The sequence below is a fragment of the Paenibacillus litoralis genome (assembly GCF_046244365.1).
Taxonomy (GTDB): Bacteria; Bacillota; Bacilli; order Paenibacillales; family NBRC-103111; genus Paenibacillus_V.
Window position 1 is genome coordinate 2,306,485 of the sequence record NZ_CP176395.1, and the last position, 115,343, is coordinate 2,421,827.

The 115,343-nt window shown below is 53.4% G+C and carries 76 protein-coding genes, 1 pseudogene and 1 other annotated feature (2 of these 78 only partly in view); of the genes and pseudogenes, 64 read left to right on the plus strand and 13 right to left on the minus strand.

The annotated features are described in order from the left end of the window. Positions 1 to 847: the 5' portion of an ATP-binding protein gene (locus tag ACKGJP_RS09370; RefSeq protein WP_409345389.1), read on the minus strand. 572 nt of this gene lie to the left of the window's left edge; 847 of the gene's 1,419 nt are visible here — the first part of the coding sequence; its start codon is at positions 845 to 847; its stop codon lies off the left edge, out of view. Then, positions 828 to 1,517 carry a response regulator transcription factor gene (locus ACKGJP_RS09375; RefSeq protein ID WP_409345390.1) on the minus strand — a complete coding sequence of 230 codons (690 nt, stop codon included), beginning with the start codon at positions 1,515 to 1,517 and terminating at the stop codon, positions 828 to 830. The genes ACKGJP_RS09370 and ACKGJP_RS09375 overlap by 20 nt, the downstream gene beginning before the upstream one ends. Before the next feature lie 319 nt (positions 1,518 to 1,836). Between ACKGJP_RS09375 and ACKGJP_RS09380 the strand changes: the two genes are divergently transcribed. The 9 genes from ACKGJP_RS09380 to ACKGJP_RS09420 all read left to right on the plus strand — a co-directional run bounded on the left by ACKGJP_RS09380 (position 1,837) and on the right by ACKGJP_RS09420 (position 28,796). After that, positions 1,837 to 3,666 (plus strand): histidine kinase N-terminal 7TM domain-containing protein, encoded by a 1,830-nt coding sequence (locus ACKGJP_RS09380; RefSeq protein ID WP_409345391.1) that lies wholly within the window; start codon positions 1,837 to 1,839, stop codon positions 3,664 to 3,666. Then, entirely contained in the window at positions 3,641 to 4,789 is a 1,149-nt protein-coding gene (locus ACKGJP_RS09385) for a response regulator (RefSeq protein ID WP_409345392.1), read from the plus strand. The genes ACKGJP_RS09380 and ACKGJP_RS09385 overlap by 26 nt, the downstream gene beginning before the upstream one ends. 230 nt (positions 4,790 to 5,019) lie before the next feature. Beyond that, positions 5,020 to 19,473, plus strand: coding sequence for an S-layer homology domain-containing protein (locus ACKGJP_RS09390; protein ID WP_409345393.1), 14,454 nt, complete (start codon positions 5,020 to 5,022; stop codon positions 19,471 to 19,473). A 230-nt stretch (positions 19,474 to 19,703) separates the two neighbouring features. Beyond that, a complete protein-coding gene (locus ACKGJP_RS09395; protein WP_409345394.1) occupies positions 19,704 to 22,808 on the plus strand; it encodes an ATP-binding protein in 3,105 nt (1,034 codons plus the stop codon). After that, positions 22,805 to 23,935: a response regulator gene (locus tag ACKGJP_RS09400; RefSeq protein WP_409345395.1), complete on the plus strand. Its 1,131-nt coding sequence runs from the start codon at positions 22,805 to 22,807 to the stop codon at positions 23,933 to 23,935. The genes ACKGJP_RS09395 and ACKGJP_RS09400 overlap by 4 nt, the downstream gene beginning before the upstream one ends. Positions 23,936 to 24,163: 228 nt before the next feature. Further along, the gene (locus tag ACKGJP_RS09405; protein WP_409345396.1) at positions 24,164 to 26,323 is read left to right on the plus strand and encodes an ABC transporter transmembrane domain-containing protein; all 2,160 of its coding nucleotides are present in this window, start codon (positions 24,164 to 24,166) and stop codon (positions 26,321 to 26,323) included. Next, positions 26,320 to 26,835, plus strand: a complete 516-nt coding sequence (locus ACKGJP_RS09410) for a hypothetical protein (RefSeq protein ID WP_409345397.1) — start codon at positions 26,320 to 26,322, stop codon at positions 26,833 to 26,835. The genes ACKGJP_RS09405 and ACKGJP_RS09410 overlap by 4 nt, the downstream gene beginning before the upstream one ends. Positions 26,836 to 27,083: 248 nt before the next feature. Further along, positions 27,084 to 27,590, plus strand: coding sequence for a hypothetical protein (locus ACKGJP_RS09415; RefSeq protein ID WP_409345398.1), 507 nt, complete (start codon positions 27,084 to 27,086; stop codon positions 27,588 to 27,590). Positions 27,591 to 27,998: 408 nt separating this feature from the next. Next, positions 27,999 to 28,796 carry a TetR/AcrR family transcriptional regulator gene (locus tag ACKGJP_RS09420; protein WP_409345399.1) on the plus strand — a complete coding sequence of 266 codons (798 nt, stop codon included), beginning with the start codon at positions 27,999 to 28,001 and terminating at the stop codon, positions 28,794 to 28,796. 77 nt (positions 28,797 to 28,873) lie between these two features. On the opposite strand, the gene ACKGJP_RS09425 is transcribed toward ACKGJP_RS09420, so the two are convergent. The 3 genes from ACKGJP_RS09425 to ACKGJP_RS09435 all read right to left on the minus strand — a co-directional run bounded on the left by ACKGJP_RS09425 (position 28,874) and on the right by ACKGJP_RS09435 (position 31,508). Next, positions 28,874 to 29,662 (minus strand): ABC transporter permease, encoded by a 789-nt coding sequence (locus ACKGJP_RS09425; protein ID WP_409345400.1) that lies wholly within the window; start codon positions 29,660 to 29,662, stop codon positions 28,874 to 28,876. Continuing rightward, a complete protein-coding gene (locus ACKGJP_RS09430; RefSeq protein ID WP_409345401.1) occupies positions 29,659 to 30,549 on the minus strand; it encodes an ATP-binding cassette domain-containing protein in 891 nt (296 codons plus the stop codon). The genes ACKGJP_RS09425 and ACKGJP_RS09430 overlap by 4 nt, the downstream gene beginning before the upstream one ends. A gap of 371 nt (positions 30,550 to 30,920) precedes the next feature. Next, complete coding sequence (locus ACKGJP_RS09435) at positions 30,921 to 31,508, minus strand: TetR/AcrR family transcriptional regulator (RefSeq protein ID WP_409345402.1); 588 nt, start codon at positions 31,506 to 31,508, stop codon at positions 30,921 to 30,923. 166 nt (positions 31,509 to 31,674) lie between these two features. On the opposite strand from ACKGJP_RS09435, the gene ACKGJP_RS09440 reads away from it, so the two are divergent. The 5 genes from ACKGJP_RS09440 (at position 31,675) to ACKGJP_RS09460 (ending at position 37,375) form a co-directional block, all read left to right on the plus strand. Beyond that, entirely contained in the window at positions 31,675 to 32,946 is a 1,272-nt protein-coding gene (locus ACKGJP_RS09440; RefSeq protein WP_409345403.1) for an MFS transporter, read from the plus strand. A 167-nt stretch (positions 32,947 to 33,113) separates the two neighbouring features. Further along, positions 33,114 to 33,443: an ArsR/SmtB family transcription factor gene (locus tag ACKGJP_RS09445; protein ID WP_409345404.1), complete on the plus strand. Its 330-nt coding sequence runs from the start codon at positions 33,114 to 33,116 to the stop codon at positions 33,441 to 33,443. An 18-nt stretch (positions 33,444 to 33,461) separates the two neighbouring features. Continuing rightward, positions 33,462 to 33,971, plus strand: coding sequence for an SRPBCC domain-containing protein (locus ACKGJP_RS09450; protein ID WP_409345405.1), 510 nt, complete (start codon positions 33,462 to 33,464; stop codon positions 33,969 to 33,971). Between the two features lie 389 nt (positions 33,972 to 34,360). Next, positions 34,361 to 34,591, plus strand: a binding site (T-box leader). Between the two features lie 93 nt (positions 34,592 to 34,684). After that, entirely contained in the window at positions 34,685 to 36,217 is a 1,533-nt protein-coding gene (locus tag ACKGJP_RS09455; RefSeq protein WP_409345406.1) for a 2-isopropylmalate synthase, read from the plus strand. Positions 36,218 to 36,505: 288 nt separating this feature from the next. After that, positions 36,506 to 37,375: a DMT family transporter gene (locus ACKGJP_RS09460; RefSeq protein ID WP_409345407.1), complete on the plus strand. Its 870-nt coding sequence runs from the start codon at positions 36,506 to 36,508 to the stop codon at positions 37,373 to 37,375. A 413-nt stretch (positions 37,376 to 37,788) separates the two neighbouring features. Here the strand turns inward: ACKGJP_RS09460 and ACKGJP_RS09465 are convergent, their stop codons facing one another. Next, positions 37,789 to 38,415, minus strand: coding sequence for a TVP38/TMEM64 family protein (locus ACKGJP_RS09465; RefSeq protein WP_409345408.1), 627 nt, complete (start codon positions 38,413 to 38,415; stop codon positions 37,789 to 37,791). Positions 38,416 to 38,454: 39 nt separating this feature from the next. Then, the gene (locus ACKGJP_RS09470) at positions 38,455 to 39,852 is read right to left on the minus strand and encodes an extracellular solute-binding protein (protein WP_409345409.1); all 1,398 of its coding nucleotides are present in this window, start codon (positions 39,850 to 39,852) and stop codon (positions 38,455 to 38,457) included. A 239-nt stretch (positions 39,853 to 40,091) separates the two neighbouring features. Here ACKGJP_RS09470 and ACKGJP_RS09475 point away from each other — a divergent pair, with 239 nt between their 5' ends. From ACKGJP_RS09475 to ACKGJP_RS09495, 5 genes are all read left to right on the plus strand, one after another. Further along, positions 40,092 to 41,090, plus strand: a complete 999-nt coding sequence (locus tag ACKGJP_RS09475) for a Gfo/Idh/MocA family protein (protein WP_409345410.1) — start codon at positions 40,092 to 40,094, stop codon at positions 41,088 to 41,090. Positions 41,091 to 41,383: 293 nt separating this feature from the next. Continuing rightward, the gene (locus ACKGJP_RS09480; RefSeq protein WP_409345411.1) at positions 41,384 to 42,655 is read left to right on the plus strand and encodes an MFS transporter; all 1,272 of its coding nucleotides are present in this window, start codon (positions 41,384 to 41,386) and stop codon (positions 42,653 to 42,655) included. A gap of 67 nt (positions 42,656 to 42,722) precedes the next feature. Continuing rightward, positions 42,723 to 43,307 (plus strand): TetR/AcrR family transcriptional regulator, encoded by a 585-nt coding sequence (locus tag ACKGJP_RS09485; RefSeq protein ID WP_409345412.1) that lies wholly within the window; start codon positions 42,723 to 42,725, stop codon positions 43,305 to 43,307. Positions 43,308 to 43,452: 145 nt separating this feature from the next. Beyond that, positions 43,453 to 44,235 (plus strand): hypothetical protein, encoded by a 783-nt coding sequence (locus ACKGJP_RS09490; RefSeq protein WP_409345413.1) that lies wholly within the window; start codon positions 43,453 to 43,455, stop codon positions 44,233 to 44,235. Between the two features lie 97 nt (positions 44,236 to 44,332). Beyond that, complete coding sequence (locus tag ACKGJP_RS09495; RefSeq protein ID WP_409345414.1) at positions 44,333 to 46,138, plus strand: Gmad2 immunoglobulin-like domain-containing protein; 1,806 nt, start codon at positions 44,333 to 44,335, stop codon at positions 46,136 to 46,138. A 727-nt stretch (positions 46,139 to 46,865) separates the two neighbouring features. Here ACKGJP_RS09495 and ACKGJP_RS09500 read toward each other — a convergent pair. Continuing rightward, the gene (locus ACKGJP_RS09500; protein ID WP_409345415.1) at positions 46,866 to 47,531 is read right to left on the minus strand and encodes a sulfite oxidase-like oxidoreductase; all 666 of its coding nucleotides are present in this window, start codon (positions 47,529 to 47,531) and stop codon (positions 46,866 to 46,868) included. Positions 47,532 to 48,536: 1,005 nt separating this feature from the next. On the opposite strand from ACKGJP_RS09500, the gene ACKGJP_RS09505 reads away from it, so the two are divergent. The 22 genes and pseudogenes from ACKGJP_RS09505 (at position 48,537) to ACKGJP_RS09610 (ending at position 75,148) form a co-directional block, all read left to right on the plus strand. Beyond that, on the plus strand, positions 48,537 to 49,454 hold the full coding sequence (locus ACKGJP_RS09505) for a dihydrodipicolinate synthase family protein (RefSeq protein ID WP_409345416.1): 918 nt from the start codon (positions 48,537 to 48,539) through the stop codon (positions 49,452 to 49,454). A gap of 94 nt (positions 49,455 to 49,548) precedes the next feature. Then, positions 49,549 to 51,147: a response regulator gene (locus ACKGJP_RS09510; RefSeq protein ID WP_409345417.1), complete on the plus strand. Its 1,599-nt coding sequence runs from the start codon at positions 49,549 to 49,551 to the stop codon at positions 51,145 to 51,147. After that, positions 51,131 to 53,917: a sensor histidine kinase gene (locus ACKGJP_RS09515; protein WP_409345418.1), complete on the plus strand. Its 2,787-nt coding sequence runs from the start codon at positions 51,131 to 51,133 to the stop codon at positions 53,915 to 53,917. Before ACKGJP_RS09510 ends, ACKGJP_RS09515 begins: the two co-directional genes overlap by 17 nt. Positions 53,918 to 54,096: 179 nt before the next feature. Next, the gene (locus ACKGJP_RS09520) at positions 54,097 to 55,059 is read left to right on the plus strand and encodes an ABC transporter permease (protein ID WP_409345419.1); all 963 of its coding nucleotides are present in this window, start codon (positions 54,097 to 54,099) and stop codon (positions 55,057 to 55,059) included. Between the two features lie 14 nt (positions 55,060 to 55,073). Next, positions 55,074 to 55,973 (plus strand): carbohydrate ABC transporter permease, encoded by a 900-nt coding sequence (locus ACKGJP_RS09525; protein ID WP_409345420.1) that lies wholly within the window; start codon positions 55,074 to 55,076, stop codon positions 55,971 to 55,973. Between the two features lie 142 nt (positions 55,974 to 56,115). Next, complete coding sequence (locus tag ACKGJP_RS09530; protein ID WP_409345421.1) at positions 56,116 to 57,825, plus strand: ABC transporter substrate-binding protein; 1,710 nt, start codon at positions 56,116 to 56,118, stop codon at positions 57,823 to 57,825. Between the two features lie 280 nt (positions 57,826 to 58,105). Continuing rightward, positions 58,106 to 59,182, plus strand: a complete 1,077-nt coding sequence (locus tag ACKGJP_RS09535) for a sialidase family protein (protein WP_409345422.1) — start codon at positions 58,106 to 58,108, stop codon at positions 59,180 to 59,182. A 1-nt stretch (position 59,183) separates the two neighbouring features. Further along, positions 59,184 to 60,518, plus strand: a complete 1,335-nt coding sequence (locus ACKGJP_RS09540) for an exo-alpha-sialidase (protein ID WP_409345423.1) — start codon at positions 59,184 to 59,186, stop codon at positions 60,516 to 60,518. 737 nt (positions 60,519 to 61,255) lie between these two features. Continuing rightward, positions 61,256 to 62,116, plus strand: coding sequence for an AraC family transcriptional regulator (locus ACKGJP_RS09545; protein ID WP_409345424.1), 861 nt, complete (start codon positions 61,256 to 61,258; stop codon positions 62,114 to 62,116). A 386-nt stretch (positions 62,117 to 62,502) separates the two neighbouring features. Next, positions 62,503 to 63,525 carry a response regulator gene (locus ACKGJP_RS09550; protein WP_409345425.1) on the plus strand — a complete coding sequence of 341 codons (1,023 nt, stop codon included), beginning with the start codon at positions 62,503 to 62,505 and terminating at the stop codon, positions 63,523 to 63,525. After that, positions 63,522 to 65,336: a sensor histidine kinase gene (locus ACKGJP_RS09555; RefSeq protein ID WP_409345426.1), complete on the plus strand. Its 1,815-nt coding sequence runs from the start codon at positions 63,522 to 63,524 to the stop codon at positions 65,334 to 65,336. Before ACKGJP_RS09550 ends, ACKGJP_RS09555 begins: the two co-directional genes overlap by 4 nt. Before the next feature lie 91 nt (positions 65,337 to 65,427). After that, positions 65,428 to 66,969 carry an extracellular solute-binding protein gene (locus tag ACKGJP_RS09560; protein WP_409345427.1) on the plus strand — a complete coding sequence of 514 codons (1,542 nt, stop codon included), beginning with the start codon at positions 65,428 to 65,430 and terminating at the stop codon, positions 66,967 to 66,969. Positions 66,970 to 67,052: 83 nt separating this feature from the next. Then, positions 67,053 to 67,961, plus strand: a complete 909-nt coding sequence (locus ACKGJP_RS09565; protein WP_409345428.1) for an ABC transporter permease — start codon at positions 67,053 to 67,055, stop codon at positions 67,959 to 67,961. 1 nt (position 67,962) lies between these two features. Next, positions 67,963 to 68,832, plus strand: a complete 870-nt coding sequence (locus ACKGJP_RS09570) for a carbohydrate ABC transporter permease (RefSeq protein WP_409345429.1) — start codon at positions 67,963 to 67,965, stop codon at positions 68,830 to 68,832. A 973-nt stretch (positions 68,833 to 69,805) separates the two neighbouring features. Next, a pseudogene (locus tag ACKGJP_RS09575) lies at positions 69,806 to 69,892 on the plus strand (AraC family transcriptional regulator); the annotation flags it as partial. 34 nt (positions 69,893 to 69,926) lie between these two features. Further along, entirely contained in the window at positions 69,927 to 71,111 is a 1,185-nt protein-coding gene (locus ACKGJP_RS09580; RefSeq protein WP_409345430.1) for an alpha/beta hydrolase family protein, read from the plus strand. Between the two features lie 63 nt (positions 71,112 to 71,174). Next, on the plus strand, positions 71,175 to 71,336 hold the full coding sequence (locus ACKGJP_RS09585; protein ID WP_409345431.1) for a hypothetical protein: 162 nt from the start codon (positions 71,175 to 71,177) through the stop codon (positions 71,334 to 71,336). Between the two features lie 245 nt (positions 71,337 to 71,581). Next, positions 71,582 to 72,721, plus strand: a complete 1,140-nt coding sequence (locus tag ACKGJP_RS09590) for a mandelate racemase/muconate lactonizing enzyme family protein (protein WP_409345432.1) — start codon at positions 71,582 to 71,584, stop codon at positions 72,719 to 72,721. A 19-nt stretch (positions 72,722 to 72,740) separates the two neighbouring features. Next, complete coding sequence (locus ACKGJP_RS09595) at positions 72,741 to 73,763, plus strand: zinc-binding dehydrogenase (protein ID WP_409345433.1); 1,023 nt, start codon at positions 72,741 to 72,743, stop codon at positions 73,761 to 73,763. A 48-nt stretch (positions 73,764 to 73,811) separates the two neighbouring features. Further along, positions 73,812 to 74,513, plus strand: coding sequence for a PIG-L deacetylase family protein (locus ACKGJP_RS09600; protein ID WP_409345434.1), 702 nt, complete (start codon positions 73,812 to 73,814; stop codon positions 74,511 to 74,513). Positions 74,514 to 74,525: 12 nt separating this feature from the next. Beyond that, a complete protein-coding gene (locus ACKGJP_RS09605; protein WP_409345435.1) occupies positions 74,526 to 74,849 on the plus strand; it encodes a hypothetical protein in 324 nt (107 codons plus the stop codon). A 44-nt stretch (positions 74,850 to 74,893) separates the two neighbouring features. Further along, positions 74,894 to 75,148, plus strand: coding sequence for a hypothetical protein (locus ACKGJP_RS09610; protein WP_409345436.1), 255 nt, complete (start codon positions 74,894 to 74,896; stop codon positions 75,146 to 75,148). 81 nt (positions 75,149 to 75,229) lie between these two features. On the opposite strand, the gene ACKGJP_RS09615 is transcribed toward ACKGJP_RS09610, so the two are convergent. The 4 genes from ACKGJP_RS09615 to ACKGJP_RS09630 form a co-directional block, all read right to left on the minus strand. Beyond that, entirely contained in the window at positions 75,230 to 75,961 is a 732-nt protein-coding gene (locus ACKGJP_RS09615; RefSeq protein WP_409345437.1) for a stalk domain-containing protein, read from the minus strand. A gap of 190 nt (positions 75,962 to 76,151) precedes the next feature. After that, positions 76,152 to 78,065: a glycosyl hydrolase family 28-related protein gene (locus ACKGJP_RS09620; protein WP_409345438.1), complete on the minus strand. Its 1,914-nt coding sequence runs from the start codon at positions 78,063 to 78,065 to the stop codon at positions 76,152 to 76,154. Positions 78,066 to 78,187: 122 nt separating this feature from the next. Continuing rightward, a complete protein-coding gene (locus ACKGJP_RS09625; protein WP_409345439.1) occupies positions 78,188 to 79,852 on the minus strand; it encodes a response regulator in 1,665 nt (554 codons plus the stop codon). Continuing rightward, positions 79,840 to 81,603: a sensor histidine kinase gene (locus ACKGJP_RS09630; protein WP_409345440.1), complete on the minus strand. Its 1,764-nt coding sequence runs from the start codon at positions 81,601 to 81,603 to the stop codon at positions 79,840 to 79,842. The genes ACKGJP_RS09625 and ACKGJP_RS09630 overlap by 13 nt, the downstream gene beginning before the upstream one ends. Before the next feature lie 190 nt (positions 81,604 to 81,793). On the opposite strand from ACKGJP_RS09630, the gene ACKGJP_RS09635 reads away from it, so the two are divergent. The 14 genes from ACKGJP_RS09635 (at position 81,794) to ACKGJP_RS09700 (ending at position 100,611) form a co-directional block, all read left to right on the plus strand. Next, positions 81,794 to 83,479, plus strand: coding sequence for an extracellular solute-binding protein (locus tag ACKGJP_RS09635; protein ID WP_409345441.1), 1,686 nt, complete (start codon positions 81,794 to 81,796; stop codon positions 83,477 to 83,479). A 95-nt stretch (positions 83,480 to 83,574) separates the two neighbouring features. Continuing rightward, complete coding sequence (locus ACKGJP_RS09640) at positions 83,575 to 84,471, plus strand: ABC transporter permease (protein WP_409345442.1); 897 nt, start codon at positions 83,575 to 83,577, stop codon at positions 84,469 to 84,471. 46 nt (positions 84,472 to 84,517) lie between these two features. Then, complete coding sequence (locus ACKGJP_RS09645) at positions 84,518 to 85,402, plus strand: carbohydrate ABC transporter permease (RefSeq protein ID WP_409345443.1); 885 nt, start codon at positions 84,518 to 84,520, stop codon at positions 85,400 to 85,402. 99 nt (positions 85,403 to 85,501) lie between these two features. Then, positions 85,502 to 87,526: a hypothetical protein gene (locus ACKGJP_RS09650; RefSeq protein WP_409345444.1), complete on the plus strand. Its 2,025-nt coding sequence runs from the start codon at positions 85,502 to 85,504 to the stop codon at positions 87,524 to 87,526. Between the two features lie 563 nt (positions 87,527 to 88,089). Beyond that, positions 88,090 to 89,517, plus strand: a complete 1,428-nt coding sequence (locus tag ACKGJP_RS09655; RefSeq protein WP_409345445.1) for an ABC transporter substrate-binding protein — start codon at positions 88,090 to 88,092, stop codon at positions 89,515 to 89,517. Between the two features lie 75 nt (positions 89,518 to 89,592). Further along, positions 89,593 to 90,522: a carbohydrate ABC transporter permease gene (locus ACKGJP_RS09660; protein WP_409345446.1), complete on the plus strand. Its 930-nt coding sequence runs from the start codon at positions 89,593 to 89,595 to the stop codon at positions 90,520 to 90,522. Beyond that, complete coding sequence (locus tag ACKGJP_RS09665) at positions 90,519 to 91,343, plus strand: carbohydrate ABC transporter permease (RefSeq protein ID WP_409345447.1); 825 nt, start codon at positions 90,519 to 90,521, stop codon at positions 91,341 to 91,343. Before ACKGJP_RS09660 ends, ACKGJP_RS09665 begins: the two co-directional genes overlap by 4 nt. A 37-nt stretch (positions 91,344 to 91,380) precedes the next feature. Next, entirely contained in the window at positions 91,381 to 92,448 is a 1,068-nt protein-coding gene (locus ACKGJP_RS09670; protein WP_409345448.1) for a Gfo/Idh/MocA family protein, read from the plus strand. Between the two features lie 127 nt (positions 92,449 to 92,575). Next, the gene (locus ACKGJP_RS09675; RefSeq protein ID WP_409345449.1) at positions 92,576 to 95,242 is read left to right on the plus strand and encodes an alpha-mannosidase; all 2,667 of its coding nucleotides are present in this window, start codon (positions 92,576 to 92,578) and stop codon (positions 95,240 to 95,242) included. Positions 95,243 to 95,458: 216 nt separating this feature from the next. Further along, a complete protein-coding gene (locus ACKGJP_RS09680) occupies positions 95,459 to 97,411 on the plus strand; it encodes an ATP-dependent DNA helicase (RefSeq protein WP_409345450.1) in 1,953 nt (650 codons plus the stop codon). Between the two features lie 649 nt (positions 97,412 to 98,060). Then, positions 98,061 to 98,639 (plus strand): GNAT family N-acetyltransferase, encoded by a 579-nt coding sequence (locus ACKGJP_RS09685; protein WP_409345451.1) that lies wholly within the window; start codon positions 98,061 to 98,063, stop codon positions 98,637 to 98,639. 49 nt (positions 98,640 to 98,688) lie between these two features. Then, a complete protein-coding gene (locus ACKGJP_RS09690) occupies positions 98,689 to 99,279 on the plus strand; it encodes a class I SAM-dependent methyltransferase (RefSeq protein ID WP_409345452.1) in 591 nt (196 codons plus the stop codon). Further along, positions 99,263 to 99,688, plus strand: coding sequence for a GNAT family N-acetyltransferase (locus ACKGJP_RS09695; RefSeq protein ID WP_409345453.1), 426 nt, complete (start codon positions 99,263 to 99,265; stop codon positions 99,686 to 99,688). Before ACKGJP_RS09690 ends, ACKGJP_RS09695 begins: the two co-directional genes overlap by 17 nt. 131 nt (positions 99,689 to 99,819) lie before the next feature. Then, the gene (locus ACKGJP_RS09700; protein WP_409345454.1) at positions 99,820 to 100,611 is read left to right on the plus strand and encodes an HAD-IIA family hydrolase; all 792 of its coding nucleotides are present in this window, start codon (positions 99,820 to 99,822) and stop codon (positions 100,609 to 100,611) included. A gap of 76 nt (positions 100,612 to 100,687) precedes the next feature. On the opposite strand, the gene ACKGJP_RS09705 is transcribed toward ACKGJP_RS09700, so the two are convergent. Further along, positions 100,688 to 101,608, minus strand: coding sequence for a helix-turn-helix domain-containing protein (locus tag ACKGJP_RS09705; protein WP_409345455.1), 921 nt, complete (start codon positions 101,606 to 101,608; stop codon positions 100,688 to 100,690). A gap of 317 nt (positions 101,609 to 101,925) precedes the next feature. Here ACKGJP_RS09705 and ACKGJP_RS09710 point away from each other — a divergent pair, with 317 nt between their 5' ends. The 9 genes in view from ACKGJP_RS09710 to ACKGJP_RS09750 are tightly spaced (at most 54 nt apart) and all read left to right on the plus strand, a layout consistent with a single transcriptional unit that may run on beyond the window. Further along, on the plus strand, positions 101,926 to 103,776 hold the full coding sequence (locus ACKGJP_RS09710; protein WP_409345456.1) for a glycosyl hydrolase family 28-related protein: 1,851 nt from the start codon (positions 101,926 to 101,928) through the stop codon (positions 103,774 to 103,776). A gap of 54 nt (positions 103,777 to 103,830) precedes the next feature. Then, positions 103,831 to 104,967 (plus strand): ABC transporter ATP-binding protein, encoded by a 1,137-nt coding sequence (locus ACKGJP_RS09715; protein WP_409345457.1) that lies wholly within the window; start codon positions 103,831 to 103,833, stop codon positions 104,965 to 104,967. Next, positions 104,964 to 107,924: an extracellular solute-binding protein gene (locus tag ACKGJP_RS09720; protein ID WP_409345458.1), complete on the plus strand. Its 2,961-nt coding sequence runs from the start codon at positions 104,964 to 104,966 to the stop codon at positions 107,922 to 107,924. The genes ACKGJP_RS09715 and ACKGJP_RS09720 overlap by 4 nt, the downstream gene beginning before the upstream one ends. After that, positions 107,921 to 108,910: a carbohydrate ABC transporter permease gene (locus ACKGJP_RS09725; RefSeq protein WP_409345459.1), complete on the plus strand. Its 990-nt coding sequence runs from the start codon at positions 107,921 to 107,923 to the stop codon at positions 108,908 to 108,910. The genes ACKGJP_RS09720 and ACKGJP_RS09725 overlap by 4 nt, the downstream gene beginning before the upstream one ends. A 3-nt stretch (positions 108,911 to 108,913) precedes the next feature. Continuing rightward, positions 108,914 to 109,777: a carbohydrate ABC transporter permease gene (locus ACKGJP_RS09730; protein ID WP_409345460.1), complete on the plus strand. Its 864-nt coding sequence runs from the start codon at positions 108,914 to 108,916 to the stop codon at positions 109,775 to 109,777. 3 nt (positions 109,778 to 109,780) lie between these two features. Beyond that, entirely contained in the window at positions 109,781 to 111,820 is a 2,040-nt protein-coding gene (locus tag ACKGJP_RS09735; RefSeq protein ID WP_409345461.1) for a YIP1 family protein, read from the plus strand. After that, positions 111,813 to 114,041, plus strand: coding sequence for a DUF5696 domain-containing protein (locus ACKGJP_RS09740; protein WP_409345462.1), 2,229 nt, complete (start codon positions 111,813 to 111,815; stop codon positions 114,039 to 114,041). Before ACKGJP_RS09735 ends, ACKGJP_RS09740 begins: the two co-directional genes overlap by 8 nt. Further along, complete coding sequence (locus ACKGJP_RS09745) at positions 114,038 to 114,937, plus strand: carbohydrate ABC transporter permease (protein WP_409345463.1); 900 nt, start codon at positions 114,038 to 114,040, stop codon at positions 114,935 to 114,937. Before ACKGJP_RS09740 ends, ACKGJP_RS09745 begins: the two co-directional genes overlap by 4 nt. After that, positions 114,934 to 115,343, plus strand: partial view of a carbohydrate ABC transporter permease gene (locus ACKGJP_RS09750; protein WP_409345464.1) — the 5' end (the start) only. The gene runs 571 nt beyond the window's last position; the window shows 410 of its 981 coding nt (coding positions 1-410); the start codon lies at positions 114,934 to 114,936; its stop codon lies beyond the right edge, outside the window. The genes ACKGJP_RS09745 and ACKGJP_RS09750 overlap by 4 nt, the downstream gene beginning before the upstream one ends.

Sequence of the window (115,343 nt, forward strand, 5' to 3'; positions counted from 1 at the left end):
CGCCGTCCGTCACCACCTGATCACGAACCGCGCGGATCAAGCCATGTATGGAGGCGACGGGCGTTTTCAACTCATGGGTAACGCCCGCGAGCAATTCCGTACGCAGCTCTTCCAGCTTGCCAAGACGCGCAGCCATCGTCTTGAAGGATACGAGAAGATCGTGAATTTCCTTCTCCTTTACACGGTCCGGGACGGTCACCTGGTAATCGCCGGCTTCCATCTTGTTGAGCGCTTCGGATAGCTGGATGATCGGTTTTCTTAAATTCCACGAAAGGAAGTAGATGATCGTCCAGCCTAGCAAGCCCGCGCAGAGGAGCAGGGAGACGATCAGGACGTAGTTTTGATTGACGTGGGCGAGATCGCGATAGGCATAGGCGATGACGACCGAGCCGATCGGGGAATTGTTGGCCATCACGGGCGCGATGAGGATGTAGTGATCTCCTGTTCTAGCCGCGTTGAGCCGGTCGGCCGGTCCCGGCTTCGAACCGATATTGGGCGAGGAGAGGACGGAGGCGCTCGGGGGCGCTTCTTTGAAAAAAACAGGTGCTTCGCCGCGGCCGAACACGCTTAAGGCGAATTGTCCGGGAATTTGGTAGCGGCGCTGCGTACGATCGATCCACTCGTAAAAGTCGCCGGGAATGACGATGCTGCCATTACCATCGTTCACATATTGGGCCGCCACTTGCGAAAATTCCTGAAGGGATAGTTTTCGCTCATGAATGGTCTCCTGCCGGATCCAGAGGATGGAGGCAAGCCCGATGGTAAGCAAACCTACGAAAAGGGTTAGCACATAACGGAACGTCCAACGGCTGAGCAGTGTTTGGCGTTTAATGGGGGTTGTTGACATATAACTGATATCCCGTCCCTCGTAGCGTTCTGATTTCCCCTTCTTCCGGCGGCCAATGAAGCAGCAGTTTTCGAAGGCGCTTGATCGCCAAGTCCACGGCCCGGTCGCTGCCTTCATAATCGATGCCCCATACCTTATCGATCAATTGCTCCCGAGTGAAAATTTGATTGGGATGCTCCGCGAGGAACATTAGAAGCGACAAATCGCGGGGCGTAATCGACAGGCTTGCTCCGTTCAGGAAGACGCTGTGGGATTTAAAGTCGATTCGGAAGCTCCCGAAGGTCACTTGTTCCGAACTGACCAGAGACCGGGGCGGGCGTCTGAGCACGGCATGAATTCTGGCAACGACTTCGTCCGGCTCGAACGGCTTCGCCATGTAGTCGTCCGCCCCCTCGTTCAATCCCACGATCCGGTCGCTAACATCGCCCCTGGCTGTCAGCATGATAACGGGACAAGCGCCTTTGCGACGGATGTGATTCAAGACTTCCCACCCGTTCATTCCAGGGAGCAGCACGTCAAGAATGACAAGTGAGGGTTCCGCCGTATCGAATGACTCCACGGCTTGAATACCGTCCGGGCAAATCCGGCAAGCAAAGCCGGCTTTGCGGATATAGGCTGCGAGAACCCGGGAAATGGCGTCCTCGTCTTCGACAATCATAATCGTTTTCATGTAATCCCCTCCGATACAGCGGCTTATCGTCTTTGGATGCATTATACAATCCGAGGTTGGGAATAGCCATACACGGATCATCGCTCCCGCTCATCATAATCGAGGAATGCGTCAGCCGAATGTCGGCCGACTTCATCCTGACACCTTTCAGGTTTAAAATGATTCATGTACAAAAAAGGGGGATACGAAACGGTTAAAAATCAAAGGAATTTCTATCAATGATCGATAGAGAAGATGATATACTACGTTTATAAGCGATATTGTCGAATTGGCCCGTTGGGCCGGTTCCGCATGCATTTCATACGGGGGAGCCGCAATCGTGGACACAAGAATATGGATGTCGATTCTGCTCTTTCTAGCAGCGGCGCTGATGGTGTTTATCTCATTTATGTCCTACCGGAAACGCCATCTGCCTGTCGCCAAAACGATGATTTTGATGATGCTGGCAGCGTTTTTCTATGCGCTCGGCTATGCGTTTGAAGTGTTGAGCCGGGATCTGAATGAAGTAAAGCTATCGCTTCAAATCGAATACCTGGGCATTCCTTTTGTCTCTACGCTCTGGTTTTATCTTGTCATCCAATTTACCGGGACGGCGGCTCTTTATCGAAAGCGTCTTGCGCTGCTGCTTTTCCTCGTCCCCGTTTCGGTCTTTTTCCTCCACCTGACCAATGATTGGCATCACCTCGTCTATGAACGCTATATCCCGAATGAGGAAGCTTCGGTTCCTTTGTACACGACGGTCAAGGGACCTTGGTATAAAGTACATACCCTCTACAATTATTCCGTTCTATTATGCGGGTTTTTGCTGTTTATTCCCATGTACTTGCGGGCATTGCCGATCGTGCGAAAGCAGATCGCCGTCCTCATTTTGGGAGCGGCTGCGCCGATGCTGTTCAATATGTTCTTTTGGTTCGGCATGATCGTCGATTTGACGCCGTTCGGGTTCGCCGTGTCGGGTGTCGTCTACTTGTGGGGAATCTTTCGGTTTAATCTCCTTCGCCTAATGCCGCTTGCGCAGGCCAAAGTGTTCGATACGATCCGGGATGGGGTTGTTTTGCTCGATTATGAGGACCAAATCGTCAGTTACAACAGCGCGGCCGAAGAGGCGCTCCCCGAACTCGGCTTGACGAAACGATATCCCGCTTATGTCGGGGAGGTTTTGTCGGCCAGTCCGGAATTGCTTGAACGCATTCTCGCCGCCGGCAGCCGAGACGAACGTTTTCCTTTCCACAGATTCCATGCGAACCGGAACAAGCATTATAGCTGCAGCTTATCGTTCATCTACGACTCGGGCAGGATTCCGATCGGCAAAATGCTGATGTTCAATGATATTACGGAGCTTAAGGAGAACGAAGCCCGGCTGCGTGAGAACGCACGGCAGCTTTCCGAGCTCAACGCGTTCAAGGACAAGCTGTTCACCGTGGTGGCGCATGACATTCGCGATCCGATCGCGCTCCTCGTCAGCTTGACGGAACTGCTGGGCGAGGAACTGACCGCTGCCGATATCGAGCATGCCGAATTGTTCCGGGAGCTCAAGGGACAAGTGCAGAGCACGTTCCATCTCGTCGAGAATTTGCTCGATTGGTACCGCAGCCAGAAAGGGAAAGTCGTGTTTCGTCCGTTAAGCTGGAATTTGCAGCAGGTCGTCAGGCAGGCCTTGTCGCTTGCCGGGACGAAGGCCGGCATGAAGCATATTCGGATGACGGAACGAATCGACGAGAAACTTGCGGTTAGTGCCGATAAAGAGATGCTTGATCTCATCCTGCGAAATTTGCTCTCGAACGCGATCAAGTATACCGGAATTGGCGGAGCGATCGAGATCGGGGCCGTTCTGGAAGGCGATCGGATCGTAGTGTCCGTACGCGACAACGGAGCGGGGATGGATGAGAAGACATCGGAGATGCTGCGTCTGGAGGAGCCGTTCTTGACGATGCCGATCTCCGGGGACGATTCGGGGGATACGAGATTCGGACTGGTGCTGACACGCGAATTCGTTCGCATCCATGGCGGCAGCCTTTGGTTTGACAGCGTGCCCGGACTGGGAACGACCTTCTTCTTCACTTTGCCCGGCGCCGCCGGCGGGCGGGACACGTTCGACAAGGATGGAATGGAGGCGGAGAGTGATGAACGTTATTTTGGTGGACGATGAGCCGGCGATGCATTTGATTCTTCGCAAAATGCTGATCAAGCTGCCGGGGGTTCACGTTGCGGGCGCTTTTACGGATACGAATGCCGCAGCCGCCTTTCTAAGGGAGAACGATGACATCGGACTGGCTTTCGTAGACATCTCTATGCCGGGCGAGAGCGGAATGGAGTTCGCCGCCAAGATGGACGTTTCGGATTCGCCGGTGCAGGTCGTTTTCGTCACGTCGCATAAGGAGTTTGCCTTAAAAGCTTACGAGCTGTCCGTGCTCGATTACTTGGTCAAGCCCGTCTCTCAGGAACGGCTGCAGCGGACTGTAAATCGCGCGATGGCGAACCGGCGGGTATTCCTATCGCCGTCACCTCCGTCTCCTGTTTCCGAAGATAACGGGAGACTCGTCATAACGGTGCTCGGCGACGTCTCTGTAAGCAATGAAGCCGGGCGCGTCAAGTGGATCTCACGGAAATGCGCGGAGTTGTTCGCTTATTTACTGCTATACCGCGGCAAGCGTATTCCCCGTTCCAGACTGGTTGCGGATATTTTCGGAGGCATGGTCCAATCCAATGCGGAGAGCTATCTGAATACGACCGTCTATCAATTGCGTAAGTCTCTGGAACCGTTAGGCATGCGCGAGGCCATACGCTCGGAGAACGACGGCTACGCGCTCGAATTGAAAGATCCCGTGATCGATTACGTGGAATTCGAAAAGCAAGCGAAAGAACTGCAAGCAGTCGAAACCGGGAATGTCGCGAGAGCGCTGCAAATCGAACGGCTGTTTACCGGCGATCTGTTCGGGGATAAGGCGTATGTGTGGGCTATTCACGAAACGGAGCGTTATGCCGAAATGTACGCTTCGTTCGTCGTGCGGCTTGCCGAAGCGCTTATTTCCTTAAAGGATACGACAGCCGCGTCCAAACTGGTGCTCAAGCTTAAGGAGCGCAATCCGCTGGACGAATCGATGATGCGTCTGCTTATGACGATACACGAGCAGACCGGGGACAAAAAGGGATTGACCGCGTTGTATACCGATTATGTACGGCTTCTAAGCCGGGAGCTCGGCATTCGTCCGTCCGATGAACTGATTCAGCTATATGATAGGCTGGTAAGCAGGCTTACCGACAAAATATAAATATTTTCGTCAATCAATAAAAACCGCGAGGGCTTGATCCTGCGCGGTTTTTGTCTTTTTTTGTCCGAGTTTTTCATTATTCTTTTATTGGGCCGAAGTAGACTTAGAGTGGAAAGCTGCTAATCTGTCTGCGGAATGAAGGCTCCTGTCGAACCGTACGAAGTCACCTCAAGAAAACGGACATGCCGAATACGATGACAAGTTTCGTTTAATAGGAAAGGAGATTTATTATGGGAAGGTATTTTACTAGGAAGTGGAAGGTTATCGTGCTCAATTGGCTTCTGATTGTAAGCATGATTTGCGGGATAGTGCCGCCGGGTATCGGCTCGGCGAACGAAACCGCGGCTTCGTCGACCGCTCCATCCGCGAAAGCGGATCTTTCGGGCCATTGGGCGGAGAAAACGTTGTCCGAGTGGATCGATAGGGGGTTTATCGAAGGCTACCAGGACGGTACCGTCCGCCCCGATCTGATCATTACGCGAATCGAATTCGTCGCACTCGTCAATCGATTGTTCGCTTACAAGGGGACGGCCGACGTTTCCTTCAAGGACGTGCCTGCTGCTGCCTGGTTCGCCCCTCAGGTAAGAGCGGCCGCAGAGGCCGGATATATTCAGGGGTACCCCGACGGCAGCTTCCGGCCGAACGAAGCGCTTCTCCGCGTGGAAGCGGCGATGATGCTTTCGAAGCTCGTTCCAGTGGTTATTCCGGAGGGGAAGAACGCTCTTGATGCGTTCAAGGATCAGAACAGCGTGCCGGGCTACGGCCGCGATTCGCTCGGCGCCGCAATGGAGTCGGGATATATCGACGGCTATCCGGATCAAACCGTTCGCCCTTCGAAGCCTCTCACGCGAGCCGAAGCCGTCGTCTTACTGGACCGGATTCGGAAGAAATCCGTTGTAAAAGCCGACGGAGGAATCGTTCCGGCAGCCCGAACGCTGGATTCCGCAGGTACATACGGACCGGCGACAGGCTCGTATACGGTAGCGGGGGATCTTACGATAGACGCTCCGGGCACCGTGCTGCGGAATACGGTCATCAAGGGAAACTTGGTGATCGGCAAAAAGGTCGGAGAAGGAGACGTCTTCCTCGACCATGTTACCGTGCTTGGGAGCACGATGATAAATGGCGGAGGGGAACACAGCATTCATATTGACAACTCCCAGCTGGGGACCGTTGTCATCGATAAGACGGATGGCCGGATTCGGGTTGTCGTCGGAGGATCGACGGTAATCGAACAGATGGACGTCCAGTCGGATGCCCGCATTGAATCGAACGGGACAGCGTCCGGCGGCATCGAAGGCATCGTTATCACTGCGGACGGAGAAGTCGTCTTGTCCGGCGCTTTCGGCCGGGTTGAGATCAAGAGCGACGTTAAGGTAAGCGTCAGCTCGGGGAAGATTGATCGTCTATCGGTAAACGAGAACGTAAACGACTCTACCATTACGCTGAGTCAAGGCGTCCAGGTAGCTGCGATGGAATTGCACGGCGCTTCCAGCGTGAAGGGGGAGGGCGAGATCGGCAAAGCGCTGGTCGACGCCCCCAATGTTCATTTCGAGACCAAGCCGGGCAGCGTAGAGACGACGATACGGGGCGAGGGGCCTGCCGCTCCGTCGGGAGGTTCCGGCAACGGGGAGACACCGACGACGGCACCTACATCGGCGCCTACACAGGCACCGACATCGACGCCGACGGCAACGCCGAGTGCGACGCCAACGGCAACGCCGAGCGCGACGCCGACGGCAACGCCGAGTGCGACGCCAACGGCAACGCCGAGCGAAACGCCAACGGCAACGCCGAGCGCGACGCCAACGGCAACACCGAGTGCGACGCCAACGGCAACGCCGAGCGCGACGCCAACGGCAACGCCGAGCGCGACGCCGACGGCAACGCCGACTGCGACGCCGACGGCAACGCCGAGCGCGACGCCAACGGCAACGCCGAGCGAAACGCCAACGGCAACGCCGAGCACGACGCCAACGGCAACGCCGAGCGCGACGCCGACGGCAACGCCGACCGCGACGCCGACGGCAACGCCGACTGCGACGCCAACGTCAACGCCGAGCGCGACGCCGACGGCAACGCCGACTGCGACGCCAACGCCAACGCCGAGCACGACGCCGACGGCAACGCCGAGCGCGACTCCGACAGCAACGCCAACACCAACGCCAACGCCGACGGGCAATCCGACCGTGGCTGTAAGCGTTGCGGTAAGCCAGCCAAGCGCAGCCGGCATCCAGTTGACCTTCAACCCTGCCGTTCCTAATTTGACCGCAGATGCGGTTACCCTTAAGAACGCAGCCAACGTATCCGTGCCGGTCGAATCCGTTGCTACGTTATCCGGCGGATATACTTACCGTGTTACGGCCGCTATGCATGAGGGAGAGTCTTATACGGTAACGCTGGCCAAAACAGGCTATGATTTTGGCGCTGCGGTTACGTTCAGCGTACCGGTCACGCCGCCGCAAGATATCGCGGTCACGGCACCGGCGCAACATATAAGCGCAGCCGGCTTCCGCGTGTCGTTCGATAAGCCGGTCGCGGGACTGGCGGCTTCCGATTTTAAGTTGAAGCAGAGCGGGACGGGGGACGCCGTCGGCATTACGAGAGCGGAGACGACCGATGACGGAGCTTCGTACGTATTGACCGCTTCGCTGGCGGAGGGCAGCAGGTATGCGTTGACCATCGTCAAGGCGGGGTATAGCTTTGGAAGCGAGGTTACGGTATTTGTGCCGGTCACGACTCCGCAAGTCGTCACGGTAACGGCGGCGGTTTACGGAATCGGCGAGGGGGGATTCACGGTAAGATTCAGCAAGCCGGTAGCGGGTTTAACCGCCGACCATTTCAGCCTCGCGAAGGACGATGGAACGGCGGTCACGATATCCGGTGCGGCAACGGATGACGGGGGCATTTCTTATGCCATTTCCGCGGCGCTTGCCAAAGGCGGGGTCTATACCCTAGCGATAGCCAAGACCGGATACGATTTCGGCTCTGCACAGGAGGTCTCGGTGCCGGGCGCCGCGGACGAGGTTGTCGTACCGTCGGTGAGCCGAGTGACGAGGGGCGGATTTATTTTGTCGCTGGACAAGCCGGTGCCGGGATTGGATCCGCTGAGCCTAAGTCTCCAGGACAACAACGGGCAGACCGTAAGTATCGACATGCTCAGCGCCGTTGTTGTCGGCAGGAAATACGAGGTTTGGGCAACGCTTGATAAAAATAGTACGTATACCCTGACCCTGAGCAAGGAAGGATACGTTTTTGCCGAGCCCGTCACTTTACAGGCGGAGTCTGTCGAGATGCCGGCCACGGTAGGCTGGATCTCTCACCAAGGCTTCCTTCTAAACTTTACGAATCCGGTCAGCGGTTTGTCGGCCGATCCAATCACCTTGAGAGATTCGGCAGGAAATCCGGTTCACCCTGTAAGCATCCGGCTTGGCGGCGATGGCAAATCCGCTATCGTGGAGGCAAATCTTTCAGCCGGAGGCGCCTATCGTTACCGGCTGGATACGGACGACGACCGCTTCGCCGAAGGAACCGTCAACGTTCCCGCATCGATCACCGTAAGCAAGTACACGACCTTCGACGGATCGTTCGGAAACTATACCGGCCTTACGGTTCATTTTGCCAATCCGGTGCCGGGCTTAACAGCCGCTGCGTTCCAGTTGACAGGCGGGAACGGGAATCCCATCGCGTTCACTTCCGTTTCGACCGCAGACAATGGCGCCAGCTATTCGCTTCTAACTTCGCAAGTAAGCTCGGGCGGTCCTTTTGTGCTCGCTATCACGGCATCGGGTTACGATTTCGGAGCTCCGGCCAAGCTGGTGAACGCAACTCTCAACCTGTGGAACGCCGGACGGCAGCCGACGCAATTTATGGCCGGCTTGAATCCGAGCGTGCCGAATTTGACCGTGGACAATTTTAGTGCCAAGGATGCGGCAGGCAAAGATGTTGCGATAACGAATGTCGCTTGGGACAACGGGCAGCGTATGTACATCGTTACCTTTAACGGCCAAGGTGGACAGAGCTATAGCGTATCTGCTAAAGCCGAAGGTTACGATTTCGGTGCTCCGGGAACGATTCGGATATTTGCCCAAAATGCGATCGTGAATCCTTCATATACCGGATTTACCTTGGGGCTCAATCCGCCCGTTGCGATCAATACGGAGTATGGATTTACGCTCGCGAGAGACAACGGCAGCTCGGTTGCCATCCGTTCGGTCGTGACAGGCGACGGGGGCGGCAGCTATCGGATTGCGGCAGATTTAACGCCGGGCAGCTATCGTTTGACGGTAAATGCGGATATCGGCAGCAACGTATTCTGGTTCGCGGTTCCGGTCGTAGCGACCGTATCGGTCGACCAAATTACCGATAAAGGCTTGAACGTCAAATTGAACTATCCGGTTAACGGGCTTGACGCCGGCAGTTTTGTTCTCGTCAATGCCGTTACGGGCGACCAAGTGAGCATTCAATCCGCATCGACGACGGACCAGGGCGGCACTTACCGCCTTGCGGCCGGTTTGCCCGGAGGCAGCTACAATCTGAAACTGACCGGACACTTGCCTGCCGCCGGCGTCCATTTCCAGGTTGCCGAGACGATCGTTGCCGGCGTATCTACGATAACGAAGGTCACGAAGGCAGGCTTCGATCTCGCGTTCGAACACGCCGTGCCCGGCTTGCTGCCGGCCCATATCGAGATCCGTGATTCGCAGAACAATAGGTTGAGCGGAATTGCGCTGGCAACGGACGATAATGGCGCCAGCTATCACGTATATGTTAATCTGGCCAGCCATGCAGACTATACGGTAATGCTTGAGAAAGATTATGTCGCGTTCGATTCCCCGATTGCGTTCCATGTCAATCGTTTCGTATCGGGAAGCGTTATGGATGTGACGGGCGACGGACATTTGATCTTGAAGTTCTCTCCCGCGTTCCCTGAGATTGAGAATTATTTCGGGTTATCCTTAACGGACGCGAGCGGCCGGATTTATTATCCGAACTTGTTCGAGTCGGCTGACGGCGGCGCCAGCTACCGGCTTTATGTTCCGAATCAGCTTCAACCGGGGACAATCTACGCGTTCAAGCTCGATATGCCCGGATACGAGATGAGCCCGGTGCCGTTCACGACGCCGCCGGCTGTACACGTCTCGGAAGCGACGACTTCAGGATTAAGAGTAAGTTTCGGCACTCCGATCCCGGGACTTCTGAAAAAGAACTTTATCGTTCGCAGCGCTCAAGGGGAGACGATTGTCCTGACATCGGCGGTTACGAACGACGGCGGAGCGAGCTACCTGCTTGCGGGTGCGCTGGCAGGCGGCAGCTATTATACCTTGCAATTGAAACCGGAAGCCGCTTATCAAATCAACGCGCCTGTACCGTTTTTCGTTACGAAGATCGTCTCGGCTGCAATCAATGGAGTGACCGATAAAGGCTTCAAGCTCAAGTTCAGTTCCCCAATCGCCGGATTGTCGGCTAATCAGCTTATTCTTCGCGATCCGAGCGGGAACCTGATTCCGAGCAGTCAATATTCCTTGGAGTCCGGCGACCAGGGACTTAGTTACCAAGTTTACTTGACCATGTTCAGTCCGGGTGTGGGATACACGTTGGATCTGGCCAGAGACGAATTCAAGCTGGCGTCTCCGGCCGCGTTTGACATTCCGGCATCGGTGTCCGTCCGTCTGCTTGGGATGAAGACGAATGAAATCGTCATCTACGTATATCCGGACTTGCCCGGCTTGAACGCGGACAACTTTGCCTTATTTGACAGCCAAGGCCGCAAGGTCGCGATAACGGCGACCTATCAGGGCGGCAGCCTTTACAAGATCGAAGGGATCTTCGATCAGGCGGAAACGTACACGCTCACGGCGAGTGCCCCGGGCTATTCGTTCGGAGATCCGATCAAAGCCGGATTCAAGATGAATGTCGATGTCATCGTCAACCTGCAAACCCAGACGGGCTTCAAGCTGCACCTGTTCCCGGCGGTAGCGGAGTTGGACGCTTCCCATATTACGGTAACCGATGAAGGCGGAAACCCGATCGCGCTGCAATCCGCAGCAACGGCGGATTCCGGGGCGACCTATACTGTCCTTGTGCCGTTAACCGCAGGGAAAGCGTATACCGTTAGGATCGCTAAGGAGCATTATCATTTCTTCGCGCCGCCGGCATTCACCCTGAGCGCGAGACAGGCATCGGTCGACCATGTATCCTTGACAGGCTTTAGGCTAAACTTGACGTCTCCACTCAGTCTATTCTCTACCGACTTGAAGCTTGTAAACGATCAAGGCGAACCGGTTAAAAACGTTTCTATCGTGTCGCGGGACGCGGGCTTGACCTATGTGGCGTATGCGGCGCTCGCTGCCGGCGTGCCGTATACGCTGCAGATCAATAAGATGGGGTATGATTTCGGAGCGGCAATTCCGTTGTCCATTCAAGCGGTTACCCCTTCTTTCGTAGGCATGGAGAGCGGAAACAACAACGCGTTTATGCTTCACTTCGATCATGCCGTACCGAACATGCGCGCAAGCGACTTCCAGATCAGACGAAACGGAAACGCCGCTTTCCTCCCCGTGCAGCAGGTTACGACTACGGACGGAGGATTCACCTATAAGATCGAATCCGCCTTCTGGGGAGCGGAGAGCTATTCGGTTCTTCCGGTGAAGGACGGATATGACTTCGGCTCGTCTGTCGTGATCGACGTGCCTGTCATCGTACGCACGGCCGTATTGCGCTCGGGAGCCGCCCATGTCGACATCAGCCTAAATCCGGCGGTTCCGGACTTGAGCACTGGACATTTCAGGCTGGAAGACAGCTCCGGCCAACCGTTGACCGCAGCATCGGCCGTGACGGAAGACGGCGGCGCGACATATCGTGTGACTTCCGCCTTCGGCGGCGGCCAGACTTACACGGTTACCCTAGATAAGGAAGGCTATGATTTCGGCGGCGGACTTTCCGTCTTCTTCCCAAGTATCATTACCGTCAGTTTGGGCGAAAGCAATGCTCGGCAGATGATTGCAAAGCTATCTCCTGCCGTGGGTGGTTTGCCGGCAAGCAGCTTTACGATTCGCGATTCCGGCGGCCAGCCAATTCCGATCGACTCCGTCACCGAGTTTAACGACGGAATGGCCTATGCATTGGTTGCCTCACTGAACGAGGGCGAGTCCTACATGCTATCGCTTTCGGCTTCGGATTACGATTTCGGATCCGCTTTGACGGCAACCGTGCCGATTACGGTAACGAAAACGGTTGAAGCGATTCGCCGCACCGGTTTCACCGTGAAGCTGAACAAGGCCGTGCCGGGCTTAAGCGCGAGCCAGTTTACTCTGCTGGACGTTCAAGGCCGGCAGGTCGGGCTTCAGGCGGCAAGCTCAAGCGATGGAGGACAATCGTATCAGGTTCAAGCCTCCCTCACGGAAGGCCAATCCTATACCGTGGCAATAGCGCAAAGTCTGTACGATTTCGACACCGGTACGCCGCTGCTCGTACCCGTTCCGGTAACGCCGTCGATTGCCGCAGCTGCGCGCAAAGGATTCACGCTGAGCTTGCCGGCATCGATAGCAGGACTTTCCGCAGCCAACGTATCGCTGCTGGACAATGGAGGAGCATCCGTCCAGGTGGACGCTTTGACCACGGCGGACGGCGGTTCGACGTATGCGGCGGCAGCCGAATTGAAGGACGGTGAAAGCTACACGTTGACCGTTACGTCGCCTGGCTACGATTTCGGTACGCCTTTGCCATTCGTCGTTCGAAGCTTGTCGACTTCGGATATGACCGTATCCTGGTTCAGCTTGAATCTGAGCGTGGCCATCCCGCGCTTGAAGGCGTCGTTCGTCAAGCTTGCCGATAGCTCTGGCAATGCGATCCCGCTGGACGCTACCAGCTTTTACGACAGCAACTGGAATAACGCCAATGCCGGCAAAGCGTATACGGTTCAAGTCCGGTTGACCCCTGGCGAAATCTACACGGTAACGGTTGCGGATCCGGAAAATCCGGTCGAGGGGCCGATTGAAGCGATTTTACCGCTTGTCGTCCGCAGTCAAGTGGAACACGCAGACCGTAACGGGTTAACCGTATCGCTATCACGGGCGCAAACCGTTCTGCAGCAAGGCAATGTCGAGATCGTAACGGAAGCGGGCGATGCAGTCGCCGTAACCGGGGTTGTTCCCGGCACGACGGTAGGAACCTACATCATTCAGGCCGCGCTGGCGGAAGGCGGCACTTATTCGCTTCGTTTCAACAAGAAGGGGATTGATTTCGGTGCTGCAGCCAGCCTGTACGTCCCTATTCATGTCGTCGCGAACGTCTCGACCGTGAACGAGAACGGCTTTACCCTTTCGCTGACCGTGCCGGCGCCGGAATTGAACATCGCGCTGCACGATAAACTCGGCAATCCGGTAACGCTTGCCTCGGTCACGACGCCGGATGGCGGACAAACGTACAAAGTTGTCGCAAACTTGACTTACAATAAGGAGTTTTCGCTGAGTCTCGGCAAGGCAGGCTACGAGTTCGGTGCCGATTTGACAGTGAACAACGTCAGCTCGCCTCCGCAATTGCTCGCTGCAACGTCCAGCGAGAGCGGAACGCAGATCCTTCTGACATTTGACAAACCGCTGGAGAGCGTGCACCCGTATTCGTCGTTCTCGGTCATGATCGACTCCCAGTGGCAGAGCTCCGTGAATGCCGTGCTTGGGGCGGATCGGACGCAAATCGTCTTGACCTGGAGCGGCAGCGGCCGCACGATCGGTTCGTCGTCCACGGCGGCAGTCGCCTATCCGAACGTGAACAGGGTTAAAGCGGTGAATCAAACGTATCTTGCCACCTTCGGCGAAGTGCCGGTGGCGAATGTCGCGACGGTGCTCGGTTACGTGACGAGTTATCCCTACAAGTACAACGCCGAATATCCGGCGCAGGTGCTTCATAACCAGTATGGCAAGACGGCATTGGAAACGGCTCAATTGCTGAGAGACGGCGGATTTACGACCGTAACCATTTACAAATGGGTCTTTAGCGGGTACCGCTTAAGTGACTTGGCTGAGCGCGCCCAGCTTTTCTATGCGATGCAAGCCGATGCCGCAACGATATACGAAGTCTTATCGTCATTAAGCTTTTCTTTCACCAATAATCAGAGTCTGGCCCGAGACTTGATCTCCGCAGGGTATAAAGCCGGCGAAATCGCGCCCGCTTTGCGGAAGCTCGGCTACCCGGCTAAAAATGTCGTACCTGCGCTCAAGTCTTCTGGCGTAACTGCCAAGGAAATCGCAAAAATGCTGCGCTCCGTGTATGAAGAGGCGAGCGGCAGCACAACCGGCCTGCTGAGGAACGCAGGCTACGGCAAGAACGATATTGCCGCAGCCGTTCAGCAGGCATACGGACTGACGGCCGGCGCTGCGATTCAAGCGCTTATGGAAGGCGGGCTTCCGGCAAGCGATGCCGCTTCGGTCATAAAAGAGCTCTATGCCGCGGATGCGGTTACGAGCGCCGGATGGCTGACTCAAGCCGGCTATAAGGCTAGCGAGATTGGCGCGGCGCTCACGCAAAACTACAGCTTTGCTGACGCGGCCGAATTTGTCGGAACCTTCCTGGGTGCGGGCTTCGCCATACCCGAAGTCTATTCGGTCGCTCGCGGAGCGTATTCGAAGATAGACACGGCGGCAGCGATGCTGGGTGCGAGCTTGCCGAACAGAGAGATCGCCGGTGCCGTGAGAGCGGCAGGCGACAGCCCGGGCATCGTCATCAGCGCTTTAGGGATGAGAAATTACGCCGCCAGCGATATCGCAATCGTTGTGAAGGACGTATGGGGAAGTGAGGGAACGACCTTAAGCGATGTCATGCTGCAATTCGGCAGCAACGGATACGATCTGGCGAAGCGGGCGGGCTTGCTTCGCGAAGTTTACGGAGCCGACATCTCTACGGCAATCGGGGCACTGTATGCGGGAGCGACTCCAGAACAAAGAAACGCCATGATCCGGTATCTGTTGATGGGCGGATACGAGCCTGCAGCCTTGGCGAATTATTTCATGAAACATGTGCCGTATGGCAACCGCTATGAAGTGTTCAGACAGCTTAAGCAAACAGGCATGACGACGGCTCGGGCACTGGAGACGGTTCGCGATGCCGTTGTGCAGGACGGTTCACCGTTTACATTAAGCGATGCCATGCAGATCTTCTATAAGGATTACACGAACCGCTACGAGGCGGCCGAGGTGCTAGCGGCTTTACGGGCGGCGTTCGCCGAGGATTCGGACACGGCGCTTGACGCGATTTCCTTAGCAGAAGCCATGAACGGCGTGCGGATGTGGGAAAAGTACGCGATCGCCAAAGCCCTGATCAATCAGCTCGGTCTGACCCTGCAGCAATGGGTCGAGCTGGAGCGGACGAATGCTTTCGCGCTGGCTTACGGCTGTCCGTGCTCCGTGCCGGCGATCGTCAAGGACTCGCAATATTTGTTCTCGGGAGCGACCATGGAGGACATTACGGTCGCCATGAGCTTGTCCAGCCGGTTTACACTTGATGATATCGTGGAAGGGACGATCCCTTTTTACCCGACGGGCGGTGTCAGAGAGAAGGGATTGCCTTATCTGACCTCCGCGCTGAAGAATGCGGGATATGCATTCGAGGAAGTCGCCGCCGTGTTCGAAAGCAAAGGCTGGACCGAGTGGATATCCGCCTTCAGCAAACACGGAATCGCGGCAAGCAGCGTAGCGGCTTATCTGAAAAACACGTCTCTTTCGATGGACCAGGTCATTGTCAAGCTGGCCCCTTATGCGCTTAAGAATATTGCGCTAGTACTGCGCGAGGAATACGGGCTGGATCAGAACGCAGCGATGGAGGCGATACGCCGGAACTCCGGCGATGACGAGCAGGAGATCGGCATGGCGCTTGCCTGGGCTTACGGAAGCGATCCGATCGCGCTTTGGATTCAGCTGCTGCGATCGGAAGGAGCGACGGCGACATCCGTCATCAATACGCTCAGAGCCCGTTATCCTTCCTACCGGGATGCCGAGCAAGCGGGGCCGGCTCTGATCAAGGGCGGCTTCAGTCAGGATGAAGTCATGAAGGGGCTGCTTGTGCTCGCTTCCGGCCGCAACAATTTGAAGGAAACAATCGGCGTGCTGCAGCTGCTCTATTCCCAGCAGCAGGTCACGATCGCGCAGCTTCTGACCGCATCATCGATCGACACGCCTACGGGCGGGATCGAGTTTTTGAAGAAGGGCGGTTACGAGCTATCGGATATCGCACGCACGCTCAAGGAATATTACGGCATTTCGGCAGGGGAAGCCGCCTATTTGCTCTCTGACGCTTATCCTTACGATGTGAACGGGATTCTGTTGGGGCTGGCAAGCATGTACGGGCAAACGCTCGAGACCACGATGGCCGAAACGCTCGAAGCGGAAGGAATCGACACCGTCGATGCCGGAATAGACTATTTGCGCAATGCGGGCTTCGGCATAAAAGAAATGGCCGGTCTGGCGAAATCGCGTTTCGGTCAGTCGGCCGGTCAAACGGCTCTTCTCTTCACGCAGAAGCATATGGGCGACAACAACGTGCTGATTACGTCGATTGCCGCGGCATACGACCAGTCCGTCGAGTCGACGATTCATGCGCTGCTTGTCGAACAGGGGGTCGCCGCTTATGCCGGCGCCATTACGTTCGTCTTCCAGGCGAAGTTCAGTTTGGCGACGAGCATCAAGCTGGCGAAGAACGGATACGGAATCTCGGCGGGAGCAGCCCTGCATGAGCTGCTCGCCTCCAATCGATATCGCCAATCGGACGTAGTTGCGGGCATCTCCGATATATACGGAAGCTCGCAAAGCCAGAGCATCGTCGAATCGCTCGCGTCAAGCCAGCTCCATACGCTTGGCGATGCGGTGCCGTTCCTTCAGAAGATGGGCTATGGCTTACGAAATATCGTACGAGTAGGCAAGGAGCATTACGGCCTGTCCGCCGGCGCCACGTCCGCCGCACTAATGGCGGCGGGGGGCTTTAGTCAAGCGGACATTGAGCGTGAGGTGTCCGCCATTTACGGACAGACCATGACGCAGACGGCACTGGATACGCTAGCGGAGATCGGAATTGCGACTTTTGCCGATGCAATCTCCGCTATGAAGAACAGGCAATTTACGCTGTCCGAAGTCGTGTTGGCCGCCAAATCCTATTACCTGCTGACGGCCGGCGAAGCGACCTATGCCTTATTGCAATCGAAACAATTTTTGAACTCGAATATCCTGAGTACCGTGGCCGAACTGTACGGGAAGCCGATCGGTCAAAGCCTTTCCGACTTGCTGAGAGCGAGCGGTATCGACACCATTATCGACGCCGCGCCATTCCTGCGTTCCATGGGCTATTCGCTGCAAGATGTCGTTTCGGTGTCCAAAGAGTATTACGGCAATTCGTCGAAGACGACCATCGACGCTTTAACCAGCCTTCAGCTTGAAGACAACAGCATCATAACGTGGACCGTACTCCAGATGTACGGCGAATCGAACGGGCAAGAATCCGCGCAGCGGAGCGCGGTGAAAGCGCTCGAGGAGGGCGGCATCACGAATGCGGCTGCAGCGATTTCCTATCTGTGGTCCAAAGGCTTCACGCTCCTGGACATCGCGAGCGCGCTCAAGGCCTATTACGGCAAATCGTCGGGGGAAACCGCTCAACTGCTTACAGCGGACGGATCGTTCGAAACGAGTACGATACTAAGCGGCTTGAACGCGTCTTACGGATCGACGTTCGATTCAGGGATGATCAAGGCTTTACTGACAGCGGGGGCCTTTTCGTCAGCCGAGGATTTTGCCCTGCAAATGAATGCGGGCGGTTATCGGATGGCGTACATCGTCCAGTCTCTGAAGTCGAGCTACGGCAAGTCGGGATCGGAGACGAAGGCGATTTTGATGGCGCTCGGCAAATACGCCGCGGCCGCCATCCAGTCGACCGTCGAGCAGCTGTACAGTGCGGTTGACACGTCTGCCGGCACTTTGCAAGAGGTTCTCAACCTGTATGGCATAACGACGGCGGAAGGAGCCGTTGCGTTCTTGAACCAGCAAGGCGCCCCGATGAAAGATATCCTCCAGTACTTGAAGGATGTGCACAAACTGGGAGCCGACGATGCCACGAAGCTGCTTGCGCCTTATTACAATGTCGTGGATATAGGGAATACCGTTCTTGCGCTTTATTACAGCGACACGAGCGTAGCTTACCTGAACCGATTGATTCCTCCGGGCTCCGCATCGTCGCCGAACGGCGTTGTCGGCTTTATGAAGGGGAAATTCAAGGATACGGATATCGTGCTTGCCTTGAAGGTAATCTTTAGCCTCGACGACCTGGGTGTCACGCAAGCTTTGGCGACAACGGATATACCGGCTGAACGCGTACGCGCAGCCGTAATCGAAGTGTTCGGATCCGATCCGTTATTCGCCTACTTGAAAGGGTTGAAGGAGAGCGGGTCGAATGCGGCCGCCATTGCCTCGGAGCTTGACCGGCGCGGGCTGCTAGAAACCGCCGAATCCGGCTATTTGGTCGATACGCTGTCGAAGCTCGGCTTCGATAATGCGACCGTTCTTACGATGCGGTACTATTATTACAATACATCGCGACATAACGCAGGCAGTGCGGAAGAACAGGGCGCGCAGCTGGTTCGCCTCGGTGTGGTCACTCCAGCGGGCATCTTTCAGAACGTGAGGAAGTGGAGCCGTCCGACGGCAATCGATATGATCGCGATCGTGAAAGCCGGGTTGCCGAACGCATCCATGGCGGACATTGTGCTTGCCATGCGCGATCAGGGTTACGAGAAAAGCGCGATCATGGACGCGCTCAGAATTCGGGGCGAGAATGGCGATGCCGTCGCGGCGATTTTAAAGAAGCTGGGGCTTTCGGCCGACGCTGCCTTGAACTATTTGAGGGACAGGACGCTAGACGATAAGCTGCGCTGGCTCCAGAGCAATGGATACGTGCTGGTCGAGTATTTGAAATACTTGAACGTCACCTCCAACGATACGATCGCGATCCTGAAGCAATCGGGCATGTCGGCTTCCGATCTTGCGCAGGCGCTCTTCCAGACTTCGGGGCTGAGCTTTTACTCTATTGCCAAAGTTTTGTACGACGGCGGTTTTACGCAAGTTTCCGATGTTGCGGGAGCCCTTATAGCTGCGCGCTGTCGTCCGGTATGGGTTCCGGGATATTTGCAGGAGATCGGCGGATGGACGCTGAAGGATATCGCCAAGGGGATGCTCGATTCGGATTTGATTTCCCTCGTCGAGCTCGTGGACGCGCTCCAGATGGCGAATGGCAATAATCTGAAGCAAACGTACACGATCATCAAAGAAGTTTCGACGCGCGAAAGACAGGCGTTCTACGATTCGCTGGAGACGGTGGAGCGCAAATTGCTAAGCAACAACGATATCGCGGTTATCGTCACAATCTCCGCGCTGCGGAACGCGAATAAAAGCATTGTGAGCATTACGAATCAGCTGAAGAAAACCGAAGTAATCGGCTATGAGGACGCGGCCAAAGTGCTGATTTTGTCGGGCTTCAATTTTTACGACGCTTTGGGAGCCGTTTGGGATGAATACCGCGATGCGATCGGCGCGACTATTATTATGAAGATGTTCGAGAAAGCTGCCGGTAGTTATATTTCCGATTTCAAGGATTATTACAAATTAGCTAAAATACTTGCCAAAATCGTCATCAAATTGCAGGAGTAACAAACGAAAGACCGACCCCGTCGAGGGTCGGTCTTTCGTTTGCCTTCTTCGTCGATAAGGGAATTCGATCTGTATGAAGTCTCGGTATCGACGTATTTCTATACCTTTTACGAACACGTATATGACCGGCTTAGCGATGACTATTCTCTCTCGCAATTGGAATACAGGCCGGAAAAAGTATGCTAAAATGAATCCGAATCTACTCACCCGAAGGCGGTGCCGGTTTATATATGACGCGTAAATGGCGTACCAAGCTCGCGCTGTTAGCCGGCTTGGTCATTGCTGCGGCAGCATTGTGCCTATCTCTCGTACATTACTTTCCTGCCAAAAGCGATCCCCGGGCAGCAGACGGCATCTTGGATCTGCGGCAGTGGAACTTTCAGGAAGACGGACAGGTTCGTCTTAACGGATACTGGAACATCCACTGGGGTCAACTGCTCGAGGATGCCGGTGCCGGAGCGGCCGCAACGATCGCGCAACCGGCCTTGGCGGAGGTGCCCGGAGTATGGACGCGCAACGGACTGCCGGGACGCGGCTATGCAACATACCGCTTAACCGTGCTTACTGATGGAGATACCGGCAAACTCGGTCTGCAAATTCCCGCGATAGCTCCTGCGTACCGGATTATAGTGGACGGGCGTGTCGTCGCGGAGGCGGGAGAGGTCGCACTCGACCGAACGAACGTGCACGCCGCCTATATGCCTCAGACTGTAGTATTCGATCCTCCCGGCAAGGCGTTCGATCTCTTTATCCAGATATCTAATGAATTGTATCCTCAAGGCGGTATTTGGTACAGCATGACGCTCGGCACCGAGCGTTCGATGCTCGCCTTGAAGGAACGTACGGCAATCGCGGACATGGCGGCATTCGGAGGCTGCGCACTGCTGGGCTTGTATCAGCTTGCGTTGTTCGCGTTGCGCCGTTCGGATCGCTCCTCTCTATTTTTTGGCATTTGCTGTATGTTGGGCGCGGTTCGAATCGGGGCGGCAGGGGGGATGTATATCGTTCATCTCTTTCCGGATACGGATATCCGGCTGCTTATTATGCTGGAGTATTTGACTTATTACGGCGGCGTTACGGCAGCGCTGCTGTTCGTGAGGGAGCTCTATCCGAAGGAATTCAGACCGGCCGTCATACGGGTCCTGGTTATTACGGGTTTAGCCTTCATCGGAAGCGTGCTGCTGCTTCCCGCCGAATGGTACACGCGCTACATTGAAGCGTACAAATATATTTCGTTAGGTAGCATGGCGTACATCCTGTTCGGTTTTGCGTTGGCAGTATGGCGAAGCCGAAGCGGCGCGCTGCTTCAGCTAACGGGGTGGCTCCTATTTGCAGCCTCGGCTCTTCATGATATTTTATACAGCGTCGGACGGATCGTTTGGATCGATCTTCAGCTCGTACCGTACGGGTTCATCACGCTTGTGTTTATCGAGGCGATGGAGCTTGCCAGAAGGTTTACGAACGCATACCGCATTATCGGCCGAATGTCGGACGAGCTGATCTCTGCGAACCGGATGAAAGACGAATTTTTGACCAATACCTCGCATGAGCTGAAGACGCCCCTGCACGGGATATTGAATCTTTCTGTGGCTCTAACCGAACAAAAGTCGGGGCCGCTGAACGAATACCAGCGTGAACAGTTGGAGGTTGTAGTTTCCGTAGCCCGTCGCATGTCGAATCTCATTAACGATATTCTGGATTTGTCTCGCCTGAAGAATAGCGGTCTTCAGCTGCACTGCGGGCCAGTCGACGTTCGCACGGTCATATCTGCGCAGCAGGAAGTGTTCCGCCACTATATCGGGGACAAGCCGGTAACGCTGCGTCTCGATTGGCCGGAAATGCTGCCTTATGCGTATGCCGACGAGAGCCGTCTGCTGCAGATAGCGTATAACCTCATCGGAAATGCGATTAAGTTTACGGCGGAAGGCGAAGTTACGGTATCGGCGCGGGCGGAAGGCCGTATGCTGCATCTGGCGATCACCGATACCGGTATCGGCATAGAGGGCGAGATGCTGGAGACGATCTTTCAATCGTTCGAGCAAGTAGGGACGTCCGTTGCCAGAGAGTACGGCGGAACCGGACTTGGGCTCGGGATCGCAAGAAGGCTGGTCGAGCTCCACGGGGGACGGATATCGGTAAAGTCGGCTGTAGGGAAAGGCTCTGTCTTTACCTTTACGATCCCCGTATTTGACGATAGCCTGGCGCAAAAAGATAGGTTACAGTCAAGCGAGGAGAAACGCGAAGCTGTAAGCATAACGTCTGCCAGGCTGGAGACTGCGGCTTCGGCAGCCCGGGTTCCGAACCGCGGTTCGACAAGGGATCGCGCAATTTTGGCGGTCGATGACGACCCGGTCAATTTGCGGGTGCTTCAAGCGGTGTTGGCGGACGAGCCCTACGAAATCGTTACCGCATCGAACGGGAAGGAAGCCTTGGAGATGCTGAGCCGCTTAGGCGGGAGAATCGGATTGGTCATTTTGGATGTGATGATGCCGGGACAGACGGGGTATGAGACTTGTCTTCAGATTCGGCAAAAGTACGCGCTCTTCGAGCTGCCGGTTCTGCTGACGACGGTTCGCAGTGAGCGGGCGGACGTGATGTACGGCTTCGAAGTAGGCGCGAACGATTATTTAACCAAGCCGTTTCAAGCCCACGAGCTGCGGGCAAGGACGCGGACGCTTCTGGAGATGAAACGCTCCGCCGAGGATGCGGTTCGCTCGGAGCTGGCGTTCCTGCAGGCGCAAATCAAGCCCCATTTTCTGTATAACGCACTGAATACGATTATTTCCTTATCGCTGGAGGAGCCGCAGACCGCACATGATCTGCTGCTGAATCTCAGCCGTTATCTCCGCGGCAGCTTCGACTTTGCGAATAAGGAAAAGCTGGTGTCTCTGCGCAAAGAGCTGGAGCTTGCCGATGCTTACCTCCAGATCGAGCGTGCCCGATTCGGCGAACGGCTGCGTATTCGCTTCGAGGTGGACGAAAGTGCAGCTTGCCTGCTTCCGCCGCTGACGCTGCAGCCGCTCGTAGAGAATGCGGTGAGGCACGGAATAAGCAAGTTGGAGGACGGAGGAACGGTAACGGTAACCGTTCGCGCCGGTTACGGCTGTACGACGATTTCCGTCGAAGACGATGGCGCAGGTATGCCAGAGGGGGTGCGTACTATGCTTTCGAAGGATGACGAGGGCAAAGGCGGCGTGGGGCTTCGTAACATTCACCAGCGAATGATGAAGCTGTTCGGCACGGGACTTGAGGTCGAGACGGGCAGCGCGGGAGGCACGAAAGTCACGATTCGCATCCCTCAGGCCGAACGGGACAGCAAGGAGGAGCAGATATGATCCGAGTTGTGGCGGTTGACGATGAACGGCCTGCCCTGCGGAGGGTCGGACAACTGCTGGAATCATTCGAAGAAGTTCGGCTATGCGGTTTGTTCGACAAAGCAATGGCCTTCTTGGAGCATGTCTTGACGGATCCGGAGCCGATCGACTTGGCAATTCTCGATATGGACATGCCCGTGCTGCACGGCCTTGAGCTGGCGCGCAGGCTTCGCGAATGCCACCCGGACATCCATATCGTTTTTCTTACGGCCTACGAGGAGTTTGCCAGGGATGCTTTCGAGGTGGAGGCGCTCGATTATTTGTTAAAGCCGGTGACGAAGGAAGATTTGTCCCGAACGATCAACCGGTTTCACAAACGGAGCGGACGCGGCGTCGAACAGGATCAACCGATTAATCAGGGAATCGCTGTGCACAGCTTCGGCCCTTTTACCGTGACGACCGAGACAGGCTCTCAGATCCGATTCCGGAATTCGAAGGGGAAGGAGCTTCTTGCCTACCTGCATCATTACGGAGGCAAGCCGGTCAGCAAGTCGCAGATAATGGAGGAAATCTGGTACGGCCGCGATGTGGAGCGTACCCAGGTCAATCTTCATTCGACGGTGTATCAACTGCGCAAGGATTTGGAAGCCGGCGGCTTGCCCGATCTCATCGGGCAGTCGAAGACCGCAGGAGGCAGCTACAGCCTGAATTGGTCGGTATCCTTCGATGACGTCGCCGCATACGACAACGAGGTCAGGCTAATTAAGCGCAGCTTGTCCTTGACGCATGCGCTCAAAGCGGTGCAATACTACGGAGCGGGCTATATGGCCGGAAGCGGCTATGGCTGGGCCGCACCGCGGCAGGCGGAGCTGGAGCTGAGCTATACGGAGGTCTTGGAAGCGATCGTGGATACGTATGTACGGCAGCAGCGCTACGATATCGCGTTGAATCCGATGCGGAAGTGGGCCGAAATGCTCCCGTTAAGCGGACGGCTTCATGCCAAGATGATCGCTCTGCTGCTGCTTATGGATAGGGAAGCGGATGCGAAGGCCTACCATGAGCTTGTGCACGAGCTGCTCGTTCGGACGGAGGATCTGTCGGAAATTGAATTTGCCCGTTTGTCTGCCGACCCGTCGGTCATGTTTTGAACGGGTGTAGCAACGATATAGGAAAGAACGAACGGCTTTCTCTCTTGAGAGAAGCCGTTTTTTGCATGGAATGAAGTCGGCAATTATCGGGAGGATTTCGACAAAACCTAACATGAAGCGCTTTCTTTTCAGTTTGCGATCAGCTTGCTCCAGTAGTATAGAGGATAAAGCTTGCCGGTAGTCTACGGATTGCGGGCTGATCCTGCTATCGAAGGAGACTCGATCAGTATGTTATTCAAGACCATTGCCGCCTCTATACGTTCGTCTCCGGTATTCGTGCTATTGATCGGAATCGGAGCCGTATTCGAGCTTCTGTTTCATTACTTCTCTTCGCTCAGCTACAAATATTTAATCGATAAAGCGCTGATTCCGCGGGATGCTTCGGCACTCGCTATTCTAGTAGCTGTCTTGCTTTCCGTCGGGCTGCTGAATGTGATTGCCGGAATTGCCGGCGATTATGCCAAGGCCAGATTGGGCGCAAAGTTCCTGTTCGAGTACCGGATGAAGCTGTTCCGGCACATGCAGCTCCAATCCAACCGGTTCTATGAACGGTTCGGCATCGGCGATCTTTTGGCGAAGTATACGGACGATATTCCTTCCATACAAACGGCTGTGCTTCAAACGCTTTCCGGCGGTTTGATTTCGGTTCTAAGCGTCGCAATCGGCTTCTCGATTCTATTCGCGATGGAATGGAAGCTTACGCTCCTGGCCGTCTTCGGCTCGCTTCTGTTGTTCGTGCCTTACCGGCTTCTCAAGTCCCGATCGCTTGTGTTGGGAGAGGCTTATTATGCACAGCTAGAGCAGTTCACCGGGTCGATCGACGAAAATATGAAGGCTGCCAAAGTCATTCGGGCCTTCGATCTGCGCCGGAATATGCTGGCAAGAGTGGAAGGAAACCTTCGAACGATGCTGACGATCGGCGTACGAAGGAGCTTCGTCAACACGAATTTGAATCGTCTGCCTATGCTTGCCATCTCGATAATAACCGCAGTCATCCTCGGTTACGGCAGTTATCTGACCTTTGACGGACAGCTGACGATAGGCAGTTTTATCGCTTATAATTCGATCTTCATCACGGTCGGTCAGTCGATGTTCGGCATCGCCGCCGTCCTTCCCTATATCCTCTCGGCCAAAACGAGTCTTGAGCGAGTGGAGCGGGTGATGGAGTGGCGGCCTGATGTGGCGGAGCTGGGGACAAAGGAACTTGCTTCCGTTCGGCAGGGCGTTTCGTTACGCGATGTCTCCTATGCTTATGTACCCGGCGAGCCGGTGCTGCGGCATCTGAACCTCGACATCCCCGTTACCGGTTACACGTCGATAGTCGGCGCCAGTGGGTCGGGCAAAAGCACGGTGCTCCAGCTGCTGCTGCGTTTCGCGGATCCGGACGACGGGACGGTGGCGTACGACGGTCAGGATGTTCGGGAAGTCCGTTACGGTTCGATGCTCGGCCAAATCGGTATCGTGTTTCAGGATTCGATACTGTTTCATGCAACGATCCGCGACAATATTCTCGCCGGCAAGCCGGACGCGGAAGAGGAGGAGATCGTGGAAGCCGCGAGAGCGGCAGGCGTTCATGATACGATTGCCGGATTTACGAACGGGTACGACACCGTCATCCGTAATCATGGGGATAATTTATCCGGCGGACAGCGGCAGAGAATCGCTTTGGCGAGAGCGCTGCTGCGCAAGCCAAATCTTTTATTTTTGGACGAAGCCACCTCCGCGCTCGATCCGGATACCGAACGTTCGGTCAACGAGACGATTTGGTCGCTGGCGAGCAGCAGAGCGATCGTTTCCGTCACGCACCGTCTGGCCTATGCAGCCAAGTCCGACCGCATTATTGTCCTTGACCAGGGAACGGTGGCCGAGTCGGGATCGCATGAGGAGTTGTTGAAGAGGGACGGAATATACCGACGAATGTGGGATAAGCAGCAGGGATTCGTGCTGTCCAAGGGCGATGGCGGCGCCTGGGTGGAAGCGGAGCGGCTCCGCAAGTTGCCCTTCTTTCGGTGGATCGAATCCGATGCGCTGAATCAGATTTCCCGGCTCTTTGTCACGGAGAAATTCGAAGCGGGCGTTCGCGTGGTCGAGCAAGGCGATCACGGGGATAAATTTTATCTGATTGCGAGAGGGAAAGTAGAGGTCATCGTCTATACGGCAGCGGGAAATCGCCAAAAAGTAGCCGTCCTGGAAGACGGAGATCATTTTGGAGAGATAGCGCTTATGCACCATATTCCAAGAACGGCTAGCATCGTTACCTTAACGCCCTGCTTGCTGATGTCTTTGACCTATGAACATTTTCATCCGCTTATGATGCGATATCCTTCCGTTCGGGAAGGACTCGAAGCCGCGTTACAAACGAGAATGCAGAGGAGAGATGCGAAGTGATGCAGTGGGTGTCCGCCGGCTCGGAGGAGCAAAAGGAAAGCGGAGTCCGGTTTCTGTGCCGGCACGGAGAGGATCTCGGCGTTCCGTACAAGTGGAGCACCGTGATGTCTTCGCTGGCTTGTTCTTTGAACGAGGACGGCTTCATGATCGGTATAGACGGCTCGGGGCAAGTAAGGGGAGCGTTGGCCTATACGTACGGTACGGGTGAAGACGACTATGAAGACCGGAGCCGGATAGAAGTTCATCTTCTTTTCATCGAAAAAAGCGAACGCAGCGGGACGGCTCTGGCCGAAATGATTCATGCCTTCTCCTTGCAGGTGCTCGGCTTGCCGAAGAAGATCGGGGAAATCGGTTTTTACGTCATGCCGACTTCCGGCAATAGACGTTTATTCGGCAAGCTCGCGACGCTCCGGAACACCAAGGAACACCCATGCGGGATATTGGATTTTTATACCGCCGTTCCCGAAAGCCTGCTGCATTATGTCACCGGTCTTCTATCCGCAAGACGATAAGCGAATAAGACCAGCATCGCTGCTGGTCTTTCGCCGGGATCCTTATTACTCTTTCCATGATGGCTTAGAGTTTACATCCACTTGCGCTTGATCGCGCTCGACCGTTGTGGCCATCGGGGCATTGCAAGCCGGTGCTCCCATATGATTACACCTCCTCTACTGGAATTATAAGTACTATAATCGAATAATATAGAAAATACAAGAAAAAAATGAAAAATTTACTAAATAATCAAAGGGGGGACGGCAAAGTGGTCCAATTCGAAATATGCTCGAATACGGGACAGTGGGGCCGATTTACAGACTTCTATCTCGAGCATCGAACTCGCATCATCCCGGGCTACCGAGTCAGTTATGCGCTCACCGACGTCAAAAATTACATGAAGCAGGGAAGAGGCGCCATTTTGCTGGACGACGCCAATCAAGCGATCGGGATCGGATGTTTCGTGCTGGGGCTCGAACAAAACGGGTTTACGGACAAAGAGATCGCCGTACTGGGCAACTGTTATTTTAAAGAAGCGTATCAAAATAACCGGACGTTCGTGCGTGGTTTGCAGGTGCTTGCCGATCAGATTCAGGACGCGAACCCCGATGTGCGGGAAGTAAGAATTCCGACATCTGCCGACAACGCTTATACGAACCGGCTTTATCAAAAGCTCGCGACGAAGCTTCATTCGCTCGAAACCCGTTATGGTACGTTCCACGTGTATTCGACGCCCTTTCGCGAATACGTCGACTTTTGCAATCGATTTCGTTGATCCGATTCGAAATGGATACGAAAGGGAAAAAGGAAGACCCCGAAGCGACAATAGGGTCTTCCTTTTCGCGTTGATAAACCATTGCCGAGATGTTTCCCGTCAATACCGGGGAGGTTCTTTTAGCTTTGTTGGCCGGATCATCCATATTTCTTCGTCCGCAATTCGAATAGCGCTTCCGAACCTGCTGGGATGTAGCGTATCGAAGGGCTCGCTCAAAACGCTGACTCCAATGCTGGCCAAACACCTCGGCGCCCCTCACAGCTCAAGCGGGAAAAGCGATTCGCGTTTTTGTTCGGATTGTTGCTTGTGATATACTGTATATGAAGTAAACAATTTTGACGGACGCCGATTGTATAAAGCGACAACGAATGTTTCAGGGGAGATCATGATGATGGAGGACTTGGAATCATGCAGGATAGCGATCCTTTTGATCACGAAGCGTTGAATAATTTTCCTAACGGGGCGAAACTCAGCTGGGGACTGGTGAAGCAAGCGAAAAGAGGCCCGAAGGGCGAGCTCAGCGTCAAAAAAATCGTCGAGGCGGCAATCGCAATCGCCGACAAGGAAGGACTTTCCGCCGTTTCGATGAATCGGGTCGCCGCTTCTTTGGGGTTTACGACTATGTCCCTCTACAGGTACATTTCCAGCAAGGACGATCTTCTTCTGTTGATGCAGGACGCCGTATGCGAAATTTCTTTTCCTATGGAGAAGGCGGGGAAGGATTGGCGCGAAGAGATGCGGCTGTATGTCAAAGTGTGTATTGACGTATTTCGAATCCATCCCTGGTTCGGCGACATTCCGATTACCGGTATTCCGATATCGCCGAATAATCTGTTTATTATCGACTGGGTACTTGGGGCGATGCGAGATTTCCCGCTGAACGATTACGAAAAAATGTCGATCATCCTTCTGATCAGCAGTTATTCGCGTTCGTGCGGAATGATACAGAGGGATATGGATCGGGCTATCCGGGAAGGAGGCAGTCTGGGTACGTTTAGCGGATTGAATTATAGCGCGGCCCTTAAGTACTTGGTCAAACCGGATCGCTTTCCGAACCTGTATCCGACCATCATGTCCGGCGCTTACACAGGCGAGAACGAGAGTGAGAATTCGGTCGGAAACGACTTCGATTTCGGTCTGGAACGGATCCTTGACGGCATCGAGCACTACTTGGCAACGAAGCAGGAAAAAGAGCCGGATCTATAGGAAAATCGAAAATGGAAGTCAATAACAAAGAACAGCGGTTCGGCGAATGCCGAGTCGCTGTTCTTTGTTTCGTTGCCCTACCGGCGTCCGGCTTTCCGATGAAAAGCGGCGAAGCACCAGGCGAGGGCTATAAGGAGGATGACCAAGCACCAGCCGATCGCCCACCATGCGTTATCGTGAATCGGTGTGCCGGTAAGGAGTCCGCGAATCGTTTCGATGACCGGAGTGATCGGCTGATGATTCGCGATCCCTTGCAGCCAGCCGGGCATCGTGTCCGTCGGAACGAATGCGCTGGACAGGTAGGGCAGGAATAGCAGAGCGAATCCATACCCGCTGGCTGCGGACGGACTGCCGGTGATTAAACCGATGGCGGCGAACAGCCAGGTGAACGTAAGAATGAACAGGATGATGATGCCGATTGCCGCTAACCATTCCAGCACGCCTGCGGAAGGACGAAACCCGACCAGCCATGCCACGCATATGACGACTGCGGTTGCCAGCAGGTTGCGGGCAAGGCTTGCGGCGACATGCCCCGTGACGACGCTCAGGCTGAGGATCGGCATCGTTCTGAACCGGTCGATGATGCCGTTCGTCATGTCGTGGGCCACATCGACCGCGGTACTGGACGACCCGAATCCGGCGCATAGCAGAATGATACCCGGTACTACGTAATTCACATAATTGCCGCTCGGATCGATCGCTCCGCCAAACACGTAGGTAAACAGCAGCATCAGCATGACGGGCAGCGCAATAGCCATAATCAAGGCTTCGGTGTTCCGGATGCTGAGTCGAATGCTTCGACCGATGAAGACGGCGTTCGTCACGCCAAAGGAGGTCGTCTTGGTCAATGAACGGGGAGTCGTCATGCTAAGAGTCCCTCCGATCCTTTAGCGGTCAAGGCAAGAAACACATCGTCCATACTCGGTTTACGGATACTGACCCGGGTTTCCACGGGGACTTTATGAGCTAATGCATTAAGCGTTTGCCTGATGTCATGAATGCTTCCGTTCGTCGAAACCGCCTCGATCAGAACCTCGTTCTCATCGTAAAGCTCGATGACCTCTCCGCCCACTCGGGATTTCAATTCTTCGGCCGTTCCGGTCGCAACGACGCGTCCGCCCGCTATGACGGCGATCGTATCGGCCAGTTGATCCGCTTCCTCCAAATACTGAGTCGTGAGCAATACGGTAATGCCTTGTTTCTTCAGCTGGAGAATAATCTCCCATAGGGCGCGCCGGCTGATGGTGTCGAGCCCCGTCGTCGGTTCATCCAGGAACAGCACCGGCTTGCTGGTCACTAAGCTGATTGCAAGATCCAGCCGCCTTCGCATGCCGCCCGAATAGGTTTTGACGAGTTTCTTGGCTGCTGCCGTTAGGTCGAAATGCTTCAGCAATTCATCCGTGCGAGATCGGGATTCTGCAGAAGTAAGCCCGGAAAGTCTGCAAAGCATCATCAGATTCTCCTCGCCCTTCAGCATTTCGTCCACTGCGGCAAACTGCCCGGTAAGGCTGATGGACCTTTTTACCTTGTTCTTCTCGGTAACGACATCGAACCCGGCTACCCGTGCGGTCCCTTCGTCCGGAGCGACCAGCGTCGACAGGATGTTGATCAGCGTCGTCTTCCCGGCGCCGTTGGGACCGAGCAGCGCGTAAATCGTACCCGCCGGAACCGCGATATCGATCCCGTCAAGCACGACTTGGCTGCCGAATTTTTTGCGCAGCCCTCTAACTTCAATGGCAAACTCACTTCTCATCGTCGCTCTTCCTTTCAGTCGTTCAGTAATTGTGTGTGATATAAACAGTATATGTAATATACAGTTATAGCGCAAGCACAAATTTGCAACCGATGATCGGGATGAGGTTCGTCAAGGCGGGGAAATCGCTTTCCCCCCATGGTATGCGCCGATTTAGCCTCCGATACCATATCCCGAAACATTGACGGACTGCACACCGTCAAGGCGCCGGGGAGAGCAGGCATTCGCGAACGCGATGAAATCATTGATTTTTATTCCCTAAGCCCGCCAAAATAAAAAAAGCTGCCGACATGGCTGCTTTTTTGGTGAGGGTAAAGCCCGGATTAGCGGAACGTGCGAGTGAAGCGGCATCTTTTGAACAAAGGAGCGGATTAATCGAGTAAGGTAAGGATCAACTTCACGGAATTGTCTGCAAATGATCGCTCGGGGCGAGATTTCAACAGTACGGTTAGTCCGATCAAGGAAACGACGAATGTCTGTGCTAAAGCCGCCGGATTCGTAACGTTAAGAAGCTCTCCCGAGCGTACGCCTCGTTCAATCGTTTCTTGAAATAGGGCGGCTACATACATCTGATGCTCTCGTGTCAAGATTTCGAATTTGGCATCATGCGGCGCAAGCTCTACCATCGTATTAATGCAAAAGCACCCTCTGCCGAGGCCTTCTCCTTCCTCGTATTCCTTCGCCACCACTGCTTCGAAAAAGGAACGAAACGCTTCTTTTACCGTTGCATGTTTGGGAAGACGAGCTCGAACGCTCGAAGCGTGAAGCTGCGTATAGTTTCGAAGCGCGGCTTCAAACAGTTCCTTCTTGTCACCGAAAGCAGAGTAAATGCTAGGCCTCTGGATGCCCATTTTGGCTGTCAAATCGCTTAACGAAGTTGCCTCGTACCCTTTCTCCCAAAACAATTGCATCGCGGCGTCCAAAGCTTTCTGCTCATCAAATTCCCGGAGACGAGCCACAATATCACCCTCTTTTCATATCGATTAGTATATTATAATTTTACGATTCGGCGCATGTAATTGTCAAATGTATTGACAAACAAGTGAGGAACGCTATATATTTTGTTGAAAATAACATACCGATCAGTAAATAATTATGGTCGTATGTATACAAGGAGTGAGCACGATGGAAAAGAGAGAACCCAATCCGCCTGTCGTCAAAAGGGAGGCAGGCGGCGCAGGGCCGGAACCCGTACGAGGAGCGTCCTGCGTGTCCGATTCGGATGCCGCATCGCCGCTTTCACGCGCCGTCACACTGCTGTTCGCAGTCGCCGGCGGACTTTCCGTCGCCAATATCTATTACGCCCAGCCGCTGCTTGACGCTTTCGCAAGCGAGTTCGGCATCGGCCGTGCATCCGTCGGCATGATCGTGACGATTACGCAGATCAGTTATGCCTTGGGGCTCCTATTGCTGGTGCCCTTGGGCGATCTGCTGGATCGGCGCCGGCTTATTGCCGGTCAGCTGCTGCTGTCCGTATTCGCGCTGCTCACGGTAAGCTTGGCGCCTAACGGCGCTATCCTGTTAGCGGGTATGGCCGCGGTGGGTTTGCTTGCCGTAGCGGTGCAGGCGCTTGTGGCGTTTGCCGCGGCTTTGGCTGCGCCGGCCGATCGCGGCAGGACAGTCGGCATGGTGACGAGCGGCGTGGTAATCGGCATTCTGCTGGCGCGCACCGTCGCCGGCATCCTGACCGATCTTGCCGGATGGCGGGCGGTCTATGCTGTCTCCGCGGTATTGACCCTGATAACGGCTGCCGCGTTGTTTCGGATATTGCCGAACCGTGAAGAAGTGAAATTGCAGATACCTTATACGCAATTGCTGCGCTCGGTGTTCGCGCTGTTCGTTCAGGAACCGGTGCTGCGTATACGATCCGTGATCGCTTTGCTGATTTTTACGGCCTTCAGCATCTTATGGACCTCGCTCGTCCTGCCGCTTAGCGCGCCGCCGTTCTCGCTCTCGCATACCGCCATCGGATCGTTTGGCCTCGCGGGTATTGCGGGAGCTTTAGCGGCAGCCCGGGCGGGGAGGCTGGCCGACCGGGGGCTTGGCCAACGTACCACGGGCATGGCGCTTGTCATTTTGCTGGGCTCGTGGCTGTTTATAGGCTTTACCGAGCGTTCCATATGGGCTTTGATCGTTGGCGTGATCGCTCTCGATTTCGCGGTGCAGGCCGTGCACGTAACGAATCAGAGCATGATTTTGAACGTGCGGCCGGAATCGCGCAGCCGTCTGACCGCCGGCTATATGATCTTCTATTCGATCGGAAGCGCTGCCGGTTCGATCGCTTCGACAGCAGTTTTTGCGCAAGCAGGCTGGGTTGGCGTTTGTTTGCTGGGGGCGTCGGTCAGTGCCTGCGCCTTGCTCTTTTGGGCGGTAACCCGGCGCTTTGCTCGAACGTAAAATAAACTGATATATTCCTTGACAGGAATATTCCTTATGGGGTATATTAAGGGTGCGAGTACGGTAACCGCAAACGAAACGAGGTGGCCCGATTTGATTGGAATTGGAAGAAGTCCCCGCGCCGTACCCTGTGCATACATTCGATACATCACAAGAACTTCCGAATCATGGATATAACGACGTTTAGCGCACTTGCCGAACCCAACCGGTTGCGTATTGTGGAGCTCCTGCTTCACGGCCCGTTGACCGTAGGAGAGATTGCCGACCGGCTTCAATTCCGCCAGCCTCAAGCCTCGAAGCATCTGCGCGTCTTGCTGGATGCCGGCCTGGTCGAGGTGGAAGCTGTCGCCAATCGGCGGAACTACAAGCTCCGTTTGGAGCCGATCCAAGAGCTGGACGCTTGGCTTGAAACCTACCGCGGCGTCTGGGATGAACGATTCGACGCTCTGCACGATTATTTGCAGAAGTTGCAAAGCAAAGAAGACAAACCAAACTAATCTATGGGAGGATTTACTATGACGAACAAAATGATTACCAAGGTAGAAGGACAGGAGCTTATTCTGGAGCGTGTTTTCGACGCGCCGCGCGAGCTTGTATTCAAAGCTTTCTCTGAGGCCGAGCATTTAAAGCGCTGGTGGGGGCCACGCGGCTGGACGCTGACGGTTTGCAACGTCGATTTTCGACCGGGCGGCACCTGGCATTACTGCATGAAGTGCATCGATGAGAAGCAAGGGGATTTTTACGGCTTTGAGTCATGGGGGAAAGGGGTCTACGAGGAAATTGCAGAAGCGGAGAAGATCGTCTACGTCGATTATTTCTCGGATGCCGATGGCAATGAAGCGGAAGGAATGCCGTCGTCGCACGTTACGTTGACTTTCGTAGAGCACGAAGGCAAAACAAAACTTATCAACCGGGCTCGATACGTTTCGGCGGAAGCGCTCAAATCCGTCATGGAAATGGGAATGGAGCAAGGCATTACGGAAACTTGGGATCGACTCGACGAGCACCTGCAAGCCGTTCAATAATCTCTTCATCAGCAAAGCCGTCCGGCATAGTGCCGGCGGCTTTGTTTTGCGTTGGGCATCCGCTTCTAAACATTATTATGAAATCTTAAACTCCATCGAGAGGCTTTGATCAAGAGAAGTCTATGACCGTAAGGGTATAATGAGCGAAACCTTATGATTTGCATGAATGTTTTAAAATAGACTTGTAAGGAGCGTCGGAACGCCGGAGGAGGTGGCCGGAATCGAGGCTTCCTATACCGGTCAATTTCTTAAAGAGAAGAGGGTCGGCCTGAGGGCGTAAGCCTTCATGAAGGCAATGGGAAACGGCAGCCTTCTCGGCCGAAAAACGACGCTTTCCTTTTTGTTGACAAAGCCAGTGGAGTGCCATATAATAATCAATAATTTCATATCCAAATGTTAGGATTAGAAATAGTAGAAGTGAAATGACCTTTCAGAGAGCCGTTGGCTGGTGCGAAACGGTAACGTCGTTCATTTTGAACTCGTCTATGAACTGCTGCCTGAACATGTAGGGTAAGCCGGAATTCCACCGTTACAGGGATAGATGGTGATGGCCATCGAATTGAGCTCATTTCTTAGGAAATGAATTAGAGTGGTACCGCGGGTTCAACCTCGTCTCTATACGTAGAGACGGGGTTTTTTTGTTGGTTAAAAACCGGATTTAACCAGCAGCCTTGATATATAAATAAACCAAATTCGCTTAGGAGGAAATGAAAATGAGCCGTAAAATTATCGTATTCGACACAACGTTGCGTGATGGGGAGCAGGTTCCAGGCGCCAAACTGAACTTGCATCAGAAAATAGAGATTGCTCAGCAGTTAAAGCGGCTTCGCGTAGATATTATCGAAGCGGGCTTTCCCGCCTCTTCCGCAGGCGATTTTCAAGCGGTCCAGGAAATTGCCCGCAGCGTAGGAGACACGGTTTCCATCACGGCACTTGCTCGTGCGGTCAAAAGCGATATCGACGCCGTATACGAAAGCATCAAATTGGCGCAAAATCCGCTTATTCATATCGTGCTGGGCACTTCCAACATTCATGTGGAGAAGAAGTTCAACCGATCCAAGGAAGCCGTCATGCAAATGGGCGTCGATGCGGTCAAATACGCCAAAACCTTGCTGCCCCACGTGCAGTATTCCACCGAGGATGCTTCGAGGTCCGAGTTCGAGTACCTGTGGAGCACGATCGAAGCCGTCGTGAAGGCCGGAGCTACGATGATTAACGTACCCGATACGGTGGGCTATGCCGTTCCGGAGGAGTTCGGCGATCTGATCCGCCGTATCAACGAACGGTTGAAAAACCTGAACGATAACGTCGTTCTTAGCGTACATTGCCATAATGACTTGGGATTGGCGACCGCCAATACGCTCCAGGCGATCAAGAACGGAGCCGAGAAAGTCGAGTGTACGATCAACGGGCTGGGCGAACGGGCGGGCAATGCGTCGTTGGAGGAAGTCGTCATGGGACTTAAAGTGAGAGAGAGCTACTACAACTGCCATACCGGCGTCAATACGAACGAGCTGCTCAGAACCTCCAGGCTGGTAAGCCATTTGACGGGGCTGGATGTGCAAGTAAACAAAGCGATTACCGGCGAGAATGCCTTCGCGCATTCCTCGGGCATCCATCAGGACGGGCTGCTGAAGGATAAGCGGGTCTACGAGATCATGTCGCCCGAGGAAGTTGGGGCAGACAGCATGGAATTGATCCTGACCGCCCGTTCCGGCCGGCATGCCTTCAAGAACGCCGTTGAGAAAATGGGCTTCGATACGAGCGATCAAGCGGACTTCGAGCAGCTGTTCGCGAAATTCCTCACATTGGCGGATGCCAAGAAAGAGGTTTACGATCACGACGTGTTCTACCTGGTGACGAGCCACCGCACCCTGGAGGCCAGCGAGAAGCATCTCTACGAGCTGGATTCCTTCCAGGTAATCAGCAATGACCTTCACCCTACCGCAACCGTCCAATTGAAAAAGGGCGGCGAGACGTTGACCGGCAGCGCGGTCGGAGACGGTCCGATCGATGCCTTGTACAGCGTCATCAAATCGTTGGTCGGTCTGGACGTACAGTTGAAGGATTATAAAATAAACAGCCTGTCCAGAGGCAAAGAAGCCATCGGCCGGGTAAATATCCGGATCGATTACCAAGGAAAGACTTACTCGGGTCGCGCGATGGACACGGATATTATCAAAGCAAGCGCCAATGCCTTCTTGAACGGCATTAACGCCACATTGCTGGACGCCGCTCAGGATTGACGGAGCGCGTCTGCGATAAGAGGGAGATGCCGAATGCCGGCATCTCCCTTATTTTAATGTCTCCGATAAACAGGGGATATTTTATAGTGCCGCGACAAATCCAATCGCTCGAGTGGCGTTACATTTTCGCAAATGTATGAAGATGGCTCTTTCTAAGAGGGCACTCGCCATAAATTTCAATTAATGGGGGACTTCCAAAAAGGTATTTGCTAACGAGAATAGAGGGGCGTATGATAAGGTTCTGGGTTCCGCATAGGGCCGTCGAAAAGACAGCAAGGGGAATGCATCATGGATAAACTTTCGAAGACTCGAACGGCGCTGCTTATTTTGTTTTTGGTTATCGTATGGGGTGTGAATTGGCCTTTATCCAAAATCGCGCTGGCGTACATGCCGCCTGTGCTGTTCTCCGGAACGAGAACGCTGCTGGGAGGCGTTCTGCTGCTGGCAATCGCGATTCCAAGATACCGTAAGCTGCGATTCCGGGAGACTTGGCCGATCTATCTCCTTTCCGCTTTGGTCAACGTCATCCTCTACTACGGGCTGCAGACGATCGGGCTGAACTACTTGCCGGCAGGGCTGTTCTCGGCCATCGTGTTTTTACAGCCGGTGCTGGTCGGCATTTTTTCTTGGATGTGGCTGGGGGAGAAGATGAACGGCCTGAAAATCGCAGGGCTCATTCTCGGATTTGCCGGCGTGGGCATCATAAGCAGCGGCGGTCTGTCGGGGCATATATCCGCAGCGGGCGTTTTGCTTGCTCTTGGATCGGCGCTTAGCTGGGCGCTGGGCACGATATACGTCAAAAAAACGAGCGCTCGCGTAGACCCGATCTGGCTTGTGACGCTTCAGCTGATCGCGGGCGGACTGCTTATGACGGCTGTTGGCTCCGGCGTGGAAAACTGGTCGGACGTAAGCTGGAAGCCGGGTTTCATCTTGAGCTTGTCGTTTATTTCGATCTTCGTGATCGCGATCGGCTGGCTTGTTTTCTACAAGCTGATCGATTCGGGCGAAGCGAGCAAGGTGGCTTCCTACACGTTTCTGATCCCGCTGGTGGCCATCCTGACAAGCACCGTCTTTCTGGACGAGCCGTTTACAGCCACTCTTGTGGCAGGTCTCGTTTGCATTCTCGTCAGCATTTATTTCGTAAACCGCAAAGCTTGATCGCCGCCTGATGCCGGCAACTCCTATACGCTTGTGCCAGCAGCGAAAACACGACCTCGGGGTCGTGTTTTTTATTATTTGGGGAATGAGAACCTTCCAGGCGGAAGCATTGGCTAATGGTTAAAAAGAAAACGGCTACAAGAGAATGTGCCGCTTTCGAAGCTGTATAAAGTACAACATTTCGGCGCTCAGGAGAGGAATAGGTAACGAAATGTTGTATGTTCTGCAACAAAAATCACAAAAAAAGAGTGAAATAGACGCTCATCGTTAGAAATGTTGTATCTCATAGAACAAGTGATCGGGTTGAGCGAAGATAGCAAGGGAAATGATGTACTCCGTACAACATATGCGTCCGACACAAGCGTATCGCATCGGCAGTCGGCTGTTCTTCTCCAGCTCCAAACGGCCGGCCGTTATTCTTGCTTTATCGATCGAATCCAGCGGCGGTACAGCACATAGGTGGCCAACAAAAAAACGGCGTAGATGCCGATTGCCACCAGCAGCTTCTTCGTATCGGAAAATAAATATTGGCCGATGTAGGCGTATACGAGCATGGCCGGAATTTTGCCGATCGCGGATGCGACAGCGTAAGTCGGCAGCCGGATGGAGAGGAGCGCCGAATACATATTGACCAAAGCTTGGGGCAAGACCGGAATCATCCGGGCGAAGACGATCGTCCAGAACGGATGACGCTCCATCGTTTGCTGCAGCTTTTCCAGGCGGCCGAATTTGGCCAAGTAGGCTCTTCCTTGCTTTTGAAAAAAATATTGCACGAACAGGTAAACGATTACGGTGCCTGCGGATGCCGCCAGCCAGCTGATCAACGCGCCGAGCAGCGATCCGTACAAATAGCCGAGCGCCCCGATGACGATTTTGTACGGGATGACGGGAAACAGGATGAAGCCAACCGCGATGAGAAAAAGCAGGAACGGCGGCGCTTTCCCCGCTTGAAGCCAGTCCGCGATTTCGCTGCGGTAAAAGAAGCAGACGACGGCTGCCACCGCGTAGCCGAGGATGGCGAGTATGCTTTTGTTGTTCATAGGTTTTGTCGGGCCCCAAAGGTTGCATAGTACTTGCGTTTAGGGCTGCTCCTGTCGGTTGAATAGTTGCAGCGAGCGTTCGCACAGCTCGTCTTCGTCGATCAATCCGGACCAGTAGTGTTTAAGCAGCTGCCGAAGCGAAGAGAAGGCATCCTTCGAAAGGTTTAATTCCCGGTGCAGCCGGAACGAAGACATGATCTCGCGGAACAAAAAATAACGGGAAGGCCGATTCAGCGTCTCTCCCGGCTGTACCGGTTCCTCAGCGGCTTCCTTAAGCGCCGGCAGGCTTAGCGTAAGCTCCCTGATCATGCGCTGCGCCCGCGGCGAGCTGAAGTAATCGGCTAACAGAAGAGCCGCCTCCTTCTCCTTGGCCTGGCTGTTCACCGCTACGCCGATGACGTTAAGCAGGGAACGGGGCTCGTATAAATACGGCAGGGGTGAAATATCGTACCGGATGTCGGCATGTTTGATTTCATTGAGCGTCATATAGTTGGTCATAATCATGGACACCCGCCCCTGCATGAACAGCTCGTTCACGTCATGATTGCTCTCGGAGAGGTAATTCGGGTAAACGTCGTTATCCGTCACGATAGCTTTGCACAATCGAATGCTTTCGAGCAGCCTTGTTCCGGCGAGATGAAATATCCCCTCTCCGTCCGGCTCGAACCGCATCCCGCTCTGCAGCAGAAACGCCGGCCACCGATTATCCGACAGCAGATGAAAATAAAAGCCGTGCCGCTTTCCGGGGACGGTTAACGCGGCTGCGTGCCGGAGCGCCTCGCGCCAGGTCCAGCTTCCGTCCGGCTCCGGTACGCCGGCTTCGATAAAGTGGTCGCGGTTGTATGCCAGCAGAATGGGGGAGAACACGACCGGGCTTGCATACCGAACGCCCTCCAGCACGAACGCTTCGCTCGCGAAGGTGTATAAGCCGGGATTCGCGGCTCGCGGCTCCAGCACATGCTTCCAGCCGGATTCCGCCAAGTCCGTAAAATGCGCGTTGTTGATCGTAAGCGCGTCTAAGAGGCCGTTCTGCAAATAATCGCGCAAACTGGCGGGATCGGAAGCGCGAAGCTCCACTTTTTTGACGCGGATTTTGGGATGCAGCGATTGAAAATCCGCCAAAAGATGAGCGAGCATAAAATCCCGCTCGATCGAGGCGTGATAGCCGAAGGAGACGGTGACGGCCGCCCCGGCGTCTTCCGTTACCCGGCTGCCGACGCGGTTTACCTTGACGATCAGACCCTCTGCGATCAGCTGCTCCAGCCCTTTTCTAACGGATTTATTGCTTAATTGAAACCTGTCTACCAGATCCGTTTCGGAGGGCAGATAGTCGCCTGCTTTATAGAAACCTTCACGGATCTCTTCCCTAAGGCGCGTTATCATGGTTTCGAGCCTGCGCTGGAACGTTCTGCGGCTCGGTTGATTCGACGGTTCCATTTTCGGCGGACTCCTTCCTGACTGCTCATGCAAATCATATCGGAATCATGCCGCTTTGTACAGCAGACAGCATGCGGGACCGATGATTAAATTCGTTATTGACAGTTTAACTAGGCGTACGTAAACTAAACACATAAATATACAGCAAGATATACAGCAGAATGATAAGAATTGATTGCTATACATGGTTGATGTACAGCAATGATGGCGAGATCACTAACGAGAGGGAGTAGAGAAGGATGAGAACGATCAATGCGGGCATTATCGGCTGCGGCAAGTTGGCCAGAACGCATGCGGATTGCATCAAACAGCTGGACGGTATGAGGTTATCGGCCTATTGCGACGTGTATGAAGAAAGCGCCAGCCGGATGCTGGCGGATTACGGCGGCGATTATGCGACATCGGACATCGGCAGAATGCTCGCGGACGAGTCGTTGGAAGCGATCTACATTACGACCCAGCACGATACTCATGCGGACTATTGCATCCGTGCGTTGGAAGCGGGGAAGCACGTGCTCGTGGAGAAGCCGCTAGCCATGTCTCTCGAGGAGTGTATGAGGATCGGCGAGGCCGTGAACAAAAGCGGCAAAAAGCTGTTCACCGCCTTCAAGATGCGATACTTCGATATGCTGTGGAAAGCCAAAGAGCTGATCCCGCAGCCTGTCATGGTGAGCATGCAGATGATGGACGACCGCTGGGGCGAGGGGATTTGGCCGAACGACCCGGTCAAGGGCGGCGGCAACGTGATCAGCCAAGGCTGCCATTCCGCCGACATTTTGAGATTCGTTGCAGGGGCCGAGCCTGTGGAAGTGTATGCGGCCGGCGGTAATTACTATCAATCGTCGGGCGTTATCGACAACCTGGCGGCCGTATTCCGGTTCGAAAACGGCGCAGCCGGCAGTCTGATTCAAGGCGATTGCAGCTGCCCGCCGGTAACGAGCAAGTTTTTCATGCAGCTGTTTGCCGAGAACCGTTCGATTACGATCTGCGATCGTCTGACTACGCTAACGTATAAGGAAAGCGGGAAAGAGCCTGTCGTTTATAAAGGTACGGAGACCGGCTTTCTCGAAGAGAACAAAGCGTTTATCCGCTGTATCATAGAGGATGAACCGCCGTTGATCGACCATATCGACGGCCTTTATGCGACGCTTATGATCTTGCAGGCGATCGAGTCTCTTAAGAGCGGGAAGCCCGAGCCGATCAAGGGCGTCGTTGAGCAGGCGATGGCGAAGAATTAGAGATTGCAGGAACCTCGTTTAAATAGAGTACGTTACGAATAGCCGCAGACGGGTCAAACCCGTTTGCGGCTTTTTGGTATCGGCTGCAAGGGTATCTATCTTAGAATCGGAAATGGAGCTTGCCAAGGGAACGGCAAACGATTCTAAATAATACTTGACTGACCGTTCTTTAAAATATATAGTTCATTATTATATTTATACAGGTTTATCCGGATATTACTTAACGAATATTGCGATTATTTAAGAATGTTCATTCTTAAATAATCAGGTTTTGGATGAAAAGGAGGGATCAGATGCAGAAGGAACGTCCGGCTTCAAAGGTCTATTACGGATGGATCGTCGTATCCATCGTGTTCCTGATTTTGCTGGTGTCGGCGGCGATCAGCTCCATACCTAGCGTGCTCATGCTGCCTCTGGAGAAAGAATTCGGCTGGGATCGCAGCGCCGTATCGGGAGCCGCATCCATTCGGATTTTGTTATATGGCCTGATGGGGCCTTTCTCGGCTGCATTAATGGCACGGTTCGGCATCCGCAAAATCATGGTGATTTCCATTGCCCTGCTGATCGCAAGTTTGTCGCTGACTCCGCTGATCTCCGAGATTTGGCAGCTGATTCTGCTGTGGGGAGTCGTCGTAGGGCTTGGTACCGGTTCCTTGGCCAATGTCCTCGGCGTAACGGTAGCGAACCGCTGGTTTGTCAAATACAAAGGGCTGGTCATCGGCATGCTCACGGCAAGCGCGGCTACGGGACAGCTGCTGTTTCTGCCGCTTTTGGCCAAAATTACGGATGAGATCGGCTGGCGATATGCCGTTATGCTGGTAGTCGGCGTTCTTCTGTTGTTAATCCCGGTTGTAGCGATCTGGATGAGGAATCATCCTTATGACGTTGGAAAGGCTCCTCTAGGCGAATCGGAGGTTGTCAAACCGGTTCCCTTCACCGGCAACCTTTTTTTATCGCCGCTTCTTGTCCTTCGCTCCGCGATGCGAAACGGAACGTTTTGGCTGCTCGCGGGAACCTTCTTCTTCTGCGGCTTCTCGACGAACGGGTTGATCGGCACGCATCTGATACCCGCCTGCGGCGATTTTCAAATTCCGCTCGTCATGGCTGCGGGGCTGCTGTCGCTGATGGGAATATTCGATTTGGTAGGCACGACGATGTCCGGCTGGCTTTCCGACCGCTTTGACAGCAGATGGCTGCTGTTCTGGTATTACGGCCTCCGGGGACTTTCTCTCCTCTTCCTGCCCTTTGCGCTGGATATGGGGTATACGCAGCTGGTTATTTTCTCCGTCTTCTATGGACTGGATTGGATCGCGACCGTTCCGCCGACCGCCAAAATAACGTCGGATACGTTCGGAAAAGAAAATGCGGGCATGATTTTCGGCTGGATCGTCGTGGCTCATCAGGCAGGCGCCTCTACGGCCGCTTTCGGAGCCGGCATCATGCGGGATTGGCTTGGCAGTTACACCATACCTTTTATGCTGGCTGGACTCGTATGTCTGTACGCCTCCGTAATGGCGGTAAGGATTCGCAAAAACATGAAGGCGGTCCCGACCGCAGCCGCTTGACGGAAGGGCATAAGATCGCCCGCGCGATAGAGGGGCAAAGACTATCGCTGCAAAAGGAGGGTTAGCATTGGGAAGACCTAAAGCATTCGATGAAGAACAGGCGCTCGATCGGGCGATGGAGCTGTTCTGGACCAAAGGCTACGAAAGGACGTCCATTCAGGAGCTATGCGAGCATTCGGGTCTGCACCGGGGAAGCATGTACGACACCTTCGGGGATAAAAACGAATTGTTCCTCGCTTGTCTGGACCGGTTCCGGCAAACGTCCAAGGGAACGATATTCGCCGTGCTGGATGAGGCGGGCGAGCCGAAGGAGCTGCTGGAACGATTTTTTGAGCAAGTGATCGTCAGATCCTTGGACGACGGCAAGCAGCGAAGGGGCTGTTTCATGGCGAATACGGCGATGGAGCTTGCGCAAGCGGATGCCAATGTCGCCAGCCGCGTAGAAGCGAACATGCTCGATACCGAGCAAATTTTTTATCGTTTTCTGCTAAGGGCGCAAAAAAACGGAAATCTGAAAAGCAAGCATAGCTTGCGGGAGCTGGCCAGATTTCTCGTAAATACCAAACAAGGCCTGCATGTGATGGCCAAGACGACGACGGATGCGAAAGTGCTGCAGGACGTATGCAAGGTGGCCTTGTCATTCTTGTTTTGACTGATCCCTGCCTTCTAAATAGGAAACCAAAGGCTATCGTGCCTTTGGTTTTTTGGTTTGGATTGCCAAGTTTGTAGAAAATGGTACTCTCCGGGTAAAATTTCGCATAAAATTTGGTGACATTGATAGGGAACGGGGGGTACGCATGAACCAATTCTTATCGTACGAAGCGCTGGTTAGAAGCTTCCTTCAAACTGCGGCTGAATTGATTTTGCTGCAGCCGGGCAACCGGCCGGCGATTATGGCGGCCGATGTGGACGGGGACCGGGAAGCGGAGCTGACCGCAGCTTATCGCTACCAAGGCGAACTTTATCTCATTATGTGGAAGAGCGAGGGGAGCAGCTGGTACCGGTTGTTCGAGATGAAAGGAAAAGGGAGCGGCGTATCCGATCTTATGGCCGCTCCGGTTGCCAGAACGGATCTATTGAGCGTAATCGTCGGCTGGCAGACGGATAAAGGGACCTCCGAGCTCGATCTACTGCAGTGGTCTCCTCAAGGCTTTTACCGGTTGATACCGGAGGGAACGGCTTACAGCCATTTGGAGCTGGAGGATATGCCGGGCTTGCATGGAAGAGACGGCATCTGCGAGCTGGCGTTGTGGCGGCATGATGCCGATCAGGCTTTCGCGGTAGAGACTTACCGCTGGGAGCCGTATAGGCTGGTGCCGAGCGCGGACGTTTACCCGTATTATTTTCGGAAGGTAGTCCCCTATTATGAAGCGCTTGCGAACGAGTCACCCGACCATCCGCTGTACCGGTCGTATTTGGCGGATGCGAAGGAGAAGGCGGGAATCGGAGAGCCTCCGCAAATGCCGGAGAGCAGCGGACTGACGGACTCTCCATCCGTTCAACCGGCCGATCCCCCGGTTCAAACTCCTCGTCCGTCCGCCCGTCAGCATAAGCGGCGGCCGAATGGAAGGCGGCCATGACAGACGGAGACGATACGGATAACGAATCGGGTATCGCTTATTGTCGGGGACGTATCCGTTGCAGCCATTGGCTTCGCGAGAGAGGGGGAATACCGGAATGATTCCTAGACAGCCTGATTATAGGAGCGAAATAGCAGGCTCCCTTCCGCCTGGAGCGGAAATCGCCATGCTGCCGGGAACGGACAATCGGCCCGCCTACTTATCGGCAGATGTCGACGGGGACGGCCGTACCGAAATCGTTGCCGTTTACAAAGAGAAGGGCGAAATGTATGTCACTGTATTGAAGCTTCACGACGGCGTTTGGCGAAGGATGGCGGTCGTGAAGGGAAGAGGCTACAACGTAACCGATCTGATTGCGGCGCCGATCGCCGGCGGCAAAGGACAAACGATAGCGATCGGCTGGCAAATCGGCAGCATCTGGTCGGAGCTGGATCTGCTGCAGTGGACGCCGAAGGGCTTTCAGCATCTGCTCCCTAAGGAAATGTACTACAGCAGGCTTGAAGTCGAAGACATGCCGGGCCCGGAGGGAAAGGACGATAACGCGGAGCTTGCCTTATGGGTGCACGATACGGGAAATGCATACAAAATCGAGGTGTACAGATGGACGGAAGGCGGACTTGTTCCTGCGCCCGATCTGTATCCATATTATTTCAAGAAGGTGATCCCGTACTACGAGTCCTTGCTGAAGGAATATCCGGATTTTACGATCTACTGGTACGATCTGGCGGATGCACAGGCCAAAGCGGGGATGCGGGAAGCGGCCATTCAATCGATCGACCGCGCGCTGAGCTATCCGAATCCGTATCCGGGACGGGAAAAGCTGCTCCAGATGAAAAAGGAGCTCCAAGACCGGTACTCGCGGTCAAGCACTGATTCCGCCGGCGGCCCAAGAGCGGTTCTTGATCAACAGCATGGCGATGTCGACGGGGACGGGACGATGGATCGGGTGTTTCTGACCGGGGAACAGGCGGCGGGAGCAACGGTTCCTTTTGCCAGCCATCTAGTACTCAACGTGCAGAACGGCAGGACGAACGCGATTGCGAGGTTGCCGCTTAAGGAGGGAGGCGTTAACCCGACGATCTTTTTGGGCGATTTTACGGGGGATAAAACGGCCGATATGCTCGTCGTCGTCAATTCGGGCGGAAGCGGCGGCATGATTCGGGCGTATCTGTTTACTTACCAGGACGGAGCGATTCGGCAAATTTTCGATTCGGAGGCGTTCAATAAAGGCAGGGACAACTACAAGGTCGTCTATAAAGACGGCTACAAGGTGGAAGTTGACAACCGGCAGCTGAACAACGTGTATTCGATCGATATTTCGAATCGGGGCGCCGCGTATTTGTCATCCCTCTATCATCGGAACGGCAAGTTGAGAAAGCCTCTTACGGGAGAAGTCGCCGATCTGAGCGGCTTGTATCCCGTCGATTATGAGAGAGACGGCACCTACGAATTGAATGCGGCGCAGTCGATAATCGGCAGGTCCGACGCAGAGCGCTTCGGGTTTGTGGAGACGGTGCTGCGCTGGGACGGATCGCATTTCGCTCCGGCTAGACAGTTCGTGGAAATTTACGGCGACGAGCTAGTGAACGGCCAAGCGCCGGTCTATCAAAACGCAGCGTTTCGCAATGTGAAGGTGAGCAAGCGCAGTCCGGGCCATTTTACGGTTACGGGCGAGGCCCGCGTTTTTGAAGGGACGATTCAATACGAGGTGCTTGAAAACGCGAGAGTCATCGCGAAATCCTTTACGACCGCGAGTGCGGGAGGACCGGAATGGGGAGCCTTCCAAATTCGGCTCAGCTTCCATCAAAAGCCTAACGTATCTTACTTGATCGTCATGTACGAGGAGAATCAGGCCGACGAAGGCGAGAAGCGGCTGCATACGCTTATGCTGCCTTTGAAATAGCCGATTGCAAAAGCAGGAGAGGACACGCCTCGGCTGCGTTCGCCGGCCGGAACTGGCGATGCCGGTATAGTGAGTAGCCGCAGGGGTTTTTTAGGAGGGTTCTGTATGAAGCTGAATGGCTTACAGTTTCTTAGGGATGCAATGAATCTGCGCTTGCATATAGTGAACGCGAGGTAGTAGCGAAGCTGGGTTCGCTGTCGGTCAGCAGCGAGCGTTTTTTGAGTTATTAGTGAACCTCGGTTCACTAATAGTGAAGCAAAGTTCACTATTCGGGAGCAGAAGTGTGCGATACCTGTGCATAGTGAACTGGACGTCGCTATTTTACCGTAAGGTTCACTAATAATGAAGCTGGGTTCACTATCCAGTCGGCAGCGAGCGTTTTCCGAGTTATTAGTGAATTTAGGTTCACTAATAGTGAAGCAAAGTTCACTATTCGGGTGCAGAAGTGAGCTATACTCGCGAATAGGGAATCAAAGGAGCAGGAAAAAGACTGCCTTCAGCCGTTGATTCGGCTTGGGAGGAGCAGTCTTTCGTTGTTTTTAAGGCACGCAGACGCTTTGGCGTCCCGGTAAACGTTCCGGGCCGTTACCGTACCGTCTAAAACCGGAGCAGATCGGGATGAAACGTCGTTATGTGAATAACGGGTCGTCCCTGACCGAAATATTGGATTTTCGGGCGCTAGATATTTATCGGATCAAACGGTCGTCAGTCATCAGTCCGTCCCCAATCAGTCGTAGTCCTTGCGAACCCACTCATCCTCCGGAATATCGAACGCTTCCCCCGAGAAACGCATCTCTTTGAAGGGATCGGCGTAGTTGTGGAAGCCGTTGCGCTCCCAGAAGCCCGGGCGATCCTCCTTCATAAATTCGATGCCGCGAATCCATTTGGCGCTTTTCCAGAAATAGAGATGCGGAATGACGAGGCGAAGGGGCCAGCCGTGCTTCTCGGTAAGCGGGCTGCCGTTGTAGGTAAAGGCGAGCAGGACGTTGTCCCCCATCAGATCCTCTAGCGGCACGTTCGTTTCATAATCGTTGTCGGCGTGAATCATGACGTGCTTGGCTTCCGGTTTTACCTTCAGCAGCCGAAGCAGATCGCGGAAGCGAATGCCTTCCCATGCGGTGTCGAATTTGGACCACCGCGTCACGCAGTGAATGTCGCAGACGACCCGGGTAAGCGGGAGCGACTTCAGCTCGGCGAACGTGAAGATGCGCTTCTCCTCGACCTCGCCGAATATTTGCAAGCTCCAGGCCTCTATGTCGTATTGCGGAACTTCGCCTTCGTGAAGGATCGGGAACCGGTCCGTCAGCACTTGCCCCGGCGGCAGGCGATGGGATAATTCGGCCGGCACCTCAGGCGCTTTCATTTGTTTGATCCGTTCGGCTTTCGTTTTCAACGGCTTTCCTCCTTGGTTTCCCATTCCTTGTTTAATCAAGCTGCAGTGCGTTGCAGGAGAAAGGATACTTTGACGGCAGTACTCCTACTATACCTCTTGTCGGGGGCGGCTGCAAAGCAGGTCGGGACGCTCTTTTTTAATGTTGGATGGGGATTCGCCAATGAAGGTTTTCGTTCTCGTCAAGTTTTGGCGGTTGAAGCAGCAATAGTCTTATTGGTCCTTCTCCCCGTCTCTCCGCCGTAATCGGTCTCTTTCTACCGCTTCGGCTATGAGGTCGCGTTTGGGAATCTTGCTGTTGATGTGCAGAAGAACGGCTAAATTTAGAAGCAATAATAGGACGATGACAAATGACATTGTAATTCCCCCTTTCCTTTCCTTCCCTTCCCTTTACTTCTCTTTATTCGCACCCGTGTTCGCGTATTCCTTGCTGCTCGGCCGTTCGGAAGCGAACGGCGCAGAGGGGGGATCCGGCTGAACGGCCGCCTAGGAGATTAAGACGACGTCAAGATCTGCTGATCTAGCTGAAACCGCCATCCAGGGAGTTAGCGGCTGCCAAGGTTCTGACCGAAGCTTGCCGCTCTAGAGAAATTAGACGACGACAAAGACTTCTAATCTAACAGAAACTTCCGTTTCGGAATAATTAGACGACGTTAAAGACAGCTAATTCGAGTAAAAACCGTGGAACAGGCCTTTTTTTTGTGAATAAGAGTCTTTAGAGACTTCTAAATGGAACGTCTTCTAGAATTCAGGCGAATTAGAAGACGTTAGCGTCGTCTAAACCGGCAGTTTGAACGGATGGAATAGAGAACGAGCGAGAAAGATTCCGGCCCTGACCCGCCAGTCCGAGGATTGGCGGGTCAGGGCCGTTTCACATTGCCGACTGCGGGAAATCGTCGGTCCGGCCGGCAAATATCCAAAAATCGAGCAACAACAGCTAAACATTGTGTTACGCCGCTTCCGTTATAATCGTCCGGAATTCACCCTGACCGATAGGAGCTGGTAAGGATGTACAAAGTTGATACCGACAAATTCAAAGGCATTACGATCGCTTTATACGCGTGCTACGACAAGCTTGGCAGGGTCGAGCCCGCCGCAATCAAGCGGCTGGTTCGGCATTACGCGGAAACGGGCGTTACAGGGCTATATGTGGGGGGCAGCACTGGAGAAGGCATGCTGCAAAGCGTCGAGGAGCGCAAGCAAGTGCTTGAAGCCGTTATGCAAGAGGCAGGAAGCGAGCTGACCGTAATCGTTCATGTCGGCGCGCCGTCCACCCGCGACAGCATCGAATTGGCCATTCATGCCGAGTCGTTCGGCGCGGATGCGGTATCGGCGGTTCCGGCCATCTACTACCGGCTGTCCCCCGAAAGCGTAGAACGGCATTGGCAAGCGATTATCGATAGCACGTCGCTGCCCTTTATCATTTATCACATTCCGCAAACGACCGGCTTTACGCTGACTACCGGCCTTTTGGCGAAGCTGGCGGCGCAGCCCAAAGTGATCGGCGTGAAAATATCGTCCGAAAGCACTTTCGAGCTGCAGCGGTTCAAGGCGATCGGAGGCCCGGATTTTCTGGTGTTCAACGGTCCGGACGAGCAGTACGTAGCGGGAAGAAGCATCGGGGCCGACGGCGGAATCGGCGGCACGTACGGCATTATGCCGGAGCTGTTTCTGCAAATCGAGCGGTGCTTTGTCGAAGGACGCATGGAAGAAGCGAAGCAATGGCAGTTCCGCGTCAACGAGATTATCGCCGAGCTGCTCGAGCTTCCGTCGTTGTACGGAGGCTGCAAAGCGATTCTGAACTTGCGCGGCTTCGACGTCGGCGAGCCTCGAATGCCTTTCTTGCCGATAGAGGAACCATATATGGAGCGTATTAGCGGCTTGAACGATAAAATATTGGGCTATATCCGGTTGATCGGGCAATAGCCAAGCATCAGGTCAGACAAGGCGCAGGCCCCAACAAAAGGAATTTGACAAACATCGATAGCGGTCCTAAGGTGAACATACGGGAGGGAGTTAGATGACACAACCGTATAAGGTCATCGTAGCAGACGATGAAAAGCAGGTCAGAGAGCGGATCGTCCAATCGTTTCCTTGGGAGCGGCTGGGCATGGAGATCGCCGGTACGGCATGTGACGGGAGGGAAGCGCTGCAGCTGGTGCAGAGTCTCGCTCCCCACATCGTGCTGACGGATATCCGGATGCCCGGGATGGACGGGCTCGAGCTGGCGGCTGCGCTTCGGGAACGGCATCCCGGCGTGAAGGTCGTCGTCCTTAGCGCCTACGATGATTTCAAATATGCGCAGGATGCCATCCGGGCCGGCGTCAAAGGCTACTTGCTGAAGCCGCTTGCCCAGGAAGAATTTGCGGAGTTGTTCCGGCGAATCGGCTGCGAATTGGATCAGGAGCATCGATCGAGCAGCAGAGAAGACGTCCGGGAGCGGTTTCTGATCGATCTGCTCAAGGGCGCTCAGGCAGAGCCGGCGGGGGATCGTTTGAAGGAGCTTGGGCTACAAGGCTTGAATGATTTCTCGCGCGTTGCGATTTGCGTTTTCGAGCGGCGGGCCGGTCAGGAAATGCGGTTTTCGCGTCTGCAGAGGGCATTTCACATGAGCGACAAGTATTGGAGCGGGCACGGCATACCGACGATGGTTTACGGCGGGAGCCAAGTTATTTTTTTTCACGATAGGAAACCGCTTTCAAAGGGCGATGTCCAGCGCATGATTGCCGGCTTCGCAGCCAAGCTGGAGTCGTTCGATCCCGAGCTCGATCTTTCGTCGGATATGACCATAGGGGTGGGCAATCTGTACGGCGAACCCGGCTCGATCGGCCGATCCTACAACGAGGCGATATTCGCCTCGAGCTGCCGCTATTTCCAGCCGGCCGAAAGCGTCTTTTACTTCCAGGATATCGTTCGGCAGGAGGCGCCTGCGCTCAACATGAACGAACTGATCGCGGAGACCGTTCAGGCATTATTCGCCAAATCGGACGAAGGCGGCCGCGATCCGCTCGAAGTCTTCTTCAAGCAAGCGGAAGCGTGCGGCAAAAGCGACGTGCGGGACCTTCATTCCGCCTGCATCGAGCTGTTGATCGCGATTAAGCTGAAGGCCAGGGATCTCGGCATCGCCGTTGCGCTGCCGGAACGGAAGGAAGCCCTCGAGCGCATTCAGTCGTTCCGTTCCTTGCATGAGCTGAAATCCTGGTTCCTTACCGCAGCCGGCGTACGGCCCGCGGAACGGGCGTTATGCCCGGCGGAGGACGCCCATGATTACATATCCCGAGCCAAAGCGCATGTGCAGCGCCATTTGGCCGATAAAATTTCGCTGGAAGAGGTGGCGGAATCGCTGTATATCAATGCCTCCTATTTCAGCCATACGTTCAAGAAGCAGACCGGTCAAAATTTCGTCGATTACGTCAACGAAGCGAGGGTACGCAAGGCGGCGGAGCTGATCAGGCAGACGAATTACCGGATCAAGGAAATATCGCTTATGGTCGGGTACAAAAACTTTTCGTATTTCAATAAAGTGTTTAAATCGATCGTCGGCGTGAAGCCGCTCCTGTACAGGTCCGGCGCCTTTCCGGCGGCAACGGGGTATGAGCCGAATGAAGCGAACCCGTAAAATCAAATTCAATCATTTCCTGATCTTCGTTGCGCTGGCGGCCGTGCTCGTGCTGATGCTGCTTACGGCCTCGATCCTGTATGCGAAGACGAAGACGTTCATCGACGAGAAGAAAGATTTCATTCACAGCACGCGAATGAATCAGATCGCCTACGATGTCGGCAAAATTTTCGACGGCCTGTATCATATCGCCGACAACCTGAAACAGAACGAGCGCCTGATTGCGTACATCCAAAATATGCAGAGCAACAAGCTCGACCCGTATCAGAAGTTTTTTCTTTCCAAAGAGATCGAATCGTACTTGTACAACATCAAAAAAGAAAACAGCTTCGTGCAGCATATTCTCGTCTTGACGGACAACAACCAGTACAGCTCGAATCAGAAATACGTGGACTACGAGCTCGTCGGCCGGGGTAAGCTTGTCAAGCGAAGCGGCGAAACGAGCCTCGTGCCCCCCGGAAAAACCGGCGATTTCTTCGAAATAGGCCAGCCAGGCGGCAAAGCGATAAACGGCCCCGCTCTGGCGATGCTCGACAACCATTTGTATTTGGCGAGCGTATTGACCGACAAGAGCGGACAGCGCTACGGGACGCTGTTCGTCGTTCTCGATTCGACCCAGTTTACCGAGGCGGTCGCAGGGCATGAGCATATCGCGCTTCTCAACAAGCAGATGATCGAAATTTTCAAGGGAGGCACCTTCAACGAGCTGAAGCTTGGCGAAATGAGCGATGCGATAACCCGTACGGAGGATTCGGGAAAAATCGTGCGGGACAACGTCAGCATCCGGATCAAAAGCATTCCGTTCTACGAGCTGAAGCTGCTGTATCTGGAAGAAAACAGCTTTCATAACAAGCAGCTCCGGCTGCTAGCCGCTCTGATTGCGGGCACGTTCTTGCTCTGCACCCTCATGGCGTTCGTGTCGTCCCGGATCATTTCGGGCAAAATGCTGTTCCCGGTACGCAGGCTGATTCAACTATTGGAGCGGTACGACGTCGAGAAAAATATGCTCAACCGGTACAGACCGCTTAAGACGCAAAAGCTGTTTTTGCGCGACCGGTTTTTCCTTTATTTTTTGATTACGATCATGTTTCCGTTAACGTCGTTTATCGTCATTTATTATTGGCAGTCCTCTGCGATTATGGCCGGCGAAATCAAGAGAAGCTATTATACCGTCTATGAGAAGAACGCCAACGAAATCGAGCATTTCCTGAACCAGAAGGAAATCATCATGGCGAGGCTTGCCTACGACAGCATTGTCCAAGAGGATTTGCAGACGCTTCCTCCTGGAGGAGAAGCGAGAATCGCGGAGATTCACAAGCTGGTGGGCGACTACCGGTACTTGGGCAGCGACAAGGATACGATCCGAATTTTCGACCGCCAGTTCCGGCTGCTCTACTCGAACCGGTTGGGGTTGGCCGACGAACTCGGTCCTGATTATTTCAGCAAGCTGCAAGCGTCCGGAAGCTATTTCGGCTACTCGGTGCAAACCGACGAATTCGGCAACCATGCGGTGACGCTGGGCATCCCGGTCAAGCATTTGTCGCAGCTATCCGAGACGATCGGCTATATAACGCTAAGCATTGACGGCATCTATTTGCAGAATCTGTATTCGAGCGGAAAGGCAAGCGAGAACGAAACGTTCCTGGTCGACTGGAATCATCAAGTGATTTCCCATCAGAACAAGGACGCGGTGCTGCGTAGGTTCGGCGCCGAGGACATGGCTCAAGGGGACGGCGACTATACGGTGATCGACGGGAAAAGGCAGTACGTATACGCGACGCAGCTTAAGCATTTGCCGTGGACCTATGTCTCCGTTTACGACTATTCGAGCGTTCGCAATGAGAGCCTCAGGCTAATTTACAACGATCTGTATTTGGTCGTGATCATCTTTTTGCTGGTGCTGATTTTATCGTATGTGATGGCACATTTGCTGCTTAAGCCGCTTAGCCGCCTCAATGCGCTGTTCATGCGTTTCGAGCTGGAGGATGTCGACTACCAGTTCGCCGACGAGGATGCGATGATCGACGAGGTCGATCAGCTGGGGCGTACCTTCAATGCCATGATCGGAAGAATTGAAGATCTGGTAGACGACGCGATTATCGCCGAACGGGAGAAGACCAGGCTGGAGTACGAAAAGAGGGAAACGCAAATTACTGCGCTTCAGGCGCAGATCAACCCGCATTTTTTGTACAACACGCTCGATACGTTTATTTTCATGCTGGAGAAGAACGAGCGCGCGAAGGCGATCGAGATGGTCACCTCGCTGAGCCGTCTATTCCGTTACATTACGAATAAGGAACAGCTGCTCGTACCGGTCAAGGAAGAGCTCGCCTATGCCAAAGCGTATGTGCATTTAATGAAATACAGGTACGACCATATCGTTTGCAACTGGCATGTCGACGACGCGGCTTTGGAGTGCCGTACGCTGAAACTGATTTTGCAGCCTGTTATCGAGAACGCGATTCATCACGGCTTGCGGGGAAGGGACAGCCTGCGGATCGACATCTCGATTCGAGCGGCCGGAGGCAGCGTTCTGATGTCGGTAAGCGACGACGGAGCGGGTATCGGGGAGAGAGAATTGGCGGAAATCAGAAGCCAGCTGACCGGAGCCGGCCATCACCGGATCGGGATATACAACGTGAATGCCAGAATCAAGCTGAACTACGGAGACGGCTACGGGCTGCATATCGAAAGCGGGAAAGGGCGGGGGACTACGGTTTCGCTCGTTCTTCCGATGGAGACTCTGCGTTCGGCGGACGTATTTTACTAGTCGCAGCTTTTTGCGCAACGCAGGCCTTTCGCAGGCTTGCGTTTTTTTGTGCGCCGCAGGATAGTCTCCAAAAATCGTGTTATATCATCCAAAGATCGTGCATGCGGACCCGGCCTATAATGAGTGCATACAAGGAAAGCGCTATCATAAAAGCGCGGATGAGTCGAGGAGGTCCGTTCATGTCAGCCAACGATACGCCGTTGACACAGCCCGCAGGCATCAAGCCGGCGAAGCAGGCGGCCGTTCGCTTCCGGCAAATGAAGAAGATGAAAATCCTTTACTTCATGATGCTGATCCCGATCGTGCACCTGTTCATTTTCCACTATATCCCGATTTACGGCATCGTCATCGCTTTCAAAAATTTTTCGCCGGGACGGGGCATTATGGGTAGCCCGTGGAACGATTTCGAGCATTTCAAGTTTTTGTTCTCCGATTTCTTGTTTATCCGGGCGTTGAAAAATACGATCGTCATCAGCTTGCTTAAGCTGGTCGTCGGTTTCCCGGCGCCTGTCATTTTTGCCCTGCTGCTGAACGAGATCCGGCACGCGTTGTTCAAAAGAATCGCGCAATCGATCTCTTACCTGCCGCATTTCATGTCGTGGGTCATCCTGGCGACGATGCTCGGGGAGGTGCTGTCGCCGCAGCGCGGCATTGTGAACTATGCGATCTCTTTGTTCGGCGCGCAGCCGATTAACTTCCTGGCCGACCCGAAGCTGTTCGTGCCTATCCTGGTGCTCTCGGACGTTTGGAAGGAAATCGGCTGGGGGGCCATCATCTATTTGGCGGCGCTCTCCTCGATCAATCCCGATCTGTACGAAGCGGCGGAGGTCGACGGGGCGAACCGGCTGCGCCAGACGTTTCACATTACGATTCCTTCCTTGATGCCGATCATGATCATTTTATTCATTCTGAATCTGGGAAATATTTTGAACGTCGGCTTCGATCAAATCTTAAACCTGTATAATCCGATGGTCTACGAAGTGGCCGACGTCATCGATACGTATGTGTACCGCAAAGGACTCGAGCAATTCAATTTCGATTACGCCGCCGCCGTCGGCTTGTTCAAAAACGTGATCGGCATCGCCCTCATTCTCGGCGCCAACGCAATCATCCGGCGTCACAGCGAGCATGGCATCTGGTAAAGGAGGATTCGCATATGTCGCAACTCAACTGGAAAAAGCGGTCATTCGGCGCAAAGCTGTTCGATTCGTGCAATCTGATGATAATGGCGCTGATCGGCGTCACCGTGCTGTATCCGTTCTGGCAAACGCTCGTCATCTCGTTCTCGACCGCGCAGGAAGCGTCCAGTTTGGGCGTCCATCTGTGGCCGGGCGAGTGGGTCACCGATACGTACCGTTTTCTTTTCACCTATGAAGATATCGTGATGGCTTATACGAATACGATCATGCGTACCGTCATCGGAACCGCGCTTATTTTACTCTTTACGGTATTGGTTGCGTATCCGCTTTCGAAGAAGGAGCTGCCTTTCCGCAATGCTTTTACGATATATTTTTTGATCGCGATGTTTTTCTCCGGGGGGCTCATTCCGACGTATCTGCTCATTAAGGAAATCGGACTGATCGACAACAGGCTTTCGCTTATTTTGCCGGGAGCGGTAAGCGTATTCAACATCATCATCATGCGTAACTATTTTATGACGATCGACAAGGGAATCGAGGAGTCCGCCATGATGGACGGCGCAAGCTATTGGACCGTGCTCCTCAAAATCATCATCCCGCTGTCGAAGCCCGTTATCGCTACGATCGCGCTTTGGGCGGCGGTCGGGCATTGGAACGCTTGGTTCGACGCCATGATCTATATCCGGGACGACAGCAAAACGGTCATGCAGATGGTCATCCGCAAAATGCTCAATTCGATCGACATGGCTACGTCGGAATCGCAGATCGGCGAGGCGAACCGGCTCAATCAAAATTTGCTGCTCGCCAACGTGCGGGCCGCGGCGGTCATGATTTCGATCGGGCCGATCATCCTGATGTATCCGTTCGTCCAAAAATATTTTATCAAAGGCATCATGATCGGCTCGCTGAAAGGGTAAGGGTCAGATTCTATGAAGGGGGTGGGCGGCAGGAGCGACGATTGGGCTGTGTGCTGCGGTCAAAGCTGCGGCGAGTTGCTAGGGATAGGATAGGGTATGGTAGAATCATCATTTTAGGGGATCGATGAGGAGGTCAAGCGAAATGCGGAAACGGGTAAGAACGGCGCTTCTGGCGGGAGTAACCGCCGTGCTGGCTATCGGCGGAATCGGCTGCTCGTCAAGCAAGCCGGAGCCGTCTGCGGATGTGAAGGGCAAGGACGGCGAGAAGGCGGAAAGCAAATATGCCAAAAAGCTGGAGATCAAATTTACGGGCTCCTGGACCAAGGGGAAGACGGAAGACGGCAGCTGGGTGCAGAAGAAGCTCGAGGATATGTTCAATGTCAAAATCATCAATACGAAGGTCGATACCTGGAATAAAGATCAGGTCGCTTTGCTGATCGCTTCTGGCGACCTGCCGGATACGTTCGCTTTCACGGCGAACAGCAAGACGCCGCGTGAAATGTACGAAACCGGGATGACCCGGACGATTCCGAAGGACATGATCGTGAAATACGCTCCGAAATATGCCAAAATGCTGGACGAAAATCCGCCGGGCTGGCAAATCAACCTGGCTTCCGGGAAAACGGACGAATATGTGGCGCTCACCGGCCACCAAACGCATACGGAAGGCCTGCTGTGGACGCCTACGTTCCGGCTGGATTGGCTGGAGAAGCTCGGAATCAAGCCTCCCGGCGAAATCAAGGCGGTTGGCCCAAGCGGCGGACGGGAGCGCATCTATTTTACGGATAAGGCGTATACGCTGGAAGAAATCGAGAAGATTCTGATGGCGTTCACGTTCAACGACCCGGACGGCAACGGCAAGAACGATACGTACGGCTTGTCTCCGTACAACAATGCATACGACACTTGGTCGGCCACGCTGATGGGGGCATTCGGCATCGGCAGCGGATACAGCCTCCTAGAAGACAACAAGCTGATCATGGCCGAAACGTCCAAGGCGTATAAAGACTATTTGAAGCTGCTGGCCAAATGGTACAAAATGGGCGTGATCGATCCGGAATGGACGACGCTCAACGACAAGAAAAGCTGGGAGAAATACGCCACGGGCAAGATCGGCTATTACTCCGCTCAGCGGGCATATATTGCCCTCGACGACTGGGCCAAGGAACGCGCCCCGCAAAACCTGGTGCAGAAAGACCAGACCGTCAAGCTGCTTGCGACGGCGCCGGAAATCGGCCCGAACGGCCAGCAAGGCCATAAGTCGTACCGGCCGGTCAACCTGCTCGGGGACGCATTCTACATCAACAAAAACGTATCGGACGAGGAGCTCATCCGCATTTTGCAAATGTTCGACTACATCAATTTTGACGAAGAAGGCGCAAGATGGACCAAATACGGCGAGATCGGCACGCATTCCGTCTGGGAAGGCACGCCCGACAAGTCGGCGCTGAAAGTTAAAGAGGGCTTTACGGCGGAGGAGGGCAGTACGGGATTTTATGCGTACAGCTTCAGAAGCTACGACAAGAAGCAGCTGCAATATTTTACATCCGAGTATACGATGAACCTGATCCGGGACTTCTTCGCCAAGCCGGACGTGATGAAGAAGATGGAGATACGTCCGTATAAATACGATCTGCTCGATCAGACGAAGGGCTCCGACGTTCAAAAAAAATACGGCACGCAGCTGAGTACGATCGTGGAGGAATTCCGGATGAAAGCGATCGTGGGGCAGCTCGACATCGATAAAGAATGGGACGGCTACGTGAAAAAATGGACGGATGCCGGCGGCGCTCAACTGCTCCAGGAGCTGGACAAAGCGCCGAAAGTGGAGGATCTGCTGAAAATGAAGTAGGGCGTGTAGGGCGTATCGCCTAATGAGAGGCGAAATAGTGAAAAGCGAAAAGCGAAAAGCGAAGTAGCGAACAAGCGAAATAGGGAAATAGCGAGAAATCGAACTAGCGAACTAGCAATATAGCGAAATAGCAATATACCGAACTAGCGAGCAATCGAAATAGCGAACTAGCGAAAAAGCGAAAAAGCGAAAAAGCGAAAAAGCGAAAAAGCGAGGTTCACTCTCTCTGCGGCAGCCGCACCCTGGCTGTCCGCGGATGGAGCGGAGAGGAGCAAGCGAGATGGGCTTTCAAACGTTCGTCGTCAGCCGCGACGATACGGTTTACGAGGCATTTCCCGCACTCGGGCTTACGGCCGGCGGGGATTTGGTCTGCGTCTATACGGAGTGCACCAGGCATACCGACCGTTCGTACACGCGAATCGTATACCGGATCAGCAAGGACCGGGGACGGACCTGGAGCGGGAAGACGGCGCTGACGGAAGGGTCGCAAGGGCTTGAATATTTCTACGATTGCCCGAGCATAGCGAGGCTTCGCGACGGTCGGATGATCATCGTCACGAGCAAGGTGCCCAAGAACGGGGAGGACACCCGGCGGGGGTATTTTCACGAATCCGTCAACGAGCTGTTTATCGGGTCAAAGGACGGCACGTTATGGCAAGGACCCATCGCTACGCCGGTGACGGGCATCGTTCCGGATACGCTTTGCGAGCTTTCATCGAGCAGATGGCTGCTGTCGGCTCACCGCAAGAGTAAGACGCACGGCGGTTTGGAGCAAATGCTGTGGTATACGGATAACGAAGGGCGCGATTGGTCGGGGCCGATAACGCTGGCGAGCGTGGAAGGGCTGCACCTGTGCGAAGTAAGCATTTTGGCACTGCCGGACGATACGCTGGTCGCCTTTTTACGGGAAAACTCCGGAGAAGGCTGGGACTGCTATAAGTCAATTTCTAGAGATAACGGCGAAACGTGGGAAGGACCCTATCGCATGCCGATACCCGGCTGTCACCGTCCGGTGGCGCGAATGCTGAAGAGCGGCAATGTGATGATGACCTACCGGTTTTATCAGGGCGGGCCGGTCGGCTACGGCAGCACGCAGAACTTTTTTGGAGCCTGGATGACGCAAGAAACGGCGCTGGAAACCGACCGCCGCAAACAATGGGTGCGCATTATGCCGATCGACTACGACCGGTCGCCGCTCGCCGATAACGGTTATTCCGGATGGGTGCAGTTTGACGACGGGGAAATCTATGTGGTGCAGTATATCGCCGACGATTCCCCGAAATGTCAAATACGCGGCTATAGCCTGTTAGAAGAAGATTTTTTGCTAACGAAGAATGACATCGGAGAGGAAGTCTGACATGCTGAATATGGGAAGTTACCGGACGGAGCCTATTGCGCTGTTCGAACCGGGAATGATCGGATCGGCTGCTTACCGCATTCCGTCGCTGCTGACGACGAAGAAAGGGACGGTCATCGCTGGAATCGACGTACGCTGGGACAGCGCCCGAGACAACCCTAATCATATTGCGATCGGAATCCGCAGGAGTCATAACGGCGGAGAAACGTGGGAGCCGATTCAACTGCTCGTCCAGTACCCGGGCCTGGGGGCTGAGGGAGCGGCTGCGATCGACTCCGCCTTACTGGAAGATGCGGAGACCGGAACGCTATGGATGCTGTTCTCGCATACTCCCGGAGGGATCGGCCTATGGAAATCGCAGCAATCGATCGGCTTCGACGCGGAAAGCCGCAGGCTTCTGTATGACGAAGCGGGCGAGGTATACTTCTGCGATGCGTGCGGAGCGGTGTATGACCGGACCGGGGCGCGTTCGACGTTTACGGTGGAAGAGAACGGGGACGTCGTGCGGGACGGCGCATACTGCGGAAATATTTATTTGTCCGAAACGGTCATGCCACGCAGCTTGCTGGAGGCTAGAACGTCGTTTCTGCAGGTTATCCGCAGCGACGATGACGGCTTGAGCTGGTCGGCGCCGATCGAGCTCAATCCGCAGGTGAAGAAGCCCTGGATGAAATTTATCGGCGCCGGGCCGGGAAGAGGACTGCAATTAAGCGGCGGACCAAACCGCGGGCGGCTTGTATTTCCCGTTTACTTCAACAATGCGAACGGGCGGATGTCCAATGCCCTCATCTACAGCGACGATCACGGGTTGAGCTGGCAGCTCGGGGAATCGCCGAACGACGGCCGCCTATGGGACGGCAAGACGATTGCCGCGGAGTCGGCGGATAGCGAAGCCGTTCAATTGACGGAATCGCAGGTCGTGGAGCTGGACAACGGCGATATCCGCTTCTACATGCGGAACCATGCGGGGCTGGCGAGAACGGCCGTTGCGGAGAGCAAGGACGGAGGCCTGTCCTGGGGCGACGTGACGTTCGACGATACGCTGGTCGATCCGATCTGTCAATCGACCGTCCTGGCGTATCCGAACGGAGGGGACGGGAAGGCGCGGCTCCTCTGGGCGAACCCAGCCCATCCCGCCGAGCGGATCAACGGCACGGTACGGCTCAGCGAAGACGGCGGACAGACATGGGCGTATGCCAAGACCGTCTACGGCGGACCGTATTGGTATTCTTGTTTGACGGTTTTATCCGGCGGCGACATCGGATTATTGTACGAAGGCGACAAAGGTTCGATCTATTTCACGAAGTTTACGCTCGATTGGATCAAGAGCGAGTAAGGCAAGAGGAGCCCGTCCGGTCATCGGGAAGATGACGGGACGGGCTCCTCTTTATGTTGGATGATTTGACCGCCGTTAAGTTGCGCCAACTAGTGGTTCTGGCGGGATTCCAGCAAAATAGAAGCCTTTGGCGTCGTCTAATTGGCGGTTTTTCGATAGTTTGGCGAGAATAGAAGCCTCTGGCGTCGTCTATTCGCCTCGTAACGGCGGTTCTGTCGGGATTCCAGCCAAATAGAAGCCTTTGGCGTCGTCTAATTGGCGGTTTTTTGAGAGTTTGATGAGAATAGAAGTCTTTGACGTCGTCTATTCGCCTCGAACTGGCGGTTCTGGCGGGATCACCTCAAGCTGGCGGCTGTGGTGGGATTCCAGCCAAATAGAAGCCTTTGGCGTCATCTAATTGGCGGTATTTTGAGAGTTTGGCGAGAATAGAAGTCTTTGACGTCGTCTATTCGCCTCGTTTCGGCGGTTCTGGTGGGATTCCAGCGAAATAGAAGCCTTTGACGTCATCTAATTGGCGGTATTTCGAGAGTTTGGCGAGAATAGAAGCCTCTGACGTCGTCTATTCGCCTCGGACCGGCTGTCCGCTCGGGGTAACTGTATAAACAATATAACATTTTGAATATCACTCACATCGTTGTCTATTCAATGAGTGAAGATTATAGTAATATAGCGTTATTAGTAGTCGTTAGTTATGAATCAACATATAACAAATTGAACGTTACCGGAGGGAGAGCCCGATGACCGTTCGGATTATCCGATTTTTGCCGCCGCCTGCGATACCGATGCCACTATATGTCCACACGGTCGGCTACAATAAACAAAGCCATCTGACAAGGCCTGACGGGTTCTCGACGGATCAACTGCTATTTGCCCGCGGAGGGCAAGGGCGAGTTCTTTTTTTCGGCAAAGAAACGATAACGTTCGGCCCATATCAGTACATGTTTATGCCTGCAGGACTGCCTCATGAGTATTATCCGGTGTCCGAGGAGCCGTGGGAGGTCGGTTATGTGTCTTTCGCCGGCGATAAGGCCGACCTGCTGCTGGAACATTTCGGCTTGGTGCCTTGCCGGCTGACGGCGCTTACCGATGCGGAGCGGGTATGGAAGCATCTGGATGACATCTGGATGGTCGGAGACGCCAATGACGATGGAGCGGAATGGGAAGCGGTCAAGCTGCTGTACGTCCTGCTTGCGGATCTGAACCGCCTGAGGCTGAGTGAAGGCAAAGCAGGACCGGCGGCTGCGGAAGGATCGGAGGAAGCGCCTTCGGGCGATGCCGTCGTCCAGCAAGCCGTTCAGTATCTGAACGAGCACTACAACGAGAACATTACGTTGTCGAACGTAGCTGCTTCTCTCGGCTATACGCATCAATATTTGAACCGTCTGTTCCACAAGACGTACGGCATCAGCATGCTGCAGTACGTCCAGAAAATCCGTCTCGACAAGGCCGTCGGACTGATGGACGAGCACGAAGCGATAACCGTCAAGGACATTGCAGGAAGAATCGGCATGGAAACGAACTATTTTATCCGTACGTTCCGCAAGGCTACCGGCATGACGCCGGGTCATTTCCGCAGAAAAAGGGCGGGGCGGACGTAAAGCGCGGGGCTTTAAAGCGGATGCGGTGCATTACTGTGTGTTACGGTGCGTTAGAGCGGAGAATAGTCAGGAAGGTAGCGATACATACGGCGAGGAGCGGAACGATACCGATACCGCGCCATTTATGAGCGGCCAAGCGTGCCGGTAGCGAATACGTGAGCAACGGCTTAGCGCGATAGGCTTCAAGTAATACCAAGGTGGTCTGCGTATCGGGTCCGCCGTTTTTTTAATGCACGGCCTGCTCGCCTTTAAGCACTCCGGGTGAGGCGAACCTGCCGCTCCTGCGTTCGTTTTCGGAGGGATTTCGCGGCAAGCCGCCGCTCCGGCGCTCATTTTCACAGTTGATCGTTGAAGGTAATTTGCGAAAGTAAAGGGGGATCGGCGCCATGTATCAAGTCATCGTTGCGGAGGATGAAGTGTGGATTCGCAAGGCAATCGTGGAAATGATCGAGCGCAACCGGTACGGATTCAAGGTGGTGGGCGAAGCGGCGGACGGGGAGGAAGCCTGGGCGCTCGTCAACGAGCTGTGGCCGACCGTGCTCATCACGGATATCATGATGCCGAACCGCGACGGACTCTGGGTCATCCGGAACATTGCGGAGCATAAGCTGCCGGTCGTGCCGATTATCATCAGCGGCTACGACCAGTTCGAATACGCCCAGCAGGCGATCCGCTACAACGTGTCGGAATATTTGCTGAAGCCGGTCGATCCGGAGGAATTGGAAAGCGCTTTACAACGCTCCCTCGACCGGTTGACGAACATCAAAGAGCTGAACGGCTGCTATTTGCGCATCCAGTCGTTCGTGGACGGCATGCCGACTATGGACCAGAAGCAGCTGCTAACGGAACAAGCGGCACTAGTGAAGGCCATTTTGAGAATGAAGGACGTTCAGGACGGCGCGCGGATCGGGATGCTGCGTATTTTTGCCGGGAAGCTCGGCGTTATGCATGGTTCTGAGGAAGGCTGCACGGCGGATGCGCTGACGATGGAGGCCGATCATATTCGCGAAGACGAGGTTCGCCACCATTTCCATAAGCTCGTGGAGACATGGATTCAGAGCCGCCGGCGGAAGGGCGATTACAAGCTCAGGCTGTCGATCAAGCAGGCTTGCGATTACGTGAAGCAGAACTATATGCACGATGTAACGCTTAAGAAGGTGGCGGAGCGTTCGGAGCTTAGCCTGTCGTATTTCAGCACGATTTTCAAGCAATATGCGGGCGAGTCGTTCGTCAATTATTTGAATCAGACGCGGATCGAGCAAGCGAAGCTGCTGCTGCTGGAGTCGGATATGAAAATATACGAAGTCGCCGAGATGGTCGGCTTCGCGTCCCTGCATTATTTCAACCGGGTATTCAAGACGGTCGCCGGCATGGCCCCGAACGAATACAGAAGGAGCATCGGGCTGTGAAGCGTAAGCTGCCGTTTCCGTTTTCGATCAAGACGAACATGATCCTCGCCTTCCTCGGCGTCAGTCTCATCTCCATCCTCATTCTGAATGTATTCACGGTCTATTATTTCAGCGAGGCGGTCAAAAAGGATTTCTTCACGATATCCGGCGAGGCGCAGTCCCGGCTGAACTATCATCTCGACGATTATTTCAAGCAGATCGTCAGCTCCACATCCACGCTGCTCAAGAGCGATCTTACCCAAAGCTGGCTAAGCGCGAAGCGGGTGCATACGTCCGACGACATCGACAACATCCAGATGGAGCTGAAACGCTACGTCGCCTTCAACGTTCCGGAGATCATCGGCATGTTCCTGATGAACCGGGAGCAGCAGATCATTTCGATGACGGGCAATATCAACACCGAGAGCCGTTCGTACGGGAACGAGCCTTGGTACGATTTGCCGATGAACGATGCGCTGGTCATCCTGCCGACGCACCGTACGGCTTATCCGTATCCGCAGCAAAGCGGCACGCCCGTGCTTTCGCTGCTTATTCCCGTTTACAGCACGGACAATCTGAATGTGACCGGAAGGCTCGTCATTGACATCACGTTCAGCAAAATTCACGACATTCTCGGCAAGTCCGCGCTCGGGAAGACGGGCTTCTTTTTCATTCTGGCCAAAGACCGCATCGTCTACCACCCGAACAAGGAATGGCTCGGCATGAAAGTCGGCGACACCGATCTCGAGCCGCTCTCCTTCGATCGCGCGGAGCAGTCGTCCATTCAATACTGGCAGGGGCAGAAAATGCTCGTATCCGTCAAGCGCTCGACGATCACCGACTGGGATATCGTGTCGCTGGTGCCGTTCGACGAAATGTCGAGCGGACTGAAGGCGGCAAGGGGCTCGACGTTTTACGCCTTTCTCATTCTCAGCGTCGTCATCATTGCCGTCGTTCCGCTCGTTTCCAACATTTTCGTGAAGCCGATTCTTCGCTTGAAACAGGTCATGCATAACGTAGCCAGAGGGGACTTCACGGTTCGCGCCGTCGACAACGCGGGGCAGATGGAATTTCAGCAGCTGGGCCACAGCTTCAACCGGATGGTGGAGCAGATCAACGAGCTGCTTGAAACCGTCTACGAGCTGCGCATCCAGGACATGCACGTGCGGCTGCGGCAAAAGGAAGCGCTCATCCAAGCGCTGCAAAACCAGATCAATCCTCACCTGCTCTACAACTCGCTCGATATCATCAAGAGCATCGCCTACCTCGAAAACGTGCCGAAGGTGGAGAAGATGGCCAAAAATTTAGCGGACGTCTACCGGTACACCGCCAAATACGCGGACGGCGAGGTGACGATCGGCGACGAATTGACGCATATTTCCAAATACTTGGAAATCATCCGCGTAAGGTTTCCGCACTATTTCGAGAGCTATATTTGCGTCAACGAGAAGTTCTACGATTGTCAGATCGAGAAGCTGACCCTTCAGCCTATTCTCGAGAACGCCGTAAAATACGGCATCGAACCGAAGGGCGGCCATGGGGCCATCATCGTCAGCGCCTACGAAGACGAAGAAGATCTCGTTATCGAAATCGCGGACAACGGTCCCGGCATTTCGGAGGAGCGGATGCAGGAGCTGAACGAGCGTCTCGAATTCATTACGCAGCATGTGAAGGATAAGCTTCTCCCGCAGGAATCGCTCGGTATCGCCAGCGTGCAGGCCCGGCTGGTGCTGAAATACGGGGAAGCCTACGGCATCGCCCTGCATGCTTTTCCCGGCCGGGGGACGGTCGTCTCGATCCGCATTCCGTACCGTATTCCAAAAATCGGATAACAAATGAAACGATTGTGTAAGGCGGTTCCCGGCTCGTTTTGATACCCTGAATGCGAAGACAACGCTTGCATAAAACGAGGAGGGGTTGTACGTGAACAAAAGATTCGTTTCATGGGGAGCCGCGGCTCTGGCCGGCGCACTCGCCGTCGGCACGCTCGCAGGGTGCGGAGATAAAACGTCGAATGCGCCTGCGGTGGGAAGCGCGGCGTCGGCATCGCCGGACGGGGGCAAGGAGCAGAAAGAAAAGCTGCCGCTGACGATCATGACGCAGAGCTGGGCGGGAGGCGGCTGGCCCGACGACTACTCGGTCATCAAGAAGCTGAACGAGAAGCTCAATATCGACCTGAAAATCCAGTGGGTGCCGGCCGACAACTATGTCGAGAAGCTGAACGTGCTGGCGGCGTCCAACAGCTTTCCGGACGCGTTCTATCTCGGCGGGGATCTGTACAGCAAATGGCGCGACAAGGGCATTTTTCTCGATATTAAGCAGGATCTGCCCAACTATCCGAATCTCGTGAAGCATTTGTCGGACAGCACATACAAGGTGCTCAATCCGAAGGATAAAATTTACGGCATTCCGCATTACGGCATCGAGGCGCGCGACCCACTCATGATCCGCAAGGACTGGCTCGACAAGCTCGGCCTGAAGGTGCCGGATACGCTCGACGAATTTTACGAGGTATCCAAAGCGTTCGTGAACGGAGACCCGGACGGGAACGGGCAGAAGGATACGATCGGCATCTCGTTCGGCATGACGAAGACGGGCGGACTGTTCAACATCGAGCACGTCATGGGCGCGTTCGGACTGATCGCCTGGAGAGACGTGAACGGCAATCTCGTACCGCTGCAAGCACAGGCGCAAGAGTGGAAGGATTTCCTTACGTTCATGCAAAAGGCGTACAAGGAAGGCGTGCTGGACAAGGACTTCGCCGTCAATAAATCGCGCGATCCGTGGAGCAAGTTCGAGGCCGGCAAGACGGGCATTACGATCGCCAATCCGTTCGAGTTCTATACGGATTCGGTACCGCTCATCAAGAAAACGACGCCGAACGCCGAGTTCGTGCAGCTGAATCCGCCGGCCGGCCCGACCGGACTGCGCGGAGGGATAACGAGCAGTTTATCGACGGCCAAAATCGTCCTCAACGCCAAATCGGACAAGGCCAAGCAGAAGCGGCTCATGGAATTGTTCGATTACATGCTGTCCGACGAAGGGTTCGACTTGATCAAGCACGGCATCGAAGGCGTGCATTACAAGAAGAACGGCGACAAATTCGAGAAGCTGGAAGCGTTCGACAAAGACCGTCCGTATTTGATTTCGACTTGGCTGATCCGCCGCAACGATCCGCTTATCCAAGTGCGGAAGTGGGACGATCCGAACTACACGAAGACGATCCAGAATATTTTCAGCATCAACGACAAATTCAAACGTCCGAATCCGGCGACGGGCCTCGTCTCGGATACGAATACGAAGATCGGGCCGGATCTGTCCACGAAGTTCGGGGAGACGGTGACCAAAATCATTACCGGTGAGCAGCCGGTCAGCGCCATCGACAAGGCGATCGCGGACTGGAAAGCCGGCGGGGGCGACAAGATCGTGCTCGAAATGAACGAGGAATACGCGAAAACGAAGTAGGCGCAAGCGCGGCGAGGCCCTCTCCGGAGGGTCTTCTGCGTTCCGGCGAATAGCCGGCGCCGCCTATGGAGGAGGATGGTAGGATGGCAACGAAGCAATGGCTGCAGTGGAAAAGAGGGCTGCCGCTCTATCTGATGATCGCACCCGGTCTCCTTTTCTTTCTGCTCTTCAAGTATGTGCCGATGGGCGGCATCGTGATCGCCTTTCAGGATTTTGACCCGATCAGCGGGTTTGCGGACAGCCCTTGGATCGGCTTCGGCAATTTCGAGCGCCTGTTCGCGGCTCCGGACTTTTGGAAGCTGCTGCGCAACACGATGATGCTGAGCTTGCTGAATCTGTTTTTGTTTTTTCCCGCGCCGATCGTGTTAGCCGTACTGCTGTACGAGGTGCGTAAAGCATGGTTTCGCAGGGCGGTGCAAACGATCGTCTATCTGCCCCACTTTCTGTCGTGGGTCGTTATCGTCGGCGTAACGGTGCTGCTGTTCGCGACGCAGGACGGCGGCATCAACAACCTGCTCTCGACGAAGGGCTTCGAGAGGATCGAGCTGCTGACGAATCCCGACTATTTCCGGTCTCTCTACGTGTCGCAGAATATTTGGAAGGAAGCGGGCTGGAACGCGATCATATTCCTTGCGGCGCTTGCGGCCGTCGATCCGACCTTGTACGAAGCGGCCGTCGTGGACGGCGCCGGACGCTGGCGGCAAATGTGGCATATTACGCTGCCCGCGCTCAAATCGACGATCATCATCCTGTTCATTTTGCGGCTGGGCAGCGTGATGGACATCGGTTTCGAGCATGTGTACCTGCTGCAAAACTCGATGAATATGCGTGTGTCGGACGTCTTTGACACCTATGTGTACCGGGTGGGCATTTTGCAGGGGGAATTCGGGTTTACGACGGCAGTCGGGCTGTTCAAATCGATAGTCGGTTTGGTGCTTATTTTGCTGGCGAACCGTTTCTCCAAAAAAATGGGCGAGGAGGGCGTCTACTGACATGAAAACTTTCGATGCGAGAGGCTCGGGCAGACTGTTTCCGCTCATCATGTACGGCGTGCTGACGCTAACGATGCTGATCGTCCTGATCCCGCTAGTCTATGTCGTCTGCATCTCGTTCGCCACCAAGCAGGAAATATTGACGCGCGGCTTCTTCCTGATCCCGAAGGAATGGACGATCAACGCCTACGGCTATTTGTTTACGAACCGGAACTTTTTGAACGCCTTCAGCAATGCGCTCTATATTACGTCGATCGGCACCGTGATCAATATCGTGATGACCGGATTCATGGCTTACGGCCTCTCGAAGCGCTGGCTGAAAGGACGGAGAACGATCAATTTCCTCGTGCTGTTCACGATGCTGTTCGGCGGCGGCATGATCCCCACTTACCTCGTGGTTAAAGAGATGCATTTGCTGAACAGCTACTGGTCGCTCTTCTTGACAGGGGCGATCGCGCCGTTCAACTTGATCGTGATGCGCAGCTTCTTTCAGAACATTCCGGCCGAGCTCGAGGAATCCGCAAGAATGGACGGCTGCGGCGAATTCCGGCTGCTGTGGAAAATCATCCTGCCGCTGTCACTGCCGGTCGTGGCGACGTTCGTCCTGTTCTATGCGGTGAACAACTGGAACACGTATTTTAACGCCATCCTGTATCTGAACGATACGGCGAAGTGGCCGCTCCAGGTGTTCTTGCGGCAAATGCTGATCGAGACCGACATGAGCATGGAATCCAACAGCGACGGGTTCGAATACAGCCAAGCGGTCAAAATGGCCGCGATCGTGATTACGGCGCTGCCGCTGAGCGTGATATATCCGTTTTTGCAAAAGCATTTTAACCAAGGCATGATGCTCGGCTCGGTCAAAGGGTGACGAAGCGGGCCGGTTGAACTTGAGTCTGTCCCGCAATCGCGGGGCAGGCTTTTTTTTGTTGGGTAACGTATCCCTTCACAGAGATTGACTATGAAGGGTAGCTCTTCTGCTGTTTTGAAGGGGGGCACAATGGTTGAATGAAGCGATCGGTCTATCGGACTTGGTTGAGGAATGCGAACTGTTAGCGGACTAGGGAGAGGAAAGTGATCGGTCTAGCGGATTTGGTAGAGGAATCGCTCGGTCTAGCGGACTAGGTTGAGCGAAGCGATCGAGATAGCGGACTTTCGAGTGCTTATTGTGTGGTAGTTTCCTCATTCGAAGCGATAGCGGACTATGGGGGCGTTATTTCGCCATTTCCGGTATAAGTCAGTTCCAAAGCAGTCACATAAGACCTCGAAAATCCGCTATCCCCCTAATTCGTTCGATTGGCCCGGAAATAACGCCGCGAAAATCCGTTATTACCAACGCGGACTGGTTTCTCTTTAATTGAAAGCAAGGAACAGAAGGAAGACTGCTACGCTTTAAACCTCCAACCTCCAACCTCCAACCTCCAACCTCCAACCTCCAACCTCCAACCTCCAACCTCCAACCTCCAACCTCCAACCTCCAACCTCCAACCTCCAACCTCCAACCTCCAACCTCCAACCTCCAACCTCCAACCTCCAACCTCCAACCTCCAACCTCCAACCTCCAACCTCCAACCTCCAACCTCCAACCTCCAACCTCCAACCTCCAACCTCCAACCTCCAAACCTCCAAACCTCCAAACCTGTAAGGCGTTTCCTTTGCTGAGTAGAGTCCTCTCCGCATGCGCAGGCCTTAACAAAATAACAAGCAGTCGCTTAAATAAACCATAATCTTGCCGTTCCTCTCCTGTGATAAGATAAAACTATTATCGTGCGGGTGCCGTATTTTTGCATGGTTATGTTCGCATATTGACGAAAAAAAGGGGGGCATCGCGGTGAAGCGGCTATCAGAACTATCCGTATTTCACGAAAATTTTCAAAAAAATCGCAGGCTGCTCGCCATCCGAGTACCGCAGCATGCTGGGGATCAAATGATGAAAAAACGGAATCGTGCAGGAGGAGAAAACAGATGATGCACAGTGAAAAGCCATACTCGGGCGACAGTTCCCTTCCATGGAATCTTGCGTCGTTGTCGGAAGTGCCGGAGGTTTATCCCGTTCCCGAAAGGAACGACGGAGAAGTCCGGGCCATCCTGTTCGAAGGCGTGCCCTGCGAAGGACGTCCGACCCGGGTTTTCGCTTATTACGCCATACCGGAGTCCGCGCCGGAGTCAAAGGTTCCTGCTATGGTGCTGGTTCACGGCGGCGGCGGGACAGCTTACGCGGAATGGGTCCGCATATGGACGAATCGGGGCTATGCCGCCATCGCGATCGATCTGGAAGGTCAGCTCCCGGGAGAGAAGAACAGCGACGGCAAACGGCCTAGGCACGCCTGGAGCGGACCCGCCAGACAGGAGATTTTCGCCGATTCCGCTCTGCCCGTCGAAGAGCAGTGGATGTACCATGCGGTTGCCGCCGTTATCCGGGCGCATTCGCTTCTTCGTTCATTCGACGCGGTAGACGATACCCGTATCGGCATAACGGGCATCTCGTGGGGAGGCATCGTCACGAGCCTCGTCGCCGGAGTAGATGCTCGCTTCGCTTTCGCCATCCCCGTTTACGGCTGCGGGTATTTATTTGAGGCGGCAAACCATTTTGGGCAAAGCTTCGCCGCCATGCCGAACGGTCAAGCCGATACGGTCAAACGGCTGTGGGATCCTTCCGCTTATTTTCATCGCATCTCCATGCCGATGCTATGGGTAAACGGCAGCGAAGACCGCCATTTTCCGGTTCATTTGTTCAGCAAATCGTATCAAGCCTCGCAGAACGGACGCACCGGTTCCGCGATGAGCATTCAATTCGATCTCGGCCATTCGCACAAGGCGGGCTGGCAGCCCAGGGAGATTTATGCGTTTGCAGATCAAATCGTCAAAGACGGAAGGAAGCTTCCCGTACTGGCGGAAATGGAGCTGGAAGCAAACAGGGCTATTCTGCCTTTCGATTCCGAAGCCCTATTGCAGAAAGCGGAATTGCGCTATGCCTTCGAAACGGGCGACTGGTTCGGGGTCGCATGGCAGAACGGCGAAGCCCGGATCGACCTTGACGCGCAGGTGATTCGAGCCGTCGTCCCGGATGGAACGGCAGCCTTTTTCTTTCAGGTAACGGATGAGGACGACTGTGTTGTGAGCAGTCACATCTATACGCTGCCCGCTTGAGCTTGCCCGCACATCGCAACCAGCTATGCAATCGGGCATTCTGGCACGCGCGGAACGCCGTTTTTGCCGAACCTCTATGATACTCGTCAGCGCCGCGACGCTTATTGGGAAAGCTGCGGCATGCATGTGCATCCGCGAAGCTTATACGAGCAGCAGCTGGAGGACAGGCTCGGATCGGCCGGGTCAGCCGATATCGCGTCAAGCACGATCCAGAGATCTCAGTAGGGCTTGCCGGACAACGCGTATCGGCACGGTGACATTCGGGGGCTATCTCTCCTCCTATTGCATAAGGAATCAAATCGCCTTCTATGCGGTCGAATCGGCCGGATGGAGGGCGGTTTTGCTATTAATGGAAATTTTGTTCAACAAATAACTATTAACAATAGATTGTTGACAATAAGGGGGCGGCATTTTATAGTGTACGTATACTTCTTGATCCCATCATTCATCGATTACGAGGAGGCATTCCAATGAAAATTACGAAGGTGGAAGCAATACCGGTTCGTCAGCAAAACGAAGTGCAGTTGAACAACGACAGCGCGCAGGACGGCATTATTATTAAGGTGCATACGGATGAAGGGATCGTCGGCTACGGGGAGGTCGATTCGGCGCCTTGGGTCGTCAAATCGATTATCGAGTCGCCTTCCTCCCATCGCATTTGCCGCGGTCTCGGCGAAATGATTATCGGCGAGGACCCTTTCGAGATGGAACGCATCTGGGAAAAAATGTACGTCGGCAGCCAGTTTTACGGAAGACGCGGTGTCGTCATTCATGCGATGAGCGGAATCGATATCGCCCTCTGGGATATTGTCGGCAAAGCGCTGGGCAAGCCGATCTATAAGCTGCTCGGCGGAGCGCAGCGCGGGAAGGTGCGGGCGTATGCGAGCACGCTGATGCCCTATACGCCGGAGGAAGCGTTCGACGAAACGAAGAAGTGGGTCGAGCAAGGCTACACCGCAATCAAGCTCGGCTGGGGAGGATTCGAGCAGGGCAACCGCGAAATCATTGAATTGGTTCGTGCATCCCGCGAGGCTGCCGGACCGAACGTCGATCTGCTGTTCGACCTCGGGTTCATCCCGTCCGACGATCATCCGATCGACGCCGCTTCTCGTATGCCGCTTATCAAAGAACTGGAACCATATAAGCCCTATTGGATCGAAGAACCGCTGTTCGCCGACGACTACGAGGGCTACCGGAAGCTGGCCGAGTCGACAAGCATCCGGATTGCCGGAGGAGAGAACGAGACGACCCGTTACGGCTTCAGGCAGCTGATCGAGCAGGGCCGCGTTGATATTATACAGCCGGACGTCACTCGCTGCGGAGGCTTAAGCGAAGCGAAGAAAATCGCTCAGCTGGCTCATGCGCATCATATTACTTGCGTTCCGCATGCATGGAGCAGCGGCATCGTCATCGCGGCTTCCTTGCATCTGATAACGGCGATTCCGAACGGCAGCCTGCTTGAGTACTGCGTCGCCGAAACCCCGATCCGCCAAGAAATGCTGCAAAGCGATATCGTCGTGAAGGACGGTTATGCCCAAATTACCGACAAACCGGGACTGGGCATCGAAATCAATGAAGATGCCATCGAGAAATACCGCTGCGACAAGTAAAGGAAGGTGACAACCGGGGATGGAATCAAGAGCTTGGATATGGAACGGATCGCTTGTCCCGGAAATGACGTCCGTATCGCTGCCGGAGCTGCGCGAGCATGATGTGCTTGTGAGAATCCGAGCGATCGGCATTTGCGCGACGGATTTGCACATTATGAAACGTGCCGTGTCGTTCGCGGAACCGCCTTATTCGCTTGGTCACGAGGCAGCCGGCGAAGTTGTGCGTGTCGGCAGCAGTGTCACCCGCGTCCGCGCCGGAGACCGCTGCACGTTGGATCCGAGCATCGGCTGCGGAAGCTGCGAAGCGTGTTTGGCCGGCGAGAAGCATCAATGTACGAGCAGCCGCGAGTACGGCATAAACCGTTCCGGCTTCTGGCAGGAATATGTCGTGATTTCGGAGAACAATCTGTACGTGCTGCCGGAATCGGTCGGATACGGGGAAGCGTCCCAATGCGAAACGATTCACGTTTGTTTAGGCGGCATGGATAAGCTGCAATTGCGGGCGGGCGAGCGGGCGATCGTACTCGGCGACGGGCCGACCGGACTTTTTTTCGCCCGGTTATGCAAGCTGCAAGGGGCGTCCCATGTGACGGTGGCCGGCTCGAGAAGGAAAAGGCTCGAGCTCGCGCTTGCTTACGGCGCCGATGAAGTGGTGAATATCAGAGAGAAGGACTTGCTGTCCCTCGTTCAAGAACGAAGCTACGATGCGGTCATCGAAGCCGTCGGCAAAGCGGAGACGATTCAGCTTGCGCAGAAGCTGGCTGCCAATCGGGGACGGGTGCTGCTTTTTGGCCTGCCGGAGCATAAAGTGGAGCTTGACGTGATGGACATCATTCTCCGCGAGATCACCTATATCGGAAGCGCGAATGCGCCCCGTGTATGGCCCCGTGTCATCCAGCTGCTTGCATCCGAAAGGATTAGCGTAGCGCCGATGATTACGGATCGTTATCCCTATGAACAATTGGATCAAGCGATTGCTTGCGCCTTCGCGGGCGGGCAGGAGCGTATTAAAGTCGTTGTGGAGAATGACGGACCGGCATGACCGGGGCGAAGAAAGGGTCGGCAAAACAGCCGGAGAGGGAGAGTTCTCATGAGAGTATTGGCAATAGGGGCACATCCGGACGATATTGAAATTTTATGCGGCGGAACACTCGCCAAATATGCCGCCCGGGGCGATCAAGTGACAATCATGATCGCCACCAACGGCAACGTCGGTTCGCCGACGCTTTCCAAGGAGGAAATCGCGGCCATCCGCCGAAAAGAAGCGGAGAATGCCGCCGCCGTCATCGGGGCGGACCTGATCTGGCTCGGCATTGACGATGAATTTCTTTTCCATGATAGAGAAACGCGGATGATGTTCATTAACGCCATTCGCCAAGCGGCTCCGGATGTAATGTTCGTGCACGGCGCGAACGACTATCACCCCGATCACCGCATTTGCGGCGAGATCGCAAGCGATTGCCGTATTCCGGTAACCGTTCGGCTGATCGAAACGGAGTACCCGCACCTGAATAAAGTTCCGCATGTATTCATTATGGATAATATCGGTTCGATCGGCTTCGAGCCGGAAGCGTACGTCGACATCACCGATACGTTCGAGACGAAGTGCCGAATGCTTCGCTGCCACGAAAGCCAGGATACGTGGCTCCAGCATTTGTACGGCATGGACTATGTCGAGCACATGTCCAAGTCGTCGGCTATGCGCGGCATGGCCATCGGCGTGAAGTACGCCGAAGCGTTCCGCAGTCTGCCGATGTATCCGGTAAGCGGCGGACCTCATCTGCTGCCTTAGGGGGACGGATCGATGGAGGAACGTAAAAACGCGCTGCACAGCGAGAACGAGCAGGTCGGCAACGCGTACCGGGAGCGGCAAATCGCCGAGTGGGAAGCCTTGATCGCTTATTTGCGCAACGAGTCTGAAGAACGGCGGCATTCTTTCTTCCATCCGGATACAAGTTCCGTCGAGGCCTACGAGCAAGGGCTCGAGCCCTATCGCGACAAGTTTCGGGAAATGCTCGGGTGGCCGCTGGCGATGCCCGGCGGGCCGGCTCAGGAGCAGCGGACTAACGATGCTTCGCATGGGCCCGGTGCCTTACCTCCTGAAGCTAAGGGATTGCAATCCGTCTGAATGGGATCCGGATCGCTGATCGGACCTTCGGGGACAAAGGGGGGATGGAAGTCGTCGACAACTATCTCAAAAATAAGCTGTACATCAATACGGCGTTAACCGTATCGTCTACGCCGACTATGGCGGAGAAAATGGCTACCTTGACGAAGATGGAGAAAGTCATGATAACCCGTATCATTCTGGGTGGCGCCGGCATCGAAGAGTTCGACCGGTTCGTACAGGATTGTTACAAGCAAGGCGGGGAGCAAATTACGAAAGAAGTAAACGATTTGAAAAAAACGAAGTGGATCATTTCTTGAATAGGGATAACGAAATGAGAAGGTTATCTACTAAAACGAAAGCAACCGCATCGGATACGATGCGGTTGCTTTTGGGAGTGCTCAGGGGCGTTTAGGATCCCCCTTTGTATCAAATTCTCCTTCATAAATAAGCTTGCCATTTTGGTCGTATAATTTTCCTTTTAGCATTACGCCATTACTATATGTCCCTTCACTCTTTACCGTACCGTTTGAAAAGTATAAGGTGCCCTTGCCATTCAGTTGACCTTCATGTAGTTCGGCAATTAAATATTCACCGGAAGGATTGAACAGTCTGGTTACGACCCCGTTATATTGAAGCCCTTTATTATAGGTACCTTCATAACGTTTTGCTCCGCCCGGGAAATATTCCACACCTTCGGCTTGTTTCCCGCCGACCATCGTTCCTTCAAAAAATAGATCGCTCGAGAAAGAATAATACAACTGCCCTTTCCCGTCCATAGCATCGTTCTTCCATTCCCCTATATATAAAACCATGCCGTTTTCTTCGGAATACGAAGTCCCTTTTCCATGTCTTTTCCCGTCCGTGAGGTCCCCTTTATATTTGATCGTGCCCTTATCGAAATATAGGGTATCCTTCGTGTCCTTCAGACTGATTAATGCGGTTTGTATCTCTTGCTTCCAGGTTACCTTACGATTTGCGGCTTCTCCTAACAGACGTAAAGGTACATAGGTGTACTCATAATTGATCATGGGAGGCTGTTCCAGCTCCACTATGTTCCCGTCGAGTACGGCCTCGTTTTTACTCGAGGCGGGCAATACGGCCTTTTCGTTGCAAAGCAAAATTACGGGCAAAGGCGATACCTCGCTTGACTAAAAACTCCCGAAACCGCAGTTTTCGCGATCTCGGGAGTTTTCCTATTGGTTGAAAGCCTGAATGTGCTTGTAATCAAGAGCAAGCGATTACCCATCGTTCCTTTGCAGCTTATAGCGACGTCAAACTCTTGATATAGTTGGGCAGAAAGGTCGCCACACGCAATCGTGATTATAGTCTGGCTTCCCATTTCCACATAAGGCCGTTGGACATGACGCTCGGAGCGGCAGAATAGTAGATGATGATATTTGTTTGATCTGCCTCTATATATTGAATGCCGGATGCCAGAGAGGATGCAGGAGTAACGTTATAGTAGCTTGGCGTGCTTCCCAATCCGTGCGCGATAAGGAATTGAGATTGACTGCCGGAAGCTGATTGCGTGGAGGTTCCTCTGCGTACGTTCTGCTCCCCAACCACCTGACCGTCCGAATCGGATGCCGGTTCGGCGCCCTTTTTGATTCGTAGAGAACCGGAAGCATCGACCCACAGATGAGAAGCCTGCCTGGATGTTGAATCCGTGAATTTGAGAAGAGCTTTGTCCCACGCGCCCACGATGTTTATGCTGCCGTTCGTTGAATAGCTGTCTCTCTGTTCTTGACCATGTGTAAGCGATTTCATTTTTGCTCCGGAAATAGAAGCTTCCCCAAGATTCGTGCAGACGATTTCTGAATCATCCATATAATCCAGGTTCGATGTCAACCCGTTTATAAGTAATTTCGAGCTGTTGGCAACTTCGGCGAATTTTGCATTCGCATTGCTTACTACTTTAAGATCTCCACCAGTAAGGGTCAGCATGGAATTATTCTTTACGCTAATCACGTATGAACCCGGCGCTGTTCGGTCTCCATAATAATTATAGGTCATGAATCCTACGACGTTGACTGAGCTTGCTAATCCCATAGCAGGCATATCATAAACGGACAGCAGCGTACCTCTGGCTTCTTCCGTACCGCAGCCGGTGAGAGTTAACGCAACGCCGCGAAGCTGGTAGACGTATTCCGGAGGGTTATCGGGGTTGTATCCGATGTAGTCTGCTCCGCAAGCAATGAAGTTGGAATAGGAGACGTTAATTTTCCACGCCCACTTTTCACAGGCTCCCGCCCAACAGGAGGTAACGGTATGGCTTGTGCCTCCTCCGCCCTGCGCATCATAGTCGCCGCATACAAAACCTTTGGTTACCCAGCGCGACGATACCCGCTCCAGTGTCACCATCCAGGCGTTCGCTGTATAGTACCCCGTGTCGGCATGGCGATATTCCACATTTTTTTGCGTAAGGAAATAAATCCGGGGAGCGTAGAAGCAGTAGGACGCGTTTTTGGGCAAAGTAGTAGGTGTTGCACCGCGTTTAGCCATGATTCCTTCAATGTGAAGATATCTTACGTAGTCGTCATTCGGGGCCAGTGCAATAATGACCGCATCGACATTGTAATTATCTACCGCACTCCACATGGTTCTGGTGCCTAATGATGCAGCAGTCACTGTCGTTTTCTCAATGATCGTGACTTCAGGACCTTCGCCGACCAGCGAATCGCCTGTTTGCACAACGATTGGAGCTGACGTTAAATATCTTCCTTTCGGCAGAAAAACCGTACCTTGCTTGGCATCGATCGCTTTCTGAATGGCAATCGTATCGTCGTGACTTCCGCCGCCTTTGGCCCCAAACCATTTCACATTGACCATGCCGTCAAAGATTCTTTCAAACCTCGCTCCGGAAGCCGAAACAAGAATCGTTCCTCCATTATCTGCCGAAACGGTGTTCGCTGAATTGAAACGGAACATTCCTTCTTGCCCAGTATCTGTGACATAGTACAGGCTTTCGGTATCCTGATTGCTTAGCGTGCGCAATTCAGCGATCGTTGTGTAAACAAGCAAATTTTCCACCATTAAATCTTTAACTTTCTTACGCCGCTCGGCAGGATCGGCATAAGCTGTGGAAAGCGCTCCGCCAACCAATCCTGAAGAAGCAAGAGCGACTCCCGCCATTCCTAACGAAGCAAGCACTTTCCTCCTGCTGACTAGCTCTTTCTTCCCTTCTTGTTCCTTGTCCGGTTGCTGCTGAGGAGTTACTTTCGTTTCGTTGTGCATAGTCGTTCCTCCTGTTAATGAGAGATGGAAGTTGATACATGTATCATAGCTACAGTTTATCGTTTGGCATGTACGCGCTTCCATACGCACTTCTCTACTTTTATCTACATTTGTAAACTGTTTCACAAATTCCGGTACTCCTGTGGCGTCATATTCATTTGCTTTTTGAAAAAACGGATGAACGACAAAGCCGAATCGTAGCCGACTTTCTCGGCGATTTCATAAATTTTGAAGTGGGTGTTCTTGAGCAGTTCTTTCGCCTTATCCATCCGGCACATGTTCACATAGTCGGAAATGCCGATTCCGGCCGTTTGCATATATAGGCGCGACAAATACACCGGGCTCAAATGGACGATTTCCGCCAGCCGCGTCAGCGACAAATCCTCGGCGATATGTTTCTCAATATAATCGTTCAGCCAGAGAATGACGTTCTCTTTGCCGGGTTCCCTGGCATCCGCTTTATGCGCGAAGATGCGGTCCGCCATAGCCGCGAAGGAAGCCTTCATTTCCTCCCACGACAAATCGGGATTGGCCTGCGTCAGTTTTCCCAACTCCACGATGGCAAATAACGAAGGGTCCCGCGGATGGAGACGGAAGTACGATAAAAAGACGGAAGCGAGCGTATGATGCACTTCCAGCTTCAAGAAGCCGGAGGCGGATTGCCGGGCCGGATCGCCCATAATCTCGTCGTAGAGCTGGTCGAATTCCGCTTTCGTGCCGGTTTCCAGGTAATGGCCGAGCAGCTCGATTTTTTTGATCACGAAGCTTTGCATTTTATGCTGGGCCGCGGCGGCGGCCGACGGACCGTCCGCGTCCGCCGATTTTCGGTCGGTGAGCCGCAGCTCCTTGCCCGCCCCGGCATGACTCAAGAACAGCGAGCGCAGCCGGTCGAACGATTCCGGCAGTTGGCCGAGCGGCACGGGCTCCTCGCCAAGCGCGAAGGAGAACGGCAGCTTGAACAAATCGCGGCATGTCGACTGAATGAAGGGGATGGACTCGAACACGAAGGAGAAGGTTCGTTCCCATACCTCGTCAGGCAAGTCCTCCTGTCGCGCGGCGGTCAAGCATTCCTTCGGCTGGATCAGGCAAGCCATTTTGGATTCCTCCACCGTGGCCGAAACGATGACGACCGATACGCCGAACAGCTCTTCGGCCACATTCCGCGCGGCGTAGAGCAGCAGCTTGCGATCGGCGACACCCGTAATCGCCCCCCAGTGGTCGACTCTGCCGACCAGCACATAGACAGGCAAGGCGCTTTGCAGCGGAATGCCCAGCTCGCGGAACGGTTCCTTGCCGCTGCGCATCTCCCCTTTGCCGTACAGCAAATTGGACAAAGCCTGCTCTTGCAGCAGCGGAATCATCTGCCTTTTCTGCATTTGGGCCTCGTGAAGCTGCTTGAGCGCGGTGTACTCGTCGTGCAGCGCTTTGACCGCTTTTTGCACGGACTCGATAATGACCTCGTCGCTTTCGAACTTCAGAATGAAATCGAACCCGCCGCCCGAGATCGCGCTTTTGGCATAATGAAATTCGTCATAGCTGGTCAGAAAAATAACTTTGCAGCGCGGCCAGTATTTACGAATCTCATGTAGTAGCTCTATTCCTTCCATGCCCGGCATTTTAATATCGGTAAGCACAATGTCGATCTTGGTCTTCTTGAGCAAATCCAGCGCTTCGAAAGCCGAATACGCCTTGACCAGATCCAGGTCCAATTGTTCATTCCCGTCAATCAGCCGCACCATGCGGTCGACAATAATAGGGAGATCATCCACAACCATCATTCGGTACATGCCGCATCCTCCGTATCGTCCTGTTGCTTGATCGAGATCGCAATCATTACGCATAAGCCGCCCAACTGCGATCTGCATAAGGTCAGCCCGCTGTCCGGACCGAACATTAACTGCAAGCGGCGATGCACGTTCAGGATCCCGGTCGGTTCCTCGCGCGGGATCGCCCTTGTGGCGAGCTGCGCCGACAAAGTGGCGATTTGCGCATCGTCGATGCCGGTTCCGTTATCCTCGACCAGAATGGTCAGGCAGCCGTTATCCATTTTGTGGTGAATCCATAATTCACCGTGGGCGGGGTGGCAGACAAGCGCATATTTATAGGCGTTCTCGATAATCGGCTGCACGATCAGCCGGGGAACCAGCAGGCGGCCGAGACGGTCGGGGAGCGGTTCGATTTCGACGTCGATCCGTTCGCCGTAGCAGATCGTTTGGATATCCACATACGTCTGCGCATGATGCATTTCGTCCCGCAGCGGGATATGATCCTCCGCGTTCTTCGTAATGAACCGGTAATAATCGCGCAAATAATGAACGAAGCCGTACGCTTTGTCATATTCCTTATCTTTGATCAATCCGCCCATAATAAAAAAGCAATTGTACAGAAAATGCGGATTGATTTGCGCTTGCAGCCGCTTCAACTCCGATCGTTGCGAGCTGATTTCCTTCTCGTACACTTCATGAATCAGGATGTTCAGCTGGGAAACCATACGATTAAAACCGGCGAACAGATAGTGGAATTCGTCTCTTGCCGCATTTTCTGCAATCGGTATAAATCGCCCCTGCTGCACCATACGAAAGGCGGAAACGAGCTTCCGCAACGGGTTATGAATGATTCTGTACAACGATAGCGCGAGCAGCAAAATGGCGGCAACCGAGACGACAAGGATGACCCATACCCATTTCTCGTAGCTCCGCAATCCTCCCAAAACCTTCTCGTCCGGGATAAAAACAAAGAGGGAGAGATGCAGCGGATCGGATGTGACATAGGATTTCCAATAAGTCGTATTTCCCAGCTTGACGGAGCTGGCGCCGGCTTGAGCATCGCCTGACCGTTTATCCGCAGCCAGCGATTTCAGATTTTGCAATGTTGGTTCATCCTGAGCGCTGGAAAGCGTCCAATTTTCCTTCGTATGGATAAGAAGAAAATCCCCTTGCTGCGGGCTTACAATGTTTCGCAAGCTGTTTTTCAATTGGGCGGCGGAAAGCTCCAGCATGACCACGAACAAGGGCGGGCGTTCGAAATCGGCGTTCATAGGATAGCGCAAGCTCAAAAACAACCGGCCGTCCGCCAATTGGACGATGCGGTTCGGGTCCACGTTTCGGGACAGCCTGTCGGCTTCATCGGGGTTTTGCAGCTTGTTGTAATCGGATACGCCGCTTGGCGTAATCATTCGGTTCATAAGAGGAAAATAGATCATCGGCTTTTCTACGAAAATACTGGAGGCTTTGACCAACTGCAACCGTTTTTGCAAAACCTTCACTTTATCCTGGAGGTCCGGCGCAGACAGATTGTCCGATACTCCGATCAGCATAGGGTCTTTATCCAGCAGCAGCTCGTAAAAAATTTGCGAAAGCCGGTTGATCTCCTGCTCAAGATTTTGCATATAGAACGCGTCCCGGCTGTTCACGGAATGGGTGATTTCACTGCGAATGCTTTGCGAGCCCTTCAGATTGAGAAATAGCGTCATCCCGTAAAACGGCAGCAAAACAAGCAAAAACGTCAAGGACAGCTTGGTGAAAATCGACATTCTCATAACCCCCGCCCCTCCGTGGCTCTTAGTAGGACTTATCATAAGGACTGCCCGTCGGCTCGTCAAGACAGTCGTCTGTGAAGTAGTATACAAATGCATATAAAAGTTTAGGAATGCCTGTAGTTGCGCAGCCGTCCCGACTGTATAGTAAATGTCAGGCAAACGAATTCACCATCCATGAGGGGGAAAAGAAATGGGTTCCAATTTGAGAAAAAGTTTAGCGCTTTCCTGTTTGGTCGCCATGCTACCTGCGGTTGCGGCATGTACCGGCGCGAAGGAGAACAAGCCGGCAGAAAGCTCCGCATCGCCGAAAGCGGCAGAATCGGCCAAACCGGTCGATCTGAATAGCAAATTCGATCCTCCCGTTACGGTCACGACGGTCAGAGGCAACGTGCCTGATTGGTTTTTTCCAGGTGAAACGATGGACAAGAATGCGATCTATGAAGGTTATGAAAGAGACTTGGGGGTTAAGATCAAAAATAATTGGGTCGTGGACAACAAGGAATACGATTCCAAACTAAAAATCAGCATCGCATCCAATGACTTGCCGGATTTCTTCAAAGTATCGGCCGCAGATTTAACACAATTGGTCGAATCCGACATGGTGATGGATTTGACGGAAGCGTATCAGAAGTATACCACCGACCAAACGAAAAAATTGCTGACGTCCGACGGCGGCAAACAAATGAACTCGGCTACATTTAACGGGAAGCTGATGGCGATTCCGCAGACGAACAGTCCGTTCAACGCCGCGGAATTCGTCTGGCTGCGCAAAGACTGGCTGAAGGAAATGAACCTGCCGGAGCCGAAGACGATGCAGGATTTGTTGAAAATTTCCGAGGCGTTTGCGGCGAGAGATTCGGGCGGCAAAGGGAAAGTATTCGGCTTAGGCATGGACAAGGACATTCTGAAGACGCCAATCGGTTTTATGAACGGCTACCACGCTTACCCTGGCCAGTGGTTGAAGGACAGTTCGGGCAAGCTGGCCTATGGCAGCATTCAGCCGGAAGTGAAGACGGCGTTAAAGCAGCTGCAGGAGCTATACAAGGCTGGACAGATCGATCCGGAATCCGCTGTCAACGATAATGCGAAGTTGATCGAGCAGGTCTCAAACAACCGTGTAGGCATGATGTTCGGAGCGTTCTGGTACAGCGCAGTCATGCAGGACGCCGTGGTCAAGGACAAGAAAGTGACGCAGGATTGGGGCGTGTACCTGATTCCTTCCATCGACAGCAAGCCGGCTATGACGCAAGTGTCGGCCAGCGTCGGCTCATACTACGTCATCAACAAGAAAGCGAAAAATCCGGAGGCTGTATTCAAACTGCTGAATCAGTGGGTCGGCGTATTGACCGGAGGGCTGCCTAAAGATGGGGAGCCGCGCGCTGTTTATAGCTTTGGCAAAGAGTTGAAGGATACGGGGAAGGAGGTTTGGGCGGTCAATCCGTTTGTTGCTTTACTTCAGGACTTGTACATCCAGGGCGGGGAACATATTGCGAAAGCAGTAAAAACGAAGGATCCTTCGGCGATCGAATGGAGCGGCGACCTGAAAAACCGCTATGAACAGCTTAAAAAATTCGAGGCTGGCGATACAAGCTTCTGGCTGCAAAGCAAAATTGCCGGCGAAGGCGGATCGTTTGCCGGAATGTATGAGTACTTTAAGCAGAACCGGTATCATTTCGACGAATTTTACGGCGCTGGAACTCCGGCGATGGTGGAACGGGGCGATTTGTTAAAGACGAAAGAACAAGAGCTGTTCACGAAAATCATCATCGGCAGCGTCTCGATTGACGAGTTCGACAAGTTCGTCGCGGAGTGGAAGAAGCTCGGCGGCGACAAGATTACCGAAGAAGTGAACGCTTGGTATAGCAAAATGAAGTAATGCCAATAGAGTAACAATCGCGATGGGCGAGAAGAGCGGGTGGACATTCTTCTCGCCCGTCCGGTTTCGGAGAACGCAGGAAAGGAGATGGGAACATGATGTCCGCAATACGGAAATACTGGCCGCTGCATGTGATGATTTTACCGGGTTTTTTGCTGGTGCTTGTTTACAGCTACGGCCCGATGGTTGGACTTATGATTGCCTTCAAAAAGTTTATGCCGTCCAAAGGGATTTGGGGCTCGCCCTGGATCGGTCTGGACAATTTCAAGTTTATATTATCGCTCCCGGATACTTCGCAAATTATTCTCAATACGATTATCATTGCCGTGATGAAGATGATAGCCGGACTTGTCGTGCCGATTATCATATCTCTCCTGCTTAACGAGGTTCGGAAAGCGGCATTCAAGCGGACGGTTCAGACTTTGATCTATTTGCCTCACTTTTTGTCATGGATTATTTTGGGCGGTATTCTGATCGATCTCTTATCCCCCTCGCAGGGGATTGTGAATAAAATTTTGGGATTATTCGGAGCAGATCCGATTTTCTTTCTCGGCGATAACCGCTGGTTCCGTTTCACGCTGGTGATGTCCGACGTCTGGAAGGAATTCGGCTTCAGCACAATCGTCTATTTGGCTGCTCTGACGAGCATTAATCCGGCGCTGTACGAAGCCGCGGAAATGGATGGCGCCAATCGCTTACGTCAAACATGGCATATTACGCTGCCGGGCATGCTGCCGATCATCGTGCTGCTTAGTACGCTCAGTCTGGGCAACGTGCTCAACGCAGGCTTCGATCAGGTGTTCAATTTGTACAGTACACCCGTATACGAGACCGGCGATATTATCGATACGTACGTGTACCGGATTGGTATCCAGAAAGCGCAGTATGGCATCGCTACGGCGATCGGCCTGTTCAAATCGGTCGTTTCCCTGGCATTTATTTCGTTGTCTTATTTCCTGGCCTACCGGTTTGCGAATTATCGAATCTTCTAAATTTCCAAGTTAAGTTATCCAACAGCATGTAAAGGGGGGGAATCCAGTGGCCGTTAAAATGACAAGCGGTTATCGCCTGTTTTCGATTATTAATGGTTGCTTTTTGTTGCTCTTGTCCGTTACTTGCGTTCTTCCTCTCCTTCATATTCTAGCTCTGTCATTCAGTTCCGCTTCCGCCGTAACTGCCGGCGAAGTGACCTTTTGGCCTGTCGATTGGACGACTGCCGCTTATGAGAATGTGTTTGGGAAGAAAGAATATTTGGTCGCCTTCTGGGTTTCCGTCAAGCGGGTTGCGCTCGGCGCATTGATCAACATGCTGCTGACGATCCTGATTGCCTATCCGCTATCAAAGGAAAACAGCCAATTTCCGGGAAGAACGATTTACGCATGGTATTTCGTGTTTACGATGTTGTTCGGCGGCGGATTGATTCCGTGGTACATGATCATAAAGGACACGGGGCTGATCAATACGATCTGGGCGCTCGTCATTCCTTCCGCCGTCCCCGTCTTCAATGTTATTGTACTGCTCAACTTTTTTCGCGGCTTGCCCAAAGAGCTTGAGGAATCGGCCAAGCTGGACGGCGCCGGATATTTTACCGTACTATGGCGGATTTTCGTGCCGCTCTCTACGCCCGCGCTGGCCACCTTGCTGCTGTTTTCCATCGTCAGCCATTGGAACAGCTGGTTCGATGGTCTCATTCTCTCGAATAGCACGGAAAATTATCCGCTGCAAAGCTTTTTGCAGACCATAATTATCAAAATGGACCCAGCCTATCTAACTCCCAGAGAGGCGGAATTGTCTGCGCTCATGAACGACCGTACGAGCCGGGCGGCGCAAATCTTCGTTGCGGCGTTTCCGATATTAATCGTTTATCCGTTTTTACAGCGTTTCTTTATAAAGGGAATCGTGCTGGGCAGCGTAAAGGAATGATGCTCAGGTTTGTTGCTCTTATGGTCATCTGAAGCGTTTCTATGATCAGCGGAAATCGGTACTGGCGTTCAAAGCATTTTAATAGGAAGGAAGTTATTCATGAATGATATAGGCATCAAACCGGAGAAGGTACAATATATTTTACGCCCTCTATTTACCATCCTTCAGGATGAAACGCTTTGGAATTCATTTATGGAGTATGCCAAAAACATTCGCGCCGATACGGTCATGGCGTTCAGTACGCATTTGGAAGCGAATCATCCCGATGTGCAGAGTCTCCGCGAGCGGCTGCCTTTGTTCGCCAAGCGGTTCGCCGAGGTTCGCGCGGCGGGGATGAGCCCGATGATCAACTATTATGTGACCTTGGGCCACAGCAATATGCTGCCTGCCGAACATGCCAGGACATTTACGGAAATGGTCGATGAGACAGGCAGGGTGGAAAGCGGCTGTCCGTGCCCGTTATGTCCGGAGCTTCGCCAATACATGGTTGAAGCCTACAAGCTGTTTGCCTCTCTCGATGTCGATGCGCTCTGGATCGATGACGATTTTCGCTTGTTTGGGCGTGCCGTGACGCATTCGTTTCTCTGTTTTTGTGACCGGCATTTGGCGGCGTTTGCCCAAAGAACGGGGACTGTATACGGCCGAGAGGAGATTCAAGCAGCGCTTTTGATGGAGCCGTCAAGCTGCACGGCTGCGGAGATGCAGCTTCGCCGCGACTGGCGGGCGTTCCAGGAGGATGTCCTCGTTGAGCTTTGTCTTCTGCTCCGCGAGGCTTGCGAGTCGGTCAATCCGAACATTAATATGGGGCTGATGACCAATACGATCGAAATGATGCTGCGACACGGCCGTCATTTGGATGCCGAGGTGAGAGCGCTCAGGACGAAGAATCGGCCGGAGCCGCATATACGAATTGGCGGCGCCAATTATACGGACGAGGATTTGCCGGGCATTCTCGACCGCTGCGTAACGTTTGACGCGCTGGCTTCCATGATCACCGAGTCCTGTCAAATCAGTTCGGAAATCGAACAATTTCCGTGGACGATCGGCGGCAAATCCGCACGTGGTCTATCTTTGGAGCTGTATTTGCTGACCGTTAGCTTCAGTCCGCGACTGACCTTAAGCATTAACGACGGTTTTTTGGGTTTTTATGACGTTTCGGGCAGTTATCAGAAGACGCTGGGTCCATTGAAAGATTATTTGCAGGCTGTTACTGATGCTTTGTCCGGCAAAGAGCGAAGAGGAGCATCGTTGCCTTTCCCGAGCGACCCGGATGTAACAGCCGGCATGAACTTAAGCGACGGCCCGTCCATGCGGATGAATCATTCGCTGACTCGCATCGGTATTCCTGTTTCGCCTGGTACCCAAACACCGACTTTGATCACAATGAAAGAGGCAATTGCTTACACGGAAGAGACGATAACAGCCTGGTTGGAAAAAGGAGCTGTAATCACGTCCGAAGCCTATTACCATCTGTGCGAGCGGGGGATATTGCCTAATAGCCCGATCCGCGTCGAAAAGGGGGATATGTCACATCGAACCACCTTCGAGCGAATAACGGCTTCTCAAGCGCCGGATTGGTTGCGAAATAAGGATGTGATTTCTTGGGTTTATTTACCGATGCACACGGGATATATTATTTCTGCAGATGAAGGGGCTGAGGTCTGGTCATCGATTTACGATAACCTTGGCGAAATGCAATCTTTGGGAGTGGTTGTTACCAGGGAACCGTATCCGATGGCGGTTGTTCCACATACGGGAAACCTGCTTAAAGAGACGGGCCGGCAATGGTTGTATCAACAAATCATGTCTTATCTGACCAATGGCGAACACCCGGCTATGGTGGAGTTTGGGGTAAATATTTATCCCGTCTGGTGGGAGGACGAAACAGAAGCGCTGCTCGGATTAACCAATTTCAGCATGGAGACGTATCCGTCCCTTTCGCTTTGGATTCCGACGCGGCGGGAACTGGCTAAAGTAGAACAGTTGTCTCGCGACGGCTTGTGGATTGAAGCCAATACGAGTGTGACTGTACATCCGGATGGCGGCCTTCGTCTTACCTTGCAAGGAGGAAGCGTTCCGAATCATGCATCTTTCGAAACATTCCGTTTAACTTTTTCGGCATAGGATTAGTCTGTCCTTAAGTGACTTCGTCACCAGCTTTACGCACGTCTATGCGAATGGCGGCCGCTCAGCGACTTTAACGAGCATTTGCCCGAAAGGTACAAGAACGTAACCGAGGAGCAAAAATCCGCGGGTCATTGGGGAGGCGACTTCAGAATTATCAAATGGTGATGTTACGAATGTCTCATCGTGAAACAATCCAAGATTCATAGCCAACTAAAAAGGCGAGCGTCGCAATTTATGCGAACGGCTCGCTTTTTCTATACTCAAAAAGCACCTTTTACGAAACAATGATCTAGCTCGCGATTGATACAAATGTGCAAAATACGCGGAAATAATGCTAAAGATGAAAACCGGCTAAGGTCCTACTATGGAAGTAAGCTTCATGAGCTCGAACCCAAGCGGCTGCCGAGCTTTTACCGAAGCGGCATACCTCTATACCTCACAGGGGAAGTGATGACAACAAGATTACGCGCTTTTTTTTCGCTTTGCTGCAAACGAGGGGGACCGGCTCTGCGCGTCAGAGCTGCAGGTACAAATTCAATATGAAAGGGATGTGGACAAGCATGATGAAGAGCAAGCAACCGTATAAAAAATGGGGAACAGTGGTCCTCAGTTCGGCAATGGCGTTCTCGCTGGCAGCTTGCGGAGGAAACGACGGCAAGACAACCGCTGGCTCCTCGCCCAAAAGCGAAGCGTCAACGGCTCCCAAAAGCGATGTGAAACTCACGATGTGGCACTGGAAAATCGCCTTCGATCCGGGCTTCAAAGCCGTAGCGGACGCTTTCAAGAAGAAGACGGGAATCACCGTCGAAACGCTGGCGACGACACCGGATGAAGCTTATTTTCAGAAGCTTACGGCTTCGGCTGCTGCCGGCAACTTGCCTGACATATGGGCTTACCATGCTGCTCCGTTAGGCGGCGCATACGATGGCAAGGCTGTAGAGTGGTCGGAGGAATTCAAGAAGGATGCAGCGTGGAAAGCCGGCTTTCTTCCGGCAGCGCTTTCAGGCGTTACGGTAGCTCAAGCTAACCTAGACGCTATTGCCAAGTCCGACAAATCGACCGCCTGGATGAAATCGACGAAGGTCGGGCAAACGTATGGCGTGCCGCTGGATGTGGGCGCATTTTACATGATCTACGGCAATAAAAAGCTGTTGAAGAGCGCCGGTCTGGACGCCAAAATTCCGAAATCGATGGAAGAGTGGCTGACCACGATGGACACGGTCAAACAGAAGACGGGTACGCCCGGACTCGTATTCAGCGCCAAAGCGGCAGGCGTATATTCTTCCTGGTTTGTGAACTTCGTCGATTATATGAAGAACGGCTCCGAATCGTTCACGAAATTCATGAAACGCGAAGAGAAGCTGTCGGATCCGAAGCACATTTGGTCGTTGAAGATTATCGACGACATGGCGAAGAAAGGGCTCATTTTACCGGGTTCGGTTACGCTTGATATCGACGGAGCCGACCAAGCCTTCGCGCAAGGAAAGGCAGCGTTCAGCATCGGCGGTACATTCACTTACGCGACTTTGAAAGCGCTTGGCATGAATCCGGATGACATATACAGCTTCCGCGTTCCGGCCTACGAAGGCTCCGCAGTAGCGAACGCAACGGTAACGCCGTTTCCGCTCGTACAGATCGTGGCCAACAATGACGGCAAGCATAAGAAAGAAGCGATCGAGTTCGTCAAATTCCTGACATCCGAGGAAGGTCAGGCGCTGTATGCAAACGGTGCATACGATTTGCCGGCCGTGAAGATCAAAGATACGTCCAAGCTTAACGATTCGCTCAAAGCGATGGCGGAATCGCTCAGCAGCGAAAGCAACTGGTGGTCGGAGAATCCGGCAATCGGTCAAGAAGTGTACAAGGATAACTGGAAAGTGTTCCACAACAATATGGTGAAGATCATGCTCGGCGAGATGACCGTCGAGGACGCGGCCAAAGATTACGACAAGGCGGCAGAAGCTTTCAAAGCCAAAGAAGCCAAGTAGCGGCGGTTCATGTAACGCTGGAGAAGGAAGAGCCTCTTCCTTTTCCAGTTTTCCAGACGGGGGTGTTATTGACAGATGAGTATCCGAAAAGATGTGCTACGGGAAAGAATTGCTGGATATGTACTCATTGCGCCTGCAGTCATCCTTTTTATGGTTATTGGATTGTTTACTGTGCTATTCTCTTTTGTTCTCTCCTTTTTTCATCTTGGACAGGGGCAAATGATCTGGAATGCCAGATTCGCAGGATTCGATAATTTCAAAGACTTTTTACTTGGCGACAATGTGATTTTGACCCGGTTTTTCTGGCAGGCGCTGCTTAACAACGCTTGGGTCGCGATAATTTCGGTGTTTGTTGTCGTTCCTCTGTCGCTGGTGCTTGCCGTGCTGCTGCAAAACATTATACGCGGAGTCAAACTGTACCGCACGGTATTCCTGCTTCCCATGGTTACTTCGTCGGTTGCCATCTTCTACGTATGGCAAGGGATCTACGAACCGACAGGCGCCCTGAATCAGATGCTGACTGCGTTTGGGCTAGAGAAATGGATCGCGGTGAACGGTTGGCTGGGCGAATTGAGGACGGCACTGCCGGCGGTTCTCGTGACGATTATTTGGGGTTCCGTTCCGGGCAATCTGATTCTGTTCTTCGCCGGATTGCAAACCGTGGACCCTCATCTGTATGAAGCGGCCGAGATTGACGGGGCGAACGCCTGGCACAAGCTGCTGCATATCACGTGGCCGATACTGAAACCGATTACGGTTATCGCGGTCATCATGAACCTGGATGGAGCGCTGCAAGTATTCAGCCAAATATGGGTGATGACCAAGGGCGGTCCGGCCGGAGAGACGATGGTCGTTAACGTATTGATCTATCAGGAAGCCTTTCAAAACGGCGACATGGGCCGGGCGAATGCAATGGGATGGACGCTGTTCCTGATTACCTTTGTCTTATCACTGATTAGCCTGCGGTTATTCCGTGACAAAACAGAGAGAGGTGAGGCCAAGTGAAGAAAATAAAGGTTGCCATTCTATACTTGCTGCTTACCGTCTGGGGCGTGTTATGCCTGTATCCGCTCGTGTGGATGATCGGCGCTTCGTTCAAAGCGCCGCTCGATGTAATGAATACTTACTCTTTGCTGCCTGCAGGGAAGTGGCATTGGGAGACCTATGTCGACGTATGGAACCGGTTGAATTTCTTCAAATATTTCTTGAACAGCCTCAATGTGGCGTTCTGGACGCTGATCGGAATTAATCTTATCTTCTCGATGGCGGGCTTCGCCTTCGCCAAGATTCGCTTTCCGGGCAACAACGCCATCTTCCTGCTGTTCCTGGGCATGATGTTCGTGCCCGGCATCACGATCATGATTCCTCTGTATCTGGTAGAAAATTATTTGAACCTGCTTAATACCCATCTTGGACTCATTCTGCCTTCCGTGAACGGCGCGGCGCCAATGGCCATGTTCTTGTTCCGCAATTACTTCCGTTCCGTTCCGCACGAGCTGTACGAGTCCGCGAAGATGGAAGGAGCAGGCGTGATGCGCATTCTGTTCTTGATTTATATTCCGATCTCGGCTCCGATTATCGCTACGATCACGATGGTCAATTTCCTCGGTTCCTGGAACAGTTTTCTTCTGCCGATGATTATGATTAACAACCAGAACTTGTTTACCCTGCCGCTCGGCGTCATGCTGCTCGATACAGGCGTGTTCAGACAGTGGAATATTTTGATGACGGGGTCCCTGATCTCCGTTATTCCGATCATTTTTTGCTTTTCCTTTTTGCAAAAGTATTACATTCAAGGCTTGACAGCCGGAGCAATCAAATCATAGAAACCTAAACCTATAAGATAAAGGGAGAGAGACACACATGAACACGAATAAATTACGTCTTGGCGTTATTGGCTGCGGAGGGATGGCAGGTACGCACAGCACCGGGTATCAAGAGCTAAGCGATCGGATGGTTATCACGGCTACCTGCGACATCCTTGAGGAAAGAGCGCGTGCAGCGGCGGAGCTTACCGGAGCGGAACTGTTCGTCACGGACTATCGGGAACTGCTGGATGCCGTCGATGCGGTGCTGGTCGTGTTGCCGCATGATTTGCACTTTGAAGTCGGCATGACCTGTTTGAAAGCCGGCAAGCACGTATTGATGGAAAAACCGATGTGCAATACGGAGGAAGAGTGTATCGAGCTTATTCGGACTGCGGATGAAGTCGGCAAAGTATTGATGACCGCTTATCCGGTTCGATTCTTCCCCGCAGTACGCATGATGAAAGATTTGATCGATAGCAAAACGTATGGCGAATGCTTCCAAATGTCGATTTGGACGGAGCAGTTCACGAAATACCCGGAAGGTCACTGGGCGACATCATCCAAGAGATTGGGCGGAGGACAGTTTTTCAGTCACGGGTGCCACTATGTCGATCTGCTGCTGTGGTTCCTGGGTAAGCCTGTGAGAGGCATTCATCTGGGGACGAACTTCGGAACGCCTTGGATGGAGAAGGAAGGGACCAGTAATGTAACGATTGAGTTTGAGAACGGTGCGTTAGGCTATCATTTCGGGACATGGGGGGCTAGAGGGACCAGACTCGGATGGAGCATTCATGCGCATTGCACGGAAGGAATGCTGGAAATTCATCTCGCCGAACAGAAGCTGTATTTGCATACGCATATCAAGGAAGAGCGTGCGAACTTGGATACCGAATCACGTAAAACCGTATTGCTAGACATGAACATGTCCAGCAAATTCACCCATTTCGAAATCGGACATTTCCTCGATTGTATTCGCGACGGTTCGCGTCCGATGACGGACGGACCGGCAAGTCTGCAGGGGCTTCGCGTCGTTTGGCGCTTGTATGAGGCGGAGCTGAACAACACATTCGCCGATTTGCGCGGACTTGGACTAGATGAAGATTGGGAGAGCGTCACACGATAAGCCCTAAGGAGCGTGCTTATAGGGATCAACCGCAGATTTTCTGGTAAGGCAATGGCAAGATAGCGGCTGGAGGGCATGGAAGCATGCCCTCCGGCCGTAATCCTTTGGGCAACGGGAGGTTATGAACGTGAAGTCGAAGACTATCTACTATTATTCCGGTACGCACTGGGACAGGGAATGGTATCAATCGTTCCAAGGTTTCCGCTATCGTTTAGTGCCGATGATGAATGATTTGATCGAGGTGCTGGAATCGCAGCCCGACTTCGCCGTGTTCCATCTGGACGGTCAAACGATCGTGCTGGAGGATTTCCTGGAGATCGAGCCTGGGAAGCGTGCGCGGCTGCAAAAGCTGATCCAGGAAAGGCGCATCATTATCGGTCCCTGGTATGTGATGCCCGATGAATATTTGATATCCGGAGAAAGCTTGATCCGCAATTTGATGAAAGGCATTCATATAAGCGGCGAGTGGGGTACGGAAGCCTGGAAGTACGGCTATTTATGCGATATATTCGGTCACATTGCACAAATGCCGCAAATTTTCAACGGCTTCGGCATCTCGCATGCTGCAATCGGAAGAGGAGTCAACGATCATACCGTTCCTGCCCATTTCTTATGGCGGTCTCCTGACGGGAGCGAGTGCATAACGTTCAAGCTGCAGGATGAAGGCTTGTACGGGGCATTCCTGGTAGCGCTTAACGATGCGGACAGCAAGAAGCTGTCAGGGGAAGAGAAGGATGCGTTTTTGAAGGAACGCATTGATTTTGAACTGAAAAGGAGTCCTTTTCCCGTTCATCTGCTCATGGACAGCTGCGACCACGGGCATGTTCGCAAGGATACTAACGAAGTGCTGGCCATGCTGGAACGGTTATATCCGGAAGCGGAGTTCAAGCATGTCAATATCGAACAGATGGGCGCTCAGATGGAGCAATATCGGGGGCAGATGGCCGTCAGGACGGGAGAATTAAACGAGCCGACGAAGAAGAAAGGCTTTAATCGTCTGCTGCCCAACATTTTATCCAGCTATTATCCCCTCAAGCAGGCGAATGATCATTGTCAGACGCTGCTGGAGAAATGGGTCGAGCCGTTAACCGCTCTGGCTGCGCTCAAAGGGCGCTCGATTCAGAAAACTTATGTGGACCTGGCCTGGAAATATTTGCTCCAGAATCATCCGCATGATTCCATTTGCGGCTGCTCGATTGATCAGGTTCATAAAGATATGCACTACCGCTTCGATCAATCGGCCGGCATATCCGACCAGCTAATCCGTGATGTTATGGATGGAGAAGCGAGCAAGTATGTTTCGTCAGAAGGCGGCTGGCGCAATGTTGTAAGTATATGGAACCCGCTTCCTTTTGCCAGGCGCGCAGTAGTTACCGTTGATATTGACCTGGCTACGCGATATCCGTTCACCAATGAAGTCCATTACGGCTACGAGGTGAAGAATAGCTTCAAGCTGTATAATCATCTCGGGGAAGAAGTGCCTTACGGGCTGGTCAGCATGCGCAAAAACTGGAAGCATCGTTCGTTCAACCGGAAAATCGGGGAGTATAACCGCCATACCGTAACGTTCGAGGCGGACTTGCCGGCAATGGGTTATGCGGAATACGATGTTGTGCCTTTCGAAGGTACATGCCGCTATTTGCAGGCGATGTCGCGTCATGAGCGTGAAGCGGAGAACGAGCATCTGAAGTTGACCGTAGGTAACGACGGAACGATTAGCATTTACAACAAGGGTGACGGGAGCCGTTATGAGGATTTGTTAAGCTATCTTGACGACGGGGAAATAGGGGACGGGTATAATCACGCCAACCCTGTAGAAGATCGGCTCATTTCCAGTTACGGTGCCCCGTGCCTGATTGAGCGGATAGAGAATGGGCCGGTACGTACGGTATTCCAGGTTACCCATACGATTTCGGTTCCAGGCCGGATGGAGCAGCTCCCGAGCGGTTTCGTCCGTTCATCCGAAAATACGGTTCTTACGATCCGTTCCAAGATCGGACTGTCTCAAGGGGCCTCCTATGTGGATGTTGAAACGACGGTGACGAACAACGCCCGCGATCACAGGCTGCGCGTATCCTTGCCGACCGGTTGCCGGTCCGACACTTACTTCGTGAACCAGCCTTATGCATTCGTGGAACGCAAGACGGGCATCGATACGAGTACGCAAGACTGGAAGGAATGTGCGGTTGTCGAGAAGCAGATGGGCGGAATCGTGGGGAAACGGGGAGAAGACGGGAATGGACTAGCGTTCGTCTCGGCATACGGCCTGCATGAGTGTGCTGCCCCGGACGATGAGTATGGAAATATCCATGTAACCTTGCTGCGTTCCTTCAGGAGGACGGTTGAATCGAATGGGGAAGAAGGCGGGCAATTGATTGGCGAGCTGCACTATAAGTACGCCATAGCTCCGCTTGAACCGCATACTTCTTATGCGGATCTGGTCCGCTTGCAGGAAACGTTGCAAGCAGGAATTCGTGTTTGGTCCGCACCTGTAGGGGAAGAGTACAAGATTGCGGCTCCGACAAGCCATTTTCAATTATCGGAATCGAATATTTGCATAAGCGCACTGAAGCGGCCCGAGAATGGGAGCGAGAACGAGATCATCATCCGCTGCTATAACATGTCCTCCGACAGCTCGACAGCTCGTTTCTCTTCCAGCCATTCGATAAGAAGCGTGATCAAGGTGAACTTGAATGAGGAAGGTAGCGAAGCACTTGCGCATGAGAAGGACGGATTCGACATTCCGTTAAAGGCATGGGAAATTCAGACGTATCGCATACAATTTACGAGCTGAACGCATACCAAATTTCATTGCATCTGAAAAAGGCGAGCCGCGCAATTTATGCGAAAGGCTCGTTTTTTTGTTGAAATGTCAGAACGTATTCTCCGCGCAATGTGCCATGCCCAATTATTTTCATTTTGCATTTAAGAGGGGATCATGTGATAATAGTCTATTGTGCTATTCGATGCAGCAGCGCAGTTGACTTTGATTTCATGGGGGCAATTAATAGTGGAGCGTTATCCCTTTAACTACGATCCTTCTCAACCGTTCATTCCGCAGGTTGGCGAATGGGTGGCGGACGTGTTTTACGACGTATTGCCGGAAGCCGGCTTCGAGGTGCGGGACGAGCAGATATATATGGCCTTTCAGCTGGAGCGGGCTTTTGCCGAGAAACGTACGATCTTCGCGGAAGCGGGAGTGGGGACGGGGAAAACGCTCGTGTATTTGCTATATACGATTTGCTATGCCCGTTACATGCGAAAACCAGCGGTTATCGCATGCGCGGACGAATCGCTCATCGAGCAGCTTGTCAAGCCGGGCGGCGATATCGCCAAGCTGGCCGAGCATTTGGGCCTCGCGATCGATGCGAGACTCGGGAAATCTCCCGATCAATACGTGTGCTTGAACAAGCTCGATTCGGCTAGATTCCGGGAGGAAGACGGGCAGCCGTTCGAGGAGCTGTATGAGGGGCTTCCGGGCTTTGTCCGCTCGCACGAAGCGCTGCAAACGTTTTATGCTTACGGCGACCGCAAGAACTATCCGCATTTGAATGATGAAGCATGGAACAAGATCAACTGGGACGCTTTCCAGGATTGCTTCGTCTGCAGTAAAAGGCATCGGTGCGGGCAGACGCTTTCGCGCGACCATTACCGGAAGTCGGCCGATTTGATCATTTGCTCGCATGACTTTTATATGGAGCATGTGTGGACCTACGAAGGCAGGAAGCGGGAAGGGCAGCTGCCGCTGCTCCCGGATCATTGCGCCGTCGTCTTTGACGAAGGCCATTTATTGGAATCCGCCGCGCAGAAGGCTTTAACGTATAAGCTGAAGCATGCCGTGTTCGAAGAAGTCATTACCCGTCTGCTGCAAGGGGAAATCCGCGAATCGCTGGCGATGCTTGTGGACGAGGCCATTTTGCAAAGCGAAACGATGTTTGACCTCCTCGCGGACAGCTGCCAGGACATTCCCGGCTCCGACCGGAAACGGGTCGTTTGGAACGATAGGCTGCTCCGGGAAGTTCGCCGGTTCCGCTCCGTGCTCGATTCGATAGAGGAAGATCTCGTTTTCGAGAGCGGGCTTCATACGCTGAACGAATACCAGCTGCGCATTGTCGAGGAGCATTTGGAAATGCTGCAGAAGGCGCTCAGCCTGTTCGAAACGCCGGAAACGTTAATTTGCTGGGCGACCGAGAGCGAAAACGGGCTTGCTTTGGCCATCATGCCGAGAGCGGTCAAGGAAGTGCTGCGCGAGCGCGTCTTCGGTTCGGCTATGCCGATCGTCTTCTCTTCGGCGACGTTATCGGTGGACAAGTCGTTCGGCTACGTGGCGGACAGCCTCGGCATCGAGCGCTACTTATCCTTCACGGTCGATTCGCCGTACGATTACGGGCAGAGAATGCAAGTCGTCGCGCCGAATCGGTTAACGCCGGCGACTTTCGAAGAGAAGATGAAGGAAACGGTCCGTTTGCTTACGCGAACGGAAGGGAGAGCGTTGATCTTGTTTCCGGGCAAAGATGAATTGCGCCGGTTCAAGCGGGAGCTTGACGCGTATACGGAATGCGCGAACTTGCGCTTTTGGTTCGAGGGCGACGGCGAAATCAGCCATCTGATCGCCTCCTTCCAGCATGACGAGCCGAGCATTCTTTGCGCGGTCAGCTTATGGGAAGGACTTGACGTGCCGGGGCCTTCCTTATCCAATGTGATCGTCTGGTCACTGCCGTTCCCGCCGCAGGATCCGGTCTTTATGGCCAAACGGAATGCGGCGGCATCGCCTTATGACGAGGTGGATTTGCCTTATATGCTCCTTCGTCTGAAACAAGGAATCGGCCGATTGATCCGGTCGCGCGACGATAGCGGGATCGTGGCTATTTTGAGCGGAGAAGGGAACGGCCTGCAAGCGGCGAGGACGCAACTGGAATCGGTTATGCCGCAGGGCGTGAAACTGAAGGAGTCGCTGGATTAAAAGGATAACGGGGTGTCTCGAAAGGTCTGCAAAGACCAACGAGACACCTCTTTTTTTACGGTAAGGATAGATCCTCTGCCATTGCTCGATTCGAATGGCCGGCAATCGGTAGAGGCCGAGACGCCGGAGGGCGCTTTCGTTTGGTGAATCAGAAAGTATATCCTCGAGGAGGCTCTCCACCTACGGTAAACGCCAGCATCAAAAGATGCCGTTAGGCGTTTATCCTTGAGGGTACTGATTTAGACGACGCTAAAGACTGCTATTTGCGCCCGGACAGCATTTTGCAACAGATTAGACGACGCCAAGGACTGCTAAAACCAAAGAACGGACGAATTTTTGGCAGTTTTCGGATAATAGAAGACCTTGAGGGCTTCTAAATCGTATCAACTACCGAAATCGCAGGATTTAGAAGACGTTGGGGACTTCTAAATCGTATCAACAACTGAAATTGCAAGATTTAGAAGAGGGAGGGCGTCAAAGTCAGGACATAGCAGCCTTGGACCCGGAGGATTTCAAGTGTGAACGGAGCTTACGAAGGCGGTCATCGTCACTCATCCCGATTTAGGATGATCTATTAAATTTTATTGACTAATTTTCTTCCTGTTCCTATATTTAATGTTAATTATTGAGTCGCGCTAGGAGGATGGTCATGAATGTAGCTCCGGTTACGTTAGAAGGCGAAAGAGTTTCTCTTATTCCGCTGGAAGCCTGTCATGCAGAAGCTTTATTTGAAGCTGTCAGCACGGACGTTTGGACATTTTTACCCAGCCGCATGGACAAACCGGAGGATATGATGAACCACGTCTTGGAAGCTTTGCAGGATAAGGAACAAGGAACGGAATTGCCTTTTGTCGTCCTGGATAAAGAAACGGGCCGAATTGTCGGAATGACCAGGTTGTTAAACCTTTCAGCCGAGAACCGAAGTCTGGAAATTGGATGGACCTGGTATTCGACCAAGGTTTGGCGTACGCGGGTCAATACCGAATGCAAATTTTTGCTGCTAAGCTATTGCTTCGAAATTTTACATACGATCAGGGTTCAATTTAGAGTGGATAGCCGGAATATACGCTCTAATCAGGCGGTTCAAAGGATTGGCGCTACGAAAGAAGGCGTGCTGCGCAAAGACCGCATTCTGTATGACGGCTATATTCGCGATACGGTCACTTACAGTATTGTCGATGACGAGTGGCCGGGCGTGAAAAGCAGAATGAATGGTTTTATGAGATAGAACGGAAGGAAATGCTGATAGCCATAATACCGGAGGGGATAGTAACCGCGTGATTACAACAACCATTAAGGGTGTGGATTTGCAATTTGAAACGAGCCAAGGACTTTTCTCGCCTAGAAATGTGGATAAAGGGACTTTAGCTATGCTTTCGGTTATTGATTTTCAGAAAGAGGATCGTATTCTTGATTTAGGGTGCGGATATGGCGCGGTAGGAATTGTAGCCGCCAAGTCGGGCGTTCGGAACGTGGTTATGGTCGATAACGACGATTCGGCTGTCGAAATGTCAAAAGCAAATGCGGGTTTGAACAAATTAACCGATATGGAAATCTTCCAAAGCGATGGGTATTCGAATGTAAAACAGAGCAATTTTACTAAAATCATTTCGCACCCGCCCTATCATGCAGATTTCTCCGTTCCCAAAATGTTCATTGAAAAAGGATTTAACCGATTGTCGACAGACGGTTGCCTGTACATGGTGACGAAACGAAAGGATTGGTATAAAAACAAGTTAGTCTCTATTTTCGGCGGAGTGAAGATCTGGGAAATCGACGATTATTTTGTCTTCATGTCAATTAAACGAAGGGGTTCTTTCTCAAACGCTAAAAAAGGGGGGCGGATGCGCCATGACAGCGGGACATAACGTTTCGAGAGCCAGTCAAGAAGAGAAAGACTACGTCAGGAATAAACTCATTGCATACAATGCGGAACACGTGCCTGAGGATCTGAAATCGAGATACGAGGAAATCAATCTCGCGGTAAAAGACGAAAGCGGCAGCGTCGTCGCGGGCTGTATTGCGGTTTTGTGCTGGAATTGGATAGAAGTGGATATCTTATGGGTTGACGCTGCTTGCAGACAGCATGGGCTTGGAACTAGGCTATTATCGGAAGTGGAAACGATAGCGAGGGACAACCATTGCGCATTTATAAAGTTGAATACGTTCAGCTTTCAAGCTCCCGATTTTTACAGAAAGAACGGATACGAGGAGTACGGGGTTTTGGAGGATGCTCCGAGAGGCAGCAAGCACTATTCTTTTAAGAAAAACATGTAGGCTGCTCTCTGCCGTTCATGGCTTTCCCTTCGGCATAATCGCCCCATGCTTGACAGTGAGCGCGTTAATAGACTACGCTGCAAGTAATTTGGCTGCCGGGAACGGCAATACAGCAGGAAGAGGGAAGAGGAATGAGCGGTAACTTGAACGACGTGCAAGGCTTCATTATCGATCTTGACGGCACCGTATATAAAGGAAAACAAATCATAGAGGGCGCTCCGGAAACGATAGCCGGGCTCAAGGCCGCCGGGAAGCGGCTGCTTTTCCTAAGCAACCGAGGCAACATTTCGCGCAAAATGTGCCATGACAAGCTATGCGGAATGGGGCTCTCCGTGGACGAAGAGGAAATCATGCTGTCGTCCACCGCGACCGCAAGGTATTTGAAGCGGCATCATCCGGATTGCCAAGCATGGGTGCTCGGCGAGCAGGGGCTGAGGGACGAGCTGCAGGTCGGCGGCATCGCACTTGCGGCTAAGCCGGAGCAGGCCGACTGGCTCGTTATCACCTTGCATGAGAAGCTTACTTATGCGGAGCTGAATCAGGCGTTCCGGGCCGTTCGCAGCGGTGCCCGGATCATTGCGACGAACGCGGACAAGACGTTTCCGGGGGACGAGGGAGATTCGATCGACGTCGCCGGCATGATTGGCGCGATCGTTGCGTCAACGGGCAAAGAGGTCGACATCGTAATCGGCAAGCCTTCGCGATTCATGGCCGAAACCGCGTTGCAGGAGCTGCAGTTGCCGGCGGAACGCTGCATCATCATCGGCGACAGCTTGGAATCCGACATCGGACTCGGCAAGCAGGCCGGTATGAAGACGGCCCTCGTTTGGTCGGGCTCGACCAAAAAAGGGACGGTGATTGCGGAGGACCGGAAGCCGGACTGGATATGGGATTCCTTGAATGACGCGAAGGCGCTGCTGTGAAGCGGCGCTTTTTACTGTTTTGCTGCCGTTGAACGCTCTCCACTGACAAACCTCCGATAAGCACGGACCCTCATAGTCATTTGGATGGGTTTTTCGGCTTTTTTTCGTGGTTCGATACTCTCGCCCTAACGGATCGCGCATATTCCGTCGGCGTCATGTTCGTCGAGCGTTTGAAATGGCGGGAGAAGTAGTGGATGCTGCTGTACCCTAGCATTTCCGCGATTTTGGAGTAGTTGAATTTCTCCTCGCGAATAAGCGCCTTGGCTTTCTCGATTTTGAGATCGTTGAAATATTCGATCACGCCGGAGCCCGTTTTTTGCTTAAACGTACGCAGCAAGAGAGAACGGCCGGCCATAAACATCTGGCAAATATCTTTCAAGGTCAGGTTCAATTCGATGTTTTTCTTCATATATTCGATAATTTGCTGGACCAGATCGTTCTCTATGTTTTCATTGGTTGTGGAGGCGAGTTTAGGCAGGTTTTCCTCTTCCTTAAGCCTGCGGATGAACGCAATCAGGAGCGCTTCCAAATAAATTTTGATAAGCTGTTCGCTCCCGAAGGGGGCTTTTTTCTTTTTATGCATCACGCGTTTGAACGGTTTGTCTAGGGGAGGGGTCAGGGCGTTATAGCCTTCTTTAACCAGCAGGGAGAGCAAGCCTCTTTCCTGATCGGTTACCCGGAATTTCTTGTTTTCAAAAACCTTCATCGCTTCCGAGGAACAATCAAAGGTTAAGATGATCAGGTTTGGCGGGGATTTTTCGTTGGAGCTTCCGCCGTGAAACTGATTCGGTTTGTAGAAAATGATTTCCCCTTGCTTGGCAGTTAACGACCTGCTCTCCGTCTTTATAAATACTTCGCCTTTATCGACGTATACAAATTCCCAAAAGTCGTGCCGTTCGCCTTTCGTGAAATAGGAGCCCGAGAGTTCGTAATAGTGAAAAGTAATGATATTATCCACGACAACCACTTCATTTAGAGGCACGCGCTTATATACCATTCACAATCAGCTCCTTGACACGAATGTGCATACTAATCGGAAGCCAGGTTAAGGATTGTTTGATCGTTCGGTTTAAGTATAAGAGCAATGATAAGTTGTGAAGGACGATTTGTCTAGCTGGAACCCTCTCCTTAACACGAATGTGCAAAAAAAATGGAAAGAATGATAAAGATCGATCCGCGGGTTGGCTCTATCATGATAATAACGAGAGGAAAAGTAGCGGAAGGAGGGAAGCGGAGAAAAGGTTTCTGTGCACGTTTAGCTGTTCTGTTAGCGCTTCCAAATCAATCGTTTTATAAAATGAGGAGGGAAATGCAATGAAGAAACAGTTGCAATCATTCGCAGGCCAAGAGGAACAAGAGGATCAAGGAGATCGCCAGCAAGGGGACCAGGAAAGCAAAATCAGCAGAAGAAAGCTGCTCTCTTCGATTGGTATTGCCGGGGTAGGGATGGCGGCTGGGACTTTGTTCAACAGCGGAATCGGATTCGCTAAGCCAGGTGGCTCCGTTACGGAAACGGTTTACGGTCAGTCGGAATCCGGCCCGGGGGATAGTCTTGGAAACGGCTTGGAACGGAAAGTCAATAGCTTGGTTTCGGATATGATTGACGAAAGCTGCGTGGTTCTGGCGACGATTGCGGAGCTGAGAGCCATGGGGACCCCGGTTTCCGGCAGTATTTATTATGTAACGGATACGATGCAGGAAGGGCATTTCTATTACGATGCCTCCGACACCGTTTCGCCGGATAATACGGGCTTGGTGCTGGTCAGCACTTCCGGTAAACGGTTCAAGCGGATTTATGAAGGCCCGGTCAACGTCAAATGGTTCGGGGCAAAAGGCGACGGAAGCACGGACGATACCGTGGCCATAAAGGCGGCTATCGATAGCCTGATAAGCGGCGGCGCTGCGTTTTTGCCCGCATCGACTTATATCGTCAGCGCTACCCTCACGATCACCCATCCTAACGTGAAGATCATGGGAAGCGGAAGCTCGACGGTGATCAAAGCGGCGGGCTCATCCAACTATGAAACGATGATTTTGGCTAGCGGATTGAGCGGGATCGAGGTTGCCGATTTGGTCGTGGATGCCAATCATGGGAATCGGAGCAGCTTGTCGATTCGAACGGTGGGCATCCACCTGGCAAGCTGTATAGATTCGTCCGTCGACAATTGCATCGTGCAAAATACGATTGGCGGGAACGGCATACCGGGAGTAGGAATCGCACTCGGCGGAGTTTCGGTACGCTGCAAAATAACCGGCTGCATTCTGAAAGATTGCGGCATCGCGGGCAAAGCGGCTGACGGCGTGTTTACCAGCGGTACGCAAAATCTGATTATGGACTGCATCGCGATAAATTGTACGGATACGGGCTTTGTCATTGAAAGCTCCAATCAATCCGGCATGATCGGCTGCACGGCCAAACAATGCGGAGCGGGGGCCGCCATAACGAACGCTTTGACGACAGACGTTTCAGGAAACTTCATTGACGGGCTTACGATCAATGACTGGAGCGCATCGAATACGGGAGGCATTCAGATCGGCACTCCGATTGCCAGACCCGGGGCTTTGCTGAACACCAGGGTGTCCAATGTAACGATGGAACGGATAGCCGGTTCGGGCCCGTCCGTATATGCCAGACAAATGGGCGGAAAGATTATCGGGCTGACCCTGGAAAACATACGGATCAACGGGGCCGGAACGCAAGGCATTTTGTTTAACGCGACCGATATTTTGATTGCGAATTGCCACATCTATAATACGACCAATGCGGCGATCCAATCGCAGGGCGTTTGCGAGCGGGTCGTAGTCGAAGGCTGTTATATATACGGCGGCACGTTCGGGGTCGCTCTCAACACCGGCATCTCGGACTGTCATTTGGTCGGAAATGTCATCATCGGAAAAACGGGCCAAACCATGTATGGCATCTATTGCTTCGGGACGGAAACGAACGTCAACTTCATCATGAACACGATCGAAAACGTAATCTACAAAAAAATCGGATATGACGCAGGAACGACGCCGAACATCTTCTCCACGGTGAACGCCGGTATCAGTACGAATGGAACGCAGACGGCCAGTACGCTCGGAACCGTTTCGAGAAAAATGCAAGTCTTCGACAAGGATGGCAGCCCCATCGGGTTTATACCGATCTACAATACGATTACTTAAGCAGCTATACCAAAACCGGTTCACCCGGTTCGTTCGGCCAAGGGGGGTTGCCGTATGGGAAGCATTCAATTTAAACATGTGTACAAAAAATACAAGGGCGAAGCTCAGCCATCGGTCAAGGATTTCGATCTGTCGGTGGATGACGGAGAGTTTCTGGTGCTGGTCGGTCCGTCCGGATGCGGAAAGTCGACGACCTTGCGCATGCTTGCCGGCTTAGAGGATATCACGCAGGGCGAGCTTTACATCGATGACAAGTACGTGAATTTCGTCTCTCCCAAAAATCGCGATATCGCCATGGTATTTCAGAACTACGCGTTATACCCGAACCTGTCCGTTTATGAAAATATGGCGCTCGGATTAAAGCTGCGAAAGACGGCCAAGCATGAAATCGAGCTGAAGGTAGCGCGTGCGGCCCGCATTCTGGAAATCTCCCATTTGCTCGACAAAAAGCCGAATCAGCTGTCGGGCGGACAAAAGCAGCGGGTGGCGCTGGGTAGAGCGATTGTGAGGGAGCCGAAGGTGTTTCTGATGGATGAACCGTTGTCGAACCTGGATGCCAAGCTGCGCGCCCAAACTCGGGCGGAGCTGATCAAGCTGCATGGGAAGCTGCAAACGACGACCGTTTATGTGACGCACGATCAGGTGGAGGCCATGACGATGGGGACCCGGATTGTCGTGATGAAGGACGGGATCATTCAGCAAGTGTCCCCTCCGCATGAACTTTACGAATACCCGGTAAATTTATTCGTGGCAGGATTTATCGGATCGCCGCAAATGAATTTCATCGATGGCGGCATCTTCATGAGGGACGGGGACTATTTTTTCGAAAATAATAGGCTGAAGCTGCCGGTACCCAAAGCGCACAAGAAGGCTTTGAACGACAGCTCGACTAATTTGCGGCAAGTCGTACTGGGGATAAGACCGGAGCAGGTGACGCTGTTCGACCCGAATGGGGCGGCGGGAGCAGAGGAAAGTACCGTACCCGCCATTGTCGAGATGATCGAGCTTATGGGCGCAGATTCCTATGTTTACCTGAACATGGGGGAGTACAGCATCATTTCAAGAGCCGGGACGCATGTCCCGGTAAGGAAGGGCGATCACGTCCGCGTGTCTTTCAATATGCATAAAGCCCATTATTTCGATAGACAAACAAGTGAATCGATTCGATTCCAGGGAGCTGCACAGGAATGAAGCGAACGTACCGCAAAATGATCATGCTTACCGTGACGGCGGTTCTGCTGGGGGCAGTCGTCCGGCTCTTTTACGGGGAGGAGCAGATCACGTATGCACAAAATGTAAGCGCTGCCGATTTGCTTTCGTTCGAGCCGCAAGCGGGAGCGGGTGCCGTACCCTCCTATGCCATGCTGCACAAAGGCGGCGCAAGCGACCGCGATAACGCGAATCGGCAACAGGCCTTCGAAAGCAGAGCGAACGCCTATTCCGGCGCATCGCCGGATGCCTCGCTTGAAATCCGGACGGAACCTTCCGGCGAGAAGGCGCTGTATTGGTTGAGCGAGGCCGGATGGGTGGAGTGGAAAGTCGACGTTCCGGAGACAGGGGCTTACCGGCTGGAAATCGATTATTTGCCGGTAAAGGGGAGCTATTCGAACATCGTTCGCGGCTTGATGATTGACGGCAGCATTCCATTCAAGGAAGCGGAGCAATTCACGCTGGAGCGATACTGGAAAGACGCCAAGTTCCCTTACGACAAGAACGCGATCGGCCAAGAGGTGCGCCCCGTCCAGACGGAAATCGAGGGAGCGAGGAGCGCGTTCGTCGCCAGCTATGACGTATCGTCCACGCCGCTTGAGTTTCAGCTTACGAAGGGTGTTCATACGATCCGGCTGATCGGCGGCAAAGAGCCGGTTGCTTTAACCAAGCTGCGCTGGTCGTCTCCGGAAACGATTCCGGCATACGAGGAGTATAAGCAAGCCCATCCTGACACCGCTGCCCAAACATGGTATGAAGTCGTCGAAGCGGAGCGCTATTCGCAAAAATCGAATATAGCCGTGCAAACGAATTATTTTTCCGAGCCGCATATTTCCCCGGACCCGAAGGGCCGGATCGTCTACAACGTACTGGGAGGAGATCGCTGGCGGACTCCGGGCGATTGGGTGGAATGGACGATCGAGGTGCCTGACGACGGCTGGTACGACATCGACCTGAAATTTTATCAGGGTTTTCGGAGAGGATTGCAGGCTTATCGAACCGTTATGCTCGATGGCAAAGTGCCCTTTCGGGAAATGCTTCATTATGCCATTCCCGCAAACGATAACTTTCAGATTCGTTCGCTTCAGGATGAGCATGGTAATCCGTTTCAATTTTATTTGACGAAAGGCAAACATACCTTGCGCCTCGTAGCGGACGCCTCTTTGACGAAGCCGGCCGTGATCGCTTTGCAGCATGCGCTTCAAGAGCTGGATGCCTTGGATAGGTCGATCCGTCTGATCACGGGTAATTACGGCCAAGGCGCTGGCGCAACGAAGCAAAACTTGGATACGCTGCGTACCTGGAATTTGCAGAAATCCGATCCCGGCATCGATGACAAGCTGCGATCGATTATCGCCCGGTTTCAGCAAGCAGCCGCATTCGTGGACGGATTAAACCAAAATAAATCCGATCTTACGACCGCCATCGATGTAGCCGTCGATAACTTGCAGGCGATGGCTGCCTACGTGAACGATATCCCGAACCGGATGACCGATTTTGCAACCATTCAAAGCCATATCGTCTCCTGGCTGCCTACGCTCAGCAATCAATCCGTGATGCTCGATTATATCGTCGTGCGCTCGCCGGATGCTCAAACCGGACTCAAGGAGCCGACTTCGCTTAGCCGCATTCCTTATATGCTCGGCAATTTTGCGCGCACCTTCTATATGACCTATGATACGCGCAAGCAGAACAAGCGGGAAGCGATTACGGTATGGGTACAGCGCGGACGGGACTATGCCGAACTGCTGCGGGAAATGGTCGATCGCGATTTTACGCCGAACACCGGGATTGAAGTGAACATCAATCTCATGCCCAATCCGAACCAGCTTATTTTGAGCAATGCTTCTGGCGAACAGCCGGACGTGGCGCTGGGCGTTTCGATGGAAACGCCGGTCGATTACGCGATGCGGGGGGCCGTCGCCGATTTGAAGAAATTTCCGGGCTTCCAAGAGGTCTACGACCGTTTCAACCCCGGGGCGATGCGTTCGTTCGCCTACGACGGCGGGACTTATGCGCTGCCGGAAGTTCAGAACTTCCAGGTGTTGTTTTATCGGACGGATATATTCGATCGGTTGAAGCTGAAGGTACCCGATACGTGGGATGACGTGTACGAACTGCTGCCCTCTTTGCAAGAGAAAGGGATGACGATGTATGTGCCGACTAAAAACTTCCTGCCATACCTGTTTCAGAACGGGGCCGATCTGTATTCGGCTGACGGGCTTCGGAACAACCTTGGCAGCGAACAGGCGCTGGCAGGCTTTGAGCAATGGACGAATTTGTATACGAAATATTACTTGCCCTTGGAGGCGCCGGCTTTCCTGAATCACTTTCGCGACGGCGATATGCCGGTCGGCATAGCGGATTTCAATATGTATGTGCAGTTGATGGTAGCCGCTCCTGAAATTACGGGGCATTGGAAAATCGCACGGGTTCCCGGCATGAAACAGAAGAACGGGGAAGTAGTCCGTTGGACGGATCAGTCGGTTTCCGCCGCGGTCATCATGGAGAAGAGCGGCAAACAGGAGCAAGCATGGGAATTTATGCAATGGTGGACATCGAAACAGACGCAAGTCCAATACGGGAACGATATCGAATCGCTATACGGGCTGGAGTATCGCTGGAATACGGCTAATCTGCAAGCGATGAAGTCGCTTTCGTGGCCGGCGGAGGATCTGAAGACGATCGTGGAGCAAGGACGCTGGGTGAAAAATGTGCCTTATGTACCGGGATATTACTTTTTGGCGAGGGAAATGGACTTTGCCTGGAACTCTGCGGTACTAACAGGCAAACCGCCCAAGGAAGCGCTGGAATCGGCGGAGGTTTCCTTGCAGCGCGAGATGCTGCGAAGGCAAGAGGATTTTGGCATCGCCAAAGACGCGAACCTGCGAGTTCCCATAATCGATCGTCCGTTCGACGGGGAGGTGAGGCGGCAATGAGTCAAAGCACGCAAGTTTCCTTGGAGACGGGTAGATCCGCGCCAACAGCCGCGCCCTCATCCACGTTGGCCGGAAGACTGCGGCAATTTGCGAGCGAATGCTGGCGGGATCGGATCTGCTATTTGTTCTTGGCACCGTTCCTGCTTGTGTTCACGATGTTTATTATCGTACCGGTGTTTATGGCGGCGCTGCTGAGCTTCACCTCGTTCGACGGGTTCACGCTTCCCGTCTTTATCGGATTTAAAAATTATATCGTTCTGCTGACGCAGGATATCGTGTTTCTGAAGCACGCGCTGCCCCATACGTTCAAATTCGCGCTGATTGTCGGCCCGGGGGGCTACCTGCTGTCGTTTCTGTTCGCATGGCTTATTCATCAGCTGCCGAAAAAAATGCGCGACTACTATACGCTGGCGTTTTATGCGCCGTCCATGGCAGGCGGCGTCGCGCTTTCCGTCGTATGGATCGCTACATTCAGCGGAGACCGGGTCGGATACCTCAACAACTTCCTGATCGAGATAGGGTGGCTCGATTTGCCCCGCGTCTGGCTGCAGGATTCGCGCTACCTGCTCGACATTATGATACTCGTTTCCTTGTGGATCAGCTTTAGCGTCGGTTTCCTCGCCATGCTCGCCGGATTGCAAACCGTCAATACCGAGCTGTATGAAGCGGGCCGGATCGACGGGATCAAGAACAGGCTGCAGGAAGTGTTCTATATTACCGTACCGTCGATGAAGCCGCAGATGCTGTTCAGCGCCGTCATGACGATCGTGTCGACGCTGAAAGCGGGAAGCATATCCGTTCAGCTGACGGGGATGGCGATTACGCCGCAATACATCGGCCATCTGATCAGCAACCATATCGACGATTACGCATTCATCCGTTTCCAGATCGGGTACGCTTCCGCCGTCTCCGTGGTGCTGCTGGTTGTCTCGTTCTTCGTGATGAGATTCGCGTACCGATTGTTCGGAACGAAGGGAGATGCCTAATTCATGCCAATAAGGAAGCGGCTGCGCAGCATTCGGCCATTCGATGTCGTACTCGTCGCGGGATTAACTGCGCTAGCGCTGTTCATGCTGCTGCCCATCGTGTTTATTATTAGCCAGGCCTTCAAGCCGATGAATGAACTGTTTTTGTTTCCGCCGACCTTTTTGGTCAAGCATCCGACGACGCGCAGCTTCGAATTGTTGTTTTTGCACGCGAATAGCGATGTGGTACCGTTCACCAGATATTTGTTCAATACGATCATCGTTGCCTCCATCACATTGGCGTTGGTCATTATCGTCAGCACGTTGGCCGCTTATGTGCTGGCCAAACGCAGCTTCCATTTTAAAGCGCTGACGATGGCCATGATCATGGTATCCCTCATGTTTGCGCCGGAAACGGTACAAATTCCGCGTTTCTTAATCGTAAGCGGCATCGGGATTACCAATACGTATTTGGCTCATATCGTGCCTCATTTGGCATCGCCGGTTGCCGTGTTTTTGCTGATCGGGTTTATTTCGCAAATCCCTAACGAGCTGGTGGAAGCCGCCAAGCTGGACGGAGCATCGGAATTCGGCATTTTTGCCAGGCTGATCGTTCCGTTATCCACGCCCGCTATTGCGACCATTTCGATTTTTACGTTTCAGGGGGTTTGGGGAGATACCGAAACGTCCTCCTTATATGTACAGGATGAAACGATGCGCACCTTGTCGTTTTACGTCGGCAGTTTGGCGGGCGGGCTGCACAACAGCGTAGCCGGACAAACGATGGCGGCGGCTGCCGGTCTTCTGATCTTTTTGCCAAACCTGATCATTTTCTTGTTGTTTCAGAAAAGGGTTTTGTCCACCATGCTTCATTCCGGGGTGAAATAGCCCATGAAAATAAAGGAACAAACACGGAATTACAATCGGCTCCCGGTACTCGCACTAGTGGTTTGCTTCTTGTTCGCGCTTCTTCCGGCTCCCGTTCATGCGGGCTTGCCTTACGACACGTACTACATGGACGGCAACTCGAACAAATGGCGCCAAAGCCAAGCTGTATATGTCCCTGATAAGGTCATTCGTCTGTCGTTCGCAGAGCCGGTGGATCTGTACATCGACGATCGGGACCTCGCCTATATCGTCGACCGGGCGGCCAATCGGGTTGTCGTGACGGACCGCGAGGGCAAGGAGCTTCGCACCGTAGGAGATAAAGAAGGCCAAGGCGCGCTGCAAGCGCCTGAAGGGGTATTCGTGACCGGGGACGGGACGATTTACGTGGCGGACTCCGGCAATCAGCGAATTGCCTTGTTTACGGATCAGGGGAAGTTTCTGCGGGCGTATAAGAAGCCCGATTCCCCGTACCTTACCGAAGACGATTACTTTGTTCCGTCCAAGCTTGTCGTCGATAAGCGCGGCGTCATGTACGTCGTGCTCAGCGGCAACAACAAGGGACTATTTCGAATGGACGCCGAAGGGCGGTATACGGGCTATTTCGGCGCGAACAAAGCGGAGCAATCGTACACGAATTGGATCAAACGTCTCGTTCTCAATAAGGAGCAGTTGGAGAAAGAAGAGGCCAACCTCCCGAAGCCGATCGTGAACGCTGCGATGGATGCATTCGGCTTTCTATACACGGCAACTCCGATGACCAAGAGCGGTATCAAAAAGCTGAATGCCGGGGGAGTTGACGCTTTCCGCAACCGCAATACGTGGAACTCGATGAAAATAATCGATCTCGCGGTCGATCGGGAAGGCTTCCTATACGGAATCGATTTCGATTCCGGGGCGGTTACCGTTTACGATCCGTACGGCAGCGCCTTGTTTGCATTCGGCGATATCGATGTGGACACGCGGCAAAAAGGGATATTCGGCTATCCGACCGGAATTGCCCTGAACTCGCAGCATGACATTTGGGTAACCGACAGCAAAACGAAACAAGTGCAGACCTTCGTTCGCACCGCGTTTGGTCAAGATATTTTGATAGGCACCCAATTGTATTTGCAGGGCAAGTACGAGGAAAGCAAGTCTTACTGGGAAATGGTACGGATGCAGAACAACATGATCGACTCCATCTTTCAGGGACTAGGCAAAGTGGATTTGGCCGAGAGCAAGTACGCTCAAGCGATGGACCATTTCAGAATCGCCTATGATACGGACGGTTATTCCCAGGCGTTCTGGGATGTCCGGCTGCAATGGCTGCAGCGTTATTTGATCGCCTTGTTGGCTGGATTGGTGATCGCCGTTCTTGCGATAAAGTACGCGTTGAAACGGTTTAAGCGATATGCAGCGAAACGTACGTGGCCGCCGAAGCTGGTCCGGTATGCGAATGAAATGAAAGATTTGGGCAGCGTGCTGATTCATCCGTATCACGGCTTTTACAAATTGAAGGAGCGGAAGGTTTCATTCGTCGTTATGCTGGCAATCCTTCTGCTCGCCGTACTTGTTAAGCTCTTGCGGATATACGGGACGGGATTCCTCTTTAACCCGGTTGATATTAGCCTGATCAACGTCTTCTCGGAGCTTGCGTTTTTCGCTGTGCCGTGGATCACATGGGTATTGGCCAACTACCTCGTCTGCGGCGTCAAAAGCGGCGAAGGCCGTTTTCACGAAGTGTTTCAGGCAAGCGTTTATGCGCTGGTCCCGTATTTGGTTTTTTCCATACCGGTATTGGTCTTATCCAATGTCGTCGTGCTGGAGGAGAAAGTGCTCGTCACTTCTCTGGAACAAATAATGGTTATTTGGCTCGGCGTGCTCTTTTTCGTCATGACGCAGGTCATCCACAACTTCGAGTTTATCGAAACGTTGAAAAACTCGCTTATCACGGTGTTTACCGTTCTGATGATCTGGTTTTTCCTGTTCGTCGCTTCCGGGCTGACCTACAACGTATACGACTTTCTTTACCAGCTGCAGCGGGAGGTGACGCAATATGTTTAGCATCCGCCTGAAGCGGCAGCAGGGGATCGCGCTGGTACTTGGCTTGGCCTTTGCAGCTTGCTGCTTGTTCGTTTATCGCGCAGCGAGCGGCAGCGACATTCCTTCTTTGAAGCAGATGAAGATGACGATGGAGCGGGAACCTGACATGCCCGTGTATGAGGGAGAGCCGTGGAAACCGGGAGCCGCGGATGCGGAGGGGTTCGTAGTAGCGCTCGAAAACAGCGATTTTGTGCTCCGCATCGATCCGTTAACGACACAGACGATCGTGAACGTCAAACGTACCGGGTATGAATGGCGGAGCAATCCGCCGAAGGAACGGCTGCAGGGCGAGACGGTGAAAGGGCTGCTGCTGTCGAATCTGAAATCGCCCTTTATTATGGAGTACTTCCAGGCAGCCGGCGATGACAAGGCCAGACGGAGCGTGACGAACGCCGCCGATCTTAAGCTGAAGAAATCGTTCGTCAAATACGATATGGGGCTGCAAGTCACTTACTTTTACGAGGAGACAGGGATCGGGTTTTCGCTTCAATACGAATTGACCGAGCATGGGCTGGTTGTTAACGTGCCGACAAAGGGGATTGAAGAGAAAGGCGAGTTTGCCTTGTTTTCCTTGGAAGTGCTGCCCTACTTCGGAGCTGCGCAAGCGGGGGAAGACGGCTACTTATTCGTCCCCGACGGCCCTGGAGGACTCATTCGTTTCGATAAGGACCGGGCGGGTACGGGGCAAGGGTACATGCATCCGATCTACGGCAGCGAAGTTTCCAATGTAAGGCCGGACTTGCATGCAGCCAGACGCCAAACGAAACGGGAAACGATCGCGTATCCGGTATTCGGCGTGAAACGCCAGGATGAGGCGTTCGTTGCAATCGTCCGGGAAGGAAAAGATGCGGCGAGCATTCAGGCGCTTCCCCCCGGTCTCAAATCTACGTTTTACAGCGTGGACTCCAAATTTCAATACCGTGAGGAATATTTGCATAAGATGAGCCGGTTGACGACACCGGTCAAAACGGTCGAAAAAAACCGGATGCCGCTCGACCGCTCGATCGAATACCGTTTCCTGAACGGTGATCAGGCGAACTATGTCGGGATGGCGGATGCTTACCGGCAGCATTTGTCGGATGCCAAACGACTGCCGCTGCAGCTTCAGACGACAGCTCACATCCCGCTGCATTTGAGCGTGGTCGGCGGCAACGCCAAGGAGGCGTTCAACAGCGAGCGATACGTGGCAGCGACGACTTTTGCCCAAGCGACCGAGATGGTGAAGCAGTTGAAGGACAGCGGGGTCGACAGCATGCGAGTGATTTACTACGGCTGGCAGAACGGCGGTGATTTCAATGCGGCTAAGCGGTTTCCGATCGAAAAGAAGCTGGGCGGAGAAGCGGCAGCCAAATCGTTTGTCGAAGCCATGCATGAGATGAATCTGCAAGTGATGTTTGAGGATAATTTCGTCTACGTCGACGATCGCTCCTCGCTCTCCGCCAAAGCTAACGGGATTCGGGGCATTGACGGCACGGTGTTCATGAACCGGAATGACGAGTTTATTCTAAAACCGGAGCTTACGGCCGGTTACGCGGTGCAGACGATTGCAAGGCTGAAGGATCTCGGCGTCGACGGCATTCATTATAATTGGCTCGGCGAAATGACATTCCGCGATTATGAGTCGAAACCGACAGAACGGGGACAAACGGCAGATGTTTACCGTCAGCTGCTTGCTTTTACGCGGGAAGAGCTTGGCGAAACGGGGATTTACCAAGGGAATGATTACATGCTGGAAGAAGCCGGTTATATAAGCGACTTTACGCTGGATTCGAGCTACGACTACATGATCGACGAGACCGTGCCGTTTTATCCGATCGTGCTGCATGGATTCATCCCGTATTCCTCGACGCCGGCTAATTACCGTAATGACAATACGGCGGAATTTCTCAAAGCCATCGAATATGGCGCTGTTCCTTCCTTCTATCTTACTTACGAACCGTCACGGGTATTGAAAAATACGCCGTCCGAGTATTTGTACAGCAGCGAATTTGCTTTGTGGAAGGAACGGATTGTGCAGGAATACCGGGATTTCGATAAGCTGGCACAGCTGTATAACCGAAGGATCGTCAACCATGAGAAGAAAGCGGGCGACGTATACGTCACGACGTATGAAGGCGGTATTCATGTGGTCGTCGATTACGGGAAGAAAACGTTTGCGGTAAGGGAAGGAGGAGCCGAATGAAACTTCCGCTGCCTCACCGGAACAAAGGATACCTCCTATATAGATGGAAGCAATATGGGGTTGGCTATTTATTCATACTTCCCTGGCTGATCGGCTTTCTTTCGCTCATTGCGTTTCCGATTGTGTGGTCGCTGTTTCTGAGCTTTAACAAGGTGACGCTAACGTCGAAAGGGTTCATTTATGCATGGGCCGGTCTGCAAAATTTCAAGGACGCATTTGTAGTCGATAACGAATATCCCGTTCAGCTTATCCTATACGTTCAGCAAATGCTGTTGATCATTCCGATTATCGTTATTTTCGCGCTACTCGTTTCGCTTTTGCTCAATCAGAAATTTCCCGGACGTTTTTTGTACCGGGCGATCTTCTTCCTTCCGGTTATTTTCGCCACCGGACAGGTGCTGACCGAGCTGTTCGCCCAAGGCGCCGGGGAAATCCCGTTCATGGAGCAATACAACATTGATTCGCTTGTCCAAGACAATGTAGGCAGGCAGTTCGCCGGTCCCGTCATGGAGGTGCTCAAGAAGACCGTCATCATTTTATGGTATTCCGGCGTGCAAATTCTCATTTTTATCGCGGGCTTCCAGACGATTTCGAAGTCGGTTTACGAAGCGGTCCGAATCGACGGCGCTTCTCCTTGGGACAGCTTTTGGAAAATCACCCTGCCCGGCATCGTGCCGTTTATCAGCTTGAATCTGCTTTACACGATTATCGATCTGTTTACGTTCCCGTTAAATCCGGTGCTGGCGCACGTGCGTAAACACATGTTTAATCCTGCTACCGGTTACGGATATGCGAGTGCGCTGGCCTGGATTTATTTTGCGATCATCTTCGTCCTGCTGGCGGCCGTCTCATGGATGTTCGGACGAAGCGCGAAACGAAGGGGGGGAAGAGGATGAACATCATCGTAAGCTGGCGGAACGTGACGCAAACCGTAAGCGGATGGATATGGAGCAGAAAGATGCAGAAGGTGAAAATGCTGGCGCTCGGCAGGAATGCCAATGACGGGTGGATAGCCAAGCTGGCCATTTACTATTTGCTTTCCATACTGGCTTACCTGTATTTGCAGCCGTTATTGTACGTCATCAGTACCATGTTCAAAAACGTGCAGGATTTGCTCGATCCGACTGTCAAATGGTTCCCGACCCGGCTCGAATGGGGAAATCTGGAGAAGGCTTGGATCGGATTGAAATATCCGGAAGCGCTGGCGAACACGTTTACGATTGCGCTCGCATGCTCGATTATTCAGGTGATTATCTGCTCGATTACCGGGTATGCGCTTGCCAAACTGTATTTTCCAGGCAG

Excerpts from the sequence above, each read along its gene's own strand:
- ACKGJP_RS09375 (WP_409345390.1), bottom strand. The coding sequence starts at position 1,517 with ATGAAAACGATTATGATTGTCGAAGACGAGGACGCCATTTCCCGGGTT.
- ACKGJP_RS09385 (WP_409345392.1), top strand. The coding sequence starts at position 3,641 with ATGAACGTTATTTTGGTGGACGATGAGCCGGCGATGCATTTGATTCTT.
- ACKGJP_RS09390 (WP_409345393.1), top strand. The coding sequence starts at position 5,020 with ATGGGAAGGTATTTTACTAGGAAGTGGAAGGTTATCGTGCTCAATTGG.
- ACKGJP_RS09395 (WP_409345394.1), top strand. The coding sequence starts at position 19,704 with ATGACGCGTAAATGGCGTACCAAGCTCGCGCTGTTAGCCGGCTTGGTC.
- ACKGJP_RS09400 (WP_409345395.1), top strand. The coding sequence starts at position 22,805 with ATGATCCGAGTTGTGGCGGTTGACGATGAACGGCCTGCCCTGCGGAGG.
- ACKGJP_RS09405 (WP_409345396.1), top strand. The coding sequence starts at position 24,164 with ATGTTATTCAAGACCATTGCCGCCTCTATACGTTCGTCTCCGGTATTC.
- ACKGJP_RS09420 (WP_409345399.1), top strand. The coding sequence starts at position 27,999 with ATGCAGGATAGCGATCCTTTTGATCACGAAGCGTTGAATAATTTTCCT.
- ACKGJP_RS09425 (WP_409345400.1), bottom strand. The coding sequence starts at position 29,662 with ATGACGACTCCCCGTTCATTGACCAAGACGACCTCCTTTGGCGTGACG.
- ACKGJP_RS09430 (WP_409345401.1), bottom strand. The coding sequence starts at position 30,549 with ATGAGAAGTGAGTTTGCCATTGAAGTTAGAGGGCTGCGCAAAAAATTC.
- ACKGJP_RS09440 (WP_409345403.1), top strand. The coding sequence starts at position 31,675 with ATGGAAAAGAGAGAACCCAATCCGCCTGTCGTCAAAAGGGAGGCAGGC.
- ACKGJP_RS09445 (WP_409345404.1), top strand. The coding sequence starts at position 33,114 with ATGGATATAACGACGTTTAGCGCACTTGCCGAACCCAACCGGTTGCGT.
- ACKGJP_RS09450 (WP_409345405.1), top strand. The coding sequence starts at position 33,462 with ATGACGAACAAAATGATTACCAAGGTAGAAGGACAGGAGCTTATTCTG.
- ACKGJP_RS09455 (WP_409345406.1), top strand. The coding sequence starts at position 34,685 with ATGAGCCGTAAAATTATCGTATTCGACACAACGTTGCGTGATGGGGAG.
- ACKGJP_RS09460 (WP_409345407.1), top strand. The coding sequence starts at position 36,506 with ATGGATAAACTTTCGAAGACTCGAACGGCGCTGCTTATTTTGTTTTTG.
- ACKGJP_RS09465 (WP_409345408.1), bottom strand. The coding sequence starts at position 38,415 with ATGAACAACAAAAGCATACTCGCCATCCTCGGCTACGCGGTGGCAGCC.
- ACKGJP_RS09470 (WP_409345409.1), bottom strand. The coding sequence starts at position 39,852 with ATGGAACCGTCGAATCAACCGAGCCGCAGAACGTTCCAGCGCAGGCTC.
- ACKGJP_RS09475 (WP_409345410.1), top strand. The coding sequence starts at position 40,092 with ATGAGAACGATCAATGCGGGCATTATCGGCTGCGGCAAGTTGGCCAGA.
- ACKGJP_RS09480 (WP_409345411.1), top strand. The coding sequence starts at position 41,384 with ATGCAGAAGGAACGTCCGGCTTCAAAGGTCTATTACGGATGGATCGTC.
- ACKGJP_RS09490 (WP_409345413.1), top strand. The coding sequence starts at position 43,453 with ATGAACCAATTCTTATCGTACGAAGCGCTGGTTAGAAGCTTCCTTCAA.
- ACKGJP_RS09495 (WP_409345414.1), top strand. The coding sequence starts at position 44,333 with ATGATTCCTAGACAGCCTGATTATAGGAGCGAAATAGCAGGCTCCCTT.
- ACKGJP_RS09505 (WP_409345416.1), top strand. The coding sequence starts at position 48,537 with ATGTACAAAGTTGATACCGACAAATTCAAAGGCATTACGATCGCTTTA.
- ACKGJP_RS09510 (WP_409345417.1), top strand. The coding sequence starts at position 49,549 with ATGACACAACCGTATAAGGTCATCGTAGCAGACGATGAAAAGCAGGTC.
- ACKGJP_RS09515 (WP_409345418.1), top strand. The coding sequence starts at position 51,131 with ATGAAGCGAACCCGTAAAATCAAATTCAATCATTTCCTGATCTTCGTT.
- ACKGJP_RS09520 (WP_409345419.1), top strand. The coding sequence starts at position 54,097 with ATGTCAGCCAACGATACGCCGTTGACACAGCCCGCAGGCATCAAGCCG.
- ACKGJP_RS09525 (WP_409345420.1), top strand. The coding sequence starts at position 55,074 with ATGTCGCAACTCAACTGGAAAAAGCGGTCATTCGGCGCAAAGCTGTTC.
- ACKGJP_RS09530 (WP_409345421.1), top strand. The coding sequence starts at position 56,116 with ATGCGGAAACGGGTAAGAACGGCGCTTCTGGCGGGAGTAACCGCCGTG.
- ACKGJP_RS09535 (WP_409345422.1), top strand. The coding sequence starts at position 58,106 with ATGGGCTTTCAAACGTTCGTCGTCAGCCGCGACGATACGGTTTACGAG.
- ACKGJP_RS09540 (WP_409345423.1), top strand. The coding sequence starts at position 59,184 with ATGCTGAATATGGGAAGTTACCGGACGGAGCCTATTGCGCTGTTCGAA.
- ACKGJP_RS09545 (WP_409345424.1), top strand. The coding sequence starts at position 61,256 with ATGACCGTTCGGATTATCCGATTTTTGCCGCCGCCTGCGATACCGATG.
- ACKGJP_RS09550 (WP_409345425.1), top strand. The coding sequence starts at position 62,503 with ATGTATCAAGTCATCGTTGCGGAGGATGAAGTGTGGATTCGCAAGGCA.
- ACKGJP_RS09565 (WP_409345428.1), top strand. The coding sequence starts at position 67,053 with ATGGCAACGAAGCAATGGCTGCAGTGGAAAAGAGGGCTGCCGCTCTAT.
- ACKGJP_RS09570 (WP_409345429.1), top strand. The coding sequence starts at position 67,963 with ATGAAAACTTTCGATGCGAGAGGCTCGGGCAGACTGTTTCCGCTCATC.
- ACKGJP_RS09580 (WP_409345430.1), top strand. The coding sequence starts at position 69,927 with ATGATGCACAGTGAAAAGCCATACTCGGGCGACAGTTCCCTTCCATGG.
- ACKGJP_RS09590 (WP_409345432.1), top strand. The coding sequence starts at position 71,582 with ATGAAAATTACGAAGGTGGAAGCAATACCGGTTCGTCAGCAAAACGAA.
- ACKGJP_RS09595 (WP_409345433.1), top strand. The coding sequence starts at position 72,741 with ATGGAATCAAGAGCTTGGATATGGAACGGATCGCTTGTCCCGGAAATG.
- ACKGJP_RS09600 (WP_409345434.1), top strand. The coding sequence starts at position 73,812 with ATGAGAGTATTGGCAATAGGGGCACATCCGGACGATATTGAAATTTTA.
- ACKGJP_RS09605 (WP_409345435.1), top strand. The coding sequence starts at position 74,526 with ATGGAGGAACGTAAAAACGCGCTGCACAGCGAGAACGAGCAGGTCGGC.
- ACKGJP_RS09610 (WP_409345436.1), top strand. The coding sequence starts at position 74,894 with ATGGAAGTCGTCGACAACTATCTCAAAAATAAGCTGTACATCAATACG.
- ACKGJP_RS09620 (WP_409345438.1), bottom strand. The coding sequence starts at position 78,065 with ATGCACAACGAAACGAAAGTAACTCCTCAGCAGCAACCGGACAAGGAA.
- ACKGJP_RS09625 (WP_409345439.1), bottom strand. The coding sequence starts at position 79,852 with ATGTACCGAATGATGGTTGTGGATGATCTCCCTATTATTGTCGACCGC.
- ACKGJP_RS09630 (WP_409345440.1), bottom strand. The coding sequence starts at position 81,603 with ATGAGAATGTCGATTTTCACCAAGCTGTCCTTGACGTTTTTGCTTGTT.
- ACKGJP_RS09635 (WP_409345441.1), top strand. The coding sequence starts at position 81,794 with ATGGGTTCCAATTTGAGAAAAAGTTTAGCGCTTTCCTGTTTGGTCGCC.
- ACKGJP_RS09640 (WP_409345442.1), top strand. The coding sequence starts at position 83,575 with ATGATGTCCGCAATACGGAAATACTGGCCGCTGCATGTGATGATTTTA.
- ACKGJP_RS09650 (WP_409345444.1), top strand. The coding sequence starts at position 85,502 with ATGAATGATATAGGCATCAAACCGGAGAAGGTACAATATATTTTACGC.
- ACKGJP_RS09655 (WP_409345445.1), top strand. The coding sequence starts at position 88,090 with ATGATGAAGAGCAAGCAACCGTATAAAAAATGGGGAACAGTGGTCCTC.
- ACKGJP_RS09660 (WP_409345446.1), top strand. The coding sequence starts at position 89,593 with ATGAGTATCCGAAAAGATGTGCTACGGGAAAGAATTGCTGGATATGTA.
- ACKGJP_RS09670 (WP_409345448.1), top strand. The coding sequence starts at position 91,381 with ATGAACACGAATAAATTACGTCTTGGCGTTATTGGCTGCGGAGGGATG.
- ACKGJP_RS09685 (WP_409345451.1), top strand. The coding sequence starts at position 98,061 with ATGAATGTAGCTCCGGTTACGTTAGAAGGCGAAAGAGTTTCTCTTATT.
- ACKGJP_RS09695 (WP_409345453.1), top strand. The coding sequence starts at position 99,263 with ATGACAGCGGGACATAACGTTTCGAGAGCCAGTCAAGAAGAGAAAGAC.
- ACKGJP_RS09700 (WP_409345454.1), top strand. The coding sequence starts at position 99,820 with ATGAGCGGTAACTTGAACGACGTGCAAGGCTTCATTATCGATCTTGAC.
- ACKGJP_RS09705 (WP_409345455.1), bottom strand. The coding sequence starts at position 101,608 with ATGGTATATAAGCGCGTGCCTCTAAATGAAGTGGTTGTCGTGGATAAT.
- ACKGJP_RS09710 (WP_409345456.1), top strand. The coding sequence starts at position 101,926 with ATGAAGAAACAGTTGCAATCATTCGCAGGCCAAGAGGAACAAGAGGAT.
- ACKGJP_RS09715 (WP_409345457.1), top strand. The coding sequence starts at position 103,831 with ATGGGAAGCATTCAATTTAAACATGTGTACAAAAAATACAAGGGCGAA.
- ACKGJP_RS09720 (WP_409345458.1), top strand. The coding sequence starts at position 104,964 with ATGAAGCGAACGTACCGCAAAATGATCATGCTTACCGTGACGGCGGTT.
- ACKGJP_RS09725 (WP_409345459.1), top strand. The coding sequence starts at position 107,921 with ATGAGTCAAAGCACGCAAGTTTCCTTGGAGACGGGTAGATCCGCGCCA.
- ACKGJP_RS09730 (WP_409345460.1), top strand. The coding sequence starts at position 108,914 with ATGCCAATAAGGAAGCGGCTGCGCAGCATTCGGCCATTCGATGTCGTA.
- ACKGJP_RS09735 (WP_409345461.1), top strand. The coding sequence starts at position 109,781 with ATGAAAATAAAGGAACAAACACGGAATTACAATCGGCTCCCGGTACTC.
- ACKGJP_RS09740 (WP_409345462.1), top strand. The coding sequence starts at position 111,813 with ATGTTTAGCATCCGCCTGAAGCGGCAGCAGGGGATCGCGCTGGTACTT.
- ACKGJP_RS09745 (WP_409345463.1), top strand. The coding sequence starts at position 114,038 with ATGAAACTTCCGCTGCCTCACCGGAACAAAGGATACCTCCTATATAGA.